Genomic DNA, 115,343 nt, shown 5'->3' on the forward strand with positions numbered 1-115,343 from the left:
GTCCCCGCCCCCATCATTCCCGCCTGCGTGTAAGGCAATCGCTGCCAGACGCGGTAATACGCCCGCACCGGCCAACTCGACGAGGCCAGGTCCATCGCCATGCGCGGGCACGCCGCCGGCACGCTGCCCTCGCGCAACACCGTCGCGATCCGCCGTACCGATTCGATCGACAGCACCACGTCGGCGTCAACGTAAAACCGAGGATAGCCGCAGGCGTGCTCGTCACCGAGGTTCAGTCCCGCGATCTTCGACGCCGTCTGCGTTTCAACCACCTTGACCGTGGGTGCATACTGCCGCGCGATCGCGGCGGTCTCGTCCGTGCAACCATTACACGCGACGATGACCTCAAGCTCGCCGGGCTCCGCGCCATTCACCAGCGCTTCGAGGCCGCGAGCGATCACGGCCGCTTCATTGTGGGCGGGGATGATGACGCTGATCATGCTTAGTAGCTCCCCACCGCTTCACCGGTCGCGACCGGCTCACGACGTGTTTCGACCGCCAGACTCTGATGCAGCTGCGAAAGCCACGCGATCTTACGCGGCCAAAGGTAGTCCGACGCGATCCGCTGCCGCGCCGCCTGCCCCATCGCCTCACGCGCCGCGCGGTCCCGCGCCAGCGTGTGCAACGCCTCGGCAAGCGCGTGGACATATTCGCTCGGCGACGTCACCGCCACACGCACGCCACACGTTGCCGTCACCGCCGCCGCCGGCCCGCCCCGGTCGGCAACAATAGTCGGCAGGCCGTGACTCATCGCCTCCAAAACGACGTTGCCGCTCGGCTCGCGAAAGCTCGGAAACACGAACACGTCCGCCGCGCGGTAATAGTCTTCCACCTGCTCCCGCGGAAGTCGGCCGTGAAACCGAACGCGGTCGGCAATGCCCAACTGCGACGCCTCAGCCTCGCACGCCACGCGATCTGGCCCTTCGCCGAGCACGTCCAACTGCCACGGCCAGGCCGCGCCAACCTCACCCAACGCCCGCACCGCATCGCGCAAGCCCTTCGTCCGCACCAGCCGACCGACGTGCAGCAACCGCAGCGGAGCCGACGCATCGCGATCGCCCGTCCGGGCATCAGGCTGTACATCGGGCAGGCTTGTCACCCCCGTCTCACTGCACACCTCGAATCGGCGGATGTTCAACCCGGCCAGCACCGTATCGCGCACGTAAGGCGCGACGCCGATCACAGCCGCCGCCTGTTCGTAGCTGCGTCGCAACCACGGATCATTTCGCAATCGCCAGCCGTCGATATCGCGCAGCCTTGTGTACCACCGGTCGCCGCCCACCTCCGCCGCGAACGGCTTGGGTGTGTCGAGGCTGCCCGCCACCGGCCCGATCACGATCGGCCAGCCGAAGCCCACCGCCGGACACGGGTACCGCAACGCCAGCGGCGCGACCTGGTGCACCACGTCAAATGTCCGCCCTTCACGTTGCGCAGCCCGCAGCCACCGCCGGGCGCGGATGTAAAACGGTATGTAGCCGGGCTTGGCCATACTATTGAAGCGTTCAAATCGGCCGACCAGCGGCAGGTCCGTCCACTCGACCACCTTCACACCGGGCAGTTGCTCCACCGCCGACGCGCGATCGCGCTTGCGATACGTCAGCAGCGTCACATCATGCTCCGCAGCGAGGCCCTGCACCCATCGATACGTGCTCCACGCTTCGCCGACGTCCGTGCCGTCGCTGTTCGGCCCGACTATAAGTATTTGCAATCGCCGACCAGTCATCCGCTCACCTCATGTCGCAGCGGCCACGCCTTCGCATACTCGCGCACCACGCCACGAAAGTGGTCTCGTCGGTCGCGCGCCGCGCCGCCGCGCTGCACCAGCGAACGCAATGTCCAGTACATACATCGACTCAGATTGAAACCCAGCAGCAACCCCCATACCGCGAAGGCCATCACATACCCGCTGTGCTTCACGTGATAGCGCACCAGGCCGTTGGTCAGCAGCAGGTCGCGCTCGTGGCCAAGCGATGCGGCGCTCGCGCTGCCGTAGTGCACAATCTCGCCCACCGGCGCGAAGCGTAACGCCCAGCCCGCCTGCCGGATGCGCGTGCACCAGTCCGTCTCTTCGCCGAAGAAGAAGAACGCATCATCCAGCGGACCGACCTGTTCGATAACCGTCCGGCGGACCATCAGGTAGCAGCCGGAGATGACATCCACATCGCGTTCGTCCGTGCGGTCCCAATGTTTCATCTGATACCGCCCCAACCACCGCGGGCGGTTCAACCGCCACAGCCCGCTGGTCAGCAGCACAAGGTTCACCAGGCCCGGCGTTTGCGAGCACGTCAGTTGCAACGTGCGGTCGGTGTTAAGTACACGGCAGCCCATCGCGCCGACCTGCTCATGCTCGTCCATATATCTCACAGACGCGGCAAGCACATCGCCGAGCACATACGTGTCGGAGTTCAGCAGCAGCACATGTCTGCCGACCGCGATTTCAATCGCCTGATTGTTCGCCGCAGCGAAACCGGTGTTCGCCTGATTTTCGATCAGTCGAGCCTGCGGGTAGCGTTCGCGCACCATATCTGCCGACCCGTCGGCCGAGGCGTTGTCGACGACAATCACCTCGGCATCGAGCCCGCCGAGGCGGTCGTACACACTCGCCAGGCACGCGTCGAGCAGCTCGCGCGTGTTGTAGCTGATGATGATGATGGACAGATCGCGTGTGATGGTTCGTGCCTCGTCGAGGTATGGGGGTTAGCGGTGGTTCAATGCCGTGTCGGGCGGCTGGGGCGTCGCTTCGAGACTGACGTTGAGGCATCTCGCCACGGCCTCGTGGTAACGCGTTGCGAGATGCTCGGGCTCGGCCTTGAGCAGGTCGGGAATGCACCGACTCGCACGCCAAGCGCCGCGCACACGGTCGCGCCCGAATGGCGTATGCGCTGCGGCGAGGTACTTCATCAGCTTCATCCGGGCATAGCCCGCAAGCTGTCGACGGACCGGCGCATCAGGCGTGGTGTGTTTGCAGATGACGTAAGCCGCCATCAATACCTGCGTCACCCCCATCGCCATCCCGCTTCCGCGCCGCGAGGGCCATCGATAATGATGCACCTTCGCCCGCCGAGCACCGACGATCAGGCGATCTCGCAGGATATTGAACGACGCATCCACATCATCCATCACCCACGTCAATGACGGCGCTGCGAGCCTTTCGTCAAACCCGACGCTGCGGATCAGATCCGTGCGGAACGACATGCGAAAGCCGGTCATCCATTCCACCAGCACCGCATCCATTTCATACAGCCATGTCGGTACAGGCTTGCCTTGCCAACACGCCCTCCCGTGCAGCAGAAACGGGTCGGGGCAGTACCGCCGTTCAAACCGCTGCCGCGGATGAGCAAGCATCTGCCGCGCCTGGTCCGTCCACGTCATGCGATACGACTGCGCCTGCTTCTGCTTCTGCTGTTGCTGTTGCTGCCGCGATCGGTCGGCTTGGTCTTGCGGAAGGTCGGGCGACTCCGCGGCACACACCGCGCCGATGATGTCGGCATCATCACGCTCATACACCTGCATGATTTGCTCAGCTGTGTCCGGAAACCACAGCGAGTCATCGTCGGGCACCATGACCACCGGGCTTTGCACGTGTTCGAGCCCATGATTGAGCTGACGCGCCTTCCCCGCCGGCGGATTCAACACCACCGCCGGCACGCCGTGCTGCAAAGCAAGTTCTTGCACGGTCGCGGCGATCTCCGCGTGATCGTCGCTGCAGTCCGCCACAATCAGCCGACTCGGTCGACGGCTCTGCGTCAGCATCATCGGGATAGACATGCGCAGCGCCGCGGCACGGTTGCGCGTGGCGATAAGAATATCGTAGTTCATCAAACCATCTTCCTGACCGGCGTCATCCGTCTGCCGACGCGTGCACCTGCTGCGGCGCAAGATACTGATCAATGCCCTTTTCGCAACGCGTCGATCGAGCCTGCTCAAACAGCCCCAGGTTCGCCTCGTTGGGCGGGTTGACCGGGTGATCCAGGTGATAACAGACCGCCTGAAAGAAAAGCTGCTTTAACTCGCAACCGATCTGTGTCAGTCGGCGGGCGGTGTCGCGATCTTCATAACCCCATCCGGTGAAACCTTCGTCAAAGCCGTTGATCTCCAGTAGGTCGCTGCGCCAACAGCCGAAGTTGCCCCCATGTGTATCGCGCAGTTCCGCCGGCCGCACAAGCGGCATGGGCATCCGCAGCCCCTTGGCAAAGCCGAAGCAGCGGTTGCGAAAATGCACCGTAAACGCCCGGCTATCATTGATCACCCGCCCGCTGACAAACAACGCCGCCAAGCGCAGCGTGCCCGGCGGCGTAAACGCTGACTCGTCGGACACATCGGTGATGCAGCAGCGCGAGCCAAGCACCACGCGCTTCGGCCGAGCCACACGCAAATGGTCTTCAATAAACCGTCGATGCGGCACGGTGTCGCCATCCAGCAGCACGAGATAATCCTCCTCCGCCAAGGCCACCGCCTTGTTACGGATGCGCGCCAGTTGAAAACCGTCGTCCTCCTGCCAGACGTGCCGCACCGTTAGCCGGTCGGCAAACGACTCAACCACTTCGCGCGTCTCCGCCTTCGAACCATCGTCGGCCACATACACCGCATCAGGCTTGCAAGTCTGACGAACCAACCCCATCAGACACGCCTTCAACGGGGCGGGACTGTTGTACGTCGGCACAATCACCCCCACGCTCGGACCATGTTGCTGTTGTTGCGAATTCGACACGATACTTTTCTCCGCTCTCACAGTCCCGGCAAACCACGCGTTCTACCGAAATCGTCTCGCGTTACCGAACATGATGATTCGCACCAACACCCCTGGATCGAAACAACCTGTTAAGCATGTGACGTCCCGCCGCGGCAACTCTCGGTGGCAGCAGGGTCGCGATCGTATTTTGCATCACACGCTGAAACGAACCATTAAACCCGTTTAAATGATCACACCTCTTTACGAAATTCCGGTAAAACGCTGTCGTTCGCGGCACAAAAGACGCCCGGTCAAAATCCACCAACGTGACCGATCGCGAAGAGCCAACCAGCAGATTGTTGGCCGTGATGTCGTTGTGCGCAACACCCCGCCACGACACCCGCCAGAGTATGACGCCTAGCCGAAACAGGATGACAAATGATTGGACCACCGTCGGCTGAAACTCGTACAGACGTCGATCCCTCACCCGGCTATACACAGCGACTTCCGCCGATTCACTGGAATGGTAGCCCATCGCTTTCGGGATTCCGGTGATAGATGCACATGCCTGGAACGCGTCATACTCATGTTTAAGTTCAGGGTCGCCGACCCCTTTAATGCCATAATGTGAAATTTTGTATATGCGTTCCCCGTACGCATACGTTCGACGCCAAGGCCTATTTGGCTGACGCCACAAAAGTTTCGCGTCAGGAATATCGAGTTGCTCCAATAATTCGTTCCAGGAACCACCTATCGCGCGTGCATCTTTCTCAATCAGTTGCTCCTGCAATCGTTCTACCAAATCTTGAAATCCCTTGTAGCTCATCCATCTCACTCCGGCTTCGGGCCCGATAATTCAGGGGTGTGGAAGGTGCGGGCCATCTCATCATGCCGATGGCCTTCCCCTGATTGTTCCGCTTCTGTCAGCTTTGGCGCTAGGCTGTCGTCGATTGCGCATCGGGGCCACTGGCAGATGGATCATGTCCACTAGACGCCTTTTCCCACGCGGCCGCTTCGTCTGCAGCGCCACGATACGCCGCCACGCGCGTCGCCAACTTGGCCATGTTGCCGCCGAGTCGAGGCATCCGCAAACTGGCGAATTGCTGGCTGAGCTGTGCCAGCACGGAGATGGCCACCGGATACACCGCCTGGCATGCGAGCAGTTTGATCACGCCGCGAAGCACCACATTCATGTGCTGGATCGGTGTGCTAGGCGTCTGATGCCCCATGTACTGTGGGTAATATCGACTGAGCGCGATATTGGAAACACCCGAATCATGTTCGTTGCGAATCCACGCGTCAAGACTGCGCGTGTAGTGGTGCTCGCCGTGCAGTTCGGGCATGAACACGCCTTTGAGCCCTGCCGCCCAACATCGAAAACCAAACTCCTGGTCTTCACGCCTGCGCCAGACTGGCGCTGTACGGGGTAACACTTTCGCCGCGATCGACACGCGCTCCCAGTCCGTACGCCGAATCGACACGTTCCCCATCCACAGATTCGCCAGCACCGGCTTATGTTGCTTTCGCCAGCCATCACAGACTGTTTCGTAGGTGTCGTTATACGCTTCGACCGCCGGCGCGAAGCCCTGGCTCAATAACTTCTGGCTGACAGGCATGTAGCCGAACACCAACACTTCTTTCAGCCGATGGTGTGCCTCCGCGTGCCCTGTGATCATGCCCGTGCTCGGAAAAACATCATCATCCAGCATGAGGATGACCTCGCCCGAGGCTTGCACCGCGCCCGCGTCCCGCGCCTGGTTTCCTCCCTTGCACGGACCGGCGACAAGACGGACGCGCGGATCCTGCTCGCGCCATCGCTCAACCGTCGCAGCGGTGTCATCCGTGGAACCATCATCAACGATGATCAGCTCTGTTGTCGCGTTATCCGCCAACACGCGCTCAATGACCTGCGAAAGCATCTCAGCTCGGTTGCGCGTAGGAATCACCACGCTTAACGTTGGCAGCGACGGGTCAGCGCCATGCTGCAACAAGGATTCATTCGTCTTCATACCTTCCCACTTCCCAAGACCAATTCCACTATTCATCCCATCGGCGGCAGGGTCGGCTCGTCACCGGCACGCGCCAAACTGTCCGGCCGATCCGTCGGCGTCGCGACACCGATCAACTGCACGCCCGGCAGTCCGGCGATGCTGTACTCATAAACGCCGGCAATCTTGCCATACCGCCCATCGCGAAACGCCACCGGTACCCCCAGCATATTGGCCATCAATCCCGCGTGCAGCCGGGTGGTTACCACCACCGCCGCGCCAGCGATCAATGAGCAAAACTCCCTGAAGCTATATTTGAGAAAATCGCTCACATCCGCGCTTCGCCACGGCAACGACGCCAACTGCGGGTAATGCTCGTCCAATAACGCGCGGCACTCGGATTCAAACTCGGACGACAGCGGCTCGCAACACCATTGCCCTCGGCGCCGCCATCTCGCCCGCTTGAGCACGTGCACATACGGCCGACCCGCATTTTTCACCACGCCTCTGAACATCGGCTCGATCACGTCTGGACGTGAGACACATAGCGGTACGTCACTCGCCGGGTGTTCCAGGTCGCCACGCTCGACAACCAGCACGTAATCCCGAGGCTGCCACTGGCGATACGCACGCCATCGTGCCACCAACGGCGTGTCGCGGAGGTCCAACGCCATGTCATCGCCGAGCCCCAGGTGCACCGCCGTCGGCAGTTTCATCTGCGCAAGCCGCCGATAGCTGATTCGCTCCCGAGCATACAAATATGTTGGCCCCGTACGGTCCGCCAACAACGCCGACAGGTCCGTCTGCTCAAAATGGAACGATGACGGCAGCACAACGATCGGCGTGTCGGGAAACCGCCGCGCCATCTCGCCCAGCCGACGCGGCCCCTCACACCAGAAGTCGTTCATCGCGCCGCTGCTACGAAAGCAGATCCAATCCGCAGCGCCCGGCCGATGAACACGTCGATGGCCGTATCGTCGGAACGCATGCTGCATTGCCAGTTCCAACAGCACGTCACCGTTGTTACCACGCAACGGCACCGCGTAAACCCGCTTCCCTGCCAACGACGCCAACAGCACATCAACAGCCGGTGCTTCACTCGAAGACAAAAGGCCGTTCGCATCCGATTCAGGCTTCACACTTGCCATTTTCATTCGCCTGTTACAGTTGACGACTATGAGAGCATCACGCGGCGTTCCGGGCCGCTCGTCGCTTGCAAATCGAATCCGCTTCAGCCCACCCTGGACAGGCGATGCCACACCGGACCGATGGTCCGCTGAATACCATGGGATCGAAAATGTTGCCACCCCTTGTAAACCAGTCGTCCGTATCGCCTAATGCCACGGTTCTGCCGACGGTTTCTCGCAATCGTCTCGGCAAGCGTGTCCACCCATGACTCGGTCACACCGGCATCACGAATCTGATGCCACGCGATCTCCAACGTTTCAACATCCTTCTTGCTGAGCCCATTCATGCGGCGCAACGCGTCGTCGCTCAGTTCGAGGGGAAAACACTTCAGGTTTCGACAGCCCAAAGCACGCAACAAAAGGATGTTGCGGACGCATTTCTCGCACCGACAGCAATTGCGGTCCTTCTGCTCCCCTTCCCAGCACACACGCAGGTTGTCGCGAAACGCCTGCCATTGGACGAGCGCGCCCATTTTGTCCCAGCGGTTGTACCGCGATCCGTCGTGTATCACCCCAAACGACTGCGACCCCAACAGTTTGTCGGTCATCACGTTCGAGCCCCACGGCCGTACCCCCTGCTCATTAAACGTCCAACTGCTTGCCAGCAACGCCACGTCAAAATGCTCATCAAAGAGCATCAGGGCCATCACCAACGCCGCGCCGTGGCTCTGCTCCCATGCGGGCACGATCTGGCGAAAGTTGGTGTGCGCCGTCAGGAGCGGCAGACCCAGGCTTTCGACAATCCGCCTTGAACCGACGACCGCCCGATCGAACACATCGCGATCTTCAATCGGAATGTCAAAGCCATGCACCATCAAGGCCGCCTGCGGCGGATGGTTGTCGCGCTCATGGCGGCGATGATGGTGCTGATACAACGTAAAACAGGAATCCACCCCGCCGGAGAAGGCCGCCACCGCACCTTGCCGTTCGCCAAGCGTCGGCTCGCTAACATCGTCGGCAGTGATGTCGACCCGGTGGTACGCGTTTGGAAACCACTGCGTCCAGGTCGTCTGAAACCAACCGAGGTTCTTCAGGAGCGACGGTGCAACGCTGCCATGAACATGCAGTTTGTCGGCGTATCGCATGGCGAGAAACAGCGTGCCAACGACGAACGGGTCGAGTCGTTGCGGTTGTTTTCGCTCGTAAGCAGCGGGGATCTCACACCACAACGTCTTGGGGTCTGCGGACGGAAGGCCCTCGACGCTCACGCCGTAGCGGAGATACCCGCCGCAGCGAATCGGGTCAAGCGGGCGAATCACAAGGGTTGGAAGCTGCTTGCTCATACGCGGTTCAGGCCGACTTCACCATGGGCCGACGACGTTTGTTCTTTGTCTCTGTTGACGTGTCCAGCGGCTGGCAGAGCATCCACATGATCGAGCCGAGCAGGAAAGCAAAAAGCACGAACACATGGTCCCAGAAGTGAACGGACAGCCCGACGACAAACAGGCCCAACATGGTCGTGATCCACCCCAGGCGGGCGCGGTGGTGCATCGGGTCGATCCCTTCCAGCCGGGTCAGCCGCCAAATCGTGTAGGCCACCGCGCCGAGCAGCGCGATGATCGCTGGCAGACCATGCCGCACCGCGACGAGCAACCAGAAGTTGTCCATGCTCGTGCTGTGCATCCAACTCGGCCGTACCCATTCGTTGAACCCGATGCCGAACATCGGGTGATTCATCACGGACGCGGTTCCCCACTCCCAGATAATCACCCGGTTGTACGCCGAGTGCAGCGTAAAAGAGGCGTAGTCAATGAAAACCAACAACGGCGAGCGATTGGACAGCACGTCGATGACCACATAGAAAAAGGCAAACAACGCCAGCAAGTACCACCACCGGTTGCGCAATGTCGTGGTGAATCGATCCCAGCCTATGATGCCGAACTGAACGACCACCGCGCTCAACGGTCCGGCGGAGAAACTGGCAAACGTGCTCAACGTCACGAGCACCGTGCGTGCCACGCGCGGTGTTCGTAACTTGTCGTCATGCGTAAGCACGAAGTAGCTCAGCCCCACGGCGCTGCAACAGAACACGCCCAGCAGGATCGGGTGCTGAAACATGCCGTACGACCGCTTCATACCCCATCGTTCCCCGATGCTCGGGGTATAACCTGCCAGCACCTCGCGGATGAAGTTCCTGCCTGTCACCGCCTCCGGCACGGTCACCACCAGCATCGCGATCACCACCGCAGTGAGCAACGCCACCATCGCGCGAAACGCCGCCAGGTCGCGGATGAAACATCGTGCGATCAGGTATGCCCCTACCCCTTCGACAACGTAAATCCCCCCCGACTGCGCTGCGATCTCAGGCCCATGGTGATAAGCGAACGTGATCGCCGCCCAACTAACCCAGACGATGACAAGACCGTCGGCCAGCGTCCACTTCCCCGCCCGGCCGGAGGCCAGCATTACCGCGCAAGGGATGAACATCCCCAGCAGCAGGACCCGATACCACGTGATCCACAAGTCACCAATGTGATACCCCGTCTCCGCCGGCAGCAGCAGCGCAAGAAACAGCAGCAGCACCGGCCACGGGGTACGCATCGGCGACACCCATGACCGCTCCCGCTTGCCCTTCGGCTTCGCAGGCGCTGACGTCGCCGACGGAGCGACAGGCGTGCGACGTCCCACTGGTGCAACAATACTCCGTCCCATTCAGGCATTCCCCTTCCGCTCGACCGCGTCAGCCGAGCCCATCGGTAGCAACGACGCGTCGGCTTGCTCCGCCGCGGCATGCTGGCCGGCCCCCGCAACCGTTGGTGTGAACGGCATCATCGCCGTACGACGCCGCAGGCCACGACGCACAATACGCTTCATCGTCCCCAGAAACGACTGTGCCTTCTGCTTCCACGTCAACGCCGACCACCATGCACCGAACATCGGCAACCGCACGAATCGTGGCGCCGGCACGCCGAGCCATCGCAAGGTCTGCACTCGGCCCCAAACATTGCCGCGCGTCTGCAGCAGGTTCGGCTGCGAGGCGGGCAGCAACTGCGCATCTTGCCTTTCAAGCGTAATGTAGCCCGCCTTCGCCGCCGCCTGTAAATACGCTCGGCCACGCCGCGTGCGAACAACGATTAACGATCGACCAGGTTCATCATCCGGCACGCCGCGGTACCACGGATCGCCCACCGCGATGTCGGCAAACTCACCCGTATGGTCCGGGCAGATGTAACAGCGCCATTGACGATGCTTTTGCAGGATGCCACCCCACGATTGGCCGTAGGTGAGTTGGCGTGTTTCACGTTCGCCGTTGGGCGTGCGGAACTCGGCGGTGGCGCGCCCGGGCCAACCGTTGCCGCGATACCGCAACGACACAAGCTGCTCGGGGTGGTCGACACCCATCGACTTGAGCATCTCAAGCGTCCCCTGCGTCGACGGCGTGCCGGCGCAGAAAAAGCCGATCGTCAGGCCAAGTCGCTCGGCCAACGCGGGTCGCAGCCGGGCGGTCTGCTGCGTGGCGGCGACGTCGCAAGGCTTGCCAATGAACACGCAAGGCCCATCCGCCTGCTCAATGTGCGACAGACCATCACATGGGCTCGCCGGTGCATAGCGAGATCCAGTTGCGGCGAGCAACTGGTCGCGATGAGTGCTGAAAACAGTTTTGTTGAGGTAGGGCACATCATCGCGAGCAGCGGTGTGCAACACGCCTTTCATCTCGCCCTGCTCGATGCCGAACAGTGCCAGCGCGGTCGCCGCGCCGCCGCTCGATCCGGCGTGCCGGATGGCCTGGTCGCCGGCATAGCCTTCCCAGACTTCGAGCACAGGGCCCCACTCAGCGGTAAGCGAAGCATCGAGTTCCGGGTCGGCCGCGTCGAACGTGTGCTCCAGCGCCACGCCGGGACATGCTTGCATGGCCTCATCGGAGCGAGCATCACGCGGCGGGTTGGCGGCCACGCGCGGCCGGCGGCCGTGCCCGAGCACGTCGACCATCTCGATCTCGTCAGGGCTGATGTAACTGCACACGCCACAACCTGTGCAAAGCTGCGCCGCGGCGACATCGTCGATGTTGAGTACTTTCAGTCGCATCGTGTAATCGGCCGGGCGTGCGGGTCGGCCGAGCGTGCTCCATTTGCGTTGTGCAGCGATCTCTCGTTCGCGCGTCGTGGCTATTGACGTCTATTCCGGTTTCTCACTCAGTTGCACCGAGGCAATGGGAGGTCGCGAGCGTGGCAGAAAGCCGAAGCGGACCAGCACGTACGCCAATACAAGCAGGACCATCACCGCAGCAGCAATCCCTGTCGCCCACCCCCGAACCTCAGTCGGCGTGAACCAAACGACCGCGGCGGCGGAGAGGGTTAACACCAGCACCGGCATCGCCGGGCCCAGCGTCATCGAAAACGGCATTGCATGACGCTTCCAGAGGCGATACATCGCCATGTTGAACGCGAGCAATTCACCAATCAAACCCGCGACCGCCAGCCACATCAGCGGCATCTGCTGCGACGCGACCCCCAGAGCCAACAGCAGCCCAATCGACCGGGCGATGTTGGCCAGCAGCGCGTTAATCGTCTCGCCGCGAGCCAGCGCAGCCTGACTGGGAGCTTCGCGCAATACCCGCACCGCCTGCATCGCACCCAGCCAGCCAATGAACGCCCCGGCCACGGCGTACTCAGGCCCGTAAAGCCAGAGCATCGCCTGCTCACCGAACAGGATAAACCCCGCTGCGAGCGTACCGCCGATCACCGCAAGCGCGGCCACGCTCTGCCGATATCGGCGATAAAACTGCCGCGGATCATCCTGCGCCCGCGACATGGCGGGTAACACCAGCGAACCGTTAATTCGAGCCAGCGTCAGCGTCGGTACGAGCGTCAGCGCAAACGCCACGGAGTAAACGCCGAGGTCCGCCATATCGTAAAACGTACCGACAATGACGCGGTCCCCCTGAAACGTGCCGAACATCAACATCCCGTTGAGCATCAACGGCCAGCCGAAGCCCAGCACCCGCTTGATGTACTCCCGGTCGCACGCCAACCGGTAAGGCCGCTCGGCCAGCAAATGCGACCCCACCGTCGCCAGGCTGACTTCCAGCAACACCAGCCAGAGCACCGCCGAGTAATCGCCCAGCCAGGCCGCCATCGGCCACGCCACCGCCAGCACAATCACCTGGCTCGCAATTCCCAGCCGCACCGAAGGCCCGAATCGCATCCCCCGGTGCAGCCGCACCACGTCGTAGTGCTTCAACGATTGAATCAGCGGCACGAACGCGAGGCACTGAAACGCCCAGAGCGCTTCGGGCACACCGAACAGCCGAGTCAACGGCCACGCCATGAGAAAAATCAGCAGCCCATTGAGTACGCCCTTGATCAGGTTGACCAGATGGACCGTGGCCTGGAAGCGTGGTGCCTCGCCGTCGCGCGCCTGAACCAGCAGCTTGCCGGCTGACAGTTCCGTGATCATGCTGAACAGCGCAACGCTGATCGCGAAGGTGGCGGCCACCCCCATATGCTCGGGCCCCAGTAGCCGAGCGAGGATGATGTTGCGGACGAATGAGCAGCCATGTCCGATGACCTGCCCACTACTGAGCAGAGTCGCGCTGCGCAGGATTGCCGAGCGATCAATCAAGCCGTGCCTCCGGCCATCATACGATGGCCAAGCTGTTCCGGCAGGCAACTCTGCAAAGTCCACCGCATCTGATCGCGAGCTTGGGTGACCACGCCGGGCAGCGATCCGCGCAGTCGCGTCTGCTCCTGTTCACGCTGCAACCAGACCTGCCACAAGCGATCGACTGTTTCGGCCGTGTCGTGCAGACGCGGGTCGACTACGGCCGAGCCCAGATTGCAACTTTCAAATACACCCAACGTCTTGTCGCTGTAACTCAGCGCCGCCGCCGGCACGCCGGACGACAGCGCCGCAATCGTCGAGTGCATCCGTGTCCCGCAGAACCAGTCGAGTTGGCCGATGACCCACTTGACCTGGTCGGCCTCGCCGATGCCCGTGAGCACCGCCAGCCGGTCCGCGGCGTCGGCTCGCTTTTGAAATCGATCCGCCAACGCCTGGCAAGCCGAGTGGTCCGACTCGTAATGGCCCGGCGGCGTGACCACGTGGGGCACAAGCACGACGCGTGTATCTGTCTCCCGCAACAGACGATCAACCAGTTGAAACACGGTTTCGCGATAGTCAGCTCGCAGGCCGTAACGCTTCCCCGGTTTTTCCGGATTCGCCAGCAGGCCGCTGACGTTCACGCCCACCACGGGTTGCTTGCGATCCGTCAACCAGCGAACAATGCGTTCGGGCACGTTCTCCGGTCGGCTGGGCTCGAGAGCGAAGGCCATATCCACCCCGCAACGATGGCGGTCGGGGTCGAAGTCATCGCCGAGCAGTTCTTTCATTAGTTCGAAGCTGCGTTGGTCGCGTGCCCAGGCGACGTGAGCGCCGCGCACCAGTTCGGCGGCATACTGTCGGCGGGCCGGATCGCGAAACGGGCCATACGTCTGCGGCAGCAGCACCAGCGGTCGGCCGAGGTCCAGAGCCAGTTGCTTGGGCAACGTGATGGCTGCGAAACGTTCATCGCCGTAAAGATCGGTAAAGCTGTCGCCGCCGCTGACATCAAGCACGGCGTCGGCCGCACGAATCGCGCGCACGCCGACGGGGAACGGCAGGCCAAGCCGACCGGCGACCTGCATCAGCCGCAGGTTTTCCGGCAGGTAGTAACGCCGCGAATAAACGGCACCGAGAACCTGGTATTGGCGACTTTCACCGTCGACCTGCATGCGAGCGCGGCGGCGCGATCGGCCATAGTCGAACACGGTCACGCTCGCCTCAGGTTGCTCGCGGAACAGCGCGGTCAGTGCGGACTGACACAGCGCGGATACGCCGAGATTTCCTGTGCCGGTAGCTGCACCAAAAAGACATAATTTCATGGTCGTAGAGCCAGTGCTTTTGTCGAAACGCCAGCGGCGTCCGACTTGAGCCAGACCACCGACAGGGCATGCGATGGTATCGCCCTGTCGGTGGTCTGTCGTCAATCAGTCGCCGTTACCGTCACTCATGTTTACGAAGCAGGATACAAAGTGGACATTCTCCGGCGCCTTGTTTCCGGCGACGTAGTCAATCCACGATGAGGAGTGCAGTTGCGAGAGCTGGAACATCACGCCCGCCGAGCCGACAGCCCGGAATTGGCGGTCGCCGCCGAAGTCCGTGCGGAAGATGATTCGCTGGTAAGGCAGGCGAATTTGTTTGAACAGAACGTGCTCGTGCTTGCTGTTCAACTGCGTAAACGGATGTCCACCATTTTTCTGGTCGTTGATGTTTTCAAAGGTCAGATCGACGAAGGCACAGTTGGTGAACGAGCTTTGGTAGTGGTCGAGGAAAATCGACTGCACCTCGTCCAGGCCGGTGGCGTTGACGCCGAAGACGATCAGGTTTTCAAAGTGACCGAAGTATTGCAGCACGTCGCTGTGGAAGACGAGCGCGCCGCCATCGCTTTCTTCCACCGTCCCGTTGACGATCATCGTGGTATTGGCCAGCGAGTCGCCCGCAATATTTCGCATGGTCACATCGCGTGCCAGGCTCATGCCGGTGAAGCCATAGAGCATGTCGTGAGCGTGTGAGTTGGTCGCGTAGCTGCGGCCTTCACGTCGCACCGGGTAGCCCTGCTGTGGTCGTCCGTCGTCACGGTGAATCACCGCACCGTCCCGATCGAACCAGCGAACGTCATCGAACCAGACTTCGTGCTGGCCCCAACTGCCAGTTTCCAGGTAATAGCTCTTGATCGTACCAAAGTCGAAGCTCACGCCTTGCCACTTCAAGCGACTGGTGCGCGGGCGAAGCATCTCGCGCTCGGGCGATGTCGTCGAAACGATAACGACCTCATCGCGGCTCAAACCTTCATCGGCGCGGATGGTGATCCATCGACTGTTCGCCGTGCCGACGGCGCCAAACGGATCGTGTCCGGTGGCGTAAAACGGACCGGCGTGTTCACCGGCGTCGAGGATCGTAACGATACCGCCGTCGGCTCGGCCTTGATCACGCAGGCGTCGGATCGCCAGGCCGATCGTCTTCATCGGCTCAGCACGCGTACCCGGATTCGCGTTGTCTCCTTCTCGCGAAACGAAAATCTCATTCCGCTCGAGGCTGCCGCCGGCGTTGGCGAACAATTGCAGACTCCGCACGCCCGTGTCCGGCGCGCCGTGGTCCGGGTCGTTGCCCTGGAGCACGCGCGGCTTGCCACGTACCGGATAGGCGACCGCCCGCACTTCCACCGGGCCATCCTGAAGCGTACTGGCGTCGAGTTCGATCCAGTACTCCCGACTACCGGTACGCGGATTGACAGTCATCTCATCGACCGTCACCCATTGCCCACCATCGACAGAGAACTCCACCCGGTCGATGCCGTTGACGTGAAATGCAATCACGCCAATCTCGAACATGCTGTCGAAGGTTTGCCAAGGCACGACGTTCCATCGCGCCATAGCCTGGGCGTCATCGCCGTATCCGCTACCAATGCGCCCCGGCTGGGCCGTTGTCCCATCGAAACCCGTTCCAGGCAAAGCAACCGGCGCTGCCGACGAACTCGGCTCCGAAGGTTCGGGCTGCGAAGGCTCTTCGCTCTGCGGAGGTTCAGGCTGCGAAGGTTCTTCGTTTTGCGGAGGCTCAGGCTGTGAAGGCTCTTCGTTCTGCGGAGGTTCAGACTGCGAAGGCTCTTCGTTCTGCGGAGGTTCAGGCTGGGAAGGCTCTTCGTTCTGCGGAGGTTCAGGCTGTGAAGGCTCTTCATTCTGCGGAGGTTCAGGCTGCGAAGGTTCTTCGCTCTGCGGAGGCTCAGGCTGCGAAGGTTCTTCGTTTTGCGGAGGTTCAGGCTGCGAAGGTTCTTCGTTTTGCGGAGGCTCAGGCTGTGAAGGCTCTTCGTTCTGCGGAGGTTCAGGCTGTGAAGGCTCTTCGCTCTGCGGAGGTTCAGGCTGTGAAGGCTCTTCGTTCTGCGGAGGTTCAGGCTGTGAAGGCTCTTCGCTCTGCGGAGGTTCAGGCTGTGAAGGCTCTTCGTTCTGCGGAGGTTCAGGCTGTGAAGGCTCTTCGCTCTGCGGAGGTTCAGGCTGTGAAGGCTCTTGGGCGGTCGAATCGTCGTTTCCGCCGCCGGCGTTCCCCCCACCGCTGCCACCACCACCGGCATTACCACCGCCGCCGCCACCGGCATTTCCGCCACCCCCGCCACTTCCGCCGCCCCCTTCACCGCCGCCACTTCCGCCACCACCACCAACGTTGCCATTGCCACGATTGTTGGCAGCCACGAGGCGAGGCGGCGCTCGGGTGGTTTCCGTCGAGGTTGACGCTTCACTACGTGAGGTTTCGCCAGCCTCGGTGGACGATGTCTCCGATTCGCGCTGCTCGCGTGAGTCCTCGGGGTTGTTCGCCTCGCTGTTATTGTCGTTGTAGTCGTCGTCGGCTTTCTGATCGCCGTTGGCTTCCTGTCGGCCGGACTCAATCAGTTCGTGGAACGCGTCAAGGTCGGCGTCGCCGAGTTCGCCGCGAATCACCCGCTCGCCGAGGGCCCGGAGGTCTGTCTCACTGATCCAGGGGTGCTCTGCAAGGAATGTCTCGGGCTCGGTAAGCGCCCATGCAAGCAGGTCAGGCCCCTCGTCACCGACGTTTTGCAACGCGGCGGCTTCATAATCCAAATCGGCGTTCTCTTGGCCGGACTCTTGGCCGGACTCGTCGGCCGTGCCCGGCTCGGCGTCGTCCCGGCCCGTCACTGCCGGCGCAATCGACGTGCTCAACGCCAGGTTGAACGACGTGTCCGACTCACCGACGACGCGCACCTGATATTCACCTGCGGGCAGGCGGGTATTCAGCGTTCGGCCGTTGATGCCATCGGCCTGACCGCGATGTACGACCTCGCCCGTTTCGTTGACGATCTGCAACTCGGCGTCGGCCGCGAGACCATTCAACTGAGCGTGGATGTTACGCTCGCCTTGCAGTCGAAGGCGATAGCCGGCCTGTCGGCGTTCGTCGTTCAGCTGGCCGTCGAACTGCCAACTGGAGACTTCATCGGCGTTCGCGTTGTCTTCTGCCGTGGCCGTGCCAACGCTGACGAGCAGCATTGCACACGCCAGGCCAAGAGTTGCCATCAAACGCCATACTACGTCACTGCGGCGGGTGTAGATGTTCATGATGCCGTTGATCGTCGGCATCAATGCTATGGATTAGCCCGATTGCGTACATCGCAACGGTGTATTTGTTGCCCAGGATTCACCAGTCCGTGCAACCGGCGGGCGAAGCACGATCAGCTTATCTACCGCAAACGGCACAGCCGTCACTGCTTATCATATCTTCACGCGCCAGCACACCGCCGTTGCCCGTTACAAAGCGTACAGCAGGCGAAAACCATCACCGCCTGCCTCATCATTACAAACCTGACAATCAGTCCAAAACATCCAGCAACGATCCGTCGACTTCAACGCTCACTGCCTGCCCGAGCATGTCGACCTGGAGGATCAGCCGATCGCGTCGCGTGCGGTCGGCGACGATGCCCTGCAAGCCGCGCATCGGCCCGGAGCGAACTTCCACTCGCACCCCCTGCTTCAGATAGGGGTACGACTCCACCGGCAGATCACGCTCCATCGCGAGGCGGATGTTGCTCAACTCCCAGTCGATCTGCGATTGATCGGTGACGGGGATGATCTGCGCCAGTCGGCGGGTGCGGTCCATATCGTACGCCTGCTCGACCGTGCCGTGCAGGAACACGTAGCCGGGAAACATGGGCAGCTCGACGCGAGCTTTTCGCTTGCCGTAGTAGCGGACCTGCTCCATCAGCGGCAGGAAGTGTTCGACCTCGCGTTTGGCGAGATAGTCCGCGACGGCTTTTTCCTGCCTGCTCTTGGTATGCAGCACGAACCAGCGGGTGTCGGTCTGCTGGGGTGTAATCGGTTGCGTTTCGGTCATGCCTGGCTGCCTGATCCTCAATCGACATTGGTTAGGCCTGCGGCTCCACGTGCAAAGTGGTGAGGCCTTCGCGCAAAGCATAGCGGGTCAGGTCGGCGAGTCCGCGGAAGCGGCACTTTTTCATGATCTGGTGACGGTGCGTGTCGACGGTTTTGATGCTGATCGCCAGCAGGCCGGCGACTTCGCGGGGGGCGTGGCCCTCGGCGAGCAGTTGAAGGACTTCGCGTTCGCGGGGGGTCAGCGCGGTGTGGCCGTTGGTCTGCCCATTTCCCTCGCCGTGATTGTGGCCGTTGCCTCGGATGTAATGCTGCACGACGATCTCGGCGACAGCGCCGCCGAGATAGGTTTCGCCGCTGGCGATGCGCTTGATCGCCTGGAGCAGTTCGTCAAACGAGGCGGATTTCAGCAGCAGCCCTGACGCCCCGGCCTGGAACATCTCGCCAACGGCGCGGTTGGTCGACGCATCAGCGAGGGCAAGCACCTTCACCGACGCGTCGGCAGTGATCTGCCGAGTGGCCTCAACGCCGTTGAGCCGAGGCAGGTTTGTGTCCATGACGACCACGTCGGGCTTGACCCGCTTCACCATGCGGACTGCCTCCCGACCGTCGGCCGCCTCGCCGACCACCGTCATGTCATCCTGCGCATTGAGCAGCGCACGCAGGCCTTCGCGGACAAGGCCATGATCTTCAACCAGCATGAGGCGCGTCTTCATCGGCCGATTCCTTCCAGAACGGTGCACGAAACAGATACAGGGGCCAACCCCTCCGGCCGGCGGAGCAATGGCGCGCCAGACGAACAACGGCCCCGAGGTGTCATTGCAATAGTGAAAATGTGAAGCCGGCCCTGCGTCTCACCCAAGCCCGGGCCATAGCCGAACCATGGCGGCAGCACGACGCGTAACGATCAGGCTCCGCCCCCCTCGACTGCGCGCCGACAGCGCGCACGAGTTGGTCAATCGACTGCATCAGTCGTCAGGGGAGGTGCTCGGCGTCGTCGCCCAAAGGGGGCCCGCCGGACTCCGGCATACCCCCGGACTCGCCCCTAAGCCTCCAGAGAAGAGATAGGATGCAGGCACACAAGCCTGCGACACCACCTTATCTCCCTTCCCCCAAACGCCCCCGAATGTCCCTCACCGACCGCTCCTGCGGACGTCGATGCCTTTTCATCGGGCATTTTCAGTCGTCAAGCCAGTTTCCTGACTGACGGCCCCCCAGAATACCGAATTTTCCTTAGCATGGCCAAGACTTTTGATCCCTTGCCTAGCTTATTTCACTAGACGTTGACGGCCATTGGCTGAGTCATTACTCCGCCAAGTGTCCACAAACGATGGAGAAATGCAATAGGTTTGCTCATGCCGGTTCGGTTTTTTTAGGGTCTCGCGTCCGCTAATCCATACAGGCCAGCCCCGTCTCAGGCTTACGGACCACGGCGGATGGCGGATTCATGGAGGCGCAATAGGGGAACATTGGGGTCGCCTGGTACGTTTTCGCAAGGGAATCCCCGGAGCGTCGCCGCGATGCATCCTTGGCATTCATTAGTCATGCCCCCCTGCTCCCTGTACCCCAGCCGGCCCGGCCCATACCATGCACCATACGGTTTGCCCTCAGGAGAACGCGCGATGCTCGAACGGCTCTTTTCACACTGCATGGTTCGGCCAAGCGACATCCAGCCAAGCAGCAGCCAGATGAAAGTCGTCGGGGTGTTCAATCCCGGCGTCATTGAAGTCAACGGCCAGGTCATCCTGCTCGTCCGCGTGGTCGAGCAACCGACCGAAACGCGCGAGGGCTTCGAACCCTCGCCGCGCTTCGTGCCAAAGCAAGGCATCACGTTCGACTGGCTTGATGAAAAACAGCTCGACTTCTATGACCCGCGCGTCTACCACGAACGCGGGACCGGCCTGGCTCGGCTACGGTTCATCTCCTACCTCAAAGTGCTTCGCTCCGACGATGGAAAAACCATCACCGACCATGACGGGCCGGTGATCATGCCGGACAACGTCTACGAAGAGTACGGCGTTGAAGACCCGCGCATCACGCAGATCGGCTCGACGTATTACATCACCTACGTCGCAGTTTCACGGCATGGCATTACGACCTGCTTACTGTCGACGACGGACTTTCAGCGGTTTACGCGGCATGGCATTATCTTTCCGCCCGAGAACAAGGATGTGTTGCTGTTTCCGGAGAAAATCGTCGGCGATTACCTGGCGATGCATCGGCCGGTGACGTCGACGCGATTCCGTCCGCCAGAGATGTGGACCGCGCGCAGCCCGGACCTGATCCACTGGGGCGGACACGAGCAGATGCTCGGCGCCGACAGCACGTGGGAGCAGAGTCGCGTGGGCGGGGGTACGCCGCCGATCCGCACGGAGCGAGGTTGGTTGACGATATATCACGGCAGCGCCCGGCCTGAGGGCGACCAGGGGCCGGGCACATACACAGCAGGCGCGTTGTTATTGGATTCGCAACGGCCGAGCAAGGTGATCGCCCAGACGCGAGAACCAATCATGACGCCGGAGGAAACGTTCGAGCGAGAAGGGTTTGTGAATAACGTCGTTTTTCCCACAGCTGTGCTCGAACGCGATGATGCCTACTGGGTGTACTACGGCGCGGCGGATGAGAATGTCGGCGTAACCGCGTACAGGCGGGAAGATCTGTTGAACGCACTGCAAAAACCAAGCAGTGCGAACAGCGCAACTTAAATTAAGGTACCGAAGACCGCAGCGCGATCGCCTCGGCTAACTGTTGCATGCGCGAAGTCGCGCGGCCATACAGTAAGTTGCGATGCTTATGGGAAGATGCCACGAACCCGGTAGACCTTGCCGACGTTTTCCAGCGCCGCGAGGTAGGCGGCGGTGCGCAGGTCGCAATCGAAACGATGCGCCATCAGCTTCGTCCGCTGAGCGGCGGCGAAGATATGCTTGCGCAACGCGGCGTCGACCTTCTCAGCATCCCACGTCTCAGCGAGGCGATTCTGCTGCCACTCAAAGTAGCTGACCGTCACGCCGCCACTGTTGCAAAGCACGGCAGGAAGAATCTTGACACCACGCTCGACGAGCCTCCGTTCGCCCTGCGGAGTAGTCGGTGCGTTGGCACCCTCCGCGACGACGCGGGCGTTGATCAGCGACGCCTTGGGCTCGTCGATCATCTGCTCCAGCGCCGCGGGGATGAACACATCCACCGGCAGGCTGTAGAACTGTTCTTCCTCAAGGGCCTCGGCGCCGGGGAAGTCAGCGACCCCGCCATGATGCGCCACATGCGCCGCAAGCGCAACCGCATCCATGCCCTTGTCGCAGTGGATAGCGCCGGAGTGGTCCATGACGGCCTTGAGCTTCGCGCCGCGTTCGTCCAGCAGCCGGGCAGTCCACGAGGCAACGTTGCCGTAGCCGATGAGGCTGTAGCTCATCTCGCGGATGTCGACGCCGAGTTCGGGCAGCAGTTCGTCGAGTACGAAGACGAGGCCTTGCCCGGTGGCTTTTTCGCGCCCGTGCGAACCACCGAACTCCAGCGGCTTGCCGGTGACGACGGCCTGGCCGGTCCAGCGTCGGCTTTGCGGGGTAAAGTTGATATACGTGTCGGCCATCCATCCCATGATGTCGGAATTCGTGCCCACGTCCGGCGCGGGGATGTCATGGTCCGGGCCGATATTTTCACCAAGGGCACTGGTGAATCGGCGGGTGAGCCGCATCATCTCGTCGCGCGAGAGTGCTTTCGGGTCGACCTGCACGCCCCCCTTTGCCCCGCCGTAGGGCAGGCGGACCAGCGAGGCTTTCATCGTCATCAGCACCGCCAAAGCCTTGACGTGGTCGAGGCTGACGCTGGGATGAAAGCGCATGCCGCCCTTGTACGGGCCGAGGATGTTGTTGTGCTGAACGCGATAGCCTTTGAACAGGCGATAGTCACCGTTGTCCATCTTCACTGGGAAGTGGACCATCAGTTCATTCTTCGGCTGAGCGAGAATCAACTGCAGGTGACGCGGCAGTTCGAGCATGTCGGCGGCCCTGAGCACAAGCGTGATCACCTGCTGAAACAGGTCGGCCGGGTCGTATCGAAAACCCAATTCGTTGAAAACAGATACAGGATGATCGGCCATCATCGGCACTCCATTACTGGCCGGCGGCAAATCGTTCGTCAGGCCGCCAGGCTGAAGTGTCATGCTAACATGAGTGTTCATTTTCATCACATCGGCAGGATCGGACGATATGATGCAGCAATGATCGTTTACTGCTGTGCCGACCTGATCTTTGCCACCCGCATCCGCGCCACGGCCGACAGCCTGGGCCTCGTCACCCGGCCGGTGCGCAACCCCGACATGCTGCGCAGCCGTCTCGACCAGATCGACGACGGCAAACCCAACGCGCCGGTGACCGCCCTGCTGCTGGATTTGGACACCGGCGAACCGGGCCTGGCGCTGATCGAACAGGTCAAGCAGCACGACCCGGCGATCCCCGTGGTCGCGTTTGGAGCCCATGTTGCGACGGAGCTGCTCGCCGCCGCACGGGAGCGCGGAGCCGACAGCGTCATGCCGCGCGGAGCGTTCACCAGCCAGTTGCCCGCCCTGCTGCAACAGTATGCCGGCGAAAATTGACGATTCACCAGCGAAACACAGCGTTTGCAGGGCTACAGGCGTGAGCCTACAATTGCCTGCTTGCTACGGGGTGTAGCTCAGCTTGGTTAGAGCGCGCGTCTGGGGGGCGCGAGGTCGCAGGTTCGAATCCTGTCACCCCGAATCCGACATGTCAGGCTGAAAGCACAGGTTGTGCTTACCCGCCAACAGGCGGCGCGGCCGTTTCCCGGAACCTAAAACGTACCCATGGGTACGTTGAACACCGGAGACCAGCCGTGACCGCAGCCCGAACCAACACGTTACCGAAACTACGCCGCCAGAAGGAAAAGGGAAGGCCCGACCGAGCGTTCGTCGTGCTCAATGGCCGCAAGATCGCATGCGGTCGATGGGGCACACCGCAAGCGCATCAGCGCTATGACCGCGCGATCGTCGAGTGGTTGGCCGGCGGTCGGCAGTTGCCGATCGAGGTGGACCAGCAGGTTACCGTCGCGATACTCATTGATCGTTTTCTCGCTCACGCCCAAGAGCATTACCGTCGGCGCGACGGCAGCGTCACGAACGAGTACGGAACCTATGAGAGAGCGGCCTGGCCCCTCTTGGCACTCTATGCTGACTTGGCGGTCCAGGACTTCACTCCCAGATGCCTGCGCGCTGTGCGCCAGAAGATGATCAACGCGGGCTGGAGTCGCCCACACATCAACTCCCAGATTCGACGATTGCGTCACGTCTTTCGCTGGGGATCGGCTCAGGAATTACTTCCTGCTCCCATCCATTCGGCATTGTCGAACGTGGAACCGCTACAGCAACATCGCTCCAACGCACCTGAAACCGATCCGGTTACTCCGGTGTCCGACGCGGTTGTTGAAGCTACGCTCCCCAACCTGACCCCAACGCTGCAGGCCATGGTTAACCTCCAGCGGTACACCGGCATGCGCCCCGCCGAGTTGTGCGAGTTGACCACAGACATGATCGATACATCCGGCGACGTATGGGTGGCCAACTATGATGATCACAAGACCGCGCACCGCGGTCGTCGTCGCATGGTCTTCATTAGGCCGCAAGCGCAGAAGGTGCTCGCCCCTTGGCTGCACCGGGATCTGGCAGCCCCCGTGTTCAGCCCACGTCAAAGCGAACGGGAGCGGCTGGAAGCTATGCGATCCCAGCGCAAGACGCCTCTCACGTGTGGCAACGGTCCCGGGGACAACCGGGTGAGTAAACCTCGCTGTGCGCCCGCTGACAAATGGACGACGCAGAGCTATGGCCGCGCCATTCAGCGCGCGTGCGACGAGGCATTCCCGCCCCCCGAACACCTGGCACGCCGGCGGGTGAAGGGTGAGGGGCGTAAGAGTGAGCGGTGGGAGACGCGTGGCGAGTGGCGCGGCCGGCTCAGTCAGGAGGGACTGCTCAACGAGTTGACCCCGTGGCAGAAGGCCCACCGCTGGGCACCGAACCAGCTTCGACACAGCTATGCCACCCGTGTCCGTCGCGAGCACGGACTGGAAGCCGCGCAGGTACTGCTCGGCCACGCCAAGGCCGACGTGACGCAGGTGTACGCTGAGAGAGACCTACAGAAGGCGTTAAGCGTGGCACGCGAGGTGGGGTGAACGGCCACCGCCAATATCAAAGGGAGCAAATTCCCCATGAGCACCGCGAAATTTTTGCGGTGCCCGTCACCGGCTCCGGCACAATGCTGCGACGTTCCTGCGCCGCGAGTTCGGGATCGAGGTGGCGTCGATCATCCTTGGCCACAGCAGCCTGGCGGTCACCGCAATCTACGCCGAGCGGAACGAGAAGAAAGCTCGCAAGTCGTGGCCAAGGTCGGATGAACGGCTTTAGCGAAGAGGCAACGGCTGGCACAAGACACGACGACCCAACGAGCGATGCTCGGGTCGACGCTATGTGACGCCTGTGATTCAGGAGTCACGAAAACACGAAAAGTGCCATGGGGAAAGCGGTCACCATGACATTGGGTTTGATGCTCGTCGCAACGTTGGGGGCATACTCGGCGTCATTCACGGGCTCGGGCGCGGACTGGCGTTAGAATAGGTGGTCGGTCATGCAGGCCGACCACCTATTCAAATCGATGGGAGAATATCCATGCGGCTATTCACGACGGTGGTTCTGGCGGGAATGATGCTTTCGATTATCGGTTGTCAGGCAGGCGAGGAGCCGGCGGCGGTTCAGGCCGACGTGCCGCAGGCGCTGGCCACGACGCCGACGAAGCCGGCCGACCCGGGCCCTGCGGCCGCCGAGCCGAAGGCCGCCACATCATCATCCGTGCTCGAAGGCGTCACGCTCACCGGCCTCGACGGCGAGCCGGTCGACCTCGCCCAATTCCACGGCCAGGTCGTCATGCTCGTCAACGTCGCCAGCCGATGCGGCCACACCCCGCAGTACGCCGGCCTTCAGCGACTGCACGAACGCTACGCCGACCAGGGGCTCGTGCTCGTCGGCGTGCCGTCCAACGACTTCGGCGGACAGGAGCCCGGCTCGGCCGAGCAGATCGCCGAGTTCTGCCAAGCCAACTTCGGCGTCACCTTTACCATGCTCGACAAAGTCCACGTCCAAGGCGACGACAAAACCGAGCTCTACCGCCGACTCACCGACCCCGCCAACGACCCGACCGACAGCGGTGAAGTGCAATGGAACTTCGAGAAGTTCATCGTCGGCCGAAACGGCGAAGTCGTCGCCCGCTTCCGCCCCAACGTCCAGCCCGAATCGGAGCGAATCATCACCGCCATCGAACAGGCCCTGGCGATGAACTGAACCGCCACCCGACGGTCTTTCACGCCTGCACCGTGCCCGAGTGGGCCTGGTCGAAGCAGTAGCGCGCCAACTCGCAGTAAAGCAGCGTCTGCTGTCAGCGATCGCCTACCTCGCGCAGCCTGCCGTCCGAGCCAGAGAACACGCGCGTAGTTCGATCCTACTACTCCTTGCTGGCCTCACTCTCAATCGCCCTGAACATGATCCTTGCCCCCGTCGACGATCACGCGGATCCGGGCCACCAATGTTATTGCCAGAAAGTAATTCCCCGTCAGCCACTGCTGTATTGCGCTCATCCGCCAGCCCCTTGTGCCAGCCGTTCCGCCTGCTCGATGATGTACTCGACCATCGCCACCTGCTCACGCCAAGCAGACGGTATGCCGGACGCACCGTAGCACGCTCCGGCGAGTTGCCCGTACACTGCCGCGGTCGTGTCCGCATCGTCACCGAGGTTCACCGCCCGCAGGCAGCCATCGCGAAAGTCGGTGCCGTAGTGGAAAGCCCATAGCGCCGCTTCCAGGCTCTTGACGACATAGCCGCTACCGACGATCTCGGGCGGCTGCTTGCCCTTGAACGAGCCGCAGGCGATCGCGTCGATCTCCGGCACAAGCGGATGCTTGTCCCAGTAGCCGGACACCGGGCTGTATCGCTCACTCAGCAGTTCGTCCTTGTCCACGCCGTGGAGCGCCCCGACCAGCAGCACCGCCAAGTAGCGGCAGGCGTCGATGCAGACCTGCGTGCCATGCGTCGTGCGCGAGCTTTCACCCGCCAATTCGATCGCCCTGATCGGCTCACTGACGAAATACATCGGCACGGGCGCGAGCCGCATGATCGAGCCGTTGCCGGCCGAGTAGCGATCCGTCAGCCCGCTGAACGGCTCGCCCGTCCGTTCGAATGCGCCCAGCGCCGTCCGCACCGTGTTGCCGATGTCGAAGCAGCGGCCCGTGCTGCTGAGGTACCCTTTCCGCCACCATTGCACGTAGCGGCGCATCTGGTCCGCCGCGTCGAAGCCCTGGCATTCAAGCAGGCTCTCGGCCAGGCACAGCGCCATCGACGTGTCGTCGGTCCACTCGCCCGGCTCCAGCTCGAACGGACCCCCGCCGATCATGACTGTTACCGGCTCGAAGCTGCCCGGCCTGGCAAACTCGACGCTCGTGCCCACCGCATCACCCACCGCCAACCCCATCAGGCAGCCGCGGTATCGGTCCAGCCGGTCGGTCATGTCGCCCCCTGTTGCAGAATCGTCAGTTCAAACCCGTTGCCCACATTCACCGCGCAGCTTGTGGCGTTGGGCAGCGAACGCAGGTACGCCACGAATTCCCCCAACTCTTGCCGGTGCGTACTCGTGTTGTCGGTGACGATCACCGCCCGTTCCGCCAGCTTCGGCCGCACGGCCTCCAGGTAGTCGCGGCTCTGCGTCTTGACCGCGTCGATGAACACAAAATCGTAAGGCTGCGCGGGCGTCACCTGTCCCAACGTTTCGCGTGCGTCGCCCAGGTGCAGCGTCACGTGCTCCATCAGACCCGCCTCGGTCAGATGCTTCGTCGCGGCCTGCACCTTATTTGCCGAGGCATCGAAGCCGTGCAGGTGCCCGCCGTGTTCGCGCACGGCCGCAGCGAGATGCAGCGTGGAAAAGCCGTAGCTGACGCCGATCTCACAGGTCGAACGGCATCGGCCCATGCGTACCAGTTGTGCCAGCAGCTGCGCCTCATCGCGCGGGATCTGCCACGCATCGTCGACCTGCTCCCGCAGTGTGTCCACGCGGTCGATCACGACATTCACCTGATCCACAAACATGCTTGTCCTATCCTATCCTGCGCTCCTTATTCCCACAGTCCGCTCGCCGTGTTGTCCTGCTCCGTCGTCGACGCCGGTGGCTCGTTCCGCTGCCACTGCTTCACCACGACCAGCTGCTGTTCCACCAGCCCGCGCAGCGTTCGCTGGAGGTGGGCATCGGAAAAGGTGCGCTCTTCCAGCAGGGCCTGCCACGCCGGCTCCGCGTCCGCCGCAATTCGTTGTTTCACCGCCTCCACGTCCACGGGTACGTCCGCCGCGTTGAGCGCTTCAACCACGTGGTGCACCACCGCCCATCGCACCAGCCCCTCGCGATCGAAGCGGCGAAACAGCTCCATCAGGCAAACGAGTTGCGGCAGCAGCGGCTGGGCGAAGGCCGCCGCCTGTAACTGCCCCTCGGCTATGGCCTCGCCGGCCAGCAGCAGGTTCTTTTCCTGCCGCAGCCAGCGCTGCTCCACCGCGTGCCGCTCGTGTCCCAGCAGCGGCGCATCGCCGGCCAAGGGTCCTGCCACTTGGCGCAGGAACGATGCCGACCATCCCAGATCGTAACTGTGACCGATGAAGTAAAAGTGCTTCAGCAGTCGCTCGCGGGTCGGATAACGGCCCGTATCCTGCACGCGGTCCAGCAGCACCACCGTCAGCAGTGCCTGGTCATGAATAGATTCGGATCCCGCTTCGCGCATGAGCTTCATCTTAACCCGCCATCACCGCAGCCGCGTCCCCAAACCAAGCTCAACACATTGCTCGTCGTGCCGCTGCCATGATGCTGACAGGGGCTCCACCCCGCCGCCTGTAGAATTTCAGGTAGAGGGGGACATCCGGAGGAAGGCGATGACACACGCGTCAGGGACATCTCGAGGCGGTAGCGTAACCTTCCAGGAGGTCGAGGAACTGGACCACGCCGGTCAACCGCTGGTGAAGATGATGCCGGAGCCGGTGGTGCCGGCGCTGGCCCGGCCTGGCATGGCAGTCAGCGACGCGGCGACGGGTGAGAGCGGCGTAATCCTGCGCATCACCCGTGCGCTGTGTATCTACCAGACGCCGACCGGCGAGGAGTACGCCGCCACCTGGCACACGGTAAGCCTGGAGGCGGTGCAGCCGGATCTTGATCGTATGCAGCCATGAGCAGCGAAGTGGAGCAAAGAAAACACCCCGCCGCAGCACGAGGCCACGGCGGGGCTTCCGGGGGCAAAGGGTAAACCGTCATTATACCAGTAAGTCTGCTGCGAACCGAGTGGGTCAGCGCCGACACACATGTCGCTGACCACCACCGGACACGATGTCCGCTGCCGATCGTGAAACGATTATCTCTGTCATCCGTGTCAGGCAGGTAACGGTCGCCGATCTGTCGATCGAACTATTGGTGTCGTCACGACTGGATAATGACATACCGCAGCACGCTCACCACCTGCTCCGGCTCGCGACAGGTCGCGGCCGCGGCGGCGTTGATCTCCTTCAATGCATGATCGTGCTCCGGATTGTGCAGCGTGATCAGCGGCTTGCCCAGGGCCACGGCCTGCCCGGCGTCAAACGCCGCATTCCACTGCTTGTACTTCGGGCCGAAACGCACCACGACCACGTCCGCCCGGGCCAGGTGGCTGCGCGTGCGGATGGCGTTGATGCGTGCGCCCTTGTGATCTTTCCAGAATGCCTCGGCTTCCGGACCGAGGATGTCCACGCCGACGTCGTCGCTGGCGGCGTGATCCGTCACGGGGGAAAGCAGCGTTACCGGCAGTTGGTGCTCGCGGATGCCTTCGGCGATGCGCTGCCGCCAGTTGGAGTGAATTTCGCCGGCGAGGTAGACGTGCCAAGTGTAGTCAGTGCTCATACCCGCATTGTGACATGATGAAATCGCCCGGCAACTGCGTCAGAACGATAATCGATATCCCACTCGTCCTCGACGGCGACGCGTGGAGCGAGAACGAGCGTAACGAAACTATAGCTGACTGGCGTTGATGGCTGGGAATGGGGTGGCTCGTCAACGGCGTCGAGGCGGTGCTGCCGCAGGGACGGAAGAGGATGCCCGACCATCACGCCTGCTTGAAGTCCAGGTCCGCGAGAACGAAATAGTGGTCGCTTGGATACCGACCGTTGTCGTTGTCGCGAATCACCTGGGCGTGATGCGCTTTCAATGGGCCGCGCATGAAGATCCAGTCAATGCGTTTTGGCGGGACGGGATCGTCCGGGCCGTGGAAATGATGAATGGTCAAACCGGTTTCCATGGACTGATGGACGGCTTCGTATGTGTCGCGCCAGCCTGAGTCGAGGAATCGATTGATCGCTGCGGAATCCGGCGTATCGTTCATGTCGCCGGTCAGTATCTGTGGGTAGGCATCGTCGAACGCCTCGGCGTCCTGATTGATGAGATGAGCCTGTTCCGGCCGGGCCTGCTGACCTCGATGGTCCAGGTGTGTATTGATAAACCGGAACTCGCGTTCAGCGTTGACGTCGTACAGACGAACCCAGTTCGCCATACGAATGTTGGAACTGTCCCAGGAACGTGAGCCGGTCACGTGCGGCGTTTCGGACAGCCAATAGCCGCCGGGCGATACGAGTTGAAACCGATCGTCGCGCCACGCGATGGCGTTCATGGGGCGATTGGAATCGCGTGTGTCAGCCATGCCAAACCAGGCGTGGGACGGAAGCTGTTCCATCATGAACTGCTGTTGTTCGCGCCACAATTCCTGGAAGCCGATGATGTCCGGATCGTACGAGCGGATGACGTCGCTGAGCAGTTGTTTTCGATGCACCCATCTGTTGTCGCCATCTTTTTCAGTTGGGAATCGGACGTTGCAAGTCATAACGCGCATGCGGCGGACTCCATATATGAATCATATCGTCGGGCTGTTGCCAGCTTTTACTGACAGACTGGCCGTACGATTTGCGAGGATGGCGGGATGAGAATACGCTCGCCGCCAGACGCTTGTCACTGTTGCCAGGCGCAAGGAACAATGGACGAATCAGGTATACACCACCATGGACTACGACGCCATCATGTTCGACCTCGACGGCACATTGGCGGACACGCTAGCCGACCTCGCGGCCGCGGGCAACCACACGTTGACCACGTTCGGCCATGCGGCATTGCCGGTCGAGCGCTACCGCTACCTGGTCGGGCAGGGGCTGGATCACCTGATCCGTCACGCTTTCGGGCCGGAGCACGAAGCGCAGTGGGAGGCGGCGGCGGCGACGTTTTTCACTTATTACAGCGAGCATAAGTACGACCAGACCGGGCCGTACGCGGGCATCCCTGAATTGCTGGACACCCTGACCGAACGTGATCTGAAGCTGGCGGTGCTGAGTAACAAGCCGGACCCGGCGACGCAGGACATGGTGGCGACGCTGTTCAATCAGTGGTCGTGGGACGCGGTGGCCGGCGCGAAGCCGGGCGTGCCGTTGAAGCCCGAAGCGGGCGCGGCGCTGGCGATTGCGGATGAACTGGGCATTGCGCCGCAGCGTTGGGTGTACGTCGGCGACACGAAGGTGGACATGCTCACGGGCAAATCGGCGGGCATGTACACCGTGGGCGTCACCTGGGGCTTCCGCGATGAGGCCGAGCTACGCGAACACGGGGCAGATGCGATCATTCATCACCCGTCACAACTGCTGGCGGTGATCGATCAAACGAGCGTCGAAGGCAGCGCGTGACACAGTTGCCTCGGATGACCGAACTACATTGCGATCACTGACAGATCCACGCCCGACAGCAGCAGGTGCTCACCCCCTCATTGAGAGCCGGAATTTTCGGCTTCTTGCTTGCAAAGAGTCTAACCCGTGTTAGAATTGGAATCATGAAGGTCGTAACACTTAAGGCAGTGGCGGAGAAGGCGGCAGTAGCGAGGTCGACCGCCACGCACGTGCTGGGGGGGCGGGGGGATGAGCTTGGGATTCGCCTTGAGACGCAGGAGCGGGTACGGCAAGCGGCCCGGGAGCTTCGATATCAGCCCAACTACCTGGCGCGGGGACTGACGGGGGGGGCGACGCAGACGTTGGGGGTGATCTGGTCGTTCGCGGCATACCACCCGCACATGATGATGCGTCGCGAGTTGGCGATGAGGCTGCACACGCGGGGTTACCAGCCTCTGATGGCGGACAGCTTCAACGACAAGGAGCGTGTTCGTCGGGATCTGGATGAGTTTCGTCGGCGGGGTGTGGATGGTTTGATCATTCGGCCGAGCAGCGATCTGGCAGGCGACAAGGGAATTGTCAAGGAGATTGACCGTTGGTCTCGGAAAGTGGTGGTCGCGGATGAGGTGTCTACGCCGTTGATGCGTCAGTCCTGGCCTGCCGTGGTCCGTGAGGTGCAGCCGGCGATGGACGAACTTGCGCGTCATCTGGCGGCGACGGGTCGCCGTCGGCCGGGGGTGTTGATCAGCTCACTGGGGGGCAATCAGGCGAAGACGGCCGCGTTCCTCGCAGCATTGGAGTCGCATGGGCTGCCGGGCTCGTGGGATCAAGTGGTTTCACTGGAGGGTCTGTATGAGAAGTCGCAGGACGATCACTGCCAGATGTTCGAGGAGGGGATCGGGCGGGCAGGGCTGGATTTCAGGCGGTTCGACGCCTTGCTGTGCAATTGCGATGAAGGGGCGGCGATGGTGCTTCGCGCGTGTGAGCAGCAAGGCGTGCGCGTGCCGGAGGATCTGGCGTTGATCGGGTTCAATGACTCGCCGTTCTGCAAGGGGCTGTCGCCCCGGCTGGCGAGTATTGGATGGGAAAATGCGAAGACGGCGGATCTGGTGATGCAATTGATGTTTTCCCAATTGGAGGGGAAGACGGTCGAGGGCGTGCGTGAGTCGGTGCCATTGACATTTCAATGGCGTGAGTCGGCGGGATGATGCCGAATCCGAAAGTGTTGAAAGGCAAACGTGGCCGGGCTCTGGGCGGGAGCTTGAACAGCGATTCCGGGGCGAATTGGCATGTTTTGAATGGTTCTGGAAACTTCATTTTTTGGAGGAATCTCATGTTTTCATTGACGAATCGGTCGGGCGTATTGATGGGTATGGCGATGTGCGCTGTGGTCAGCCTGGCGGTCGGGTCGGTCTCGGCAACCATCATTCCGTTCGAGGACAATTTTGAAACGGGGGGTGACTTCGACAGTGACAACATCCCCAATTTCTGGACATGGCAGAACAACCTGGGCGGAAACCCCACAAGGGAGATGTTTACCGAGGACGGACGTCTGGTGGCGCAAATCCAAGGACAGTCGTCTGGTGCTGGGGTCGCGGGAGTGCTCGCCAGGAGCAATGCCCCGCTGTTCAATTTCCTTGACCAGACCCTTGTTTATCAGATTGACGGCATGAGCTTCTCGGGCAGCGTGAATTCGTCAGGCCAAGTGCTTCGAGCCGGATTCCAATCGGGCACGGAAGATGTATGGACGTCTCGCAACGGAATAGCTTTTCAGATTCGTGCGAATGGTGAATACATACTCGGATGGGGCGTAGACGCAAGCACGCGCGTCTGGGACGAAAACAACCTGGCCGCGGGTCAGATCGACGGCACCCCGCACACGCTCGAGTTGACCGTTGGCCCCAATGAATGGGCATTCCGCCTGGTCTCAGATGAAGAGACGCTTGACGTTGGAGGCACGGTGGATTTTGCGAACGCGGGGTTCGCGAACAACGGGGACGTCTACCTTATTTATGAGCCTTTCAAGGGCACTTCGGGTTGGAACCAATTCGAACTCTCCGTTGACCGGATTGCGGTGGTCCCCGAGCCGGCGTCGCTGGGCCTGTTGGGCCTGGGCGGGCTTCTAATGTTCGGGCGGCGACGGCGGTAAACAGTCAATTGTCTGATGGGCAATGAATCCTCCGCAGAAAGGCTGTCCGCACGGGCTTTCTGCGATTCTCTTAATCAATCGGCCAGGTCATGTTTTTTCAGGCGAAAGGCGGCAGTTATGAAGCGAAAGCAAGGATTCACTCTCATCGAACTTCTTGTTGTAATATCTATTATCGCATTGTTGATTGCCATACTTCTGCCGGCACTGAGTAGCGCCCGTGCAACGGCGATGCGTATTCAGTGCGCATCCAACCTTCGCCAGTTGCTGATCGTAAACATGCTTTATGCGGAAGACCACAATGACTATCCGCTGGCTGATGACAAAGATGCGCCATCCAACGGCCCCATGTGGACGGAGCTTGTTCATTTTTACGTAGGCCATCAATCAAACAATGCACCGGTTGAACTTCTCCAATGCCCGAGCACGCCGTTTGAAAACACGGCCAACTGGCACAGCAGCTATGGAGCAAACTGGATGATTTCGGATGGCCGTTGGATTCACGACCAGATGGGTTTTCCGCGAATCAGTCAGATGCCCTCCCCGAGTGCAACCATCATGTTTGTCGATTGGGGACGGGCCAACGGTCGAATCGCCCAGGCTTACGCGATCGAAAGACTCACCAAGCCCTTTGATGAGGTGTTCGTTCATTACCCCGGGGGCGTCGGTGGTAATGACGGCCGCTCTTCCGATGCCTATGTCGACGGCCACGTGAAAAGTGGCCTGACGGTAGACACATGGAACGCTCCCAACATCGTCAGCCAGTGGGAAAGTTCAATTCCAGAAGATGGACAGCACTGGAACCCGTGGAAAGGGCAATGGCCAGGCTGAGTGGCTGCGGGGGAGGCGTTGCCTGTCAGCAGATTTCAACAATTCAATCACATTACAGTAACTTTCCAGAGGTAAACAGAAGATGCGATGTGCGAACGTACTTTCGACAGTGGCTATCGGTCTGGGTTGCCTGGCTCTGACAGGCGAGGCTGTGCAGGCGGAAATGCCTTGGCAGACGTCTCGGTTGCTCTACACACATTCCGAACCCGCGATCGTGGATAACCGCACGCACTCGTTCGCGCAGATGGAGAACCGCTTGGCCCTCGTCAGCGAAACCGGCATGGTCATGTTGGCCTGGGACGGTGAGAACTGGAGCGAGATGAGCCGGGTGGAGGTGGATGCGCCGGTGGGCGCCGCCTGGACGAGAGACAATCAGCTTCTGCTGCTGAGCAAGTCGGCGTCATACATCGTCAATGCCAATCGCGGCTCGCTGCATCGCGTTCACGGCCTGCCGACGGTGGGAAACAACGCGGCATCGGTCGGCAAAGTGCCCGGCCGTCCGCTTGCGGCGGTGCAGATCGGCCCACATACGTTCGCGGTTGAGCCGTACCGCGGGGAAGCGGTGGCGTTGGACATTTCACTCGGCAGCGGGCGCACAGCAATGACGCGCAGCGATGCCGACGACGCGCTGTTCATCCTGGTGGATGGTCGGCTTTATGTCTGGACCGCTGACATGGATCAGCCGGAGGCGTGGACGGATCGCTCGGGAAGCCGTCCCGCGTTCGGTTCGGATGCGAGTCAGATGGTCCCGCACCCGGCGGGGGGCTTGCTGTTCATCGGAACGCACGGCCAGGGCTTGCACGTAGTGGATCTGGCGAATCGTTCAACGACGCATATGACCAATGCAACCCATCCTGAGCTGACCAGCGACCTGTTCTATGCGTCGATGGCGATCGATGCCGAGCAGGACACGCTTTACTACACGTCGTGGACGGAGACGACGGGGCTTTCGCCGGCAAGCGATCCGGAGAACTGGGAGGCCGTGGCTTATCTGGCATCGTTTACCGAGCCTGGGTTGCATACGTATCGAAGCAATTCACCGAACGCGGGGATGGCTTACGTGCCGGAGTCGGACGAACTGATTTTCGGAGGCCGATGGGGCGCCAGTGTGCTCAGTCGAGGGAAGGACACGGCGCTGGTACAAGCTGAAAACTTCGAGCAGTTCGTGCGGACGCCTGAGTCCATTCCCGGCCAGGGTCGATTCTACGATTTCATGCGCGAGAACAGGATGCGGTCCGGATGGACCGGTTCGGGTCGGGCCAGCGAGCCGGAGCATTTGGACAACCTCGAACGCGCGCAGATCAATACGATTCTCTACAATCTTTACTATGTCGGGCATGGCGAGTTTTATGGCCCGACGGATCATGAGCAGCGCCTGCGGGGTCTGGCTGAACAGTGCGATGAACGCGGTATGGTGATTATTGCCAGCTTCCGTCCGATCGGCACCAGTGCGATGAGCCATTCGGGCGTTCGTGATTACGATTATCGGCATTGGATTCTGCCTTCGGGTGAAGTGGCGGCTTATGAGGAGCCCAGTGAGGCGACGCTGGGCACACGAGACCGTCGGGAATTCCCCTGTCCCATGGACGAGGGGTACTGGGCACGCTCCATTGCGCCGATGATGAACCTGGCCGCCCAGGTGGGCCTGGAACATGAGTCGATCATGGGCGTGCTTTTCGAGTTGGGCGATGGTTTCGGGGGTTCGAATCTAAGTCCTCGCAATAACACATGCTTCTGTGATGATTGCTGGGCGCGCTTCCTCGATCGACAGGCAATTTATGATTCGCAAGCGCGTGATACGTCGTACGAGGATGGCGCAAGACGCCGATGGCTCTACAGCGAAGGGCTTTGGGGCGTGTATCACGACAGCCAGGTGGCTTCGCTGGGCGAGGTGGGGCAAAAGTTCCTGGCCGAGGCGCGTGAGATAAACCCCGAGCTTTCAACGCACCTGGCACTGCCTGAGGCAGGGATCCATTATGAAGAGAACTGGTGGTATCGCGGGTTCATCGCTGCGATGCAAAGTGAGGATATGCCCGTGGTGATCCAATCTCAGCAGACTTATGGAACCCCCTACAACCCAGTTATGGATTATCTGCTTGAGCAGCGACTGAAGGAGCAGGGCAAACACACGATCGTCGTGCCAGGCTTGGCCCTGCTCTGGCTGTCGCCGGAACAGGTGACGCGGCGGTATGAGAAGAAAAATCACCAGTCGCCTGGGGTATTCGTCTATCGAACGGACAATTGGTATGGGCGGTCTCTTGATGAAAATCATTTTCGACCGCGATTGCCGAACGATGATCGCGAATATCTCCGGCGCGAGTACGTCGACGCACTCGAGGCGGCGGATCTCGAATAGTCGGGACACCGCGTGCGCATTCACCAGGCGCTGGGTTACGTCAGCGCCGAGCAGTACGAAACCGACCACGCCGTGGGTCAACGCGGGCGTAGGCGGTTTTCTTTCGCAGCCATGCCACTTTCGATGTAATGCACGCCTGCAAGGAAAGCGCACGCAACTGAATGAACAGGGCGTTGTGCAGGTGCAGTGAGTTGCGTCTCATTGCACCTGTGCCGCCGACGCACCGTATGCTGCAAATTTTTACGCCACAGATTTTAGATCACGGACAATGAACATGGATGACAATCGCATCGAGCATCAGGACATCCGAATCGGCACCATGGCCGGCAAGGCTGAAAAGACTGCTGACTACATCCGCCAGATCGCCCCGCACGGCTTCGAGTGCTTCCAAATCAACTTCAAGCAAAACCTGCCCAAGGGGCTGACGCTGCCGAAGCTTGCCAAACAAATTCAAGCTGTTCTTGAGCAGAGCAGCAGCGGCGCGATCATCAGCAGCCTCGGCGTTTTCGGCAACCCCATTGAGGACGCCGACACGCGCAAGTCTTTTGAAAAGTGCATTGATCACGCGCACCGCTTCGGCACCGATCTGGTCTGCGGCTTCACCGGTACCATCACCGGCCAAAGCGTGCCCGATGCCATACCTGCTTTCAAAAAGGTCTGGTCCAAGCTCGCCAAGCGCGCCGCGGACAAGGGGGTGCGGATCGCCTTTGAAAATTGTCCTATGCGCGGTACCTGGCAGAGCACGCGGTGGAACCTCGCTTTCAACCCCGCTGCATGGGAGTTGATGTTTGATGCGGTTCCGGCCGAAAACATGGGCCTGGAGTGGGAACCCTGCCACCAGATGGGCCAACTCATCGACCCGCTACCACAACTGCGGAAGTGGATCGATAAGGTCTTTCACATCCACGGCAAAGACGCAACCGTCTTGCATGATATCGTCGCCAAGCGCGGCATTCTCAGTGGCGACAGGTTTTTCTACCACCGTGCGCCCGGCTTCGGCGATACCAACTGGGCTGACGTGATCTCTATTCTTCGCATGCACGGCTACCGCGGCGCGATCGATATCGAGGGCTGGCACGATCCGGTCTATTGCGGCGATCTGGAGATGACTGGCCAGGTCCATGCCCTGCGCCATCTTCAACACTGCCGCGGCGGTACGTATGTGGTCGAACCTAAGGTGTGATGAACCGAAAGTGCTGTTGGAGCAATCGCCCGGCGCGGCGAATACGATTCCGCCGCGGCCTATACACACACGACGCGCGTATGGCGGCGTGGATCCAAGGAGGTACAGACATGTTCGGTCTTTGGGGCCACCGCGCCCAGTCGGGGCAGGCACTTCCAGGCGGTGCGGACGGGCTCGGTGGCGGCGGGCATGCTGGGGCTGTTCACATTCCCGGTGATGCTCACGTTCCTGGAACCGCTGGTGTTCCGCGAGCCGTTGCGGCGGTGGTCGATCGTGCACGGACTGGTCGTGCTGGCCGGGATCGCCCTCGTGGTTCCGGAGTTGAGTCTGGCCAATGCCGAGACGGCCGGACTGGCGTGGGGCCTGCTTTCGGCGGTGCTGTATGCGGCACGCAATCTGATGAACCGGCGGTTCGTCCACAGCGATGGCTCGTTGCCGGTGATGTTCTGGCAGGTACTGGTGGCGGCGGTGGTGCTCAGCCCCGCGTGGCTGTGGCCTGTTGAGGCCAACCTGCCGGCGGACCTGCTCTGGCTGGTCGTGCTGGGCGTGGTGTGCACGGCCGGGGCGCACACGCTGTTCATCGCGAGTTTTCGACACTTTCGAGTCGCGACCGCTTCGATCATTCTCACGCTCGAACTGCTCTACGCGGTGCTGCTCGCGATCCCGATTTTCGGCGAGTGGCCAAGGTGGCAAACCTGGCTGGGCGGCGCAATCATGCTCACGACGATCGCGCACGAGTCGTACCGCCATCGCAGTGTGGCTCCGAAAGCAGCTGATGCCACATGACTGGCGAAGTCGTCGCGAAACCGAGGTAAACTGTTGCTGCCAACTCGCTCCACGTCGACGAACGATGCAGGATCAGCCCATGAATCAGTCACACCACAAACCGCCACAGCGGCCCCGCAGTGATGCGTCATGCCGTGACAACGATCGGCCGCACTGCCCCGTCTGTGGCAGCCCGGGCGTGGAGAAGAAACAGAAATGGTTCTGCCAGCGCTGCGGCCTGCTGTTGGCGACCTGCTGCAATTGAATCGCCAAGGGGGAAGCTGGATGACCGACACCGCCAGCGACCGCGACGCCCGCCCCACCACCGTCCGCCATCTGCGCCGGCGCTGGAAGCCGATCAAAGAGCATCTGCACGCTGAGCAGAAGAACCACCCCACCAACATCCGCTTCCATCGGGCGTGCAGTTGGCTGCAACGGGTGGAGCAGATGGAGGGTGACGCCGACCTGGACCTGGTGCTCACCGGCCAGTGGATCGCCTTCAACGCCCTCTATGGTCAGTGGAACCCGGCCGCCGGCGAACCCCTGCCTGATCGTGAATGCTGGCGGCGCTTTCTCGATCGCGAGCTGGCGATGGATGCGAACGGCCGACTCGCTGACATCCTCACCGAGCACAAGCGGCTGGTACTGGCCATCCTCGACGACGCCTACCTCGAAAATTATTTCTGGAAAGAACCTTCGCCCCGGAAGGCGACCCAGACGACCAAAGGACGTCGGCAGGCGGCGACGTGGTATCTGGAGCAGCGATGGGCTCTGGTACTCGAACAGGTGGTCGAACGGATCTACCTGCTGCGCTGCCAGCTGCTGCACGGGGCGGCTACGTACAACAGCAAGCTCAACCGCACCTCGATGCGACGCTGCACCACCATGCTCGGCCACCTGCTGCCGGCGCTCATGGAGGTGTGGATCGACCACGGGGCCGAGGAAGACTGGGGGCCGATGTGCTACCCGCCGCAGGGGTAGGCGTGCCCCGTAGCGTGATTGCGGAATCGAGAATTCGTGTGCTGCCTCACCTTGTGTTCGTCATGGCGGCGCAGCATCATGCCACAGCTATCGGTCCCTCACGGAAGGCGACCGATCCGGCCAACTTCATCACCCTATCACGGTTCCATCGCCTGGGGATGCTCGAAAAGCAGCGACTGCAACCTGCCCTCGTCGATGAAGCGGTCCTCGAAGGCGACCCGGTCGAGGATCCGTGTGTGACCGTCACGTACCAACAGTGGTGCGGTGAGTTGTCGTTTGCGCATGCACCTTGTTCCCAGGGGTGGCTTGTCCGACCGTCATTGCATTCTCGGCCGAGGGCTACGTCAACAGTCGACCCGCCTGCGACGTGGCCGTGACGAGACAGCACGATGACATTCGGTTCCTGAATACCTCGGACGAGTCAATCGACTTGTCGTATCTGTCGCGCCCAGTTTATGGCATCGTCATCCGCCGGGAGCGTACTACGCCCGTTGATGCGATAACGTTCGCCTAGCTCCGCCAGCGTAAGTTCATCCGCATCAGCGATCCAGCCGCGGGCGAGCGAGAGGCGATCACTGTAGCCAGGCAACAGGATGCGCCAGTCCCATCGCCGCGTCGGCTCGTTGATGGTGCGCAGGTGCCACGCCAGGTTGGTGGCACAGGTGCTGTGCAGCGTGCGGTAGAACGCCGGGCTCTCAGCCAGTGTCTCGGCGCGCTCGAGCATGCTCGTCAGCAGCACCCGCGCCTGCGCGGGATTGACGGCCATGGGATAGATATGCACGTCGTTGCCGCGCACATTCGCCCGTGGATCGCATGGGCGTGTCCGCCCAGCGCGGGCATCCCGCCCACCAGGGCATAGTCTACGCGGCACCGCTCGAAGGCGGGTCGCTTGATGCTCATGTGGCGTCGATCGAAGCCGAGGGTGGCGTGGTCAGCCGTCAACCGGTCGACGTCGACGGCCACGCCGCCATCGAACTGCTGACCCAAGGCACCTTCCACGTATACGATCTCTACATCGCACGCGGCGACGAAGTCGTGATCGTCAGCTTCCGCACGGAGCCCGAAGCGTTCGACGATCAGCTTGCGGCGTTTCGCGCAGCGGGGCGGTCTGTCCGGTTTCAGTGACACGCCACAAACACATAAATGCGGTCTGCTTCTGCTCGCATCGCAGCCGCTTGCCGTCAGCGCAATGTCATCAACTTGTTCAGATCGCCATCATTCACATCACCGGCCGCTCGACCTATCCTGTGTGCCGGATTGGATTGAACGGGACGTACGTCGGGTCGAGCTGAGCGAGCTGAATGTCAACGACGGGCACCTTGCAAGGCATCAGAGTCAGGCAGCCAGATGATCATCCGACTCACCCAGAATCTGAACACCAAAATCAAGGCAGGCCCCATATCGGCCTCGCCGCTGGACGACAACCCGTATGCCGACTGGTCGGCTCGGCTGTTCACGGCAGATCGTGCCCAGTACATCCTGATCTGCAATACGCGGTCGTTCTATTCGACGGTGATGTTTGGCCGCGGCATCACCAGCGACCACCAGTTTATTGAACGGACACTGAGCAGCATCCGCGAGTTCATGCAGGACGATGGCCTTCAGTTCATCCACCGCCAGTTCGTCGCGCCCACCTGCGGCACCGTGCGGTTCTGCAAGGCGCTCAACCGCAGGGCCACCGGCTCCATGAACGAACTGGTCGCCACCGCCAGAATCCTGCTCGTCGAGAACGAATGCTCGCCGCACGAAGTGGGTTTCAAGCTCAATGACATGCTGTTGTCGGCATTGGGTAGCGGTGCAGCTCATGATTACGGCAAGCCGCGTGAGGCATTCACGCGGATGAGCTGATGCCGTCGACTACTCGCAGGCCGGGCAGGGCCACTGACTCGACGGCTGGGATGAATTGTCAAGGCAGATCGGATCCACGTGCCGATAGCGCCCCCATGAGACTCAGCCGGCAACTGCACTTCGCGAATGAACTCACCCCTCCGGCGTATGCGGTCCCGCTGGTACTCGCCCTGCTGCTCGCCGCCCAAGGCTGCGAGCCCGGCCATAGCAAGCAGGGAGGTCCATCAGCCGGGTCGGAATCCGCGGTGCTCCAGGAGGCTCGATCGCATTTCACCTATCGCAACGAGCTCATCCATCCGGGCGTGGTGCAGTCATTTCATAACTGGATATCCGACCATGACCGCTCAATTATCGTGGGCGTCGACGTGGCCGCTGCTTACGGCACGAACCAGTACGCTGATCCCGTCACCATCGCACATGCGCTTCACGACCGGTGGCCCACCCGCGCTTCGCCACCAGGTAGCCGTCGGGATGTCGCTCGATCCCACCGACCTCCATCATCATTTCCAGAGCATTGCCCAACTGCTCGCCCCGCCGACGGTCGCGGAGGCTGGCGGAGTCCTCAATCGCATCGAGTGCCCCTCGCTCCAACAGCACGGCATACGCGCCGGCCCGCTCGGCCCGGGGGCATGATGAGGAGCCTCAAACCCGTTGCTCAAGCACTCAAGTTGCACAAGGCTGTCGTGGTGGGCTTTGGGGGCAATATCATGCCAGCAGATCGACGGATGCTTCGACGGCGGCGGCAGGCGGATCAACGTCCTCTGCTGGCTCCGTCTCGTGCTGAAGCTTGAACATCTGCTGGTACTGCGCGAGGAACTTGTTGTAGGCCGTGCCTTGGCCGTTCGGCTCGGACAGCGGTGGAAGGGCTTCCATCGGGTTGGCGGGAGCCGCTTGCAGCTTCTCGATCAGGTCGCCGAGCGCGGCGTCCAACTCTGACAGCCAGGTCGCCATGGGGTCTGCGTCGGCGTGGGCAACGTCATCGGCAGGTGTCTCGGTCGGCCCGGCCTCGGTCTCGGTCTCGGTCAGCAGGGCTTCGCGCAGCGTTTCGATCACGGCTTGCCGGCTCACCTGCAGCGCATCGAGGCGTTCGCCCGATTCGGCGTCCGCGTCAGGGGGAAGGTTCGCAAGCTGCTGCTCGAAGTTCGACACGGCCTGCTGTGCCGGCTCAGTTGACGCAACCTCTTCTGGCAGCTCATCGAGCTTGTCGTGCAGCGTCGCCAGCATGTTCTCTGCCGTGGACGCGATGTCCGCCTGCTGCTCCGCTGCGGCAGACTTGGTGAAGTGGTCGGCAAAGTTCATCCGCAAACGCACATCGGCCACGCCTTTGAAATGCCCCTCGCGGAGCAGGCGCACCACGCCGGGCTCGCGATCGTCGCCACCGGCTTCGCTTGTCGCGACGCGCTCGGTGGATTCAGCCGGCGGTGACGCCTTGCCCTGCTGCGGCCCGCCGGCTCGACCCAACTGCGGCCCGGGGCGATCATACTGGGGAGCGAAGGGCGTTTGGCCAACGGACGTAACAGACATGGGCAGCGTTCCTGCGTGTAGTGGCAATACCGATCGGTATGGATTAAATCGGTCTTTCTCCGCAACCAATGCCAGTTAACAGGCCAGGCCCGATAATGATCTCCAATAACCTCCGCCTGTGACACCGCCGTCTGGCTTGCCGGGCATCCGTTCAGGACCGCGGGTATCAAGGCGGTCCGCGAAGCGATTCGTCACGATGCAACTGCTCCCACAACCCGCAATCCAGTATCGCAGGCAACGTGCGCAGCAGCACCGTGCTGCGCGTGCCGAAGGATCGGCCATGGCCCAGCGCGGTCATGAAGCGGCAGGCCCCCTCGCCCATGGCCTGAGCCGTCGCCAGCAGTGTCGGCAGGGCCATCGTCAGGTTGCTTGCTCCAAGCAGAATGATGCGCCGTCTTTGCATTTCGCTGGTCATACGCGGATTCTTTTGCAGCTTGACGCGAAACGCAAACCTTTCGCGGCCTGTCACAGGTTCGCTACGCGCCGCATCGGCTGTCGCCGCCGGTAGGTCATCGACCGCCACAGCCACTCCATCGGGCCGAAGCGGTAACGCCTCACCCACCACAGCGACAGCGCGATCTGGATGCTCCATACCACCAGCACGAGACCGAGCTGGCCGAGGCGCGTGATGTCGCCGAAGGCCCCCAGCCCGTGGCCGTAGAAGATGAAGGTGCACAGCAGCGACTGGAACAGGTAGTTGCTCAGCGCCGTCTGCCCCACCGCCGACAGCGCCTGGCGTACGCGCGACAGCCACTGGTGACGCACGAGCAGCACCGCCGCGGCGATCCACCCGCCGGCCACAAGCAGGCTGCCCCAATAGTTGAACTGCATGCCGACGAACGGCCAGGTCGCATCCCAGCCGCGCTGCATGTTGTGCATGACGCCGAGACCGATGACGGGCAGGCCGACGAGCACGGCCAGCCCGAGGGCAAGGTGATACGTCCATGCCGACGCCTGCCCCGTCAGCCAGCCGGCCTTGTACAGCGCCATGCCGAGGCACATCAGCCCGCTGATCGCCCAGAAGCTGTGGAAGACGAGCACGAACGTCTGAAGGTACAAGGCCATCATCGCCCGGTGCGGCATCTGCGCCAGCCACCCGGCGTTGTAGACCTGGTACTCCCACCGGGCCTCCTCGATCGCGGCCGGGCCCCAGTCGTGTTCGAGCCCTGCGATCGCCTCGTCGGGCCAGTGCGACAGGGTCATGCCCAGCGCGCCCCAGCAGGTGGCCGGGATGGCGATCGCCACAAGCCCGATGCCGACCAGCGCCGCCGGCGGCAGCCGCCACACCAGGTAGGCCGCCGCCCCGCACAGTGCCAGCGTCAGCAGGATATCACCGTACCAGATCAGGTAAGCATGCAGCAGGCCGAACAGCGCCAGCCACGCCATCCGCCGGTAGTGAAGTCCGGCCGCGGAAAGCCCCTTGGCCTGTTGCCGCTCAGCCATCAGCACGATGCCCGCGCCGAACAGCAGCGAAAAGATGGTGACGAACTTCTGATCCGCCAGCAGATGGCTGGCCAGCCAGACGGCGAAGTTGGCACCCGTGAAATCGCCCCAGGCGGTGGGCACGATGTAGGCGAAGCTGGGCATCGCGAAGCTCTGGATGTTCAATACCAGGATGCCCAGAATCGCCATGCCGCGAAGCACGTCGAGCGTTTGGTTCCGCTCGCCGGCGAGCACAGGCTCCGGGCGTTGCTCACCCGGCGACATGATGGGATCCGTCATTGCTCCCCGGCTCATCGGCAAGCTCCACCCGCACAGCGCGGCTTGTTCCTGTTCAGTCCGCCGGCACGCACCGGCCGTCGGCCCACTGACGCAAACTGTTGACCTTCTCCGCCATCGTTACCGACAGCGGCGGCGAGGCTTTTGCCACGGCCACGATGCCCGCCGTGTCGAGTTCCTTCTTCGCACTGAACGCTTCGTGCAGCGCTGCCTGCACGGCTTGCTCGATCTCCGCGCCGCTGAATCCCTCTGTCGCGGCCGCGAGCGCATCGAGGGCGAACGCCTCCGGGTCGCGATTGCGCTTGCGCAGATGAATCGCGAAAATCTGCTTCCGCACGGCCGCCCCCGGCAAGTCCACGAAAAACACCTCGTCGAACCGCCCTTTGCGCAGCAGCTCCGGCGGCAGCGCTTCGATGTCGTTAGCGGTCGCAACCATGAATACGGGGGCTTCGTGATCCTGCATCCACGTCAGCAGTGAGCCGAACATCCGTTGGCTGAGCCCACCGTCGGCCGAGCGGGACGCGGCGCTGGCGAAGCCCTTTTCAATCTCGTCAATCCACAGCACGATCGGAGCCATCGCTTCGGCTTGTGCCAGCGCGTCGCGCAGTCGCCGCTCCGACTCGCCAATGAACCGGTCGTAGAGCGCGCCGGGGTCCATGCGCAGCAGCGGCCACTGCCAGGCAGTAGCGATCGCCTTGGCGCACATGCTCTTGCCTGCCCCCTGCACGCCGAGCATAAGCACACCACGGGCCGGGCTGATGCCGAACTGCTTCGCCTTCTCGTCATGCGCCCCCTGCCGCTGCTTGAGCCACCGCTTGAGCCGACGCAGGCCGCCAACTTCGTCGAGGCTCATCGGCGACTCGACATACTCCAGCAGCCCGCTGCCGCCGATGGTGCGCCGCTTGGCGGCGAGCACATGGTTGATGTCGTCGGCGGTGAACTGGCGATCTTCCGTCACCGCATCACGGATGACCTGCTCGGCCTGCCGGCGTGTCAGGCCGCGCAGGTTTTTGACCATCGTGCGCAGCTCGCCGCGCGTGATGTTGATTTTCACCGGCCGCTGGCGGTGCAGTTCACGCAATGTGGCGCGCACCACTTCCTCCAGTTCGGTCACGCCGGGCAATGCCAACTCGAACGGCGTGGCATGGGCCGACACCACCGCCGGCCATTCGCTCGCATGGTCGATCAGCACCAGCGTGTTGCCGTCAACGAGGAACTTTTCGATCGTCTCACGCAGCAGGCGCAGCGTCTTGGCATCTTTGAGGTGCTCGGAAACATCCAGCAGCACGCCCATGAATCGGCCGGTCTTCTGTTGCAGGTGGTACAGCGCGGCCGCGGGGTGTTCGGTGTCGCGCACGTGGTCCTGGTTGTCACCAAGCAGGCCGTGGTGCACGCCGCGGACATGGCTCCACACCCACGGGTCCAGCCCGCGGTCGATCCCGACCTGGCGGACGAGCGTCATCGCTTCGTCTTCCTCGAATGTCGAGATCACGATGCACGGATGATTCGCCTGGATGAGCTGGCCAAGACGAGCGTGGTCCGACTGGCTGACGTGGTCCGACACATGGCCCCCCTTCGTGAAAATTATGATCGACCGCGGGCACGGGTGGTGGGCGGCATGAGCACGCCGACCCGCAGACCCCTTCGTCAGTTTACCGACACATGGTCGAATCCACACCGTCATGGTGTGACGTGGCAGGTAAACTGATCACCGAGCTTCGGTTCACACCGTTCCTATGATGTACGAACATGTGCGGACGTTACACCCTTCACACTTCGCCGCAGCGGATTGCCGAGCTGTTTGATGCGCAGTTGGCCGTGGGCTTGGCGGACTTTGTGCCGCGGTACAACATCGCGCCCACAACGCCGGCCCCGGTGGTGCGGATGGCGGACGTGGGCCGGGTGATCGAATTGATGCGATGGGGCCTGATTCCGCACTGGTCGCGGGAGCCGAGCACGAAGTTCGCTACCTTCAACGCCCGCAGTGAAGACGCGGCGGAGAAGGCCAGCTATCGCGGACCGATGCGGTATCGCCGCTGTCTCGTGCCGGTGGACGGCTTCTACGAGTGGCGCAAGCGAGATCGCGGCCCGAAGCAGCCCTACCTGTTCCGCATGGCGGATGATCAGCCATTTGCCCTCGCCGGGCTGTGGGACGTCTGGCAGGATGAACTGCAGAGCTTCAGTGTGCTGACGACGAAGGCGAACACGCTGATGGCGACGATTCACGACCGGATGCCGGTGATCGTGGACCCGGCCGATCACGCCCGCTGGCTCGATCCGGGCCTGCAGGATCCCGACGCTGTCGCGGACGTGCTCAAGCCCTTTCCGTCGGAGCTGATGCTGGCCACGCCCGTGACGACCTACGTGAGCAACGCCCGCAACGAGGGGCCACGTTGCATTGAGCCGGTGGAACCGACCATCTTCGATTGATGCCCGCCCTGCCCGCCTGTTGCACTTCGGAATTGAATCCACCTTCGGGCGAGCCGGTGAAGCATGTGCCGTGGTGCGAGCCGCCCCTGACCGTGCTGGTGCATTTGGCAAAGCGTGGCCAGGTGGCGGACGAAGGGACTTCGGGGCAAGCGGGGCAGGTGATCTGGATCGGCAGGTGTGTCTGGCCCTACCCGCCGATGCTGGGGCAGGGCGCGGAAGGGTCCTGCTGAGTCGCTCGCTGTTCGTTGATGCACCGGGGGCGGCCGAGCGGCTGTGGGCGGCGGATCTGACAGCGCGAAGCCCGGCAGTAGCGGTGGTGGTCGTGGACGGACAGGCCTTGGACATGGCGGCGACGCGTCGGCTCCAACTGGCGGCGCAGGCGGGGGCGGCGCTGGTGCTGGTGGCCCGGCCGGCGAATGAGCAGGCGAAGCTGTCGGCGGCGGGGACGCGATGGACGGTGAGACCGGCCGTGTCACCTGCGACAGCGGTGGCGGGCGGCGCAGCGGATCATCGAACAACTCACCGTCCTGCATCATCGGCGTCAGCACGAGCTGGACGAGCGGCTTGCTTATGCCGGCCAGCGCCTCGATGACATGCGGTCGCTCAGCCGCAAGCTGGCCCGCGCCCGCCAGCACGGGCTGCACGGGGCGCGACGCCGGGTCCAGCAGCGACTGCCCGTCACCGTCAACGAACTGACGCACCTGCTCGGTGAGGTGTCGTCGGCGTTGAGCCGCAGCGCCACCCCACCACCCGTTCCGACGATGCGGCAACTGCTCGATGCGTTCGAGCAGCTCGATGACGAGTTCGGCGAATTGACCCTCGACGACAAGAGCAAGCACGTGTCGGTAACCACGGAGACGATCGTGCTCGAAGGGGTCGAGCTGGGCCGGTTTGAGATCCGGCTGTACCTCGATGAACTGTCGAGCCTCAGCGGCCCGCGTCCCTATGAGGTGCTGGCGCTCGAGCCCAACCCGCCGGCGGGCGATTGGAAGGGGGTAAAGCGCTGCACGCTGAGCGGCAACGCACCACTGACCTGCCCCCATGGTTTGTACTACCTCTATGTTAGTCGAACGGTTGCTCCGAGGGGATGCTGAGCCGGACGGAGCGCAGCGGAGTCCGGCTCAGCAATGAGCCATGCCTCCGGGGCTGGTGGGCGGTAGCCCAGTGACGAATGCGGCCGAACCGTGTTGTAATGCACCCGCCAACGCTCAATCAGCACCTTCGCCTCGTACAACGTGTCGAACACCTCACGCTCCAGCAACTCATCCGCGAGCTTGCCATTGAACGACTCGATATAGCCGTACTCCCACCCCCGGAAGTGGCCTGCCCGGCTCGATGAACAGCGTCTTCACGCCCACACGTTTGAGCCAGCGACGTACCGTCTTCGCCGTGAACTCGCTGTCGTTGTCTGAACGAATATGATCCGGCACGCTACGCGTCGCCATCAGCCACGCCAGTCCAACACATCGACCGCTTCACGCTTCTGGCGCGGGCTCAGAAGTTTCCCTCCGCTACCTCCTGCAACATCTGCTTGTCCAGGCTCAAGTCCGCCACCAACTTCTTGAGCCGCCCCCGGAAGCGTTCTCCTTCTCCAGTTCCTTCAGCCGCTTCGCCTGATCCAGCTTCATCCCGCCGTACTCTTTCCGCCAGCGGTAATACGTCTGCTCCGAGACTTCTTCACGACGAGCCGCCTGCTCAGCCGTCATGCCCGAGTTGATGTGAACTTCGATTGCACGAAGCTTGCCGATGATCTGTTCCGCCGTGTAACGCTTCCTGGCCATGTGAATCCTGCCTTTCCCAAATGCGCCCAGCATTGCGAAATCCTCGCATATTTCCTGGACTGGTTATTCGGGGGCAGGTCACAAGCACGTGAGCGCGTGATCGAATTACTACGGTTGGTCGGCATCCCCGATCCGGCATCACGAGCGAATGACTATCCGTTTCAGTTGTCCGGCGGGATGCGACAGCGTGCAATGATTGCGATGGCGTTGGCCGCGAATCCGGCGTTGCTGATTGCCGACAAACCGACAACGGCGCTTGATGTGACCGTCCAGGCCCAGGTACTCAAGCTGATCAAGCGACTTCAACGCGAGCGCGGTATTGCGCTGATGTTGATTACGCATGACCTTGGCGTGGTTGCCCATATGGTCGACTACGTCTATGTGATGTATCTCGGTCGAGTGGTAGAACAGGGTCCGGTCAAAGCGATCTTCGATCGGCCACACCATCCATACACAAAGGCACTGCTGAACTCGGTGCCGTCTCTTACGCAAACGCGGGAGACGCTGGCTTCCATTCGAGGCACCGTACCCGACTCCGGCAATCCTCCGTCGGGTTGTCCATTTCACAACCGATGTGAAGAAGTGATCGGTGACGTTTGCTGGCAGGAATCGCCACGCCATTATCAGGTGGGCATGGATCATCAAGCCAGTTGTTTTAAATACCGGCCATCCGACACATCGGACTGCGCTGAAAGAGAGACGCCCGGTCATGAATGAGATGCCAGATGACCTGATCCTTCAGGTGAGCAATCTGCGAAAGGCATTCCCTGTACGACGCGGGCTATTGCGGCGCGAGGTTGGGACGATTCGAGCGGTTGACGACGTCAGCTTCAGCATTCATCGTGGCACGACTTTTGGGTTGGTCGGCGAGAGTGGCTGCGGCAAAACCACCACCAGCCGTATGATTGTTCGCGCCATCGACCCAACCGCGGGCGGTATCTACTTCCGCCGTCCAAGTGGGCAGGTTGTCGATCTGGCTACGCTGTCCGGCCGTGCATTGAAAGCAGTGCGCGGTGAGATTCAGTTGGTATTTCAGGACCCCTACTCATCGTTGAACCCGCGTATGCCGGTATCCGAGCTTATCGCCGAACCGCTTCGGGCGCATGGATGGAAGCGTCGGGACCGCGACCGGCGTGTAGAAGAATTGATGCAACTTGTTGGCCTCGATCCTCGATTCGCCCAGCGATTTCCCCATGCGTTTTCAGGTGGGCAGCGCCAGCGCATTGGCATCGCCCGTGCGTTGGCGCTTCAACCGTCGCTGGTTGTCGCGGACGAACCAGTGTCGGCGCTGGATGTATCTGTTCAGGCGCAGATTCTGAACCTGTTGAAACGTCTACGCGAGGAAGTTGGCCTCACGCTCCTTTTCGTAGCCCACGACTTAAGTGTCATTCGACAGCTTTGCGATGAAGTAGCTGTGATGTACAAAGGGCGCATTGTCGAATGGGCTGAAAAGGAGGCTCTGTTCGAACACCCCCGTCACCCCTACACGCATGCCCTGCTAAAAGCTGTTCCGGCACCTGATCCACACGCTGCATGGCTGGATGAAATGGATGAGCACACCAGCACCGCCGCGAACGATGTAGCCGAGGCGACCGGCGCGGCCGACGCCGAGCATATCGGATGCCCGTTTGCTCCCCGTTGCCCCCACGCGACAACACGTTGCCGTGAACAGCAACCGCCGCTGACCCTTCAGCAGGCGAATGCCAGCCAGCCCCACTACGCCGCCTGTCACCATGCCGACACGATCATGCACAATACAGCGGTAACGCAGTAGACCATTCGGTACGTCCTCGAAACGTATTAACTTGCTTCCTGAATCGAGGCTTAAGGCCATGGCGACGAACGATAGCGTTGCAGCGCCTCGACCTGGTTGAGCGTGTTGCCGATCGCCGCGCATGACCGAGACATTCGATGGGTAATGGAACGCGAACCGTGCGCCTGCGCTCCGCGATAGCGCGAGGCAGGCCGAAGCGAAGGCCTGACAATCGCCGTGCCGCGCGGTGTGGCCACCGCGAGATCAATAAACGCGTCTTTACTGAAGCGAGTCAATCCCGTTCGCGAAGCGGCCAACGCGGTTGTACGTGGTTGACATAAGAACGAGGCCAGCGGAACTGAGCAAGGTCTGCTAACGCTTCCACGGAAAACTGCCAGAGGCGCTGGCCAATTGCCTCGTCAAACGCGGCCACGTGCGGTGTGACAACGACATTGCTCATATTCAGTAGCGGGTTGCCCGGATCAATCGGCTCCGGATCGGTCACATCCAAGCCTGCACCGGCGATCCTGCCTTCATCCAGCGCCTCGATCAGCGCCCGCTCGTCCACGATCTCGCCGCGGGCGGTGTTGATCAAAATGGCGGAGCTTTGCATCTTCCGTAGAGCCGACTCGTTAATCAGGTGATGCGTCTTATCGTTCAAGGGGCAATGAAGTGATATGTAATCGGACTGCTCCAGAAGTTGATCGAACGGCACCGATTCGACGCCGTGCGCCTGCATGTCGCTGGCCGGGATCGCCGGGTCGAACGCCAGCAGTTGGGGCCGAAAACCTGACAGGCGGTTGGCGACCAGTTTGGCGATGTGGCCGAAGCCCACCAAACCCACCATCTTGCCGACCAACGAACGCTGGGGTCGAGGAGCTTTGCTTGCATCGTCCTTCGACCGCAGCGCCACGGCGTTTTGCACGATCTGTCGGCCCACGGCCAGCATCAACCCCACCGCAAATTCCGCAACCGGCTCTGCGGTGGCTTCGGGCGTGTTGACCACCAGGATGTTGTGCCTTGTCGCCGCCTCCAGCGGTATGTTGTCCGTCCCGCTGCCCGAACGAAGTATCGCTCCGCATTGCTTCAAATCCGGCAATGCTTCTTCGATCACCTCACGCCAACTGGCCGGGGTGTGCTCGTGGTGTGTTCCATAGCTCCAGATCACGTCCGCATCATGAGCCAGACGCACGATCGCACCGCTATTCGGGCATTGATCGCCAACACACGTCACCCCCGCCTCTGTCAGGGCGGATATCACCCACGCGGGAACAGCGGATTGCGCATGAGTAATTAAAGCTACTTTCATGGTGTGCATCACCGTCCTGTGTCTATGCGTGGTGCGGGCTGTTGCTAGTGATTGCCGTTGCAAACCACGCCATTCAGTCAGCCGAAGCCGTCACTAATCTTTGCAAGGCCACAGGCCACGCCCGTATAGCAACGGCATCACACCCCGCTGGTCGCTGAACAAGCGCAGTCGAACCATACCCGGCAAACCGCTATTCAGTGTGCAGCGACGCTGCCGCCTTCTCGCAAGCGGTCCCCAGATCGCAGCCTGCTTTCAGGTGCCGGGCGATGGCGGCCTCTTTCGCCTTAACCTGCGCAGTCGCCCTGGCCACCGGTTCCACAACATCGGCAGGCACGGCAGTGACGCCGCTTTCATCCGCCACGATCCAATCTCCCGGGTTCACCACGACGCGGCCGCAGGCGATCGGCGTCTGCCACTGTCCGACCTTGTCATGCGTGCCGCTCCGCGGACAGACGTAGCGCGCAAACATGGGGAAGCCCAATGCGTCAATGTCGGCGATATCACGCACCGCGCCATCCACCACCACGCCGGCAATGCCACGCTGCTGCGCCCGCATCGACATCAGTTCGCCCATGATGATCACGTCCGGCCGACCCCCTGCATCAACGACCAGCACATCGCCCGCGCTGGCCTGCTCAATCGCCCGGCCCAGCGCCCATGTGGCGCCAGGGTAGGTGCGAACAGTGTAAGCAGGCCCAGCCACCTTCATCCCCGGAGCGACAGCGTGTATGCCGGCATCCATGCATTGAAACGGATAGCCTTCGCCCCGCAACGCGTCGCCGGTCGCGGCGCTACCCCATGCAATCCAGTCAGCGGCAGCGGATCGAGTCTGAGTTACATCAGTCATAATGATTCCTATATACATCACCAAAAGCGGCGTGTCATTCAGCACGTGAAATACGAAGTACATTCGTTCGGCTTGCTGCAAAACCGCGCTGCATCTCGCGACGCAGGTATGAACAAGGGCTCCGCCCCACGTGCCCTGGCGATTTAACGCTCGTTCGCCACGCCGCCATGTTCATACCCCGACCATCCCTGGCGCCGTCGCGGGGAATCGCGTCCCCACCGCACGTTCGTTGGCGGCTTCCGCGATGACCTGTGCGTTCAGCCCCGCTTCGCCAAGCGGCAGGTCCGGCGGACAAGTGCCGCTTTCCAGATAACTCGCAAGATCATCCACCAGTCGGCCGATCGCGATGTCGTGGATCGGGTACTCCGCCGCCACCTGCTCTTCGCCGTCGTTGTCGTAAAGCGTCGCCAGGTACGTGCCGGTGGCGTGCGCCTTCATCGACGGCGAGTCGATGGTCAGGCTGATCACGCCTTCGGTGCCCACCACTGTCAACAGATCCTGGCGCGGCCGCGGCTTGATGCCCGCGGCATAGCCCAGGCTCGCGTTGATGGTCACCAATGTGCCGATGTCCAGCCGACCGAGAATCGCAATGTGCGGCGCGAGCAGTCGCTCTTCTTCGCCCAGCCAGGCGCCCATCGCCTCCATGCTCGCCCATTGCCCGCTGCCGCAAAGATGATGAACGAGATCGATCTTGTGAATGCCGCAATCCAGCCCACCCGCGCGGTCCATCAGTCGGGCCCGCCGCTCGGCCACAGGGCCGGTCCGCTTGTGGCCGTCCCAGAAGTCCTGCACATGAATCGCTTCGACGCGGCCGATTCGACCATCGCCGATCCACTGGCGAATCCGCTGGTGGTGACGGTGGTAGCGCGTTTCAAAATTCACCACCAGCAGCCGACCCGCCCGCTCCGCCGCCTCGATCATCGTGCGACAGTCGTCCGCGGTGGGCGCCATCGGCTTTTCGCAAACCACATGCAGACCCGCCGACAGGGCCGCCAGCACCTGTTCGAGGTGCGCTTCCTGCAAGGTCGCGATATAGACCGCATCGAGGCGCTGCTCGACGAGCATTTGCTTGTAGTCCGTATAGACGGCACAGCCCATCGCCTTCGCGGACGCAAGGTTGTCCGCATGCAGGTCTGCCACGGCACACAGCTTCACACGCCCGGCATGCTTAAGCAGGCCCGGCATGACGGCTTTGCGTCCATGATGGCCGCAACCGATCAGGGCAAATCGCAACATACTGTCTTACTCCTCTGAGTCCGCTTGCCGGATTTCGAAGTTGTCGACTTCCATGTGGGCGTACGAGGTGTAGATGCCGACATACCCCGCTTCGTTCCGGTCCTCTGGATCGATGTAGTCGATCACCAGTTCGTCATCGATGTAGACCTTGTGGCGGTTACCGGTGAATTCCACCCGCAGCGACACGGTATCGGGATTGACGTCCGAAACGTCTGCGGTCATCAGAACATCCGGGCCGTACCGCAGGATCACGTCGTGGAGGCCATCTTGCCACTGGCTCTTCACGTTGACCCGGAAGGCTTTCAAGCCTCGGAAATTCATCGCATCGTCGAGCGTCGCGGCACGATAGCTGATGCCCTGACGACGTGTGAGCGATCGTTCGGGGCTCCCGATGTCCTTGATGTCGAGGCTGAAGATGCCATCATCCAGCGTGAAATCTTCGAGCGCGACGCCCGCATTGTTCTCGGTTTTGCCGGGCCCGTACTCGATCCGGAGCCGCTCCCCTGTCACCGTGATCTTGTCATCGCGATCTTCCCGTTCGACCCACGTGGCGTTGCCGTCGGACGTCGTCCCGACGGTGTTCGAGGTGCGGTTGAAGTCGTCCTGCACCAGAATCTCTGCCTGAGCCGCGCTTGCGCTCAAGCCTGCTGCCACCACGGCGGCGCACGCGACCGACTTCCACATGCTGCACGTCATTGCACCATTCATCTCAAGACCCTTTAAAACGTGGATACCAGGAATCAGGCAATCCAATACCGTCATCGACTGCCCGGCTGCATACGCTGTCATTCCCTGAATATCGAACCCACAAAAATGCCCGGGCTACCTCGCCTTCCCCCCAAGGTCGAAGGTGGCCCGGGCATCGCGCCGCCATGTTCTTCACGAACCCGACGGAAGACGTCTTAGCACGTACGCTTTATGCACGCCGCCGACGCCCGAGCATCGCCAGACCGCCGAGGCCGAGCAACGCCAGACTCGCGGGCTCGGGGATCAGCGCTGCGGCATGTAACTCATTAACGTCTTCCTGCGTGAATACACGATTGAAGAACGCAACCTCGTCTAATGAGCCGAGGAACGAGTTGTCGATTGTGCCGTCGACTACTCCTTGAGCACCGAGAGTAGGATTCGTACCCGTGCCCTGTCCGAAATGACTGGCTAGAGTAGTAGCCACTGGTAGGAAATCGATCCAGACTGCCACGTCTTCCCTGGCATTGCTTCCACGGGAAACAACCAGATGATGCCATTCGCCATCCAGTACCGTATCAATCGGTACCCACGCTCCATTACTGCCGCCCGTGGTAACGTGAAGTCTCTGCCCATTCGCGACATTAATCGTAAACCGATTCGAGGGGCTCGCTTGGGTGGTATAAATGCGCTGGTTATGCGTATCATCTGTCAGGCGAAACCACCCAGTGAAAGTAATCTGCGGTATATCAAGAGCGGCCGTATCGAGGGTGATCGCGCCGGCACCATTTAAGTTAATCGCCGAGTTGTTGTCACCGAACGAGTTCCATCCGTCGTCCGCCGTGGGACCCATCGTGGACAGCGGCGATCCATGGTATGTCCCATCATGGCTTCCAGACGCATCCGTCGCCGTAGAAGTCTGGCTGGGATCTTCGCCCAGACGGTAATAGGCAATCAAATCCTCGTTGCTCAGCACGGTGCTGACGTAGTCCGCCTGGGCAACATTGGCACCCATACCGGCCCCTGCCACCACGGCAGCGCAGCCAAGCGACTTCAACATAGTGTTCATCTTTACGCGATCCATTTTACGATCCTCCAAAAGAGTAAAAAACAGGTGACAAAACACGGTTAAACAAATGACAAATCTTCGTTTGGCCGGCTGACAGTCAGGAACTGCTTGTTGTAATCATTAAAGCGTTTCAAGAAGCGCAAGCACGGCACGCCGCCACTGTTCCATTTCCGCGGGGTCGTTGCTTCCGAGTAATGTTTCCGCTTGCGACTTCAACTCGTCGATCCGCCCAGCATCCGCGCCCGAGGCCTCGCCCTTCGCCTGCTCCATCAGATAAAGCAGGACGTAATCTTCAATGCCCGCCCGGAAGGCGAACAGGCGCTTTGAAGGCACAGGGCCGTGCTCGCCGCGATAGACCAGCGCTTCGTCGAAGCGTCCACTGCCGTCGGCACGGGGGGTGTCCCACTGTGCCCACGAGTCGCCGCCCCATGAGTTGTAGGCCCAGAGCACGATGCCTTCGCCGCCGAGCAGGTAGTCCTGAATCCCGCGATGGCGGTAGTAGGTCATCATCGACTGCATATCCATCTGCCGGGAGCAGAGGTAGGGCCAGTACTCGCCCTGTTCCTTGTAGAACGCAAGCTCTTCAGGTGCGGTCTCACGCATCGTGATTCGGCGACGCTCGGGAACCCACAGGTCGATGTGGGGTTGAAGCGCCTCAAGGTCTTCCATCGTGCTCCAGGGTGCGATGCTGACCCATGTGCGGGCCTGCGGAAAATGCTCCTTCAGCAGAGCCGTTTGGGGGACCAAGAGCGGCAGGTCGTGCGTACGCGGCTCGTCTTCGATCTGAATCCAGAAATCGTCATACGTGATGCCTTCGCTTTCCAGCGCGCTCATCCAGTTGCCGAACCATTCAATAAAGTAGGCTTGCCACTGCTCGTCCATCGGCTCGCCCTCGAAGCCGGCCTCTTTAATGTCACGTGTAAATTTTGTAAAGAGGTGGTAGCTGTAAGTGAACTTGACGTTCAACCCCTGGTCCCAAAAATTGGACAGGTTACTCAGATAATCACTCGGATCATCCGAAAACGTCGGGCCGGGTTGAATCGCTTCTAAGGGGTACGTGGCACGGAAATTATTGATGTGTGACTCATATGCCAGTTCAACGTATTGAACTCGATCGCCCCATACGTTGCCCGTGTACGGCCCCCATGTGAATACCTGCAACGGCAACGGGTCGGGGATCTCAACGTCATAAATGTGCAGATCAATCGGAATGTTGATCGGCTGCTGATCCCGGATGGTGATCGGCAGCAGCGACAGCTCGCCACGATACCGGCCGGCAGCCCCAGCGCCAGCAGCGTCGAGCCAGAGCATTGCGGTTTCACCGGGCGCGACGCTCAGCAAGCCACCGTTGCCGATGTCTTCCAGCGGGTCAAAGCCGAGGGTTTCATAGCTGCTTAGCCGAGGAATCCCGCGATAGAGCGTCGCCACGTCATAGAACGGTACCGACTGGCCACCGCTGGCCTTCAGTTCGCGCGACGGGTTGACCTTGAAGACCAGCGTCTCCGGCTCATGATTTCGCACGAGCAGCACGGCGGCGTCGGTGCCGCGGCGCGGCATGTGAAGCTCAAGCGTGCCCGGCTCGGCATCGTCCAAAGGACGCGTGGTCAGGCCAAGCCCGTCTTCCCATGCCGACGCTTGCCAGATCTCGAAACCCTCACCGGCCGCGCCGCGCACACCGCCCGCGGGCCGATCGACCAGACGTGCCGCCAGCTCACGCGGTGAAACACGGCTGATGTGGCCGACGCTTTCGGCCGAGGGAATGCCATGAATGGGCGCCATCCATGAACTGATTTCGCCCACCGCCTGCTCCTGGCGAGCGAGGTTGGCAAAAAACGTGTCAGGCACCGCACCGTCTTCAAACACCTCTGACAAAGGCACAGCAATCACGGCACGCCAGGCGTCGGAGTCGATCCGCACGTGCGTAATCAGGTCAGCATCCCAACGATTATTCCTGTCGCGAGCATCATAGATCGCGCCCCCAGCGGTCAGAATCACGTGATAGAGCGATCCACCTTCGTGAGGGACCACCACCAGTTCGACAGCATCATCGGTCCAGGCCTTATCGTCACGGATCGTGATGTCGGTGGTGAGGCCGGCCGGGTTCGGCTCCTCGCAATGAAAGGCGGCGACAAGATAATCGCCGATGATGCCCAGGCGGGCTTCCGTGGCCTTCTCAGGCGTTTCGCCGGTGTCGTGAACGCTCAGCGCAACGGTCTCGAAAGCTTCCCAGATCCGCGAATCCTCGAACATGTCCGCTTCGGCGATGTCTTCAAACGCAACGTCCTCGAAGGCTTCGACGAACATCAGCGGCCTGCTCGGTTCGCCTGCGGCAAGGCCTCGGACCCCGGCGGCCGAGCCAGCGCCCGCACCGGCGTCACCGCTTGCGCTGACGCCGAGGTACGCGATCAGGTTCTCCCAGAAGTCGGAACGGGCCACCCGCGTCAGGTCGCGCGCCTGGCTGAGGATCAGCTTCCCCTCGCCAGCGATGCCCTCCTGCAGGAGCATGACCGGATATTCGTTGTCCTCGCGAACGAGAATGGGCAACGCCTTATCTGCAGGAAAGTTCTGCCAGTAGAAGATATTGCTTCGCACGCCGGCCCATGTGCCTTGCGCGAGCGAATTCGGCTCGGAAAGAATGGGCAGGTCCATCAGGTCGGGGTTGGCATAGGCGGTAAAGGTACCGATGCCGCCGGATGTGCTGGCGCGGTGGCCGGCCCGGGGGAGAAAGACATCCTGTTGCTCAAAATAGCTCCGCATCCTGTCCGGGAACCGGTTCATCACGCCGCCGCTGACCGGGCCGAGGAAAAGCGTGCCGCCGCGTTGGAACAGGTCCTCGATCGCGACGCGGATTTCGTCGGTTTCGTAAAGGCTCGCGAAGACTTCGGACGACGTACGAGCACCGGTCAGGACAAGAAACGACGCATCGATGCTCTGGCCCACCGAGATGGCCGTCGATCGATCCATGTTCTCAAGCTGTTCCGTGGTGTAGGTATCCACGCGGAGGCCCATCCGCTCGAAGTCGACGCGCGTGTCGTCCGTGGGCGAGAGAATGGTCACCTGCCCGGCGAACGCGGCCTGCGAAAAGAGCAGAAGCGCGAGAAGGATCATGGTCGGCTTGAACACGATCGACTTAAGGAAGCCGGGCTTGCCGATGCGGAAGGCTTGCGAACGGGTCGAATGATTCTCGAAGGATACGCTTTCTTGAGTCATGGATGCTCTTTCCTAACAGAATGAAGGATGTTGAGTGGGCTCAATCACTCGGATGATTCGTCGCCGCCAAGGAATGCGATCAGGTTGTCCCAGAAATGGGATTGCTGCGACCGCGTCAGGTCGCGGGCCTGGCTGATGATCAGCTTGCCTTCACCGAGAATGCCCTGCTGCAGCAGCATGACGGGGTAGCCGTCCTCAGGTCCGAGGAGAATGGGCAAGGCTGTGTCGGGGAAGTCACGGAAGTAGAACGCGTTGCGCCCGACGCCGCGCCAAGTGCCCTCGGCGAGGGAGTTGGGCTGGGACAGCAGCGGCAGGTCCATCAGTTCGGGATTGGCGTGGGCGAAGAACGTACCGATGGTGCCCGAGGTGGATGGCCGGTTCCCGGCCCGGGGGATGAACACATCCTTATCTTCAAAGTAGCTCCGCATCGCGTCGGGCAGATTGTTGTAGCCGCCGCCGCTGAGCTGGCCGAGGTAGAACATGCCGCCGCGACGGAAGAGTCCGTCCAAGGCGTCGCGGGTTTCATCGTTTTCAAAGAGGTTGGCAAACGCTTCGGTCGGCATCATGGCGCCGGTGAGCACGAGCACTGAAGCCTCGATGCTCTGCTTGACCGACGTGGCGGTTTCCTGATCCATCTCCTCAAGCTGCTCGGAAGAAAACGTCGTGACGCTCATGCCGAGGTGTTCGAAGTCCACATTCGTGTTGTCCACCGGCGCGAGAATGGTGACCTGCCCCGCGAACGCGGCCTGCGTAAAGAGCAGAAGCGCAAGAAGGAGCATGGTCGGCTTGAGCAACATCGACTTGAGGAAGCCGGGCTTGCCGATGCGGAAGGCTTGCGGGAGACTCGAATGATTCTCGATGGATGTAATTTCCCTAATCATGAATCAGCTTTCTATAAAAAGAACAAATAACCTTGCTGCCTGAGAGAACGTTTTCGTTGCGGTGACAATAAAATCCGGCGACAGAGCGGAACGCATCAATCAAGGCGCACATCAGTTGACGCTTCGCCCGCGCCCCGAGCGACTCCATACATTCCGATCGGTCGCGGAGGTACCCAGCACCTCATAGATGGCGTTATGAAAATCAGGATCTGGCGACCTCACGGAGCTACCGTGCCCGTCCACCCAGACGATATTGGCCGCACCGCGATGGCGTGCATGGGGTCGACCGGGATCGGTCGTATTCGCCGAGGCCGCGACGAGGCTGAAGCCTCTGCGTGGGCCGTCGTCCGGCTCTATCGCCTGGGGGCCAGAAGCGGCAATGGCGTCGACAGTGAGCAGCTTGTTGCTGGGATCAACAATCTCGGTCTGCGTGGAGCTGATATACCATTTCCGGTTATCGCTACTAGCGAACAGATGATGCGAACCACCGATCTCACGGTAGTTATAGCCAAAGGAAATATGTTGCGCCCTCCAGCCGGGAATGCCTCGATTGTTGGACGAGTCCACATCCCTGTTGGGAGCGGCGTCACAGGCAAAAACTTCCCATCCGGGCACGCTCCGATTGGCAATTTCGTTATTGCTCGCCAAGATTCCGACGGGCATGTATCCCTTGTATCCCAGCAGGGCTGCCCAGGCATATCCTCCGTTGTAACCACTCGGTGGGCTATCGGTGAACTTAATTGTCGTGCCTTCATAGGGGTAGGCTGTATGCACCCTCGCTGGTGGCAGGTGGTCGTCGTAGTCGTTGGCGTAGATGAACATCGCCAGGCCAACCTGCCTTTGAGCGCTGAGGCATACCATGGATCGCGCCGTGTCGCGGGCCGCGCTCAAGGCGGGCAGCAGGATGGCGACCAGCAAAGCGATGATCGATATGACAACGAGAAGCTCAATGAGCGTAAAAGCGTTTGGACCGTGACGCCGGGGAAACCGGGGTATACATATCATGTGGTTTTCCTTACTAAAGCGTGGTTTGACGTGCCGCTTGTGATGCGAAGTTCACTGGCGCAGGCGCGGTGGAATCGCGGACGACCAGTTCGAGGTTGACCTTCTCTTTTCGTGGTTGGCTGTTGTTTTCAATGCGGTCCAGAACGGTTTCCACGGCTTTGCGCCCGAGATCCAGATGGGTTTGAGAGACCGTCGTAAGGCTGGGCTTATAGAAGGCGGACACTTCCAGATTGTCGAAGCCGACGACCGAAACATCTTCCGGCACGCGCAGGCCATGGTCGTCGAGGGCTTTCAGCACACCGATCGCGACCTGGTCGCCGACCGCCTGAATGGCCGTGGGGAAGGGGTCTGCCTGCTGGAGACGATCGCGGACGACCTGGTACGCCTCGCCCATTGACTGGGCGGCTGGGCCGATGAACTCCGTCTGGACGCTGTCGCCCACCTGCCCGATCGCACGCTGAATGCCTTCACGCTGAGGAGCATTGCTCGCGTTCGGATCTGAGCGGATGCCGACGAAACCAATGTGCCGATGCTGAAGCGCCAACAGGTGCTCGAGGGCCTCGCATATACCGGAAGCCACGTCGACGAACAGTTCTGAAGTATCCGGAGCGGCGGGCCGTTGCCTGTGCGTAATTTTCAGAACCGGAATCTTCCGGTCGAAAAACGGCTTGAACACCCCATGGTCGGTTTGATCCCGCATCTTGCGAACAGCGCCGTCGATAATCAGGGCGTCGACCCCCAAGCCGAGGAAATGCCGACTGAGGTTGGCTTCCTGATCGGCTCGCCACTCGGAACTGGCGAAGGAGATTTCGTAGCCATGCTGGTAAGCAATCCGCTGGGCGGAGGCGACGCGTTCGATGTAGATCGGATTACTGAGCGTGGGCAGCAGCATGCCAATAATTCGGCTTTTCTGCCTTCGCAGCGCTGCGGCCTGGCGGTTTGGGACGTAACCAGCTTCGAGGGCGGCCTCGACCACGCGTTTGCGGGTGCGCACATTGACTCGCGGGTTGTCATTCAGCGCCTCAGACACCGTACCCACCGAGAGCGAGAGCGACTTGGCGAGGCCGGCGATACTGAGGTTTTTCGTGGAACTGCTCATATCACGCGAAGTTATGGGTGCGGCATTCATTGTTGCCCTTGAGGGCGTGATCTGGTAAAATTTCGAATCGATTCGAATCTAGTCGTATTCTGGCCCCTGCGCGGTGATTTGTCAAGACCTTTGTTGAACAGTTTCAGGGCATTGCTTACGGCTTAAAATGGAAAGCAGACGGAAACACGCCGTTCCGACTGCACTACACGCTAAACAGTCGTCTCGCTCGACCGTGGGTCAATAAATGGAGATTCAATGATGAAAATGCATGAAACCGTGAAATATCTTGCGATGTTGATGTTGCTCACCGGCATGGTCTTGCTCGGCAGCCCTTCCGTCCTGGCGGACGCGCCTCGCGGGAGCAATGGAGCCGACGAAGGAGTTCAACGGCCGACAGCGCTGTATCTGACCTGGCAGCAGGATCCGACCACCACGATGACCATCCAGTGGCACACCGAGGGTCCGGACGAGGAAGTGATTCTTGAATATGGCCCGGTCGATGGCGACACCCTCGATCAGGTTGAAGGCGACAGTCATCCCATGGTCTACTCCGATCGGCACATCCACACGGTCGAGTTGACCGGGCTGGAGCCGGACTCGGAGTACCGGTTCCGCCTCTATCGGGAAGAGCGTGGCCAGAGCAGCCGGTTCTATTCGTTCCGCACCATGCCCGCCACCGCCGACGAACGCCCCATCATTTTTGCCGCCGGCGGCGACACGCGCCAGCGACAGTCGTGGATGGAACAGACCAACCGTGAGGCCATGAAATTCGACCTCGACTTCATCGTATGGGGCGGCGATTACGCCTACGCGGACGGCCGCGAAGACCGGGTCCACCTTTGGTACGAGTGGTTCGACGCTTACAAGAACACGCTGGTCACCGACGAAGGCCGAGTCGTGCCGGTTCTGCTCGCCATCGGCAACCACGAAGTGGTCGGCGGCTACTACTGGAACCGCGACGATGTCGACCGAGACAACTACACACCTACCGATGAGTATCGCGAAAAACTCGCCCCCTACTTCTTCAACCTCTTCGCCTACCCCGGCCAGCCCGGCTACGGCACGATGGACTTCGGCGACTATATGAGCATCATCCTGCTCGACAGCGATCACGTGAACCTCGTCGCGGGCAAGCAGACGGAGTGGCTGAAAGAGCAACTCGAACAACGCACTCATGTGCCCCACGTCTTCCCCGTCTACCACTTCGCCGCCTACCCTTCCGCTCGCCCCACCCACTTCGGGGTTGCTCGGCTCATCCGCGAGCACTGGCATCCCGTATTCGATCAGCACGACAACATCCGCGTCGCTTTCGAACACCACGACCACACCTACAAACGCACCGTACCCATTCGCCACGGCAAAGAAGACGAAGACGGCATCGTCTACATCGGCGACGGCGCGTGGGGCGTCAGGCTTCGCGAAATCCACGATGTGGATGAAACCTGGTACCTCGAACGGGCCGAGGCGATCCGGCACTTTATCCTCGTCACCATCGAGGGGGAATCGCAGGAATACCAGATGTACGACGCAGACGGCAACCTCATCGACCAGTACGTGCCGCGTCCCCTCGCTCGCTAGCGTCCTGAGGCTGAAGCGTTTCTCGAAAACTGCGCGGCCCGCCGGGCACGATGAACGATCCGTTTTCGTGCCCGGCAGGCCGTATGTCAAGTAATCATTCAGCGCCGACGGCGACGATACGAATCCGAGACGATCACCATCAGAATCGCTGTATTCCCAAACATCAGAGAAGCTTCTTCCAATCAAGAAGCAGAGAAAGTGAAAGGGACCACATCCTCGCCAAATAGCGTATGGATACGCCTTACACCGAGTGCGTCGTATGCGGCGCACCGCATGTCATCTTCTCGATGATCTGCGACAACGTGTGAGTGAGTTGCCAGCCGGGGAAGTGCGCTTTGAATTTGCGTAAGTCGGTGTAGTAGCAGATGTGGTCGCCAATGCGGTGCTCATCGCTGTAGGTGAGTTTCGGTCGCCTGCCGGTCGCTTCGGCGACGAGGTCGATACATTCAAGAAGGCTGGCGGCATTTTCCTTGCCACCGCCGAGGTTGTAGACCTCGCCGGGCCGCGGGGCCTGCGCGAAGTGCCAGAACGCGTTGATCACATCGTAGCTGTGGATCTGGTCGCGAACCTGCTTCCCTTTGTAGCCGAACACGGTGTATTCGCCCTCAGCGACGGCGGTCGCGACGAGGTAGCTGAGGAAGCCGTGTAGTTCGACACCGCTATGGTGCGGGCCGGTGAGGCAGCCGCCACGGAACACGCCGGTGTTCATGCCGAAGTAACGGCCGTACTCCTGGGTGAGGACGTCGGCGGCGACTTTGGAGGCGCCGAAAATGGAATGCAGGCATTGATCGATCGGGAACGCTTCGTCGATACCGTGCGTGTAGGCGGGGTCATCGAAATCCCACCGTGTTTCCTGTTCCTTGATCGCGATGCGGTTCGGGCCATCGCCATAGACTTTGTTCGTGCTCATGAAGATGAATACCGCCTCGGGCATGTGGCGACGGCATGCCTCAAGGAGGTTCAGTGTTCCGACGGCGTTGACGTCGAAGTCATCGAACGGACGTTTCGCGGCCAGGTCGTGGCTGGGTTGGGCGGCCGCGTGAATGACGATGTCAAAGCGGTGGCTCTTGAAGACCTGATCGACGGCTGTGCGGTCGCGAATGTCCAGTGTCAGGTGGCGAAATCGGCGGCATTGCGCTTCCAGTCGCTGGCGGTTCCACTGTGTATCGCCTTTCGGGCCGAAGAAATCGGCGCGCATGTTGTTGTCGACGCCGGTCACGGAAAAGCCCATCGCGTCGAAAAATGAAACGGCTTCCGAACCGATCAGACCGCTGCTGCCTGTGACTAAAACTTGCATATTAAAGCTGCACTTTCCCAAATTCCCCAAGCCATACAGGCCGGTTGATGTCTTTCAGTAGCGACCTCGCATGCTGCGCAGGTCAAAGCTGCCCGGTGCCCATTGGCGACATTCCGCTGGGCGGCTGACGGAAATTCGTATCTATCCGACCTCTGTGGCAATTGGAGTCTGGTATCGCTGTACCGCGCCGGATGCTCCGCCGTTCGCTTCCACGGTTGGACGCGTATCGGGAAGAGTAATACGTATTGGGCGGTATGCAAAAAAATATACGCCGAACGGCATATTCTTGGGTGATGGGCCTAGATCACGTTGCGTTAGCGCGAGATCATTGCAACTCGCGCGCGATTCTACGGACGCCTGTGAGCAAATCACCGGCGGTGGTGTATCGGGCGGCGGCAGGGTCGGCGGGTTTGAGCACAGCGGCGGCGAACGCTTCGAGTTTGCGGGCGGCGGGACTGTTGGGCTCGTAAGTGATCTGCGCCCGCAACTCGGGCATTGCGTGCGGCCGACGCATTTGCAGCGTTAGAAAGAACAGGTCCACACCGGGATCGACCTTGCCATAGGCGTCACGGATGACCTCGCTGGTGACCTGCCCACGTTCGAGCATCTGGCCGAGCATCCGTTGGATCTGGCTGGTGTGCATGATCATGTCGAACAGGCCCTGAAGCATCTGACTGCGGCCGAGCGGTTCGCCCATTCGCACGGCGGAGCCGAAGTCGACGAAGCCGACCCCGTCGTCGGTGATGACGATGTTGTCGGGACGCAGGTCCAAATGCATCACTCGCGTTTTTTCGTGGAGCACGGCGAGGAGTTCCGAGGCCTGTAATGCGAAGTCCAGTTGGCTGATCCCACGTCCGTTGAGGCGCAGCCAGTTCATGCTCATCCTTCGAACAAAGCCCTTCTCGTCTTTGCTCATCTCCAGCAGTCGGGGCACGCGGGAGCGGAACTCCGGCGGCAGGTCGCGTTGAAGGATCTTGAGCATCGCCGTTTCGCGCGTAAGGAACGTCGGGAAGACGTGGTCCACGAGTTTGTGCGTCCGTCGGGCGAGATCGTCGCGTGAAACCCGGGGGTATTTCTGTGTCAGCCGCCAGAAAACCTCGTCGTGGGTGGGCACTTTCTTTTCGATGAAATAGCCGCCGGCGCTGTCCGGCACGAGTTGCACGTGATAGGTAAACCGGTCGCTGACTTCGCCCGGCTGAATGAGGTGGATTTTCCGCGCGGCAAAGAACCAGCCACGATCGGTCAGGCCCGGCAGGTGCAGACCAAATGGCCCGGTCGCCCATGGTGTTGGTGGCTGCTCAAGGTGGAAGCCGGTCGTCGGACCGAATCGTCGGGCCAGGTGCTGCGCCTGCTGGACGTTGGCGGCGACGCACAGCAACAGACCGCCGAAGCGCACGCGTGCGAAAACTTCGTTCGGCCGCACCATATCCCTGGCCGTTGCATAGAGCAGGTCCGCCAGTTCCCGGCGGTGCTCGCCGACTCGCCCCCGACGAAAGGGCAGTTCCGATCGATAACGGCGATGCAGCAACGACTGCAACACCCGTTCCTGAGAGCGGTCGGGTGACGGGATGGCCTTGCCAGTCGAGGTTGAGGTCAGACTGTGATACGCAGTCATGCACTTGGCCTATACGCCGCCAACCACGCACGGGTGGCGGTGGATGGATTTCGTCGGTCCATGATATTTCGGCTATTGTAACCTTTGTGATGAATATGAAAGTTGTTCATTTTCCAGCCAACGCGCTTTACCATATGCCGCGTCAGGTCGATACCAACGGGGGGAGCCGATTTGCCATTGCTCCGGCAAGTGGCCGATCGTTGCGAGACCTTGGGAGGCTTGGGGATATTCGGCAAACCGGACAGAGCAATAAGCAACACCGCGCCGTGTGCATAATCGGTCGCCCCGGCTTGGGGTGGAGCGCCGGAGGCTTTGCCAGGGGAAGCGTTTGCAGCGATGCCATCAGCTAACGACATGGTTTTGAAAAGTTCGTTGCCCGCCGCGCCCCGGCATGAGCCGTCGGTTCGGGCGTCGGCAAGCGAACTGGATCGATCGATCATCGAGGTGCTCTGGCAGCGACGCGGCGTGGTGCTGACGTGCCTGGTGGTGGCCCTGCTGGTCGGCGGGGTCTATGGCTTGACGGCGCCCCGGCAATATCGAAGCACCGCGCAACTGTTCCTACAGCAGACGGCCGGGGCCGACGCGCCGCTGGGCGGGTCGGCCCTGCAATCGGCCACGCCGGCGGCTCATCGGCTGATGATGACCTCCAGCGCGGTCCTGCGCGCGGCGGTTGAAACGTTGCCTGCGGAGGTGCACGCCTATGCAGGCGATGATCCGGCCCGCTACCTCCGCCACAACCTTGAGGTCGCGGCGGCGGGCGGCGAAGGCATCCTTACTGTTTCACTTCAGGGGACAGACCCGGAGGCGATCGCCCAACTGGTGAATCATGTGGTTCGGGCCTACAAGGATCGCGTGCGCGTCACGGCCACCGGGCAACTCGTCACACGCGAGGCCGGGCCGACTGCCGAGGACGCGGACGGCGGCACGGAAGGTGAAGCGGAGCGCCCCTCGGGGATGAGCCGACGTGCAATCGCCCAGCAGTTTGAGCAACTTTCCGTCGATCGTACTGTGGCCCGATTGCGGGCACGACGTCTTGAAGCGTTGCTAGAACAGGCGCGTACGACCGATGGCTTGCCAGCGAACCTCGCCGCGTTGCTTGACGCGGCCGAGCCTGACGCGCCGCCACGGCAATGGCTTGACACGCGTGATCTTGAGTCACGGGTGGAAAACATTGATGCGGCGTTGGCGATGTATACCGGCCGGCTTGGTCGACAGCATCAGACCGTCCGCGCGCTGTTGAGCCAGCGTGGTGAGGTCGAGCAGCGGATCAAAGCCCGCGAGCGGGCCGCCGGGCGGCAGATGCTTGCCCACCTGATGCAACTTCATGACGAGGCGCAGGCGCGTGAGGCCGACCTGGCTGACACCGTGTCGCGATGGCGGCAATACGCCGCAGCGGCGCAGACGGAGGCCTTGCCGGTGGCAGAGATTGACCCCGCGCTGGCAGACCACACACCTGTGGCGCCGCGCCTGAGCCGGGTGCTGGCTGGTTCAGGCGTGGGCGGGCTGATGGTGGGAATGCTGCTGGCGCTGGCGATGGACCTTAGTGCCCGGCGGCGCGAAGCGGTGGTGGACACGCATCAACAACTCGACAACGCGGAGGATATCGACCTGTCCGAGGTGGCGGCACCGTTGTACGGCAGCGTACCGGCAATGCACAACACCGAGGCCGACAGCCCCGATGCCGAAGCGACCGCCATGTCGATGCATCAAATCCGGGCGCTGCTGCAACTGCACGCGTCGGCGGAGGACAAACGTGCCTTCGCGGTGACGAGCCCAAGCCGAGGTGCGGGCAAGACAAGCATCGCCGTGGGTTTGGCATCGTCGCTGGGCTTGTCCGGCACGCGGACGTTGCTGGTGGATTGCGACCTGGCCGGGCGCATGCGGCGTGAAAGAAGTCAGTCGGCCGCAACGGGCGAGGCGGCACAGAATGTGGGTGACGTGATGCACGAGATGGGCTACATCGCACCCGCTCACGCGAACGGAGAGCACGATGCCACCTTGCCCACTCAGCGTCGCCCCGTAAGTCAGTTGGGGCTGCCGGGCATGCTCGATGGCAAGCCGCTTGCGGATTGCGTCATATCAACGAGCATCGCAGAGCTTTTTGTGTTGCCCGCGGTTTTTGTCGAGCAACGTCATGTGGCGCAGTTGTCCACTCGATTCATTCTGGATCTGATTGAAAGCGCCAAGGCGGACTATGACATGATTCTGTTCGACACCGGGCCGGTGCCCGGGGGTGCGGAGCCGCTGCTGGTGGCCGGCGCGGTGGATGGCGTGGTGCTGGTCGCGGCGCGCGGCGAGTCTCGGGCGCGTTTCAACCGAACGCTGGCATACCTGCGGGCGATCGGGGCGCGAGTTGTCGGTACCGTCTTCAACCGGGCCGAGTCGGACGAGGACATGCCGCCGGAATCTACCAACTCCGACGCCCGGCAACGCTACAACAGGGCGGATAATTTCGGCTCAGGGTTGCTTGCCATGGCGGTGTGCGGCAAGGCCGGAGCGGCTGAATCGTCCGAGGACCAGCAGCGCCCGGAAACGGTTCGCCGAGCCGAGCGTCAGGCAAGCCCGTCGGCCAGTGGCTTGGACGCGAACTTTTTCGTGCATGGCGCCGCTTCGCCGGAGGATGCGCTTCAGGGGCTGGAACCGCTCACGGATAATGACTTTGCGGCCGATGACGAACCGATCAAACCGTCGTTCTGGGAACGCGCCTATCGCAAACTCATGCGTCCGAGACCTTGAGCAACCCCCATTTTGCCCCACCCGCCTATCTTCACATCAGTATGCTAGTAAATGATTTAGAGATCGCTCTATTTCACATTTATGATTGACGAATGACTCTGTGTGGTTATATTCGATTCCACACGAGGGTTGGAGTGCCTCGGGACGGGGGTGAAAAATATTGAAGTTCAACACCAGTTGCCCGGCAGGTGCCGATTGCGCTTCTGTTGATATTTCCAATTTGTCTGCTTGGAAATAAGCGACATGTTTGCAATGCCGCTTAGCTGTGCAATCCGTGCTGGCGTTGTGCTTTGTTGTTCGTGAGGAGGGGGAATCGACATGTGGAAGCTAGGGAGGTTGGTTCGGGCCACACGCAGGGCCCGACCACAGGCGCATTCGCAGACGGACGTGCGCGATGAAAAGCGGATGCGAGCGATTCTGGACCGTGAGCGGGCGCGAAGCGACCGCAACGCGCGCGGCTTTGCGGTGGTCTTGTTTGATCTTGCGTCCAAAGCGGATCGGCAGCAGTGGCGTTGCCTGACACAGGTCGTCACATGCAACGTTCGTTTGACTGACGAGGTCGGCTGGCTGGATGGTCGCCTTGCCGCGCTGCTTCCCGAGACGGACGGCACGGGCGGCGACCGGCTGGTCGAGCGTGTGCGCGATCGGCTCGGCCGGAAGGTGGCAGAGTTTCTGCGGTATGAGATCGTGGTCTACGGCTTTGATGGTAACGATCACGAGGATGGTGATCGATATAACCAGCGCGAACCTGCGGTCCCCATTCCCGCCTGGGCCGACGAGGTGGTGGACGACGCTTTTGCTTCGGCGCGTGCGGTGTTGTTCGTCCAGTCGCTGGCCTGGTGGAAACGGCTGGTGGATGTGCTGGTTGCGTCGACGGTACTGGTTACATTATTCCCGGTCATGCTGATTGTAGCGATACTGATCAAGGCGACCTCGCCGGGTCCAGTGGTATTTGTACAGTGGCGAGCGGGCCTCGGTGGTCGACCGTTCCGCATGTACAAATTTCGCAGCATGGTCGCTGACGCTGAAGTGCGCAAGCAGGCGTTGATGTCGTTGAACGAGCAGGACGGTCCGGCGTTCAAGATCGAGGCCGACCCCCGGCTGACGTCCGTCGGGCGGTTCCTGCGCTCGACGAGTCTGGATGAACTGCCGCAGTTGTGGAACGTCCTTCGCGGAGAGATGACGCTCGTGGGGCCGCGGCCGCTGCCGTGCGAGGAAGCGCGTCGATGCGAGCCCTGGCACCAGGCGCGCTGCGATGTGACACCGGGCCTGACGTGCAGTTGGCAGGTCTGGGGGCGCTCTTCCGTCACGTTCGAGCAGTGGATGCGCATGGACCTGGCATACATTCGTCAACGCACGCCGCTGCACGATTTCAAACTGCTATTCCATACCGCCGCGGCAGTGCTCGCACGCAGGGGCGCCAAGTAGCACATACGTTCGGCCACACGATTCATACCGCCTTGGAGAGACCCGGCGATGACTGATGTTGGATACGAAACCGCGGTTGGCGCTTCGCCTGCCGTCGCGTCCCCAGAGCATGTTGCGGATGCCCGATGGCCCGAGCGCTACGACCTGTTCGGCGTACATGTCAGCGCCACCTGTTACGACGATGTGGTCGACTGCGTCATCGACGCCGCACGCTCCGGCCGCCCGGCTACCGTTGACTTCATGGCGGTGCACGGCCTGGTCAGCGCCATCCGCGACCCCGCTCAACGCGATCGGCTTAACTGCTTCGACATCATCGCTCCCGACGGCCAACCGGTACGGTGGGCCCTGAACCGCTTCCATCGCGCGGGCCTGACCGACCGCGTCTACGGTCCGGAAGCGATGCGCCGCCTCGTGCACGCCGCGGCGGAGCAAGGCATTGGCATCTATCTTTACGGCTCAAGCCAGGCGGTAATCGAACGCCTGCGGGCCAATCTTCAGCATGACTGCCCCACCCTCACCATCGCGGGGGCCGAGCCTTCGTTGTTCCGTCCGTTGACCGACGAGGAAAGCGAGGCGCTGGTGCAACGGATCAATACCAGCGGCGCTGGGCTTGTCTTTGTCGGGCTCGGCTGTCCGCGGCAGGAAGTGTTTGCTTTCGAACATCGTGAACGAATCAAGGCGGTCCAGTTGTGCGTCGGTGCGGCGTTTGATTTTCATGCCGGCACGAAGCCGATGGCGCCGGCGTGGATGCAGCGACGTGGACTGGAATGGTTGTACCGCATGCTCACGGAACCCGGGCGCCTCTGGCAACGGTATTTGATAACCAACGCGATTTTTTCGTTCCTTTACCTTCGCCGCCTTCTGCTTAACTGATCGGACTTGCCAGCCGGTATCACGCCGACAACCGCCCTGGCAGCCGATCAATTACGTTGACGGGCGAGGGCGGCCTCATAAATCGCGAGCAGTTGGGGGTAATTCACTTCAGGCGTGTAGTGTTGCTCGAAAGCGTCGCGGGCGGCGCGGCGCATCGTTCTTAACGTATGGTCGCCGTCATTGGCCAGGAGCAATGGCATCAGTTTTGCGGCGAGCTCGCTGGCATCGCCCGGAGTGAAATGGACGCCGTTGTAGCCGTCTTCGATGACTTCGCTCATGGCTCCGAGATTCGAGGCGACCACGGGCGTGCCTTTGGCGAAGGATTCGAGGATGGTCTTGGGCAGACCTTCGTACCACAGTGATGGGAAGACGAGGCAGGTGGCTTGGCCGACGAGTTCGCATACGCGTTCGAGCGGTTGGCGACCGAGCCATTGGATGGCTGGATTGCGCGTTGCTGCGGCTTGAACGCGTTCGGCAAGCGGGCCGTCGCCGACGATTTTCAGTGGATAGTTGCCGGGCAGTTGCTCCCACGCGGAGAGTAGCGTCTCAAGCCCTTTCTCCGGCGAAAGCCGACCCACAAAGATGGCGTAGCCGCCGAGCCCATCGCCGGGGCCCGGATCGGGATGAACGAAGTTGGGCTTGACGGCGATCCGGTCAGCGGGCAACCCGCCTTCCATGAACTTGTGACGACTGAACTGCGTCACCGCGATGTAGCGATCTACCTTTCGCTGCCAACTGCCGGCCAGTCGATGCGAGGTCAGCAGCGTGGCCACGACGCCCGTTGCCGCGCGGCTGTCGCGATAGCAGCGGTGACGCACCGCCGGCCAGGGCACGCGTTTACCCAGACAATCGGTGCAGACACGGCCGTCGCGCATGAAAAACGCACCGGGACAGAACAGGCGATAGTTCTGTACTTCCTGCACCACTGCCGCGCCTGCGGCGTGGGCCGCGTAATAGGCGGCGGGCGAGATCAGCGGGAACGTGTTCATGCAATGGACAAGTTCGATTCTCTCACGCTGGATCAATGCGCGCAGTTCGCGGTACGTCTGGCGGTTCCAGAGCGTACGACCCGCGAGCGCAAGACGGTTCATGCCGTCGACGGCGTCGTTGTGCACGGTGTATTGCCGAACGTCGTGGCCGTGGCGTTCCAGCAGCCAGGCTTGGTCGGCGAAAGCCTGGTCTTCGCCGCCGGGCTGCTGATAGTAGTTATGGACGAACAGAATTTTCATGCGATTCCAACACGTCGAGCGTTTCGGGGCAGCGATGGTAGATCCAGACAGCGGCGAGGCCGATGCCGTACACGGTCCAGAACCAGACGCCACCCATGGGGCCTTCGAGGAATACGTCAAACGAAGCGTTCACGAGGAACGCGATGTAATACACAAAAAGGAACGCGAACAGGCCGAACCAACGGTCCAGGCGCGGCGGCAGTGGCAGGCCCTCGGCGCGGGTTTGAATGCGGGCGGCCATGCGTGCCCTCGCCGATCGGTACAGCGCATCGAGAATGCCCAACGCCCACAGGCCATGTACCGCGAGCCAGATCGCCAGCCCCGGCACGCCCATACGAGCAAGCACGGTCAGGTGCCCGTTGTGCGGGCTGCGGATGGCGCTGTCCGGATCGGCCTGGAAGCCGTCGACGTCGGCGAGGTTCACGCCGAAGCCTTTACCGGTCCAAAAGTAGTCGCCATAGAAAGTGTAATCGACGATCGTTGCCCACCAGTCCAACCGCCACCGCTTGGTGCCGTGGAGGTCGCCTTCGCTTTCGTCGACCATGCTTTCGATGTTCGATGTGAGTTGCTCAATGGAGATTTTGCGGTGCGAGTTCGGAATATCGATGACAAGGCCGGTGGTCCAGAGCAACGTCACGACCGTGATCGCCATCAGGACGACGCCCCAGTTCAGCGGGCTGCGTGGGCGGAAGAGCATCATCAGGCCGAACGCCGCGGCAACGGTGAGCGTGGCGGCCCGGCCGACAAGGATGATGCCCATATTTACAGCCATCAGCGGATAGATGAGCAACGGCATGACCGTGCCGCCGATGCCGAAGAGCGCCAGATAGGCATACGCCCCGGCCAGATGCACCGCATGGTCGCCGCCCTTGAACCAGAGCACGGGCATGCCTGGCGCCCAAGGCCAGGTGGGCAGCACGGCCTGATATCGCGAATGGACCAACCAGACGATCGGCGCGAGCACCAGCAGTAATACAATGAACCGTCGATACATGAACATCAGCCATGCCAGCCGTGCTGGATCGGCGATCAGCAGGGTGGCGACGACAAGGGCATAGAGGGCATAGCCCCAAAGCACCGCGTCACGCAGCGCGTCGATTCCGTATTGTCCAAGGTAAGGCAGGGTGCACATCATGCCCCACACGACAAAGGCGATCACCGCCAGAATAGCCGGCTGTCTGAGCACGACCCACACTTCACGGTGGCATAGCAACAGTCCGAAGCCGAGCGCCAGTACCAGTTCGCCCAGAAACAGTGGTGGCAGGCCGACGTACGCGAACCCTCGGCCGAACAGGGCATAGCCCAGCAGCACCAGCGCCAGCAGCATGAGGTATCGGTCCGCCAGTCGATGCGAACGCAGCATCGACAAAAGGACCGAGTCGTTTGTAAGCGCACCGGCGGCGTTGGCGCGAAGGGGCATTGAACGAGTGGCTTTGAATACGTTCATGTGGCCACCTGGACAGCATGTCGTGGAAGGCCAAGGTTCATGTCCGCGCCTCGCACTTCGTTGTTGAGCCGAGCAACGTCGCATAGCCAGCTACGATCTGCTCGACCTTGCGGTCCCAACTCAGTTCGTCCGCCCGCGCCAGGGCGCCGCGCGACAGCTGTTGAAGCTCGGCCGGGTCGCGCGCCAGTCGGCCGACCCACCGCGCGAAACCTTGAACGCTCGTATCCGCGTCGCGCAACGCCACCTTCCCCCCGCACCGCGCGTCCACCGCCGCCCCCATACCACATGCATCATGACACAGCACCGGCACACCCAGCGACAGGGCTTCGATCACCGCGTGTGGCGTGCCTTCCAGCAGGCTGGTGTGCACGAACAGGTCCGCCTCGGCGACGTATGCCATGGCTTGGTCGCGCGGCAGCCGACCAGCCCAGGTCACGCACTCCGCCACGCCCAGGCGACGCGCCAGCGCCTGCCAGCGCGGCGTCTGCGGTCCCTCGCCGAGCACGACCAGCTCCACCGCCGGGTTGGCGGGGTCCGCTTCAAGCCGGGCCAGTGCTTCGAGCAGGACCGGCAAGGCCTTGCGGCCGATGTGCACGCCGCTCCACACCAGCCGAAGTGGGCGCCGGCCGTCGTACGTCCGAACCCGCGCCGCCGGCTGCACGGCGGCCCCGGTCTCAAGCATCGCCTCGGCCGGGCAACGCCAGCAGGTGTTGACCATGCGGCAATCGTCTGCGCTGATGCCCCAGATCAGGCCATGCGACCGGGCCACGGCCGCGGCGCGCCGGCAGCGCCGGCTGGTGGGGCCCGCATGCATGTGCAGCCGGTTGACCAGGTTCCGCGCCCCGTAGAACAGTCGTTCGCGCGGCGGGAAGCCGGCGAAGCAGGACCAGGGGATGTTCGACGCCCCGCCGATCGGTCCCCAGACGAACGGAAGCCCCAACCGCCAGAGGTATCCCGGCTCGCGATAGCCGCTGAGGTTGAACTGGTGCGCGAGATCGAAGCCGACGCGAGCGTGCAGGCGACAGGCCTCGCGGTAAGCGGCCCGTTGCCAAGCGGCGTAGCCGACGTAGTACAGTGGCCGCAGCGGCGAGCCGCCGGGCCGTTGCAACCAGCGCGAAAGCCACGGTGGCTCCACGTAATGAAAGGTCAATCCAGCGACGGCACCATGCTCGCGCGCGTAGGCCGAGATCTCGCCGCGGTAATCGTCACCCTCGACCTCGGGACTGCACAGCACGGTCACGTCGTGGTAGCGCGCCAGCCGTGTGGCGACCTGCCAGCCCAGGCCCGGCTCCGAGCCACGCTCGGGAGAAACGGCGTAGGCCGACAAAAGGATCGACCGCCGCGGCGCGGATGCAGCGGCGGTGGCGAGAGGCGGGTGGGATGGCGAGCCGGTGGTCATGACGCCTTACTTCCTATTGCCGAAAGTCGCGGAGAAAGTCCAGGGCAGCACGCGCGGCGCCACGTAACCCGGCTCGAGCGCCAGCGCCCCCAGCAGTTTGGGCGCGAGCTGAAAGTACTGACGACAGGAGCGGTGCTGCACGGCTCCCTTGTAAAGCGTCCGCGCAAGAATGCAACGCTCGTGGTTTAACCGGCGGTGCCAAGGCAATTGACGCCTGTAGTCCATAAAATCATCCCAGGATCGCTCGGGCTCGCCGGCGCGGCGCCGCAGCATGCAGTCTTCGACCCACTCCAACTTGAGCGTCGTCTGCCGCGCAGCCGACACGCACACCGATTCGCCGTGAATGCGGTACTCGGTGAGGACAGTCGGCTGCACCAGCATGGCGTGACCCGCCTCGGCGATGCGATTCCACAAGTCCAGGTCGTCCGCAGGCCAGAACGCCTTGCGATAGCCGCCCGCCGCCTGCACGACCGACTTGCGCATCAGAATCGCTGGATGATGAAAACCGATCAGTGTATTCGTCTGCACAGCCCGCCTCACTGCCTCAGCCTCGGTGAAGGGGGACCGGCTCACGCCGATCACTCCGCCCTGCTCGTCGATGAACGCCACCAGTGAACTGAGCACCGCCAGCTCCGGCTGAGTCTGAACAAAAGCGAGCTGTCGCTCCAGGCGCTCGGGCTTCATGCGGTCGTCGGCATCGAGCCGGGCGAGCCACTCATGCTTCGCGTGTTGCAGGGCATTGTTGAGCGTATCGCCCATGCCCATGTTCGCGTGCGTAAGCACATGCACGCGTTCGTCCTTCGCCGCATAACGCCGCGCGATTGCAAGCGTCTCGTCGGTCGAGCCATCGTCGGCCACGATCAACTCGAAATCGCGATACGTCTGCGCCAGCACGCTTTCGATCGCTTCGTCAATGTATCGCTCCGCGTTGTAAGCGGGCATTAAGACCGAAATCATGGTTCACTTCCTCCCGCGGACAACTCGGCGTCGAACGCCATACCCTTTACTGCTTCGGATTCCGTCGCACATGCTCGTTTCCAATTGAGTCCCTTCAACGCCCGAACAATCTCGGCAACAGGCGCGGTACGACAAAACCCGGATCAAGCAGCAACGATGTCAGCAGCTTTGACGTCAATGGCAGATACTGCCCACAGGAGAGATGTTGCACCGCCGCCTTGTAAAGCGTTCGCGCGAGAATGCCACGCTCGCGGTTCAAACGCCGGGGCCAAGGTAGTTCGCGATGCCAGGACATGAACTCATCCCAGTCGCGCTCAGGCTCGCCGGCGCGGCGACGACACATGCAGTCCTCCACCCATTCGAGCTTCCATAACGTCTCCCGCGCCGCCGAAACGCACACCGATCCGCCGTGGATGCGGTATTCAGTCAGCACCTCCGGCTGTACGAGGACGCCATACCCAGCCTCGGCAATGCGGTTGAGCAGGTCCAGATCGTTACAGGGCCAGAACGCATTGCGATACCCTCCCACCGCATCAATCGCCGCCTTGCGCATCAACTGCGCGGGGTGATGAAAACCGAGCAGCACGTTGCTCCGCACCGCCTTCGCCACCGCCTCTGCCGAGGTGAATGGCGATCGAGTCGTGCCGATCACACGCCCTTGCTCGTCGATGAGATGAACCAGTGAGCTGAGCAAGCTCACGTCCGGATGCTCTTCAATGAACGCAAGCTGTCGCGCAAGGCGGTTCGGCTTCATGCGATCGTCAGAATCCAGCACAGCAAGCCACTCATACCGAGCATGTTGCCGAGCATCATTCATCGAGGCGCCCATGCCCATGTTCGCATGGCTGAGCACACGCACCCGCTCGTCCCGCTCCGCGTACCCATCGGCAATCGTCCGCGTGCCGTCGGTCGAGCCGTCGTCGATCACGATCAACTCGAAATCGCGATACGTCTGTGCCAGAACACTCTCGATCGCTTCGTCAATGTATCGTTCCGCGTTGTAAGCGGGCATTAAGACCGAAATCATGGTTCACTTCCTCCCGCGGAAAGCTCGGCGTCGATCGCCATGCCCGTTGCTGCTTCGGATTCCATCGCACCGCCTGGTGGCCGTCCCCATGCCGACCAGCGTTTGGCCGCGATTTGTCTGAACCGCCGTCCGTAACGAAACAACGCCTGCCAAGTGCCCGGCCACACCGCGGCGACCACAAGGCCCAACCCCGCCGCCGGGCCGATCATCGGCCAGAACGAGACGAGTCCGAACGCCACCGTCCACACCAGCGGTAGCGTGTAATGCAGAACGCCGATCCGCCGCGCGGTGTAAACATAGATCATAAAATACGTCCCCAGCGCCGACAGCTCGGCCCAGCCGAAACCCATCAGGCCGAGGTGTGGTGTCAGCAACCACGCGACACCGGCAAAACAAATGAGGTTGGCTGCGTGAAAAAGCGTCACCGCCCAGTTGTGACGTAGCGCGTACAGGCCGGAGATTTGAAGGCTGAACAGTGCGTGCATCAGGTAGGACGCGGCAATGAACGGGTATATCTCAACCGCCGGCGTCCACTCCGCCGCCGTTTCGGCGGGCAGCCAGTCGACCACGATCGGCCCGAGTAGCCCGAAGCCCGCAAGCAACGGCCCGACCGCCAGCACCTGCAATCGCATCCCCTCGTTCAACGCGGCGGCCATTCGCTTGAGGTCATTTTGAACATGAGCCAGCGAACTGATCGACATCCGCCAAGCCACTTCCTTGACGAAGCTCAGCAGGTCCGCCAGGCGATTGGCAAGCGCCACCTGCCCCACCGCCGCCGCACCAAGTGTGGGCCCGATGACCAACGGGTTGACCACGTTGCGCAAGTGCCAGATCCACATCGAACTGGAAAAACCCAGGCCGTAACCGCACATCTCTCGGATGCGTGACCACTGCCAGTGCAGGCGCGGCCGATAGCCGGAGGCGGCGTGCAGTGCGACGCAACAGAACACATGTTGCGCCCACCAGCCTGCCAGCGGCGAGAAGGGGCCCCAACCGGAGAAGGCCAGCGAAAGCGTAACCGCCTGGTAGATCAATTGCCCAGCGAACTCAAGCATCGCCACACGGCGATAGTCCAGCGCTCGCTCCAACTGAGCGGACGGCACCATGTTCACCAGCGCCAGCGGCAGGCCAAGGAATAGAACCATCGCCACGGGCGCGAAACCTTCCATATCGACCCACCAGCTGAGTGCCGGCAGCCCCAGCAATGAAGCCCCCGCCATGCCCACGCCGATCAACAGTAGCAGCGTAAAGGCCTGGTGATAGTCGACGGGCTCAAGCGGCTGCTTGCGGCGGATGAGGTAGACGTTGATGCCACATTGGGCAAGTTGGAAAAAATAGAGATAAAAGGCAATCGCGGCCATGTACAGGCCGTAGTTCGCTGCCCCGATCGCCCATAGCAGCAGAAGCAGCCCGATCGTGTTGATCACGATGCCCAGCCCCTGGCGCACGACAAGAAAGGTTCCGCCGTGCAGAACCTTCCGCCTCAGCCCTTCAGGGGCAGCGTCACGGGTTGAATCGTGCTTTTCAGGCATTGAAACATGTACTCACAGCGTCGTCGGCAACGCCCCCTGCCCCCTCCGGGCTGATCGACAATGATCGCGCGGGACAACGGCTCATCCAACAGCAGGGCAAGTGTGCAACCTGAATTCAAAAAGTCAATTACATTTATTACGTGGAATGGCCATAACGAGGCCCGCCGCCCTGCTCGGCACGAACGGCGGGTTTAGTGTGGAGTCCTTCTACGCATCTCGCCATCATCAAACTCGACCTCGACAACGGTGTGAACGTTAGCCGGGATCGGGCGATGCACGCGAAACGCCCCGACCGGGTGACTATCCTCCGCGAAACGCAGCAATCCATGGAAATCGTGGCGAACCAGTTGCGTGTAGCCGTTGCTCACACCAAGGCCCTCGGCCGGCTGCTCGGGGTGCAGCCGATAATCGTGCGGGCGTTGCAGTAGGAATTCGGGTGGTGCGGGCAGCGGCGTCACACCATGTCCGCGGTCGGTGTAGTTGGCTTCGCCTTCGTCGTGTCGATCTTTGTGCGACTGCATGGCGTGTTCAGCGCCGACGAGAAGATTGTTGAAATAACGATGGTTTTCGGATTGGACAACGCCCCATGCATGCAGTTCCCGTTGGGTGGGGTTGCCTGTGTAGATACCGCGAGTGCCAACTTCACCCTGCCAACCTTTGGTTTGATCCCACTGGCCATCGATGGTGTTGTGAATCGACCAGACGCGGCTGGTATCCCACGCAAGAATGCCCGCGCGGAACCATTGCGAGCCCGGTCGAAGGCCGATCACGAGATTATTCGCCACCAGCAACGGCCCGGGGCTGGCTTCGAGTGAGATGCCCGATGCACGCCCATTGACGCTAAGGTTGCCTTCCACACGGTTGTTGTAGTGGCCCCAGTCCAGCCAGATGCCGCCGAAGTCCGAGTAACCACCGCGAATCGTGTTGTACCGGATGACGGCGTGCTTGAGATCAAACATTTTCATGCCCGCGTCCATCGCGCCGTAGACGCCGCGCCGGCCGTGGTTGACGACCGTATTGTGCTCAACGACCAGTGGTACGTTCCCCGGATAAGGATAATCGCGCGTCGTCGCTGTCAGCGTGCGTTCAGGTGCGCCCGCCCCGGCGATGCCAGTGGCGCCGACGTCGACGATCCAATTGTTGCGAATCACCAACGGCGTGGCGGTGACGTCCCGGTCCTGTTCAGCCACACTGAATTCAATGCCCGTCCACTCACTGCGTTGCACCAGACAACCTTCAAGAAGCGAGCCTTCGCCTGCGATGAACACCTGCGCCTGCTGTTGGAACTGGGCGCCATGACGAATCTCGAAACCGCGAAAGTGAGTAAACGCGTTGCGGATTGTCACCAGCCCGCTGCCGCGAGCAGCGAGATCCAGTTGAACGTCGTTGGGGTTCTGATCATTCGGCAGCCGAACATATACACCATGGTCCGGTCCGTCGGCCGGCACGGGGCCCCAGACCAGATACTCGCTGACGTAATCCCGTCGCTCGCCGTTCGGGGGGGAGCAGGCCTCCGGCCGCTCGGCTGCGCTGACCACGTTGCCCGGTGCGAAGTGGAAGCGAAGCGTGTCGTCGATCTGGCCGTGATCGGCATGCGTCGTCGTTGTGGTGTCGAACTGGAACATCAGGTGGTTCCAGCCTTCCCGAAAGGGAAACCCACGCCAGCGATCAGTAAAGCCATACATCCACGAGGCGCGAGGGCTGTCCGATCCAGTTTCCGTAATGGCTGGCACGAGATCGCCATTAACCCATACGCGATACTTATTCACCTGATCGTCCAGGTGTGTCCCGGCCATGCGCGCCGCGCGAAACGGGCCTGCGACCTCAACCCCGCGAACGACCGGCTCTGGAAACGCCGGGTTCCAAGCCGCTTCATCGCTCGGCTCAATCCATAACCATGTTGAAGCCCAGATGACTGCATCTCTCGCTTCGTCGCCGAACACGGCGTGAAGATCGAGGTGCCCATCCGCGTCGACCTTGGCATGTCGCCATGGGCGGTCGGCGTGCAGTTCGCCAACACTCGGGCTCGCATTGACATCGACATGCCGGCGCAGAAAAGCACGCGACGCGCGGTTAACGTGGAACATGTCCGGCTTCAGGGCGTCGGGCGCATTGCCCTCGATCAACGCTTTGCCCGCAAGCGAAACCGTACCCGGCCGTTGGGTGAATAGATCCGCGCGGTACACGCCCGGCCACTCGGGGATCGGCGACCAGGCGTCATCCGGGAAAACATCATTACCGCTGATGATCGGCATGCGCTGCTGCGCGTCGCGTACGCCTTCAATGCGGATCGGCCGGTCACGTGTGCCGTGTCGGCCGTGCCGCTGGACCGGTCGGCCGTGAACATCCATGCGTTGCCCGCTCGTCACCGATTCGCGGTAGACGCCAGGGTAAACGTGAATCACCTCGCCAGGCCTCGCACGGTTCACCGCGGCCTGGATCGTGCGAAGGGGCGCGTCGGCGGTGCCCGTGTTGCCGTCGTCAGCGTCGGGGTGGTTCCCGTCAACGATCAATGTTGGGTTCGGCGTAAGCTCGATGGGAGCCGGGCCCCGCGGTGCATCGGGCTCATCGACAGATGAACCACGCGAACGGATGTACCAGTTCCGCACCGCCGCCTCCGCTCCACCGAAAAGCAACTCCGCCACTTTGTCCCGGCTTAGGTCTTCCAGTCCTTCGATGCGGTCCAGGGGATAGTTGATGAACCACCAGTCGCCGTGACTGGTCACCAGCCGGTCGGCTTGCGCGTCGTAGGCAATCTGCACATCCACTTCGCTGAGCAGGAAGCGTTGGCCCGCCGGGGTGATCACCTGCGGCAAGAGCCTCGGGTTGTGGGGAATGCTCGGCTCGGGCTCAGCCAATCGGCCAGGCTCTGCCAGAACGAAACAGGCAGGCACAAAGGCGGCCAGTACCCACAGCCACAGGCCCGCATCGCGCGGTCGGGACGACGCCCACCATCGCCCGTATTGTCCAGTGCAGCGGCTCGGGTAGGCTCGAAGAATGCGTTGCATCGCGGAATGCCGTGTACCGGAATGGGCCCGGCAGGATTCGAACCTGCGACCGAGCGATTATGAGTCGCCTGCTCTGACCGCTGAGCTACGGGCCCGAGGCGCGTGTGCGATGACGACACGCTTGGGCAGGTTACTATATCCGTCGACCGACCGCATCCGGAAAGTACAACCCGCAGGAGGCTCGACATGTTTTTTCATCGCGATCGACCCGGTTCCGCTCGACTTGCCATCCGCCGGCAAGCCTGGTTGCGACTGGTGCTCGGGCTGGTGTGCATGACGCTCTGGCCGGGGCTGGTTGGCTGTGGGCCGATGATGTTCGCTGTTGGCGTCGCGCCCGGCGACCAACGCCTGGAGCAGACGACGGTGCTCTCCGACGGCGGATTCCGCAATGACCGCATCGCCATCGTCGACATCAGTGGCATGATGCTTAACGCCGAGCAGCGCGGCCTGCTGCAACAAGGCGAAAACCCCGTCAGCGTGCTCCATGAAAAACTGCAGAAAGCCGCGGCGGACCCGCGCGTCAAGGCCGTCGTGCTTCGGCTGAACACGCCCGGCGGAACGGTGACGGCCACCGATGCGATGTACCGCGAAGTGCAGCGCTTCCGCCGCGAGACCGGCAAGCCCGTGATTGCCCTGATGATGGACCTGGCGACCAGCGGCGGCTACTACGTCGCCTGCGCGTCGGACCACATTGTCGCCTACCCCACCAGCATCACCGGCAGCGTCGGCGTGCTGTTGCAGACCGTCAGCTTCAAGCCGGCGCTCGAACGCTGGGGGATCGAACTCGAAGCGCTCACCAGCGGGAAGAACAAGACCGCCGGCTCGATGTTTGAAACGCTCACCGACGAGCATCGCGAAGTGCTTCAGCGCATGGTCGACGACTTTTACCAGGGCTTTGTCGACGTGGTGCGCAGCGCCCGGCCGACGATGGACGATGAGACGTTTGCGCTCGTCACCGACGGCCGTGTGTTCACCGGCTCGGACGCGGCGGCGCTGGGGCTGGTGGACGAGACAGGCGACCTTTACGACGCTTTTGCGCGAGCCAAGTCAAAGGTCAACCTCGATCGTGCCGATCTGGTGATTTACCATCGGCCGCTGCGTTATGCGGGCTCGCCCTACTCGCCGACGACGATGGCCGGTCCGCACGAACCGCCGGTTGACCGCACGCAGATCAACCTGCTTCAGTTGAACGTCGCCGGCCTGCCGGGATTCGCGGATGCACCGGTGGGGTTGTATTACCTCTGGCGGCCTGACATGCAGTAGGATATGGCTATCAACCCGGTTGCAAACGCCTGTTCGGGAGAGTGCATTGCAGCGAATCATCGTCATCGGCATGGGCCCCATCGGCATCGGCTGCGCACGCTCCGTGCTGGCGGAATCGGGCATCAAGCTCGTCGGCATGGTCGACATGGACCCGGCCAAGTCAGGCCAGACCGCCAGCGAATTGCGCGGCAAGCCCGCCGAGGTCGTGGACCAGAAGCACGAACCCAAAGTCACGACGGATATCAGCGAAGCGCTGGACGCCAATCCCGACGCGGCGATCATCGCCACAACTTCACATTTTGACGAAGTCGCCCAGCTCGTACGACCGCTGCTGGAGCGCGGCGTTTCGGTTGTCAGTTCATGCGAGCAGATGGCCTGGCCGTGGTATCAGCACGCGGCGCTGGCGGAGGAGATTGACGCGCTGGCGCAGCAGGCGGGGCGCGTTGTGCTCGGCACGGGGGTGAACCCCGGTTTTGCGATGGATGCGCTCGCGGTGATGCTGTCGTCGATGGTGCGTCGCGTGAACAAGGTGCGCTGCGTTCGTCGGGTGAACGCGGCGGTGCGACGTCAGCCGTTGCAGATGAAAATCGGAGCGACGCTTTCGACCACGCGCTTCCGCGAAGCGGTCGCGGCCGGAAAGGTGGGCCACATCGGGCTGGCCGAGTCGGCGGCGATGCTGGCGACCGCGCTCGGCGGCGACGTGCGAGCCGGCGGGATTGAGCAAACCATCGAACCGGTCATCGCCAAAGCACCCACCCCCTCGCTGATCGGACTCATCGGCCCTGGCGAGGTGACCGGCCTGCAACAGATCGCCCGCTGGCAGGACGAACACGACCGCACACGCATCGAGCTCGACCTGACCATGGCCATCGGTCTGGAAGATCCCAAAGACAAAATCGTGCTCGATGGTCCGGTCCAGGTCGTCATGAAAGTCAATGGCGGCCTGCCAGGCGACTCCGCTACCGTCGCCGCCCTGCTCAACCAGGTTCGGCAGATCCACCGCCTCAAGCCCGGCCTGCGCACCATGCTCGACTGCCCGCCCGCCGGCTGCGGCTTCAAGTAAGCCGGTGGACCAACCCACCCGTCTCAACGCGCGGGCACCGGCGATTCCTCCTCATCCGACGACGACACCCCAGGTACCTCCGACACCCCCGGCTGCGTCGGCGCTGGCGTCACGCCACCAGCAGGCGAAACGTGCACCAGCACCACGTTCTGCACCAACGTGCCCGCCCGACGATTCGCAAACAACGCCCGGCCGAAGTGTGCCGGCAACGCAGGCCCATCCGCCTCCGCCTCTTCTCCTGTGTCCGCTTCTGGCTCCCAGGCCTCGCCGCCCTCCGCCGCGTCCATCATCACCACCGCCTCGCCACCCTCGCCATCAACCGCCTCTTCTCCCGCCTCTCCCTCACGCGCGCTGTCATCTTCCTCGTCCGGCCAAGGCCAATACAGCCCCAGCACCAGCACGTCGTCCTGATTCATATCGAACGACACAGCCAGTTCCTCAAACAGCCGACCGTCCATCTCCACTTCCTGCGGACCGCGAGGCGATAACGTAAACCGACGCACCTGCTGATGCGGCAACAACGTCACCGTCACCCCCCCCACCGCATTCGGCTCCATGCCGATCAACAGCCGCATCCGCCCACGGTCCAGTTCCAATACCTGCTCATCACCGCCTGCCACACCCGACAAATCCATCCGCACCGGCTCGCCGATCGTCGGCGATGTCCGCAACGCCGACGGGTACGCCCCGCTGATCAATCGCGCATCACGTACGTTCAACACATAAGGCAGCGGCTCGAAAAAACGCTCCGCCTCCGCCATCGACGTCATCCCTACCCGCATCCCGTTCGCGTTCCACACCGCACGAGCATGGTCGCCGAGCACCCCCTCGCTCGTCATCGGCCAACACTCGTCCAGATTCGTGTACAGCGGCAACTCCACCTGCTGGATCGTCGCCATCGCGCGACGCTCCGGGCCCGGCTCGTCCACCTCCGGCGGCTGCATCGGCGTCACCTGCGAACGCATCTCCCCCAACCGCGGCAACGCCTCACCACCAGTCGGCGATGTTGACGTCGTCGCACAACCCATGAAAACAAACGTCATCATCGCAACAAACGCCACACGAACTGCGCGGCGATTTCGAATTTCGAATTTCGAATTTCGGCCTTGCGTCCCCCCGCGTTGGCGGACCGATACCCCTGGCCGATGGGCTTTCAAATCCGAAATCCGAAATTCGAAATTCGAAATTCCCAGTCTCATCCGCCAAGCACCTCCGCGATGACATCCAGTCCGCGATCCAGTGCATCACGCTCGATCGTCAACGCCGGGGCGATGCGCAGCACATTCGTCTGCGCCGCGTTGACCAGAACGCCACGTTGCAAGCATTGATTGACCACATCGCGCGACGTCTCAAACCGTGCGCCCTCCGCCGCCGGGTCGAGTTCGAGGCCGACGAACAGTCCCTTGCCTCGCACCTGCTTGACGGTGGGCAGTGCGTCTGCCAGCTTTTGCAGGCGTGCGATGGCATGCTCGCCAAGCTGCGTCGCGTGGGCGAGCAGGTTGTCGCGTTCGATGACGTCGAAGATGCGTGCCGCCACCGCCATGGACAGCAGGTTGCCGCCGAGCGTGGTCGCGTGCGCGACGCCGCCGTGCTTGCGATGGTCGAACAGCTCCGCCGCCTTGTCGGCCATGCAGGTCACGCCCACCGGCAGGCCTCCGCCGACGCCCTTGGCCAGCGTCATCACGTCCGGCTTGACGTCCCAGTGCTGATGCCCGAACCACTTGCCCGTCCGCCCGCAGCCGGTCCATACTTCGTCGGCGATAAGCAGGAGTTCGTGCTTGTCGCACAGTTTTCGCAGGCCGGGCCAGTAGCCCGCGTCGGGCAGGTTGACGCCGCCTTCGCCCTGGATCGGTTCGAGCATGATCGCGACCGTGTGGTCGTCGATCGCCTGTTCGATCGCGTTGAGATCGTTGTACGGCACGTGTGTGAAGCCGGGCACGTTGGGCTCGAAGCCTTTGTACACGCGCTCCTGCGCCGTAGCCGCCATTGCCCCGAACGTTCGGCCGTGGAAACTGCGATGCGCGGTAATCACCTTGAACCGCGCCCCACTCTTGCCCGGGTTCGCGCCGCCATAAAGCCTGGCGACCTTGATCGCCGCCTCGTTGGCGTCAGCGCCGCTGTGGCAGAAGAACGACCGTCCACCGAAGCCATGCTTCGCGATCCGCTCGGCCAGCAGGGTCTGCGGCTCGGTGTGAAACAGGTTGCCCACAAACCACAACTGCTTCGCCTGCTGCGTCACCGCCTCGACCAGGTCGGGGTGGCAGTGTCCGAGCAGCGGCCCGCCGAAGCCTGCGAAGAGGTCGAGGTATTGCTTGCCGTCCGCGTCGTAGAGCGTCGTCCCCTCACCGCGCACCATGGCGATCGGCCAGCGGCCGTAGTTGATCGACATGTACTGATCGTGCCGATCGATGATCGCTTGCGTGACGGGCGTGCTGTCAGTGGGGGAAGCGGTGCGGTTCATGGTGGTACTCGGTTCGTGGACACTCGTTGCCAACCGGGAATTGTAACAATCCGCCGTGCAACACGCGGCCGACCTGCTGCCCGCGCATAGAAAAACCCCTGGCTTCGGAGCTGGCCAGGGGCTTTCGCCTTCGTTCGGAATATCAATCAATCGTATGCGTCTTGGCTGAGGTGGGCCCCCGCTTACGGACGCGGCGAGCCGGATCCATCCGGCTCACAAAATTCCCCCGACCCCCGGTTCCCCCGGCCTCCCGGATTACCTCCGGATTGCCGGCTTCCCGGTCGATCCGTCGGCCGTTGCAGGCCGACTCAGATCATTTCCTTGAGGTTCTTCAACGGACGAACCTTCACGACCTTGCGGGCCGGCTTCGCCTTGAACATCATCGGCTCGCCGGTCGCGGGGTTACGGCCTTCGCGGGCCTTCGTCGCCGGCTTCTTGTTGACCACGATCTTCATCAGACCGGGCACGGTGAACGCCTGCGGACCACGCGGCTTGAGGTTCTTCGCGATCAGCGCTTCGAGTTCGTCGAACACCGACGCCACATCCTTCTTCGCCAGGCCGGTCTTCTCGGCAAGCTCGGCGTGAATCTGGCTCTTGGTCGGCGGCTTGGCGGTCTTGGTTGCAGTCTTTGCCATGGTGCGATTCTCCTAAAGGTTTCGGACTCCGAACGAAGGCTTCATACAGTTTGCGACCCGATTTTCACCGGCCACAAACGATGCCTGTGCATCGTCTATCGCAATTCTGGCGGTATTTACTGTAATTTTCAACTACGACCCCATTTTTACCCCAATATTTATGCGGTTTTCCACACCCCCGCGCGCATAGAGAGCCGGTTCAAACCTCGCATCACGCTGGTGGACAGGAGGGGAAAGCATGGCCCCGGGAGCGCGTGGGGCAGCTTGAAGCCGCGGGAACCCGCGGATCGACAACCTCGACAAACGTTGATTGGAAGGCCGCAAGCCTCAATCGCGATGGTGAGCCTTCGTACCCGCCATCGCTTCGTGGGCGTTGAGCGTGTGCTCCTTGATGCGACGATAGTTCGTCAGCAGCGTCGTGTACGTCATGCTCAGCCGAGCGTCGATCTGCGAGTCGGTCATGAGTTGCAGATATCGCTCGCGCGAGTCTTTCACCTGCCGGGTGATGTCGGAACTGATCGTCTCCGCTTCGCGATGGGAGAAGACCTTGCGGTGGTCGTACGCGTCGGTCACCTTGCCGAGGAAGGTGGCCACCTCGTCGTGCAGGTCGCGCAGCTCGCGCAAGTGAGCCGCGGAAAGCTCCAGCTTCAACTCACGCAGCTTCAGGAAACACTTAAGCACGCTGGCAAGCGCGTCGCTGATCGACTCGTATTCGTGGGCCATCCGCAGCTGCACACGGCCTTCCTCCGCGACGCTGTGCGGCAGGTTCGCGTCCAGCACGTCGGTCACAAACGCCACAATCTCCGTTTCGATGTTGTCCAGCACCTCTTCACGATGCATCGTCTTCTGCACCATCTGCTCGTCCATCGGCCCGTTGAAGGCGAGCTGGCGAATCCAGTCCATCATCTTCACCGTGCCCCGGCCCATCTGCACGACCTCGCCACGGCTTTGCTCCAACGCCAGGCCCGGCGCGTCCACCGTCTTGGCGTCCAGATGCTTCAGGTGCGCCACTTCCTTCGCCCGAGGCTCGGGGACGACGCGCTCCAACAGCCGGGCAAAGCTGCGGACAAACGGCAGAAACAGCAGCGTGTTCGTAATGTTGAAGCTGGTGTGCATCACCGCGATCGCGGCCGTGATCACCAGGCCGTACTGCGCCGGGTTCTCAAAGTCGGCGATGTCCATGGTCATCGGGTCCACCCCGTGCACCCATTCGACCGCCCCGGCCACACCGAGTACGAAGAACGGGAACGCCAGCAGCATCCAGCTCACGCCAATGACGTTGAACAATACGTGTGCATACGCCGCCCGCTTCGCGTTGCGGTTCGCACCCAGTGTGGCGATCAGCACGGTGATCGTCGTGCCGATGTTCTCACCGAGAATAAACGCCGCGGCGATCGGAAACGGCACGAGCCCCGTCGCGGCGGCGGCAATCAGAATCGCAAGCGCCGCACTGGAGCTTTGCACGATGAACGTCAGCAGGCAGCCCAGCGCGATGCAAAGCAGGATGCCGGCGTAGTTGTCCACCGCCAGCCGTTGGATCAGCTCTCGCACCTGCTCCATCTCGCGCAGCGGCTCGACGCCTTCTTTCATCAACTCCAGGCCGAAGAAGATCATGCCCAGGCCCATGATGGCCATGGCGATAAATCGGAGGCGATCGCGTTTGCAGAAGATATAGACCAGCGCCGCCACGCCGAGGATCGGCAGCCCGTAGCGTCCGATCTGGAGGATGAGCACCCAGCCGGTGATGGTCGTGCCGATGTTCGCGCCCATGATGAAGCCCACCGCCTGGTGCAGCTTCATCAGGCCGGCGTTGACCAGGCCGACCATGATCACCGTGGAAATCGTCGACGACTGGACCAGCAGCGTCACCGTCGTGCCCGTGCCGGTGGCCAGCAGACGATTCTCCGTGACCATCGAAATCATGCGGCGAAGCGAGTTGCCCGCCACGGCCTGCATGCCCTCAGACATGTACTTCATGCCAAGCATGAAGATGCCGAGCCCGCCCACCACGGCCATGGCCATGGTCAATACCTGTCCGAAGGTGTGGTTCATCGGATCGTCTTCAAGCAACTTTCAGAACGGATTAGAGACCGCGACCCCGCCTCCCCCAAGCTCGGCCTTCCAAAACGGAATGGCGGGATTCTAACAATCCTAACAGATGTTCGCCCAAGCCCCACGCCAGCGCACCTCATCGCTCAGTACGCCAAGACGCAGACCATAGGGCAGGGCTTGCCCTGCCGCAGCATGGACGACAACCATGGCAGGGCAACATGGGGACAGCCGTACGCAATTCAGATGCGATGGGCCTGTCTCGATCAGCCACAGGCTCGGCCGAACACTACAATAGGGGGCTATGAGCAAGCAGGAATGGTACGCCGACGGATTGAGCTTTGAATGCACGCAATGCGGCAACTGCTGCACCGGGCCGGAGGGCTACGTCTGGTTCACCGCTGAGGAAGGCCGGGCCATCGCCGAGCATCTGAAACTGTCGGTCGACGAATTCCGCCGCCGCTTCGCCCGGCGCGAATATGGCAAGTGGACGCTGGAGGAAGTGCCCCGCCAGGGCCGGTTCGACTGCGTCTTCCTCCGTCGTGACGCCGAAGGCAAGGCCCTGTGCACCATCTACCCCGTCCGCCCGGTGCAATGCCGGACCTGGCCGTTCTGGCCCAGCAACCTTCAATCGCCCACTGCCTGGCGACAGTCGGCCAGCGGCTGCCCCGGCATGAAAAACGGCGGCACGTTCTACCCCATCGAAAAAATCCGCGTCATCCTCAACAGCAACAACGACGACGTGTAATACGGCTTCACCTCGACGGTTCAAGCAGGTGAAGACGCAAATTGAAGGCCACTCACAACGCCGCCCCTGACTGCCCCGGCCGGCGATCAATACGCGCCGCGGCAGCCCAGCACCGTGCGGATGGTGCGCAGCAGGACGTAAAAGTCCAGCCAGACCGACCAGTTGCGGACGTAGTACGCGTCGATGTAAACGCGTTGGCGAAAGTCGACATCGCTTCGGCCGGACACTTGCCACAAGCCCGTGAGCCCCGGCCGAACGCGCTTGTACAGCGGGTAAAACTGCTCGTACCGCAGCGTTTCCTCGCGGATGATCGGCCGCGGCCCGACAAGGCTCATCTCACCCTTGACCACGTTCCACAGTTGCGGCAACTCATCAAGGCTGGTCTTTCGCAGGATCGCGCCAACGCGCGTCACGCGCGGGTCGTCCTTGATCTTGCGAAGTGAGCGCCACTGCTCGCGCGTCTTCGGATCGTCGCCCAACGCCTCGGCGAGCTTCTCGTCGGCATCAACAACCATCGACCGGAATTTCCACGCCATGAACGGCCGACCGCCCCGGCCGACCCGCTCCTGGCTGAACAACGCCGGCCCCGGCGAGTCGCGGCGAATCAGCCAGGCAATGACCACCACCATCGGCAACACCACCGGCAGCGAAATCAGCACCAGCATCAGATCCAGCAGCCGTTTGATCGTCTGCCGACCCGAATCGAGCAGGCGATGACGCACTTCCAGCGCGAGCGTGCCGCCGAAGTCCATGCTGCTGACGCCCAGGCTCGCGAGCCCCGTCAATTGCGGGACGAAAATCAGGTGTCGAAACGATCGGCTGAGCTTCTGCAACAACCGCTCGAACGCTTGCGATTCCGTGTCCGACGTGGTGAGGATCGCATGGGTCACCCCTTCGCGGCGCGCGAGGCGGGGCGCTCTGCCGAGCCCGCCGATCACGGGCACGCCATGCACGTGGCCCTTCTGTTCGCGCTCGCGCGAGATCACCGCGATCGGCTTCAGACCGATCTCCGGATGCGACAGCAGCATCTCCACCGTCCGCCGACCCATCGCCGTGTTGCCCACCACCACGACCGACGTGCCCCACCACCGCTGGCGAGCGAGGCAGGCGCGAAGCGCCACCCGCCCCACCGGGACGAGCACGAGCGTGAGCACCCAGCTCACGAGCACGACCGCTCGCGAGAAGGCCTCCGCGTCTTTGATTAAAAACGTACCCGCGACCAGCGACAGGTAGACCAGCGTTGTGATCACGCTCACCCGGCGGAGCTCTTCCACCGGCACGAGCGGAATCGACGGGTACAGCCGACCCACCGCGTAGGCGAGCACGAACACGCCAAGCACCGGCCAGAAGCTGGCATAAAACGAAAGCTCGTACGCCCCGCCAAGCCACCAGCGCCCCAGCACCGCCGTCGACCACGCCAGCGTCACCAGCAGCAGGTCGGACAGCACAAGCACGCCGATCGTCAGCCACGGCCGAGTACTCGCAGTAATCGCCCCGCGGCGGGTCGGGTGGACCACGCGCAATGACGCAGGCCGACCTACATCAATCAGTTCCGGTTGAAGCCACGTCGCTCTCATGCGTTTTCCAACCCGGAGGTGGTTGTCCTGCTTGCGAACAAGTTGAATCCCTCATTGGCCGACCTTTGGTCGGCCATGGAATATACCGCCCCCGAGCCCGCCCCCGGTTCATCGGCCGCCGGCGCACAATCATGCCGGGCGCGTACGCCCCCCGATTGCCGATGAATTCCCCCTTCTGGTCCCTCCGCAGCCGTTTGCACTGTATCAAGCGCCTCGGGCGCAAGCCAGCCACGGTTGACTACATTTCTACTCTGCCGCCGCCGTCGCTCGCGTGGCTTCGGCGGGCCCGGCCTGCCTGAATGTGGCCAGGCTGGCGTCGAGCAATGCCCGATATCGCCTGCGAAATGTCTCGGCGTCGAACCGTTGAGCCTGCTGACGAATCACCTCTGCTTCCAGCACGAATCGCCCCTCTTCGAACGCCGAAACCGCCTCATTCAGCGACGCCGACGTCTGATGCGGGTACAAAACCCCTGTTTCGCCGTGTACGACCGTTTCGCACACGCCACCATGCCCCCAGGCGATCACCGGCGCACCGGCCGCCTGAGCCTCGACGGGCGTAATGCCGAAGTCTTCGTCCGCGGCATACACGAACGCCCGGCAACGCTGCATGTGGTCGACCAGCGATGCGTGAGGCTGCTCGCCTATAAAGGTTACGTTAGCCCCGGCCGATTGGATGAGCCGACCCCGCTCCGACCCGTCGCCGATCACCACCAACGGCCGACCCGATTGCGTGAACGCTTCCACGATCAGGTCCACCCGCTTGTAAGGTACAAGCCGTGACGCCGTGAGGTAAAAGTCGTCGCGCTGCCCGTCGGCACGGAACCGGTCGACCGCGACGGGCGGGTACAGCACCGCCGCCTCCCGCCGATACGTCTTCCAGATTCGGCGGGCGACGTAATGCGAGTTCGCCCAGTAGACGTCGACGCGGTTGGCGCTCGCCGCGTCCCACGTGCGGATGTAGTGCAGGAAAAGTCGGGCCAGCGCACCCCGCACGCCGCGCGTCAGGCCGCTGTGTTCGAGGTAATCGTGATACAGGTCCCACGCATAGCGGATCGGCGTGTGCATGTAGCTGATATGCAACTGGTCGGCTCGCGTGAGCACGCCCTTGGCCACGGCATGACTCGACGACACCACCACTTCATGCCCGCGCAGGTCCAGTTGCTCGATGGCCAACGGCATCAACGGCAGGTAGCGCTGATGCTTCCGCGTCGCGCCGGGCAACCGTTGAATGAACGACGTGGTGATGTCCCGCCCGGCCAACGGCGTGTCCGCCAGCTTGGCCGGGTCGTGCACGAGTGTGAAGATGGGCGCTTGCGGGAACTCGCTCGCCATCGCCGCGAGCACGCGCTCCGAGCCGGCGTACCCGACGAGCCATTCGTGAGCGAAAGCGATGTTCATACGCGATGCAACCTGTCCATTCATTTAAAGTTCGTCAATGCCAACGACGACGGGCGCTGCCAGCTTCAATCAACCCCGCAACATTTCAAAAACATCGTCGTGGGGTGGCGTGCCGGCCTCCACGCGCCGCTTATGTTCACGCCAGTTGGCGAAACGCGGGTCGTCCGCCAGCATCGCTTCGGCGCGATCGAGTAGCTCACGCACCATCTCCGACGTCGGCTGCCCACGTTCCTGCATCTGCATCGCAGCGAGCCCCCGCGCCATCGCCGGGACACCCTGCTGCACCCATATTTCCACGGCATGCTCATCCCGCCCCGCCGGCCCCGGCCCGCACAGGCGACGATACCCCTTCAGCACGCTGATCAGCAGATACCAGTCCAGGCGATACTTCCGCCAGCCATCCCATTCGCCGGGCCGAATCGCAAAGTACGCCTGCTCAAAACGATCCACCGCCGCCACATCAAACCACAGCATCCGCAATGTCGCCACCGCCAGGTCAAATCGCGCCGGCCGCTGGTTGACGCTCTCCAGGTCAATCCACCCTAGTCCGCCTTCGGGAAACAGCAGCACGTTCCACGAATGAATATCCGTATGCGACGTGACGATCGGCCCGAAAAAGTCCGGATCGCCCAGCAACCCCCGCACGCGATCGACCATCTCCATCGAGCCGACTGGCAGCCGTTCGTGCACCGGCTCAACATCCAGCCTCCGTCGATAGGTCCGCGCAAGCCCTACCTTGATCCATGGATTCAACCGGGTGGGGATCTCATGCCAATGCGCAATATCGCGCCCGAGCATCTCACCGGTCTCCGGCGTTCGCAACTTGCCCTTACCCGCGGCCATCGCTTCTTCCAGCACTGCCACGTAGTAACTGCCCCGCCGAAACAGCAACATCGCATGACACAACGTCGCGGTGCGGATCGGCGTGTTTCGCGCCAGCTTCATGCCCTCCAGCGCTGCGGCGCAGTGCCGCTGATCGCGATGATTGAACAATCGGTACATCCGCAGGTAGTAGCCTTGCCCGTCCACCTCCACGGGCCTGACCCGCGGCAACGGCTCGCCCGCGGGCGTCGGCGTCGCCTGCTCCACAATCCGCAGGCATTGTTTCACGAACCGACTCGACCGAGCCCATGGCCCCTGCCGATGCCAGCGATGCCAACAAACCAGCCAGAGGCATTTGGGAACCTTCATACGCTCGCGCAAAGCAAACACGACGCGCTTGTGCAGCAGCCGCCACCGCCTCTCCAACCCGCGACGTGTCTGTTTCACTCGACGACTCATCTTCGCACCTTTTACCCGTCCATCCGCCGCCATGATCCAACGGTGGCATGCAGCCGAGCTATTGTAACCACTGCCCCGGACCGGATATCTAAAGTCCGCCCTGCTGCCGATCGCAGAACTGCCCAACCCCGATCTGCTAAACTTCGGAATCGGCCGAAGACCAACCCGCCCCCGCGACGCCCCCGCGTCCAATGGGTCCGACCAAGGAGCCGCAATCCATGCCCGATTCGACTACAGGCCCCGCCCAGCGTGCCGGCCCCGGCCCGACCCCCGCCCGAGCGCTGCGACGCGCCGCGCCCCGGCTGCTGGACGCCATCAAGCGCGCCTTTCGAGCCGACGAAAAAATCGACATCGGCTCCGAACAGATGACCCCCGGCCAGTTCGCCGCACGCCAGAAAAAAAAGCCGCTGCTGACCTATGAAGCCTTCGCCTCGACCGACCGCTGGTCGGCGGACACGCAAGAAAACGCCAACGAAGTCATCGAACTCGGCTGGCAACTGAAAACCCTGCCGCGGCTGAAACTCCAGCCGCCGATTGCCTGGGATGAAATCTGCGGCGACCACCGCTCGCTCGCCTTCCACCTGCATTCGTGGGACGCGCTCAGTCCGGTGCTCGCCACCTACCACCATACCGAAGACTTCCGCTATCTCCGCTATGCACTGGACGTCGCCCTGGACTGGGCGAACCAGTATCGCTCGCCCAAAAGCGACACGGGCTTCGCCTGGTATGACATGGCCATCGGCATGCGCGCCTATCGCCTGGCTTACATCGTCGACGCCGCCTGTCGGCAGAAGCGCGTCGACCGCGCGGAGATCGCCACGCTCATGCAATGCGTCGTCTTGCACATGCAAGCGCTGGCCGACGACGACAACTTCGCCGCGCACTCCAACCACGGCTTCTACCTCGCCGCCGGCCAGCTCGCCATGGCGCGACGCCTCGCCGTCCTCCCCGGCATGGAGACGCAAAAGCAGCAAGCCTACGAGCGCATGCACGCGCTGATCAAAACCCAGTTCACCGACGAAGGTGTCCACCGCGAGCACTCGCCCGACTATCACCGCATGGTGCACGACACGTTTCATGGCCTGGTCCGCTCGGGCCTGCTCGCCGAGCCCACGTTTCAGGCCATCGAAAGCCGAATTCAGAAAGCCCTCGCCTGGTTCATCCTCCCCAACGGCGCGATCGCCATGTTCGGCGATACACCGCACCACGTCATGAACCGCAAGCGCGACCTCTACAGCCACATCGACAACCCCGCGCTGCGCTTCGTTTACAGCGGAGGCAACGAAGGTCAGCCACCCCAGGACACGACGCGCGTGTTCCGCGAAGCCGGCTACGCCGTCATCCGCGACCGCTGGCCGACGAATGCGGACGACTTCACCGACTGCAGCTACCTCGCCCAGACCTGCTGCTTTCACTCGCGCGTTCACAAGCACGCCGACGACCTGTCGTTTATCTGGTACGACCACAACCAGGAATTGCTCGTCGACGCCGGGCGATTCGGCTACCGCGATCCAAGCCCGAAAGATTCATCCCTGCGCGCCGAAGGCTTCTACTACGCCCACCCCAGTCGGGTGTACATCGAAACCACGCGTGCTCACAACGCCGTGGAAATTGACCGCAAAAGCTATCCCCGCCGCGATGTCACGCCCTACGGCAGCGCGCTGCGACGCGCCGGCCAGACCGACGCGGTGCACTACATCGAGTCCAGCGTCGAGCACTTCAAAAACCTGCAACACACACGCGTGCTCTACTACCGCCCACGCCTCTGGCTTGTCGTTTACGACGTGCTCTGGGATGTGAAGCGCAAGCCGCACGACTTCCATCAGCGGTTTCACTTCGCCCCCGAGCTGACTGTGCAAGCCGAAGGCGAACACCCGCGTATTCCGCTGAACGACAGTCCGCTTCAGCTGCACATGCGCCCGCTGCTGCCCGCCGAGCCGCTCGCGTTTGTGCACGGCCAGGAAGCGCCCGAACTGCTCGGCTGGATATCGCGAATCGATGACGAGATCACCCCCTGCTGGACCGGCGGCTACGCCATCGACAACGCCCCCCACGCCGAGTTCGCCACCCTGTTCAGCTTCGGGCAACAACCGCCTTGCGAGGAGCAAAGCCAGTCGCCAAGCGAACATCGCCTTGATCTGCAATGGCAGCAGGACGGCCAACGGCATCAACTGAACCTCCCGCGATTGCGCGGCGTGCAGGCCGAGCCCGGCCAACCGCTCGATCTCGCATATAAAACCGCCTCAACCTGAGTTCGACGCCCCGCCGCCGGCGGACGCGGGAAGCGCCCTTATGCTGCCACCAGCGAAAAAACTCGTCACGCAACTCCGCCGATACGCCCGCATCGTCGGCTGGGTCTATCGCGACAGCCTTCGCCGATTCTGGCGCGAAACGCTGATGCTGCTGGCGATGCGCTTTTGCGGCATCCAGTTCTTCGTCGCAACCTTCGGCGTCGTCGGCTACTACGCGCACCTGCTGGAAAACAATCAGACGTTGGAATTCGTCGGCCGATCGTTCCAGCCACGCGAATCGCTCACGCTGCTGCTGCTGCTGAGCTGCCTGGCGTTGTGCGCCCTCGTCGCCGCCGCGGTGTGCACCTATCTCGCCAACCGCGGCGCGCTGAAAACCAGCCTTCGCTATGAAACGTTCTGCTCCAAGCGGCTGATCGCCCTCGCCAGCCGAACTGACATTGTCCCTCCGGGCAAGAACCCGACCCTCTCCAAGCGCAAATACCTGCTGACCATGGCTCGAAGCTACGCACGCGAATGCGGCCGGGTGTATCGCATGCTCGTGGGCAACGTTATTCCCTCGTTGATTGTTCTATTGATCATTGCCCCACTGCTGCTGTACCTCAACCCGCTGCTGTCGCTGTTGATCGTCGCCTTGCTGACGCTTTCGCTGGCGATCCATTATCCGCTGAACATCCGCGGCGCTCACCACTCGCTCACCCGGGAGAAAACCGCGGGCGAGGCGGCCCTGACCTACCGCGACCTGCTCGCGCAGGCGGAGCATCAGTCGCTGCCTTTAAAGCAGCAGACCATCGAAGAACGCTTTGACAATCACTCTCTGCGAAGCAACCTGCACGCCTACATGGGCCGACTGCTCGCCCAGCACAACAGTCAGCTGGTCAGCGATGTGTTTATCGCCGTGTCGGTCGTGCTCATTCTGATCGTGTTAGGCGGCAACATTCTCATGCAAGGCACAGGCTGGAGCGCGTTGATCGTCTACCTGTTGGCGCTGCGTTTCGGGCTCACGCATTTCAAAGCGCTCATGGCCGGCGTCGCCGGGGTCAATCGCTTCTATCACCAGGTCGATCAATACCTGACCTTCGTCGAGTTCGTCGGCCAGCCGCATCCGCCGACCGCTGCGGTTGACGCGCTGACGTTGACGCCCGAGTCGCCGAGCATTGAAGCGTCGATGTCACAATGTGAGGTGCACGTTGGTTCGCGCGTCGCGGTGCTTTGCACGACATCACTGAATCGTTTTACGCTCGTGGGCCTGGCGCGCAGCCTGACGCGTTTGCCCGAAGGTGAGTTGGCTTCGCTGCTGGCAGGCTCGACGTTCCTGAGCGAAGACGCGCATCTGCCCGTCGGCTATACCTGGCGCGAAGCGATGGGCATCACCGGCGAGCATGACGGTCAAGGCTGGCAGGCGTTTCTCGAAGAGCGCGGCCTCGCGGCGACCGAGCCGGACCTGCCGCTGCCGGCGTTGGACACGCCGATCACCGAAGCGATACAAAGCGAGATGCCCGCAGCGGACCGCCTGCTGCTGGCGTTGCTCATTGTGGCCTGTCGCGGCAAAGCCTGGCTATGGATCGAGGCGCGGGCGTTGTCGTGTTTGAATGAGCAATATGAGGCGGTCGTTGACAAATTGCTCAGCCGACATGCCGTGCTGGTCTTGGGCGAGAAGGTCGACCACGTCGGCCGACAGGGTGAGACGGTTGTGGCGGTGCTCGACGACGCGGCGCTGGTCGGCCTGGGTGACGTGACGTGGGCTCAAACCCACCGTGAGCAGATCGAAGCGGTGCTTGGTGTGAAGAGCAAGGGCGATGGCACGCTCGTGGGCTCGCTGGAGGATGACGACGAAACCGAATGATCGATGTCGGGACATTCGACAGGCCGCGGAGTGGGGAAAACGCTTATTTGACAATCACAGGGCAATATGCGATTCACATGCGGAGCATCCGGCCCGAGATCGATGGGGGTTGTGACATGGGTCGGCATGGCCGGGCTGCCGTCAAGTTTCCGAATCAGTTCCCCCTGAACACCTGCGTTGTCGGGCCGGGACCGGTTAAGATGCAGGTTCCTTGGGGGAAGATCCAAACCACCCCTCGGGGCCGTATATTGAAGTTTCGCCGCCACCGGCCGTGGCTGCCGCCTCGCGTGCGTTCGGGCGACAGCCGACCGACAGACGGGCAGATACGCCTCTATCGGTCATCTGTTTCGGGCCGGGGCAAGGGGTGTAAGGTCAGCCGCCAGGAAGGATACGATGTCATTGACTGTTTCTAAGGGGTCTGCGACAACTGAACCGGTCGCCATGCCGACACCGCAATCGCCCGGCGTCGAGCGGGCCGACGTCGGCGTGTCGACGGATACAGTTCGTGTGCTGCACATCCTTGCCGTAAGCGTGCCTTACCTCAACGGGTACACGATGCGCAGTCGATATGTCATCAATCAGCAGCGTCAGACGCCGGGATATCACCCGGCCGTGATCACCTCACCGTTCTATCCGACCGTGCCCGCCTCGCAACAGGACGAAGCGATCGACGGCGTGCAGTACCACCGCGTGCCACACCCGTTCGACCTGCCCCTGGCCGATCGCGAGTGGGCGGACTCGGCGTGCAGTTTCTGCTACCGCACACGGCTGCAACTGCGCTATCTGTTCAGCGCTGTGATGAACCTGCTGTCGTTCAAATGGCTGCGATTGCGCATGCGACCGCGCCTGGCGCGCGTACGTTTGCCGATCAATCGCGGTCTGTGGAAGCAGCGGTGCATGCGGGCCGGCAAGATGGTCGGCCTGCCCACCGGCTACGAACTGCCGACGGCGAAAGGTAACGCCCGTTCCATCGGCAACGCCAACATTGCCGAGTCCAACGCCAACCCGAGCCCCGCCTCGCCCGCCGTTGAGCAACCGGCCACGCGGACCACGGTGACCAAGCCGACCGCCGCGAAGCCGAAGCCCCGCCGTCTGCGCGCGTGGTTGCAGGACCAGGTGGGCAGCTTGCTGATGGGCATGGAGGAAGTGCTGCTGCTTCGCCGGTTCGAGCGTGAGATCATCCGCGTGGCGCGAATCGAAAAGCCACATGTACTACACGCGCATTCGCCTTATCGCTGCGGTGTGCCCGCGGCCCGGGCTGCGAAAAAGCTGGGCATTCCATTGGTCTACGAGGTGCGCGGGCTGTGGGAAGAAAGCGGCGTGGCGCAAGGCAACTTCACCGAGGGCAGCAAGAAGTATCGCTTCTGGAAAATGAAGGAAACCGAAGCGATCCGCCGGGCGGACGTGGTGGTGGCGATCTGCGAGCAACTGCGTGAGGAGGTCATCCGCCGGGGTGTGGATCGGCAGCGGACGTTCGTCGTGCCCAACGCGGTCGACGAGCAGATGCTCACCAGCGACGACACCGCCGAGGACACGGCCGACGCGGGCGACACGCTCATCGAGTCGGCGCGCTGGCTGCGGACGCCTGCGTCGGGCGCGACGCTGGGCTACGTCGGCAGCCTGCGGAAGCTCGAAGGCGTGGACGAACTGGTCCGCGCGGTCGGCCTGCTGCACGCGCAAGGCGAAAACGTGTCGCTGTTGATCGTCGGCGACGGGCCGGAGCTGCCGCAACTGCGCGAGCTGGCTGAGGAGCTTGGCATCGCCGACCGCAGCGTCTTCACCGGCCGTGTACCGCATGACTCGATCCAGCGTTACTACGAGTTGATCGACGTGTTCGTCATCTCGCGCCCGCCGCTGCGTGTGGCGGAGCTGGTGACGCCGTTGAAGCCGTTGGAAGCGATGGGCCTTGGGCGGGCGCTGGTCATGCCGCGACTGGCGTCGCTTTGCGAGATCGTCCGCGAAGAAGAAACCGGGCTGATGTACGAGCCGGCGAACGTGGACGACCTCGCCCGGCAGTGCAAACGGCTGATGTATGACGACGCGTTGCGCGATCGGCTTTCGCAGGCCGCGAAAATCTGGGTGCGCGATCATCGCACGTGGACAAAGTCGCTCGAGGGGCTCGTGCCCGCCTATGACCTCGTGCTCAGCGATCGCAGCGCCAAACAGACCGCGTCGCCTTAACGCCATCCCTGATCCGCGGCGCACCGAACCAATACTTAAAGCAAAACAACGCAAAGCAAGGTAAGCAACGCTCGTGGGCAGGTCGTTTGATATCGTCGTGCTGGGCTCCGCGCCGTGGGCGACCGACGCGCCGCTGAACTGCCATCACATCACCCGTCGGCTGGCTGTGCAACATCGCGTGCTCTATATCGAGCCCACCGCGATGCGGACGCCCAACCCGCTGCACCCGTCCGACCTGGCGAAAATGACCCGCCGACTGCGCAGCTGGGCCCAGCGAGGCACACGCCCCGCGCGAAATAGCCACCAGCCGGTCGAGCCGCAAATCTGGACGATCGCGCCGATGATGTGGCCCGCCCCGCGACTGGCGAGCCTCAAGCAGTGGAACCGCAGACAATTGATCAACGCCACCGAGCGGGCGATGAAAGCCATCGGCATGCGGCAGGCGTTGCTGTGGTCGTTCCTCCCCGCGGGGATCGACCTGGTGGGGCATGCGAGTGCGCTGGGAACGATCTACCACTGCGTCGACGACTACGCGGGCAACCCGGGCGTCAACGCTGCGGCGCTGCGCGAAGTCGAACGGCGGATGATCAAGTCGGCCGACGTCTGCCTGGCAACGTCCGCTCCATTAGCACAACGCGTCAAACGTGACGGCGCGAAAGCGGTGCACTGCGTGCCCAACGTCAGCGAGGTTGAGCGATTTGAAAGTAGCGATGCGCCCGTGCCGCCGGAGCTGGCCGAACTGCCTCGGCCGCGCGTGGGGTACGTGGGCAACATCGCCGGCTATAAGGTGGACATCAAGCTGCTGGCGACGCTGGCACGCGATCGGCCGGACGTGTCGCTGGTGCTCATCGGCGGCGTGGGCGGCGGCGACCCGACGACCAACGTCCGGCCGCTGCGTCGGCTGCCCAACGTGCACCTGCTCGGCGCTCGATCGCATGACGAACTGCCCGCGTACGTACATGGGCTGGACGTGTGTCTGATTCCGTTTCGGCGGAGCAGCGTGACGGACTGCTCGTTGCCGTTGAAGACGTTTGAGTATCTCGCTGCGGGCAAGCCGGTGGTGAGCACGCCCATCGCGGCGTTGACCAGCGAGCCGCTGGATGACGTGCTGACGTATGCCGACTCGGCAGCGGACTTCGCCGAGGCGATCGACCGCCTGTTGCGTGACAACACGCCCGAACTCATCAGTCGTCGGCAAGCGATCGCGCGGGACTATTCATGGGACCGCCGCTTTCCGCAATTGCACGACATTGCCCGGCAGCTCGTCGCGAGTCGCACCGCCGCTGCGCCGGTCGCGTGATCGGCTGCCGTTATATGCGAAACCGCGCCCGCAGTGTGGGCGGCATCATCGGGCACGCATCAGTCGGCTGGGCGAACAGCCGTCGGCGAACCGCCGCGATTTGGCTGTACACCGCGTCGCACAACGGCGCGGGCAATGCCTGGCCCAGCATCGCCGCCACCCGCCACAACCCGCCGAGGCGATCGAGGATGTAAAGCACCGCCGCCGACTGTACGAGCAGTTCGCCATCGCCGCGGCGGACGATGATCGAGTCAGGCAGCGTCTCGCGCTGCGCTGCCGACACGTGCTCGCGAAAATGTTCGCTGTCCAACGGCGAAAGCACGAACTGCTCACCCTTCACATCTTCCGCGAGCACAAACCGCACCCAGCGATGGCATAGCCCGCAATGGCCGTCGTAGTACACCGTCGCCGGCGGCGTCGATGGTTGGCTCCGGGGCCGGGCCGGCAGCCACAACGGGTTGAACGCCAGCAGATGCACCGCCGTCAGCGCGAGCGCCAGCGCCCAGTACCCCGCCAACGGCAGCACGAGCAGGTTCACCCCCAGCGTGAGCGACCATGCCAGCCGACGGTTCCGCCGCGACAGCGCCAACGGCCCGAACGCTAACCATGTGCCCAGCAGCAACCACGTCAGTCCGCGCCCCAACCATTCGGGCATCGTGCCCACCCAGGGCAGCACGGCCCATTGCCCATCGTCATAAAACAACGCCTCCGCCAGCCGCCACGCTTCGTCGCGCAACAGCAGCACGCCCCCACCGACGTAAACCAACCCCATCGCCAGCCACAATCTGCGGAACAGCCACGATGGAAACTGCCACTCGCCCCCCGGATCCAACCGGCCGCGCGCGTCAAGCGACCCGTACGGCGTCGGCCCCGCCCACGCCAGCCGAGCGTGCACCGCCAACATCACCACCAGCACCATCGGCCCGAGCACCGCCAGGCTCTCCCACACGCGCGGGTAGTCCAGCAACAGCGTCAGCAACAGCAGCCCCAATGTGAGCGCCACCGTCACCTCACGCCCACGCCACCCGACCGCAAACGCCGCCGCGAGCATCAGCAGCATGAGCCCCACAAGTATCTGCACCACGCCGCCCGCCGCGATCGCGCTGCCCACCACCACTGCGACGATCGCGGCGGTGAGCACGCGCACCAAGCTGTATTGTCCGCCCGTCCATCCGTTTGCCATGTCAATCATTCCATTACCCGAAGCCCACGGATTCAATCCGTGGGCGTCACCCACTTGAAACCTGAAACCAACCCCCTCGCTCAACAATAGCCGTCTCATCCGGTACGATAGAGCAAAACGACCTGATTTAAGAATCACCACGACCGTTTTCGGAGACACCGCCATGGATCGTCAGCAGCTACAGCAACTCGTGAGCAAGACCATCGAAGCCCAGCCGGTCACCGACCTGCACACCCACTGCTACACGCCCGGCTTCGGCCACGCGGCGGACGGCACGGGCAAGGGCCTGCTGCTGTGGGGCATCGACGAATTGGTGACCTACCACTACCTCGTCGCCGAGGTTTACCGCATCGTGCCCGCGAGCGAATTGCCTTACGACAAGTTCTGGGCGATGAGCAAGACCGAGCAGGCCGACCACATCTGGAAGCACGTCTTCGTCGAGCGCACGCCCATCAGCGAAGCCTGCCGTGGCGTGTTGACCACGCTGAAGAAGCTTGGTCTGGACCCGAACGAAAAGACGCTTGAGCCTTACCGCAAGTGGTTCGCGCAGCAGGATGCCGACAGCTACATCGACAAGGTGATGCAGATCGCCAACGTCGACAGCATCACGATGACCAACGAAGTTTTCTCCGACCACGAGCGAGGCATCTGGGAGTCGAACCCGGCCGTGGGCGACGACCCGCGATTCGAAGCCGTGCTTCGCATCGACAAGCTGCTTCGCGATTGGCCGGCGGCGGTGAAATGCCTCGCCGAGCTTGGCTATGAAGTCACCGAGCAGTTCAGTCAGCAGACGATCGACGAGACCCGCCGCTTCCTCAACGACTGGCTGGACCGGATGAAGGCGGTCTATGTCGCGATGAGCCTGCCGCCGGAGTTCCGCTACCCCGATCCGCAGAACAAGTCGGGCAACACGTTCATCGAGAAGGTGCTCATGCCGACGCTGGCCGAGCGTGGCCTGCCGTGGGCGATGATGATCGGCTCGCGCATGCAGGTGAACCCCGCGCTCAAGGACGCGGGCGACATGGTCGGCAAGTCCGACATCCTCAGCGTCGTCAACCTCTGCGCCCGCTTTCCCGACAACAAGTTCATGGTCACCATGCTCAGCCGGGAGAACCAGCACGAGCTTTGCGTCGCGGCCCGCAAGTTCGGCAACCTGATGTTGTTCGGCTGCTGGTGGTTCCTCAACAACCCGTCCATCATCGAAGAGATGACCCGCGAACGCATCGAACTGCTGGGCACGAGCTTCGCCCCGCAACACTCGGATGCGCGCATCCTCGACCAACTGATCTACAAGTGGGACCACTCGCGGAAGATCATCGCTAACGTGCTGGTCGACAAGTACGCCGACTTGGTCGACGCGGGCTACAACGTCACCGCCGATCATGTCCAGCGCGACGCCCGGCTACTGCTGCGTGACAACTTCCGCAACTTCTGCCAACCCACGCCCGCCACCGCGTCGGCGTAAGCATCGCGCAGCAAATGATCAGGCATGACGTTTCCGCGCTCGCGGCCCCGCGAAACGCGCCGCGTGAAGCCACCGTTAGCGCATTCCACGGCCGCTACGTTTGGCTTGAGGATGCTCTAAATCTGACAATCTGAATCACACATCCCGCACGCAGCGAAACCCCGCGTTCGTTGTCGTGCTGTCGGGCATGTTCCCCGTCCGCGCCGCTACGCGGTAGCGATTGCAGTAGCTGCGGTGACAGAGATAGCTGCCGCCCTTCTGCAGCTTATGCGTCTGCCCGCCATCGTTCGTCAGCGGCCCCGTCGGGTTGTCACGCGTCTCAGGCGACGCTTCGACATGCCACGCCGGGTCGAACCACTCCGTGCACCACTCCCACACGTTGCCCGACGTGTTATGCAGCCCGTAGTCGTTCGCGGGGAACGCATCAACCGGACACGTACCGGCGAACCCGTCCTCGGCCGTGTCCCGTTCGGGAAACTTGCCCTGCCAGATGTTGCACATATGCTTGCCCGTCGGCGTCAGCTCATCGCCCCACGGATAGATCCGCTGGTCGTGCCCGCCTCGCGCCGCGAACTCCCACTCGGCCTCAAACGGCAGCCGCTTGCCCGCCCACTGCGCGTAGCGAAGCGCATCGTTCCACGAAATATGCACCACTGGATAGTCCGCTAGCCCCTTCAGGTCCGACCGCTCGCCGAACGGCTTACGCCAACACGCCCCCGGCACCGCGATCCACCACGTCAAGCCGACCACCGCGTTGGTCTTCTTCATCCGATTGGCGAACTTGCTCGGCAAGTGCGTATGAAACACGAACGACCAGCCGAACGCCTCCGCGTCGGTCCGGTAGCCGGTGTCATTGACGAACTTTTCAAACGCGGCGTTCGTGACACACGTCGCATCGATATAAAACGGCCGCACGCTCACCTCGCGCACCGGCCCTTCGCCGTCGGCCTCCCATTGCTGGTCGGAGTCCGTGCCCATGCGAAACGTCCCGCCGGACAGCTTGATCATGCCGTCGGTCGAGCCGATGTCAGCGTGGCGGATCGGCTCGGCGGTCGGTACGTCGACCATCGGCACCGGCGAGCCGTCGGCCGTGGCCGAGCCCTGCCGCGCCGCGACCGTCGCGCTCGCTGCCTGCCGATCGCCCGGCGTGCAGCATGCTTTCTTCGGCGGTTGGTTGGACGGAGTAAGCGAAAGACTCATAACCCACGATTTTACCACACTGCCCCACCCATTTAGCCGCGTCGCTTGCGACGCGCTTCGAAATCATCCCGAAAGCGCGTTGCAAGCGACGCGGCTAAATGGCCGAAGCCTTCAAACCCGCACCGGCAGCCCCGCAGCGGCGAGTTGCTGCTTCGTCTCGGCGATCGTGTACTCGCCATAGTGAAAAATGCTCGCCGCCAGCACCGCGTCGGCCCGCGTCTGCTTGAGCACGTCAATCATGTGAGCCGGGCTGCCACACCCGCCCGACGCCACCACGGGCACGTCCACCGCGTCGCCAACGAGTTTCGTCAGCTCCACGTCGTAACCCGTCTTCACACCGTCGGCGTCCATCGACGTGAGCACGATCTCACCCGCGCCCAGCTCCACAACACGCTTCGCCCACGCGATCGGGTCCAGGCCCGTAGGCGTCCGCCCGCCATGCGTGTGCACCTCGAAGACCATCGGCTGACCGTCGGGCCCGCGCCGCTCGCTCGGCGTCCCGGCCCGGCCGGTACGCTGCTTGTAGTCGTCCGCCGGCACGCGCTTGGGGTCGATGTTCACCACCGTCGCGCACCTGCCGAACCGCCTGGCCGTCTGCTGCACGATCTCCGGCGAAACCACCGCGGCCGTGTTGATGCTCACCTTTTCCGCCCCGGCCTGCACCAGCTCGGTCACGTCGTCAATCGTGCGAATCCCGCCCCCCACCGTAAACGGCATGAAGCACTGCTCCGCCACGCGACGCACCACATCGTGCATGATGCCCCGCTTTTCGTGGCTGGCGGTGATGTCGAGAAACACCAGCTCATCCGCGCCTGCCTCGTCGTACGCGCGCGCGACGTCCACGGGGTCGCCTGCGTCGCGCAGGTCGACGAAGTTCACGCCTTTGACCACTCGGCCGCCGTGGACGTCCAGACACGGAATGATTCGATGACTTAACACAATGGGAAGTTTAGCAGTTTCGGGTTTCGAGTTTCGAGTTGATTGGTCGTTGTGCTACGCTTAGCTGCCTTTAAGGAGCAAAACCATGGCAAGCATCACCGGCTTTCACCACGTTGCAATCCGCGTCCGCGACTTCGACCGATCCGTCGCGTTCTACACCGAAGTGCTCGGCTTCAAACCCAAGATCGCCTGGCAGGACGCCCCCAAGCGCGCGATCATGCTCGACACGGGCGATGGCAACTACCTCGAAATCTTCGAGCGCCCCGAGCAGGCCCCGCCCCCTGCGGACGAAGGCGCGATTCTCCACTTCGCCCTGCGCACCGACGACACGGACGCCGTGCTGGAAAAGGCCCGTGCCGCAGGCTGCCAGGTGACGATGGAGCCCAAGGCAGTAGATATCCCCAACAAGCTGCCCGGCGTCGAAACACCCGTACCCGTGCGCATCGCGTTCGTGAAGGGCCCCGAAGGCGAAATCGTGGAGTTCTTCCAGAACGAACTGACGTGAGATGCACTTGATCCAGACGCGGAGCAATGAAGCTTAAGCTCCACGATCCTGGGCGGGCGAACGTTCGGTTCATCACGGGCGCGTCGCGTTGATCCACTTCATGAGCTGCGGCTTCGCGAACGTGTTGATGACGTCTTCACGTTTCGCCCCCGCGCGGCGAGCGGTGAGCACGCCGTAGATCAATTGATCAAGGTCCGCCGGGCCGTGGGCGTCGGTGTTGATCGAAAGCTTCACGCCATGTTCGAGTGCAAGCCGGGCGTGCGTGTCGCGCAGGTCGAGGCGATAGTGGTTGGCGTTGATCTCCATCGCAATACCGCGCTGCGCAGCAGCTTCGACGAGCTTTTTCATGTCGGGGTGCAGCCCCGCCCGGCGGTTGACGATGCGGCCGGTCGCGTGGCCGAGGATGGTCACATAGCGGTTTTCAATCGCTTTGAGCAGCCGCTTCGTGGCTTTGGCCGGCTCTTGCGCGAGCGAAGCGTGTGGCGACGCGACGACAATGTCCAGCTCGCGCAGCAGGCTGTCGGGGTAATCGAGCTTGCCGTCGATGAGGATGTCCACCTCCGAGCCGGCGAGCACGTTGATCTTCCCTTTCATCTCCTTCGCCACGGCCCGGACGTCTTCGATGTGCTTCTCCAGCCGCTCGGCGTTGAGGCCGTTGGCTTGCACCTGACCCTTCGAGTGATCCGTGATGGCGACCGTGTGAAACCCGCGGTCCGCAGCGGCGGCGGCCAACTCGCGGATGCTCCAATGCCCATCGCTGGCGGTCGTATGAGCATGCAGCTCCGCTTGAATCTCTTGCAGTTCGACAAGCTCGGGCAGCGTGTCCTTTTCAGCACGAGCAATCTCGTCGCGAGCCTCGCGCAACTCCGGCGGAATGTACGCCAGATCAAGCGCCTTGTAGACCGCTTCCTCGGTCTTGCCTGCGACGCGCGTCTCGCTGTCTTCCTTGTATAAGCCATACTCGCTGAGCTTGAGCTTGCGCGCGATCGCACGCTCGCGCAGGCGGACGTTGTGATCCTTCGAGCCGGTGAAGTAAAGCAGCGCCGCCCCGGCCGCCTCCGGCTCGATCACGCGCAAATCCACCTGAATATGCCGCCCCGCCCCGGTGCGGGCGCGGACGCTGGTCTTGGTTGCCCCCTTGAGAATCACCTCTTCAACGACTTCGAGCTTCACGAACGCGTTACTGATCGTCTCGCCCTGCTTCGGGTCGGCAATGGCAAGCAGGTCCAGGTCGCCCACCGTTTCCCTGCCGCGTCGCAGCGAGCCGGCGTAGTGCACCGCCTCGACCGGCTCCAGGCCGCGCAGCTGATGCACGAACCAATTGGCCAGCGGCATCGCCTCGCCGATGCGGATGCGCTGGTGGGCCGTCTCCGCGAAGGCAAGGTTCTTCTTGATGTTCTCCAGCGTCTTCTTGCCCATGCGGGGCAGCTTTTCAAGTTCGCCCGTGTCGAGCTTCTTCTTTAGGGTGGCGGTATCAGTGACGCCGCCCTGCTGCCAGAGTGTGGCGACCGACTTCGGGCCGAGGCCGGGGATATCGAGCAGCTTGATCACACCCGCGGGGACTTCCTTGATGAGCTTTTCGTGTTCGTCGATCCTGCCGTGGTCCAGGTATTCGCGGATGCGGTCGGCCGTGCCCGAGCCGATGCCGTCGAGCTTGCTGAGCCTGCCCGGATCGATGCCCGCCACGTCCTCGCCAAGCTCCTGCAACGAGCGGGCGGCGCGTTGGAAGGCGTTGACACGGAAGCGATTGCCGCCGAGCAACTCGGTCACGTCGGCCATCTGCTGAAAGATCGCGGCGAGGGTGGTGTTGTTGCCGGGCATGGGAAAAGCTTAGATGCTGGCCCCGAGGGCAACAAGTACCCGCCCCGAGCCGGCGTGAGGCTTGAGGCTTGAGCGACTTAAGTCGCTCAGCCTTTGGGACATCCCCCTCACGCCTCACGCCCCGGGCCCCTACCAAGCCCCGCCCCACCGCACACCACGCCAGTCGACGATTTCGCTATACTGCCCGGTTCGCACCGGACCTGTGAACCCAGCCTGATATGAGGTGCCCCCGTGGCCGAGCGCAAGACGATCGTAGGCGGTAACTGGAAGATGAACACCAACCGCGCCGAGGCCTCAGACCTCGCTGGCGCGGTGTCTGAGGGCTTTACCAACGGCGACCAGGCCGACGTGTTCGTCTGCCCGCCGTTTCCCTACCTCATCCCGGTCGCCGAGCGACTGTCGGCCAATAACGGCAACCTCGTGCAACTGGGCGCTCAGAACTTCTATCACGAGCCCAACGGCGCGTTCACCGGCGAGGTCAGCCTGGCCATGCTCCAGGACCTCGGCGTGTCCACCGTCCTCACCGGCCACAGCGAGCGTCGCCACGTGATCGGCGAAACCGATGTGCTGATTAACGAAAAGACACTTGCAGCGCTCGAAGCCGGGCTTCAGGTGGTTCTGTGCATCGGCGAAACGCTGGAACAGCGCGAGGCGGGCAAGACCAACTTCGTCAACGCCGCCCAGCTCAGCTACGGGCTCGCCGGCGTCACGGCCGAGCAGATGGCCGACGTCGTCATCGCCTACGAGCCGGTCTGGGCCATCGGTACCGGCAAGACCGCCACGCCCGAAGATGCTCAGAAGGCTCACCAGTTTATCCGTGAAGTGCTTACTCACGGGATGTTTAACGAAACTGTTGGCCAGAGTGTGCGTATTCAATATGGCGGCTCAATGAAGCCCGCCAACGCGAAAGAACTACTCAGCCAGCCTGACATCGACGGCGGCCTGATCGGCGGCGCAGCCCTGAAGGCCGACGACTTCCTCGCCATCGTCAACGCCGGCTAAAACCAAAGCCTACTTCCCGTACACCGGACCCTCGACATGTTCCTCACGCTCTCCTTCCTGACATCGTTGCTGGCGATCGCCTTCTTTGCGACCTGCCTGCTCATGGTCCTCGTCATCCTCATCCAGAAGCCCAAGGGCGGCGGCCTCGGCAGCGCGTTCGGCGGCGGCGGCGGCGGCGGCACGGAAACCGCCGCGTTCGGCGCCAAGACCGGCGACGTGCTCACCTGGGTCACCGTCGGCTGCTTCGTCCTCTTCCTCCTGCTGGCGATGGGCCTGACCTGGACCATCCGCGCCGAGGTCGCCCCCGACCCGATCACCCCCGTTCAGCAGACCGCGCCCGCCCCCGGCACCACCGGCACCCCCGGCACGCCCGAAGCCCCGGCCGAGGGCGAGGGCGAAGCCGCACCCGAGGCCGACCCCGAAGCCGACCTCCCCCAACAGGCCCCCGTCACGCCGCCGCCGGCCCATGCCGACCCGGCCAACGACGTGCCGGACGAGCCGGTCACTGACGAACTGCTCCCCGAAGCCCCCGAGCAGCCGGCTGTGCCCGAAGACGCCGAGCCGCTGCTTGAAGACGAGGCCGAGAACACCAACGCCGACGACGGCGCCGCAGAGGCCGAGCCGACCGACGACTGATCATCCCGGCCGCCCCGCTTCCGGGCATGAAAAGCCGCTCATAGACGTCGCCGCTCTCAAGGCGAGGGTGGCAACCGGCCGATTTAATGGGAGAAGCCGTAGCTCCGCGCCGCCCGGCAACGTGCCGTGCAGCCCAGTCCGACCGTTCCCTGGCGGTCATCGGGATGTCGCATGATCTTTGCGTCAGTCCGACGCCGCCGCTGACCCTGCCCGCCCATGATCCGATCGATGACAGGCTACGGCGACGCGTCCACCCAGGTGGACGGCATGCACTTCGCAGTCGAACTGCGCAGCCTCAATAACAAATACTTCAAAGCCGCCCTCCGCCTGCCCGAGTCCATTGCGGGCCTCGAAGCCGAGCTCGAAGCCGCGCTGCGCAAACGCGTCACCCGCGGCTCGCTCACCGTCACCGTCAAGCTCCGCCTCAGCGACGCCCACGCCGCCAGCCGGGTCAACGACGCCGCACTGCTGACCTACCTCGACCACCTGGAAACCATCCACAGCAAGATCAGCGACCACTCGGTCCACATCGACCTGACGCAGTTGCTCGCCCTGCCCGGCGTGCTCCAGCCCAGCGAAGATGAAGAGTCACTGGTCAGCCACGCCCGGCCGGTCGTGCTCAAATTGCTCGACCAGGCGTGCGACAAGCTGATGGCCATGCGTGTACGGGAAGGTAAATCGCTCGCGGAAGACTTGCTCACGCATCGGGATCTGATCCGCAATCGTCTGGAAATCATTCGCGAACGCGCCCCGGTGGTCATTGACGAATATCATCAACGGCTGCGATCGCGCATCGACGAACTCACCGCCCAGGCGAAGATGAAAATCGCCGAGCACGACCTGATCCGCGAGGTAGCGCTCTTCGCCGACCGCGCGGACATCTGCGAGGAACTCAGCCGAACCGCCGGCCACCTGGAGCAGTTTGAACAGATTCTCGATTCGAAGAAAGACGCGCCCTCCGGCCGAACGCTGGACTTCCTCTCGCAGGAGCTGCTTCGCGAAGCGAACACCATCGCGAGCAAGAGCAACGATGCGACCATCAGCCGGGCCATCGTGGAAGTCAAAAGCGCGATTGATCGCATCAAGGAACAGGTGCAGAATGTTGAGTGACGGGGAATTTCGGATTTGGGATTTCGGATTTCGAATGTTTCGAAATGCGTGAATCTCGAACCCGAAAATTGGAAATCCCAAATCCGAAATTTGAGATGCCATGCCCGAAGACCCGTCCAAAGCCAGCAAGTCGGCATCGAGTTCGATCGGTAGTGACGTCGTGGCCATCTCGGGCAACGCCGGCGCCAGCGGAGCCGACGTGTCGTCGGCGGCGAGCACTGCGAGCGCTTCGAGTCGGCCGGGCGGCTCGGGACGAGCAAAGTTCGGCACGTCCGAACTCGCGATCGTGCTCTCGCATTACGACATCGGGGTCGTCGAGGCGATCCAGGAATTCCCCCGCGGCTCGCGTAAAGCACCCAAGCTGCTGGTCAAGGCGGAGACCGGCCGATACCTGCTCAAACGCCGGGCCCGCGGCAAGAACGACGCAGAGAAGGTCGCATTCTGTCACGCATTGCAGATCCACCTCGCCGACCGGCAATTCCCCCTGCCGCACCTGATCGGCACGCGACGCGACAACAACTCGATGCTCCAGTGGCAAAACCACATCTACGAGCTGTTCGAGTACATCCGCGGCGCCGGCTACGACGCGTCGCTTGAAGCCACCGGCGACTCGGGCAAGATCCTCGGCCTGTTCCACCGGCTGCTTCGCAACTTCAAGTCCCGCTATCAGCCCTCGCAGGGCTCGTATCACGCCACGCGAACCGTCAACAGTGCCGTGCAGCAGATCCCCCGCCTCCTCGCCCGCGGCCCGGCCAGCGACAAGGTCAACGAGATCAAAAAGCTGCTGGACGTGTTGCTCGCCAGCTACGAAAACGCCGCCGAGCGGGTCAACAGCCTCGGCCTGCCGAACTGGCCCGCCCAGACCGTGCACAGCGACTGGCACCCGGGCAACATGCTCTTCCGCGGCTCGCGCGTGGTGGCGGTGATCGACTACGACTCGGCCCGCATCCTGCCGCGCGTGCTCGACGTGGCGAACGGCGCATTGCAGTTTTCCATCATCGGCGGCGGCGATGACCCGATCAACTGGCCGGCCTACATTGACGAGTCCCGCTACCGCCGATTCCTCCGCGGCTACGACAGCGTGCCCGACGCGATGCTCAGCCATGTGGAGCTTAAGAGCGTGCCCTGGCTGATGGTCGAAGCACTGGTCGCCGAGGCGGTGATCCACATTGCCGCCACGGGCAGCTTCGCCCACCTAGACGGCCTGGCGTTCCTGAAAATGGTCGAACGCAAGATCGGCTGGATTCAAAAGCACGCCAACCACCTCGTCCAGGCCGCCGCAGATTGATCACAGCCGTCCCGTCTGGGGGATGGGTTCCTGGTTTCTGGTTTAGGGTTCCAAGTCATCGACCAGCCCGTTTCAGTGAAGCGGTAAAGGTTGAGCGTGGCTCCAGTCCCACCAGTAACCTGGCCACGCTGAGCACCAACCAGAAACGAGAACCCCCAAACCAGAAACCCTTTCTCCCCCCGGCATGCCTTTTGCTGCCATACCCCCCCGAGGCCGGGAATAACCGGTCTCGTTGGTGGATTTTGCAAAAGGGCGCTCGTTTTTTGGAAGCATTCTAAAAAAGAGAACTGGCTCGTGGGTTGCTCCGTACTAAATACAGTTCGCTGGCGACACCCGGTCGCCGGCCGGCAGGGGAAGGCTGGACCACCTTGATTGCACGAACTGCACGAGGGGTTCCCCACGAGATCCGAGTTGGTCGAATGCCGCCGACGACGGGCGTCATCCGGAAAAGGGCTCGGCTGTGCCCGGCCCTGACGTTTACCGAAGGCAGGATGTCATGACGAAACTAACGCACCCCCATTCTCCACTGGCGCAGGCGCGCAAGCATCAGCAGGTCAGCTTGTCGCGCTCGCAGCGGCCGCTGAACATCCGCGATCAGGCCACACTGAAACGGCTGCTGACCGAGAAGTTCGAGCACGTGCACGACGAATTGTTCGATCTGCCCGAAGCTGAGGCGATGCGCAAGGTCTTTGACGAAGCACCGCCTATCCAGAAGCCGGACACCAGTTGGTATCACCCGGTGATGGACAACGCCACGCAAGTACGGGCAGGCAAGAACGTGGGCACCGTGCTGCTGAGCGCGAAGGAAGAGCGGGCGCTATTCCTTCAGTTCAACTACTGCCGGTTCCGCACCGTGCAGTGGCGGGACAGGTTCATCGAGCAGGATGAGATCGACCCCGACGAAGGCCGTGAAGCGCTCATCTGGTTCCACAAGTCCGAGGCGTTCCGCGATCAGATCGCGCAGACGAACCTCGCCCTTGTGCTGGCGATGGCCAAGCGGACCCGCATGAGCGAAGTCGACTTCGCTGATCTGGTCAGCGAGGGGAATATGGCCCTGCTGCGAGCGGTCGACAAGTTCGACGTGTCGCGCGGGTTCAAGTTCTCGACGTATGCCTGCCGTGCGATCCTCAAGGCGTTCTCGCGAAGCGGCGTGAAGCTGAGCAAGTATCGGCAGATGTTCCCAACGGACTTCGACCCCAAGCTGGAGAAGTCCAACTACATGGAGAAGAAGCGCGAGACGCACGAGGACGAGTGCGTCGACGAGCTTCGGCAGATCATCCGAAGCAACCGCGCGGACCTGTCCGACATCGAGCAGGAAGTCATTCAGCACCGCTTCGCGATCGATCGTGACAGCGGCAAGGGTGACGAGCAGGGGCAGGCGTTGACGCTCGAACAGGTCGGCCGAATCATCGGCGTCACGAAGGAACGCGTCCGTCAGATTCAGAACAAAGCGCTGGAGAAAATTCGCCAGACGCTGGAATCTGATTTCCTTGAATGACAAGTCGCGATCGCCGATTAAACAATCAAAGATCCTCCGCAGCCGTGGGCGTCCTGTCTACGGCTGTTTTTTGTGGGGTGATTGAACTCGCAGATAAAACGGATTGCCCATCAAACTCGGACTTTGTGCATGAGGCGAAGCCCACTGCGTGACGCCGTGGGCTTCCATCACACCCGGAATTCATGTCCGACCCGTATTAAACATGATTCACCGCATCACGCCGTCAGCTGTGAAGGGGGTATTCAGTCGACGTCATTCCCCTCCGTAGGGAGAATGAGGCGGAAGTCCATGCCGCCGGTGGTCAGGGGGTGGGCTTCGATGCGGCCGCCGTGGGCCTCGGCGATGGAGTGACTTATCGGCAGCCCCATGCCCATGCCGCGCTGCTTGGTGGTGAAGAACGGC

98 protein-coding genes, 2 tRNA genes and 1 pseudogene (2 of these 101 only partly in view) are annotated in these 115,343 nt (G+C 62.3%); 40 read left to right on the plus strand and 61 right to left on the minus strand.

Annotated features, from left to right (window positions below; translation table 11 throughout):
• From ACERK3_07805 to ACERK3_07880, 16 genes are all read right to left on the minus strand, one after another.
• Positions 1 to 440, minus strand: partial view of a glycosyltransferase gene (locus ACERK3_07805; protein ID MFA9478199.1) — the 5' portion only. It extends 427 nt beyond the left edge of the window; 440 of the gene's 867 nt are visible here — the first part of the coding sequence; it begins with the start codon at positions 438 to 440; its stop codon lies off the left edge, out of view.
• A 2-nt stretch (positions 441 to 442) separates the two neighbouring features.
• Positions 443 to 1,723, minus strand: a complete 1,281-nt coding sequence (locus ACERK3_07810; protein ID MFA9478200.1) for a glycosyltransferase family 4 protein — start codon at positions 1,721 to 1,723, stop codon at positions 443 to 445.
• Positions 1,720 to 2,670 (minus strand): glycosyltransferase family 2 protein, encoded by a 951-nt coding sequence (locus ACERK3_07815; GenBank protein MFA9478201.1) that lies wholly within the window; start codon positions 2,668 to 2,670, stop codon positions 1,720 to 1,722. Before ACERK3_07815 ends, ACERK3_07810 begins: the two co-directional genes overlap by 4 nt.
• Before the next feature lie 27 nt (positions 2,671 to 2,697).
• Positions 2,698 to 3,819, minus strand: coding sequence for a glycosyltransferase (locus ACERK3_07820; protein ID MFA9478202.1), 1,122 nt, complete (start codon positions 3,817 to 3,819; stop codon positions 2,698 to 2,700).
• A gap of 22 nt (positions 3,820 to 3,841) precedes the next feature.
• Positions 3,842 to 4,711 (minus strand): glycosyltransferase family 2 protein, encoded by an 870-nt coding sequence (locus ACERK3_07825; protein MFA9478203.1) that lies wholly within the window; start codon positions 4,709 to 4,711, stop codon positions 3,842 to 3,844.
• Between the two features lie 61 nt (positions 4,712 to 4,772).
• Entirely contained in the window at positions 4,773 to 5,498 is a 726-nt protein-coding gene (locus ACERK3_07830) for a hypothetical protein (protein MFA9478204.1), read from the minus strand.
• 109 nt (positions 5,499 to 5,607) lie between these two features.
• Positions 5,608 to 6,681, minus strand: a complete 1,074-nt coding sequence (locus ACERK3_07835) for a glycosyltransferase family 2 protein (GenBank protein ID MFA9478205.1) — start codon at positions 6,679 to 6,681, stop codon at positions 5,608 to 5,610.
• A gap of 32 nt (positions 6,682 to 6,713) precedes the next feature.
• Positions 6,714 to 7,799, minus strand: coding sequence for a polysaccharide pyruvyl transferase family protein (locus ACERK3_07840; GenBank protein ID MFA9478206.1), 1,086 nt, complete (start codon positions 7,797 to 7,799; stop codon positions 6,714 to 6,716).
• A 92-nt stretch (positions 7,800 to 7,891) separates the two neighbouring features.
• Positions 7,892 to 9,130 (minus strand): hypothetical protein, encoded by a 1,239-nt coding sequence (locus ACERK3_07845; GenBank protein ID MFA9478207.1) that lies wholly within the window; start codon positions 9,128 to 9,130, stop codon positions 7,892 to 7,894.
• 7 nt (positions 9,131 to 9,137) lie between these two features.
• Positions 9,138 to 10,388, minus strand: a complete 1,251-nt coding sequence (locus ACERK3_07850; protein ID MFA9478208.1) for an O-antigen ligase family protein — start codon at positions 10,386 to 10,388, stop codon at positions 9,138 to 9,140.
• Positions 10,389 to 10,499: 111 nt separating this feature from the next.
• Complete coding sequence (locus tag ACERK3_07855; protein ID MFA9478209.1) at positions 10,500 to 11,873, minus strand: Coenzyme F420 hydrogenase/dehydrogenase, beta subunit C-terminal domain; 1,374 nt, start codon at positions 11,871 to 11,873, stop codon at positions 10,500 to 10,502.
• A 90-nt stretch (positions 11,874 to 11,963) separates the two neighbouring features.
• The gene (locus tag ACERK3_07860; GenBank protein MFA9478210.1) at positions 11,964 to 13,409 is read right to left on the minus strand and encodes an oligosaccharide flippase family protein; all 1,446 of its coding nucleotides are present in this window, start codon (positions 13,407 to 13,409) and stop codon (positions 11,964 to 11,966) included.
• Complete coding sequence (locus tag ACERK3_07865; GenBank protein ID MFA9478211.1) at positions 13,406 to 14,707, minus strand: polysaccharide pyruvyl transferase family protein; 1,302 nt, start codon at positions 14,705 to 14,707, stop codon at positions 13,406 to 13,408. The genes ACERK3_07860 and ACERK3_07865 overlap by 4 nt, the downstream gene beginning before the upstream one ends.
• A gap of 105 nt (positions 14,708 to 14,812) precedes the next feature.
• Positions 14,813 to 17,968: a hypothetical protein gene (locus ACERK3_07870; protein ID MFA9478212.1), complete on the minus strand. Its 3,156-nt coding sequence runs from the start codon at positions 17,966 to 17,968 to the stop codon at positions 14,813 to 14,815.
• A gap of 229 nt (positions 17,969 to 18,197) precedes the next feature.
• Complete coding sequence (locus tag ACERK3_07875; GenBank protein ID MFA9478213.1) at positions 18,198 to 18,719, minus strand: UpxY family transcription antiterminator; 522 nt, start codon at positions 18,717 to 18,719, stop codon at positions 18,198 to 18,200.
• A 31-nt stretch (positions 18,720 to 18,750) separates the two neighbouring features.
• Positions 18,751 to 19,431, minus strand: coding sequence for a response regulator (locus ACERK3_07880; protein MFA9478214.1), 681 nt, complete (start codon positions 19,429 to 19,431; stop codon positions 18,751 to 18,753).
• A gap of 906 nt (positions 19,432 to 20,337) precedes the next feature.
• Here ACERK3_07880 and ACERK3_07885 point away from each other — a divergent pair.
• Positions 20,338 to 21,420, plus strand: a complete 1,083-nt coding sequence (locus tag ACERK3_07885) for a glycoside hydrolase family 130 protein (protein ID MFA9478215.1) — start codon at positions 20,338 to 20,340, stop codon at positions 21,418 to 21,420.
• Between the two features lie 86 nt (positions 21,421 to 21,506).
• Here the strand turns inward: ACERK3_07885 and ACERK3_07890 are convergent, their stop codons facing one another.
• Positions 21,507 to 22,811 (minus strand): Glu/Leu/Phe/Val dehydrogenase, encoded by a 1,305-nt coding sequence (locus tag ACERK3_07890; protein MFA9478216.1) that lies wholly within the window; start codon positions 22,809 to 22,811, stop codon positions 21,507 to 21,509.
• A 120-nt stretch (positions 22,812 to 22,931) separates the two neighbouring features.
• Here ACERK3_07890 and ACERK3_07895 point away from each other — a divergent pair, with 120 nt between their 5' ends.
• The 4 genes from ACERK3_07895 (at position 22,932) to ACERK3_07910 (ending at position 26,051) form a co-directional block, all read left to right on the plus strand.
• The gene (locus tag ACERK3_07895; GenBank protein ID MFA9478217.1) at positions 22,932 to 23,306 is read left to right on the plus strand and encodes a hypothetical protein; all 375 of its coding nucleotides are present in this window, start codon (positions 22,932 to 22,934) and stop codon (positions 23,304 to 23,306) included.
• Between the two features lie 66 nt (positions 23,307 to 23,372).
• A tRNA-Pro gene (locus tag ACERK3_07900) sits at positions 23,373 to 23,447 on the plus strand.
• Positions 23,448 to 23,560: 113 nt separating this feature from the next.
• On the plus strand, positions 23,561 to 24,889 hold the full coding sequence (locus tag ACERK3_07905) for a tyrosine-type recombinase/integrase (GenBank protein ID MFA9478218.1): 1,329 nt from the start codon (positions 23,561 to 23,563) through the stop codon (positions 24,887 to 24,889).
• Between the two features lie 493 nt (positions 24,890 to 25,382).
• The gene (locus ACERK3_07910) at positions 25,383 to 26,051 is read left to right on the plus strand and encodes a glutathione peroxidase (GenBank protein MFA9478219.1); all 669 of its coding nucleotides are present in this window, start codon (positions 25,383 to 25,385) and stop codon (positions 26,049 to 26,051) included.
• 289 nt (positions 26,052 to 26,340) lie between these two features.
• Here the strand turns inward: ACERK3_07910 and ACERK3_07915 are convergent, their stop codons facing one another.
• Genes ACERK3_07915 through ACERK3_07925 form a run of 3 tightly spaced genes read right to left on the minus strand, consistent with a single transcriptional unit; the run spans position 26,341 to position 28,534 of the window.
• Complete coding sequence (locus ACERK3_07915; protein ID MFA9478220.1) at positions 26,341 to 27,270, minus strand: ADP-ribosylglycohydrolase family protein; 930 nt, start codon at positions 27,268 to 27,270, stop codon at positions 26,341 to 26,343.
• Entirely contained in the window at positions 27,267 to 27,845 is a 579-nt protein-coding gene (locus ACERK3_07920) for an O-methyltransferase (GenBank protein MFA9478221.1), read from the minus strand. Before ACERK3_07920 ends, ACERK3_07915 begins: the two co-directional genes overlap by 4 nt.
• A 26-nt stretch (positions 27,846 to 27,871) precedes the next feature.
• Positions 27,872 to 28,534, minus strand: a complete 663-nt coding sequence (locus ACERK3_07925; GenBank protein ID MFA9478222.1) for a hypothetical protein — start codon at positions 28,532 to 28,534, stop codon at positions 27,872 to 27,874.
• A gap of 139 nt (positions 28,535 to 28,673) precedes the next feature.
• On the opposite strand from ACERK3_07925, the gene ACERK3_07930 reads away from it, so the two are divergent.
• The gene (locus tag ACERK3_07930; GenBank protein MFA9478223.1) at positions 28,674 to 28,967 is read left to right on the plus strand and encodes a hypothetical protein; all 294 of its coding nucleotides are present in this window, start codon (positions 28,674 to 28,676) and stop codon (positions 28,965 to 28,967) included.
• Between the two features lie 244 nt (positions 28,968 to 29,211).
• Here ACERK3_07930 and ACERK3_07935 read toward each other — a convergent pair whose 3' ends face one another.
• A complete protein-coding gene (locus ACERK3_07935; protein ID MFA9478224.1) occupies positions 29,212 to 29,670 on the minus strand; it encodes a YtoQ family protein in 459 nt (152 codons plus the stop codon).
• 202 nt (positions 29,671 to 29,872) lie between these two features.
• Positions 29,873 to 30,652: an endonuclease/exonuclease/phosphatase family protein gene (locus ACERK3_07940; protein MFA9478225.1), complete on the minus strand. Its 780-nt coding sequence runs from the start codon at positions 30,650 to 30,652 to the stop codon at positions 29,873 to 29,875.
• A gap of 166 nt (positions 30,653 to 30,818) precedes the next feature.
• Here ACERK3_07940 and ACERK3_07945 point away from each other — a divergent pair, with 166 nt between their 5' ends.
• The 9 genes from ACERK3_07945 to ACERK3_07985 all read left to right on the plus strand — a co-directional run bounded on the left by ACERK3_07945 (position 30,819) and on the right by ACERK3_07985 (position 39,731).
• Positions 30,819 to 31,490, plus strand: coding sequence for an HAD family hydrolase (locus ACERK3_07945; protein MFA9478226.1), 672 nt, complete (start codon positions 30,819 to 30,821; stop codon positions 31,488 to 31,490).
• A gap of 143 nt (positions 31,491 to 31,633) precedes the next feature.
• Complete coding sequence (locus ACERK3_07950) at positions 31,634 to 32,677, plus strand: LacI family DNA-binding transcriptional regulator (GenBank protein ID MFA9478227.1); 1,044 nt, start codon at positions 31,634 to 31,636, stop codon at positions 32,675 to 32,677.
• A 125-nt stretch (positions 32,678 to 32,802) separates the two neighbouring features.
• Positions 32,803 to 33,618, plus strand: a complete 816-nt coding sequence (locus ACERK3_07955) for a PEP-CTERM sorting domain-containing protein (GenBank protein MFA9478228.1) — start codon at positions 32,803 to 32,805, stop codon at positions 33,616 to 33,618.
• A 117-nt stretch (positions 33,619 to 33,735) separates the two neighbouring features.
• Positions 33,736 to 34,446, plus strand: coding sequence for a type II secretion system protein (locus tag ACERK3_07960; GenBank protein MFA9478229.1), 711 nt, complete (start codon positions 33,736 to 33,738; stop codon positions 34,444 to 34,446).
• 109 nt (positions 34,447 to 34,555) lie between these two features.
• Positions 34,556 to 36,802, plus strand: coding sequence for a hypothetical protein (locus ACERK3_07965; protein ID MFA9478230.1), 2,247 nt, complete (start codon positions 34,556 to 34,558; stop codon positions 36,800 to 36,802).
• Positions 36,803 to 37,076: 274 nt separating this feature from the next.
• On the plus strand, positions 37,077 to 37,985 hold the full coding sequence (locus ACERK3_07970) for a sugar phosphate isomerase/epimerase family protein (GenBank protein ID MFA9478231.1): 909 nt from the start codon (positions 37,077 to 37,079) through the stop codon (positions 37,983 to 37,985).
• Positions 37,986 to 38,147: 162 nt separating this feature from the next.
• A complete protein-coding gene (locus ACERK3_07975; protein ID MFA9478232.1) occupies positions 38,148 to 38,771 on the plus strand; it encodes a DMT family transporter in 624 nt (207 codons plus the stop codon).
• Positions 38,772 to 38,850: 79 nt separating this feature from the next.
• Positions 38,851 to 39,015, plus strand: coding sequence for a hypothetical protein (locus ACERK3_07980; protein ID MFA9478233.1), 165 nt, complete (start codon positions 38,851 to 38,853; stop codon positions 39,013 to 39,015).
• A 20-nt stretch (positions 39,016 to 39,035) separates the two neighbouring features.
• On the plus strand, positions 39,036 to 39,731 hold the full coding sequence (locus ACERK3_07985; GenBank protein ID MFA9478234.1) for a hypothetical protein: 696 nt from the start codon (positions 39,036 to 39,038) through the stop codon (positions 39,729 to 39,731).
• 137 nt (positions 39,732 to 39,868) lie between these two features.
• Here the strand turns inward: ACERK3_07985 and ACERK3_07990 are convergent, their stop codons facing one another.
• Both ACERK3_07990 and ACERK3_07995 read right to left on the minus strand, forming a co-directional pair.
• The gene (locus ACERK3_07990) at positions 39,869 to 40,015 is read right to left on the minus strand and encodes a hypothetical protein (protein ID MFA9478235.1); all 147 of its coding nucleotides are present in this window, start codon (positions 40,013 to 40,015) and stop codon (positions 39,869 to 39,871) included.
• A gap of 137 nt (positions 40,016 to 40,152) precedes the next feature.
• Positions 40,153 to 40,602, minus strand: a complete 450-nt coding sequence (locus ACERK3_07995; protein ID MFA9478236.1) for a DUF4105 domain-containing protein — start codon at positions 40,600 to 40,602, stop codon at positions 40,153 to 40,155.
• On the opposite strand from ACERK3_07995, the gene ACERK3_08000 reads away from it, so the two are divergent.
• Both ACERK3_08000 and ACERK3_08005 read left to right on the plus strand, forming a co-directional pair.
• Entirely contained in the window at positions 40,551 to 40,856 is a 306-nt protein-coding gene (locus ACERK3_08000) for a hypothetical protein (GenBank protein ID MFA9478237.1), read from the plus strand. The genes ACERK3_07995 and ACERK3_08000 overlap by 52 nt on opposite strands.
• A 222-nt stretch (positions 40,857 to 41,078) precedes the next feature.
• Entirely contained in the window at positions 41,079 to 41,579 is a 501-nt protein-coding gene (locus ACERK3_08005) for a hypothetical protein (protein MFA9478238.1), read from the plus strand.
• 405 nt (positions 41,580 to 41,984) lie between these two features.
• Here ACERK3_08005 and ACERK3_08010 read toward each other — a convergent pair whose 3' ends face one another.
• From ACERK3_08010 to ACERK3_08030, 5 genes are all read right to left on the minus strand, one after another.
• On the minus strand, positions 41,985 to 42,176 hold the full coding sequence (locus ACERK3_08010) for a hypothetical protein (protein MFA9478239.1): 192 nt from the start codon (positions 42,174 to 42,176) through the stop codon (positions 41,985 to 41,987).
• Between the two features lie 108 nt (positions 42,177 to 42,284).
• Complete coding sequence (locus ACERK3_08015; protein MFA9478240.1) at positions 42,285 to 43,103, minus strand: hypothetical protein; 819 nt, start codon at positions 43,101 to 43,103, stop codon at positions 42,285 to 42,287.
• A 166-nt stretch (positions 43,104 to 43,269) separates the two neighbouring features.
• Positions 43,270 to 43,518, minus strand: coding sequence for a hypothetical protein (locus tag ACERK3_08020; protein MFA9478241.1), 249 nt, complete (start codon positions 43,516 to 43,518; stop codon positions 43,270 to 43,272).
• Between the two features lie 50 nt (positions 43,519 to 43,568).
• Entirely contained in the window at positions 43,569 to 44,825 is a 1,257-nt protein-coding gene (locus ACERK3_08025) for a DUF418 domain-containing protein (GenBank protein MFA9478242.1), read from the minus strand.
• Positions 44,826 to 44,877: 52 nt separating this feature from the next.
• A complete protein-coding gene (locus tag ACERK3_08030) occupies positions 44,878 to 46,386 on the minus strand; it encodes an AAA family ATPase (protein ID MFA9478243.1) in 1,509 nt (502 codons plus the stop codon).
• A gap of 185 nt (positions 46,387 to 46,571) precedes the next feature.
• On the opposite strand from ACERK3_08030, the gene ACERK3_08035 reads away from it, so the two are divergent.
• The 3 genes from ACERK3_08035 (at position 46,572) to ACERK3_08045 (ending at position 48,346) form a co-directional block, all read left to right on the plus strand.
• Positions 46,572 to 47,252: an SOS response-associated peptidase gene (locus ACERK3_08035; GenBank protein MFA9478244.1), complete on the plus strand. Its 681-nt coding sequence runs from the start codon at positions 46,572 to 46,574 to the stop codon at positions 47,250 to 47,252.
• Positions 47,252 to 47,482: a hypothetical protein gene (locus tag ACERK3_08040; protein MFA9478245.1), complete on the plus strand. Its 231-nt coding sequence runs from the start codon at positions 47,252 to 47,254 to the stop codon at positions 47,480 to 47,482. Before ACERK3_08035 ends, ACERK3_08040 begins: the two co-directional genes overlap by 1 nt.
• 363 nt (positions 47,483 to 47,845) lie before the next feature.
• The gene (locus ACERK3_08045; protein MFA9478246.1) at positions 47,846 to 48,346 is read left to right on the plus strand and encodes a hypothetical protein; all 501 of its coding nucleotides are present in this window, start codon (positions 47,846 to 47,848) and stop codon (positions 48,344 to 48,346) included.
• Here the strand turns inward: ACERK3_08045 and ACERK3_08050 are convergent.
• A pseudogene (locus tag ACERK3_08050) lies at positions 48,310 to 49,033 on the minus strand (integrase core domain-containing protein). The gene ACERK3_08045 and the pseudogene ACERK3_08050 sit on opposite strands and share 37 nt — an antisense overlap.
• Between ACERK3_08050 and ACERK3_08055 the strand changes: the two are divergent.
• Together ACERK3_08055 and ACERK3_08060 are read left to right on the plus strand one after the other, a co-directional pair.
• Positions 49,034 to 49,750 (plus strand): ABC transporter ATP-binding protein, encoded by a 717-nt coding sequence (locus ACERK3_08055; GenBank protein MFA9478247.1) that lies wholly within the window; start codon positions 49,034 to 49,036, stop codon positions 49,748 to 49,750.
• Positions 49,743 to 50,807, plus strand: coding sequence for an ABC transporter ATP-binding protein (locus ACERK3_08060; protein ID MFA9478248.1), 1,065 nt, complete (start codon positions 49,743 to 49,745; stop codon positions 50,805 to 50,807). Before ACERK3_08055 ends, ACERK3_08060 begins: the two co-directional genes overlap by 8 nt.
• A 271-nt stretch (positions 50,808 to 51,078) precedes the next feature.
• Here the strand turns inward: ACERK3_08060 and ACERK3_08065 are convergent, their stop codons facing one another.
• The 9 genes from ACERK3_08065 to ACERK3_08105 form a co-directional block, all read right to left on the minus strand.
• Positions 51,079 to 52,095 carry a C-terminal binding protein gene (locus ACERK3_08065; protein ID MFA9478249.1) on the minus strand — a complete coding sequence of 339 codons (1,017 nt, stop codon included), beginning with the start codon at positions 52,093 to 52,095 and terminating at the stop codon, positions 51,079 to 51,081.
• A gap of 190 nt (positions 52,096 to 52,285) precedes the next feature.
• The gene (locus tag ACERK3_08070; GenBank protein MFA9478250.1) at positions 52,286 to 52,942 is read right to left on the minus strand and encodes an RraA family protein; all 657 of its coding nucleotides are present in this window, start codon (positions 52,940 to 52,942) and stop codon (positions 52,286 to 52,288) included.
• 171 nt (positions 52,943 to 53,113) lie between these two features.
• Positions 53,114 to 54,178: a Gfo/Idh/MocA family protein gene (locus ACERK3_08075; GenBank protein MFA9478251.1), complete on the minus strand. Its 1,065-nt coding sequence runs from the start codon at positions 54,176 to 54,178 to the stop codon at positions 53,114 to 53,116.
• A 6-nt stretch (positions 54,179 to 54,184) separates the two neighbouring features.
• Positions 54,185 to 54,967: a hypothetical protein gene (locus tag ACERK3_08080; protein ID MFA9478252.1), complete on the minus strand. Its 783-nt coding sequence runs from the start codon at positions 54,965 to 54,967 to the stop codon at positions 54,185 to 54,187.
• Between the two features lie 127 nt (positions 54,968 to 55,094).
• Positions 55,095 to 55,931, minus strand: a complete 837-nt coding sequence (locus ACERK3_08085) for a LamG domain-containing protein (protein ID MFA9478253.1) — start codon at positions 55,929 to 55,931, stop codon at positions 55,095 to 55,097.
• A 120-nt stretch (positions 55,932 to 56,051) separates the two neighbouring features.
• Complete coding sequence (locus ACERK3_08090) at positions 56,052 to 59,141, minus strand: glycoside hydrolase domain-containing protein (protein MFA9478254.1); 3,090 nt, start codon at positions 59,139 to 59,141, stop codon at positions 56,052 to 56,054.
• Positions 59,142 to 59,185: 44 nt separating this feature from the next.
• Positions 59,186 to 60,022 (minus strand): hypothetical protein, encoded by an 837-nt coding sequence (locus tag ACERK3_08095; GenBank protein MFA9478255.1) that lies wholly within the window; start codon positions 60,020 to 60,022, stop codon positions 59,186 to 59,188.
• A gap of 111 nt (positions 60,023 to 60,133) precedes the next feature.
• Complete coding sequence (locus ACERK3_08100) at positions 60,134 to 61,027, minus strand: prepilin-type N-terminal cleavage/methylation domain-containing protein (protein ID MFA9478256.1); 894 nt, start codon at positions 61,025 to 61,027, stop codon at positions 60,134 to 60,136.
• 13 nt (positions 61,028 to 61,040) lie between these two features.
• A complete protein-coding gene (locus ACERK3_08105; GenBank protein MFA9478257.1) occupies positions 61,041 to 62,126 on the minus strand; it encodes a LacI family DNA-binding transcriptional regulator in 1,086 nt (361 codons plus the stop codon).
• Positions 62,127 to 62,372: 246 nt separating this feature from the next.
• On the opposite strand from ACERK3_08105, the gene ACERK3_08110 reads away from it, so the two are divergent.
• A complete protein-coding gene (locus ACERK3_08110) occupies positions 62,373 to 63,695 on the plus strand; it encodes a fibronectin type III domain-containing protein (GenBank protein MFA9478258.1) in 1,323 nt (440 codons plus the stop codon).
• 241 nt (positions 63,696 to 63,936) lie between these two features.
• Here the strand turns inward: ACERK3_08110 and ACERK3_08115 are convergent, their stop codons facing one another.
• Both ACERK3_08115 and ACERK3_08120 read right to left on the minus strand, forming a co-directional pair.
• The gene (locus tag ACERK3_08115; protein ID MFA9478259.1) at positions 63,937 to 64,992 is read right to left on the minus strand and encodes an NAD-dependent epimerase/dehydratase family protein; all 1,056 of its coding nucleotides are present in this window, start codon (positions 64,990 to 64,992) and stop codon (positions 63,937 to 63,939) included.
• Positions 64,993 to 65,317: 325 nt separating this feature from the next.
• The gene (locus ACERK3_08120) at positions 65,318 to 66,607 is read right to left on the minus strand and encodes a phosphotransferase (protein ID MFA9478260.1); all 1,290 of its coding nucleotides are present in this window, start codon (positions 66,605 to 66,607) and stop codon (positions 65,318 to 65,320) included.
• A 360-nt stretch (positions 66,608 to 66,967) separates the two neighbouring features.
• On the opposite strand from ACERK3_08120, the gene ACERK3_08125 reads away from it, so the two are divergent.
• From ACERK3_08125 to ACERK3_08135, 3 genes are all read left to right on the plus strand, one after another.
• Positions 66,968 to 69,343 (plus strand): GumC family protein, encoded by a 2,376-nt coding sequence (locus ACERK3_08125; protein ID MFA9478261.1) that lies wholly within the window; start codon positions 66,968 to 66,970, stop codon positions 69,341 to 69,343.
• A gap of 405 nt (positions 69,344 to 69,748) precedes the next feature.
• The gene (locus ACERK3_08130) at positions 69,749 to 70,771 is read left to right on the plus strand and encodes a sugar transferase (GenBank protein MFA9478262.1); all 1,023 of its coding nucleotides are present in this window, start codon (positions 69,749 to 69,751) and stop codon (positions 70,769 to 70,771) included.
• Positions 70,772 to 70,819: 48 nt separating this feature from the next.
• The gene (locus tag ACERK3_08135) at positions 70,820 to 71,644 is read left to right on the plus strand and encodes a WecB/TagA/CpsF family glycosyltransferase (protein ID MFA9478263.1); all 825 of its coding nucleotides are present in this window, start codon (positions 70,820 to 70,822) and stop codon (positions 71,642 to 71,644) included.
• A gap of 47 nt (positions 71,645 to 71,691) precedes the next feature.
• Here the strand turns inward: ACERK3_08135 and ACERK3_08140 are convergent, their stop codons facing one another.
• From ACERK3_08140 to ACERK3_08175, 8 genes are all read right to left on the minus strand, one after another.
• Positions 71,692 to 72,873 carry a glycosyltransferase family 4 protein gene (locus tag ACERK3_08140; GenBank protein MFA9478264.1) on the minus strand — a complete coding sequence of 394 codons (1,182 nt, stop codon included), beginning with the start codon at positions 72,871 to 72,873 and terminating at the stop codon, positions 71,692 to 71,694.
• Positions 72,851 to 74,320 carry an O-antigen ligase family protein gene (locus tag ACERK3_08145; protein MFA9478265.1) on the minus strand — a complete coding sequence of 490 codons (1,470 nt, stop codon included), beginning with the start codon at positions 74,318 to 74,320 and terminating at the stop codon, positions 72,851 to 72,853. Before ACERK3_08145 ends, ACERK3_08140 begins: the two co-directional genes overlap by 23 nt.
• Before the next feature lie 37 nt (positions 74,321 to 74,357).
• Positions 74,358 to 75,719, minus strand: coding sequence for a glycosyltransferase family 4 protein (locus ACERK3_08150; protein MFA9478266.1), 1,362 nt, complete (start codon positions 75,717 to 75,719; stop codon positions 74,358 to 74,360).
• A 6-nt stretch (positions 75,720 to 75,725) separates the two neighbouring features.
• The gene (locus ACERK3_08155) at positions 75,726 to 76,676 is read right to left on the minus strand and encodes a glycosyltransferase family 2 protein (protein MFA9478267.1); all 951 of its coding nucleotides are present in this window, start codon (positions 76,674 to 76,676) and stop codon (positions 75,726 to 75,728) included.
• A gap of 94 nt (positions 76,677 to 76,770) precedes the next feature.
• The gene (locus tag ACERK3_08160; protein ID MFA9478268.1) at positions 76,771 to 77,703 is read right to left on the minus strand and encodes a glycosyltransferase family 2 protein; all 933 of its coding nucleotides are present in this window, start codon (positions 77,701 to 77,703) and stop codon (positions 76,771 to 76,773) included.
• The gene (locus tag ACERK3_08165) at positions 77,700 to 79,235 is read right to left on the minus strand and encodes an oligosaccharide flippase family protein (protein ID MFA9478269.1); all 1,536 of its coding nucleotides are present in this window, start codon (positions 79,233 to 79,235) and stop codon (positions 77,700 to 77,702) included. The genes ACERK3_08160 and ACERK3_08165 overlap by 4 nt, the downstream gene beginning before the upstream one ends.
• Before the next feature lie 191 nt (positions 79,236 to 79,426).
• Entirely contained in the window at positions 79,427 to 82,243 is a 2,817-nt protein-coding gene (locus tag ACERK3_08170; protein MFA9478270.1) for a right-handed parallel beta-helix repeat-containing protein, read from the minus strand.
• 22 nt (positions 82,244 to 82,265) lie between these two features.
• Positions 82,266 to 82,338: transfer RNA gene (locus ACERK3_08175), tRNA-Ile, on the minus strand.
• A gap of 91 nt (positions 82,339 to 82,429) precedes the next feature.
• Between ACERK3_08175 and sppA the strand changes: the two genes are divergently transcribed.
• Positions 82,430 to 83,506: a signal peptide peptidase SppA gene (sppA, locus tag ACERK3_08180; protein MFA9478271.1), complete on the plus strand. Its 1,077-nt coding sequence runs from the start codon at positions 82,430 to 82,432 to the stop codon at positions 83,504 to 83,506.
• 46 nt (positions 83,507 to 83,552) lie between these two features.
• Positions 83,553 to 84,569: a dihydrodipicolinate reductase gene (locus ACERK3_08185; GenBank protein MFA9478272.1), complete on the plus strand. Its 1,017-nt coding sequence runs from the start codon at positions 83,553 to 83,555 to the stop codon at positions 84,567 to 84,569.
• A gap of 23 nt (positions 84,570 to 84,592) precedes the next feature.
• Here the strand turns inward: ACERK3_08185 and ACERK3_08190 are convergent, their stop codons facing one another.
• The 4 genes from ACERK3_08190 to ACERK3_08205 form a co-directional block, all read right to left on the minus strand.
• Positions 84,593 to 85,615 carry a hypothetical protein gene (locus ACERK3_08190; protein ID MFA9478273.1) on the minus strand — a complete coding sequence of 341 codons (1,023 nt, stop codon included), beginning with the start codon at positions 85,613 to 85,615 and terminating at the stop codon, positions 84,593 to 84,595.
• A 149-nt stretch (positions 85,616 to 85,764) separates the two neighbouring features.
• Positions 85,765 to 87,030 (minus strand): aspartate aminotransferase family protein, encoded by a 1,266-nt coding sequence (locus ACERK3_08195; protein MFA9478274.1) that lies wholly within the window; start codon positions 87,028 to 87,030, stop codon positions 85,765 to 85,767.
• 308 nt (positions 87,031 to 87,338) lie between these two features.
• Complete coding sequence (locus tag ACERK3_08200; GenBank protein MFA9478275.1) at positions 87,339 to 87,665, minus strand: HU family DNA-binding protein; 327 nt, start codon at positions 87,663 to 87,665, stop codon at positions 87,339 to 87,341.
• A 327-nt stretch (positions 87,666 to 87,992) separates the two neighbouring features.
• Entirely contained in the window at positions 87,993 to 89,717 is a 1,725-nt protein-coding gene (locus ACERK3_08205; GenBank protein ID MFA9478276.1) for a Na/Pi cotransporter family protein, read from the minus strand.
• A gap of 301 nt (positions 89,718 to 90,018) precedes the next feature.
• Here ACERK3_08205 and ACERK3_08210 point away from each other — a divergent pair, with 301 nt between their 5' ends.
• Complete coding sequence (locus ACERK3_08210) at positions 90,019 to 90,462, plus strand: YkgJ family cysteine cluster protein (protein MFA9478277.1); 444 nt, start codon at positions 90,019 to 90,021, stop codon at positions 90,460 to 90,462.
• Between the two features lie 86 nt (positions 90,463 to 90,548).
• On the opposite strand, the gene wbaP is transcribed toward ACERK3_08210, so the two are convergent.
• The 3 genes from wbaP to ACERK3_08225 form a co-directional block, all read right to left on the minus strand.
• A complete protein-coding gene (wbaP, locus tag ACERK3_08215) occupies positions 90,549 to 92,039 on the minus strand; it encodes an undecaprenyl-phosphate galactose phosphotransferase WbaP (protein ID MFA9478278.1) in 1,491 nt (496 codons plus the stop codon).
• 246 nt (positions 92,040 to 92,285) lie between these two features.
• Positions 92,286 to 93,461: a glycosyltransferase gene (locus tag ACERK3_08220; protein MFA9478279.1), complete on the minus strand. Its 1,176-nt coding sequence runs from the start codon at positions 93,459 to 93,461 to the stop codon at positions 92,286 to 92,288.
• A 45-nt stretch (positions 93,462 to 93,506) separates the two neighbouring features.
• Positions 93,507 to 94,718 (minus strand): phosphotransferase, encoded by a 1,212-nt coding sequence (locus tag ACERK3_08225; GenBank protein MFA9478280.1) that lies wholly within the window; start codon positions 94,716 to 94,718, stop codon positions 93,507 to 93,509.
• Positions 94,719 to 94,936: 218 nt separating this feature from the next.
• Here ACERK3_08225 and ACERK3_08230 point away from each other — a divergent pair, with 218 nt between their 5' ends.
• From ACERK3_08230 to ACERK3_08245, 4 genes are all read left to right on the plus strand, one after another.
• On the plus strand, positions 94,937 to 96,970 hold the full coding sequence (locus ACERK3_08230; protein ID MFA9478281.1) for a heparinase II/III family protein: 2,034 nt from the start codon (positions 94,937 to 94,939) through the stop codon (positions 96,968 to 96,970).
• A 40-nt stretch (positions 96,971 to 97,010) separates the two neighbouring features.
• Positions 97,011 to 98,813, plus strand: a complete 1,803-nt coding sequence (locus ACERK3_08235) for a hypothetical protein (protein MFA9478282.1) — start codon at positions 97,011 to 97,013, stop codon at positions 98,811 to 98,813.
• Between the two features lie 441 nt (positions 98,814 to 99,254).
• On the plus strand, positions 99,255 to 100,994 hold the full coding sequence (locus tag ACERK3_08240) for a glycosyltransferase (GenBank protein MFA9478283.1): 1,740 nt from the start codon (positions 99,255 to 99,257) through the stop codon (positions 100,992 to 100,994).
• A 73-nt stretch (positions 100,995 to 101,067) separates the two neighbouring features.
• Positions 101,068 to 102,294: a glycosyltransferase gene (locus ACERK3_08245; GenBank protein ID MFA9478284.1), complete on the plus strand. Its 1,227-nt coding sequence runs from the start codon at positions 101,068 to 101,070 to the stop codon at positions 102,292 to 102,294.
• Positions 102,295 to 102,304: 10 nt separating this feature from the next.
• On the opposite strand, the gene ACERK3_08250 is transcribed toward ACERK3_08245, so the two are convergent.
• Positions 102,305 to 103,477, minus strand: coding sequence for a thiol-disulfide oxidoreductase DCC family protein (locus ACERK3_08250; GenBank protein MFA9478285.1), 1,173 nt, complete (start codon positions 103,475 to 103,477; stop codon positions 102,305 to 102,307).
• A gap of 163 nt (positions 103,478 to 103,640) precedes the next feature.
• On the opposite strand from ACERK3_08250, the gene ACERK3_08255 reads away from it, so the two are divergent.
• Entirely contained in the window at positions 103,641 to 104,942 is a 1,302-nt protein-coding gene (locus ACERK3_08255; protein ID MFA9478286.1) for a glucuronate isomerase, read from the plus strand.
• Positions 104,943 to 105,077: 135 nt separating this feature from the next.
• Here the strand turns inward: ACERK3_08255 and ACERK3_08260 are convergent, their stop codons facing one another.
• Together ACERK3_08260 and hisF are read right to left on the minus strand one after the other, a co-directional pair.
• Positions 105,078 to 106,142: a formylglycine-generating enzyme family protein gene (locus tag ACERK3_08260; GenBank protein ID MFA9478287.1), complete on the minus strand. Its 1,065-nt coding sequence runs from the start codon at positions 106,140 to 106,142 to the stop codon at positions 105,078 to 105,080.
• A gap of 111 nt (positions 106,143 to 106,253) precedes the next feature.
• Entirely contained in the window at positions 106,254 to 107,081 is an 828-nt protein-coding gene (gene hisF / locus ACERK3_08265) for an imidazole glycerol phosphate synthase subunit HisF (protein ID MFA9478288.1), read from the minus strand.
• Between the two features lie 85 nt (positions 107,082 to 107,166).
• On the opposite strand from hisF, the gene ACERK3_08270 reads away from it, so the two are divergent.
• Positions 107,167 to 107,586: a VOC family protein gene (locus tag ACERK3_08270; GenBank protein MFA9478289.1), complete on the plus strand. Its 420-nt coding sequence runs from the start codon at positions 107,167 to 107,169 to the stop codon at positions 107,584 to 107,586.
• Between the two features lie 72 nt (positions 107,587 to 107,658).
• Here ACERK3_08270 and polX read toward each other — a convergent pair whose 3' ends face one another.
• Positions 107,659 to 109,407 carry a DNA polymerase/3'-5' exonuclease PolX gene (gene polX, locus ACERK3_08275; protein ID MFA9478290.1) on the minus strand — a complete coding sequence of 583 codons (1,749 nt, stop codon included), beginning with the start codon at positions 109,405 to 109,407 and terminating at the stop codon, positions 107,659 to 107,661.
• A gap of 231 nt (positions 109,408 to 109,638) precedes the next feature.
• Between polX and tpiA the strand changes: the two genes are divergently transcribed.
• The 5 genes from tpiA (at position 109,639) to ACERK3_08300 (ending at position 114,941) form a co-directional block, all read left to right on the plus strand.
• Positions 109,639 to 110,409, plus strand: a complete 771-nt coding sequence (gene tpiA / locus ACERK3_08280) for a triose-phosphate isomerase (protein ID MFA9478291.1) — start codon at positions 109,639 to 109,641, stop codon at positions 110,407 to 110,409.
• A 36-nt stretch (positions 110,410 to 110,445) separates the two neighbouring features.
• The gene (secG, locus tag ACERK3_08285) at positions 110,446 to 111,045 is read left to right on the plus strand and encodes a preprotein translocase subunit SecG (GenBank protein MFA9478292.1); all 600 of its coding nucleotides are present in this window, start codon (positions 110,446 to 110,448) and stop codon (positions 111,043 to 111,045) included.
• Between the two features lie 228 nt (positions 111,046 to 111,273).
• Positions 111,274 to 112,155 (plus strand): YicC/YloC family endoribonuclease, encoded by an 882-nt coding sequence (locus tag ACERK3_08290; protein ID MFA9478293.1) that lies wholly within the window; start codon positions 111,274 to 111,276, stop codon positions 112,153 to 112,155.
• Positions 112,156 to 112,255: 100 nt separating this feature from the next.
• The gene (locus ACERK3_08295) at positions 112,256 to 113,443 is read left to right on the plus strand and encodes a phosphotransferase (protein MFA9478294.1); all 1,188 of its coding nucleotides are present in this window, start codon (positions 112,256 to 112,258) and stop codon (positions 113,441 to 113,443) included.
• A gap of 496 nt (positions 113,444 to 113,939) precedes the next feature.
• Positions 113,940 to 114,941 (plus strand): sigma-70 family RNA polymerase sigma factor, encoded by a 1,002-nt coding sequence (locus tag ACERK3_08300; GenBank protein ID MFA9478295.1) that lies wholly within the window; start codon positions 113,940 to 113,942, stop codon positions 114,939 to 114,941.
• Between the two features lie 242 nt (positions 114,942 to 115,183).
• Here the strand turns inward: ACERK3_08300 and ACERK3_08305 are convergent, their stop codons facing one another.
• Positions 115,184 to 115,343 carry the end of a PAS domain S-box protein gene (locus ACERK3_08305; protein MFA9478296.1) on the minus strand. The gene runs 1,517 nt beyond the window's last position, so 160 of the gene's 1,677 nt are visible here — the last part of the coding sequence; its start codon lies off the right edge, out of view; it ends in the stop codon at positions 115,184 to 115,186.

This window comes from Phycisphaerales bacterium AB-hyl4 (genome assembly GCA_041821185.1).
Lineage (GTDB): Bacteria > Planctomycetota > Phycisphaerae > Phycisphaerales > Phycisphaeraceae > Natronomicrosphaera > Natronomicrosphaera hydrolytica.

What these genes read in the sequence shown, in the direction of transcription:
- ACERK3_07985 (MFA9478234.1), top strand. Translation starts at nt 39,036, where the DNA reads ATGACCGACACCGCCAGCGACCGCGACGCCCGCCCCACCACCGTCCGC.
- ACERK3_07945 (MFA9478226.1), top strand. Translation starts at nt 30,819, where the DNA reads ATGGACTACGACGCCATCATGTTCGACCTCGACGGCACATTGGCGGAC.
- ACERK3_08170 (MFA9478270.1), bottom strand. Translation starts at nt 82,243, where the DNA reads ATGCAACGCATTCTTCGAGCCTACCCGAGCCGCTGCACTGGACAATAC.
- ACERK3_07890 (MFA9478216.1), bottom strand. Translation starts at nt 22,811, where the DNA reads ATGGCCGATCATCCTGTATCTGTTTTCAACGAATTGGGTTTTCGATAC.
- ACERK3_08110 (MFA9478258.1), top strand. Translation starts at nt 62,373, where the DNA reads ATGATGAAAATGCATGAAACCGTGAAATATCTTGCGATGTTGATGTTG.
- ACERK3_07970 (MFA9478231.1), top strand. Translation starts at nt 37,077, where the DNA reads ATGGATGACAATCGCATCGAGCATCAGGACATCCGAATCGGCACCATG.
- ACERK3_08025 (MFA9478242.1), bottom strand. Translation starts at nt 44,825, where the DNA reads ATGACGGATCCCATCATGTCGCCGGGTGAGCAACGCCCGGAGCCTGTG.
- ACERK3_07935 (MFA9478224.1), bottom strand. Translation starts at nt 29,670, where the DNA reads ATGAGCACTGACTACACTTGGCACGTCTACCTCGCCGGCGAAATTCAC.
- ACERK3_07865 (MFA9478211.1), bottom strand. Translation starts at nt 14,707, where the DNA reads ATGAAATTATGTCTTTTTGGTGCAGCTACCGGCACAGGAAATCTCGGC.
- ACERK3_08020 (MFA9478241.1), bottom strand. Translation starts at nt 43,518, where the DNA reads ATGACCAGCGAAATGCAAAGACGGCGCATCATTCTGCTTGGAGCAAGC.
- ACERK3_07915 (MFA9478220.1), bottom strand. Translation starts at nt 27,270, where the DNA reads ATGACCGACCGGCTGGACCGATACCGCGGCTGCCTGATGGGGTTGGCG.
- ACERK3_08035 (MFA9478244.1), top strand. Translation starts at nt 46,572, where the DNA reads ATGTGCGGACGTTACACCCTTCACACTTCGCCGCAGCGGATTGCCGAG.
- ACERK3_07850 (MFA9478208.1), bottom strand. Translation starts at nt 10,388, where the DNA reads ATGCGTACCCCGTGGCCGGTGCTGCTGCTGTTTCTTGCGCTGCTGCTG.
- ACERK3_08130 (MFA9478262.1), top strand. Translation starts at nt 69,749, where the DNA reads ATGCGAGCGATTCTGGACCGTGAGCGGGCGCGAAGCGACCGCAACGCG.
- ACERK3_07950 (MFA9478227.1), top strand. Translation starts at nt 31,634, where the DNA reads ATGAAGGTCGTAACACTTAAGGCAGTGGCGGAGAAGGCGGCAGTAGCG.
- ACERK3_08095 (MFA9478255.1), bottom strand. Translation starts at nt 60,022, where the DNA reads ATGATTAGGGAAATTACATCCATCGAGAATCATTCGAGTCTCCCGCAA.
- ACERK3_08270 (MFA9478289.1), top strand. Translation starts at nt 107,167, where the DNA reads ATGGCAAGCATCACCGGCTTTCACCACGTTGCAATCCGCGTCCGCGAC.
- ACERK3_07940 (MFA9478225.1), bottom strand. Translation starts at nt 30,652, where the DNA reads ATGCGCGTTATGACTTGCAACGTCCGATTCCCAACTGAAAAAGATGGC.
- ACERK3_08145 (MFA9478265.1), bottom strand. Translation starts at nt 74,320, where the DNA reads ATGAACGTATTCAAAGCCACTCGTTCAATGCCCCTTCGCGCCAACGCC.
- ACERK3_07885 (MFA9478215.1), top strand. Translation starts at nt 20,338, where the DNA reads ATGCTCGAACGGCTCTTTTCACACTGCATGGTTCGGCCAAGCGACATC.
- ACERK3_07835 (MFA9478205.1), bottom strand. Translation starts at nt 6,681, where the DNA reads ATGAAGACGAATGAATCCTTGTTGCAGCATGGCGCTGACCCGTCGCTG.
- ACERK3_08080 (MFA9478252.1), bottom strand. Translation starts at nt 54,967, where the DNA reads ATGACAGCGTATGCAGCCGGGCAGTCGATGACGGTATTGGATTGCCTG.
- ACERK3_08045 (MFA9478246.1), top strand. Translation starts at nt 47,846, where the DNA reads ATGCGGTCGCTCAGCCGCAAGCTGGCCCGCGCCCGCCAGCACGGGCTG.
- ACERK3_08220 (MFA9478279.1), bottom strand. Translation starts at nt 93,461, where the DNA reads ATGAATGGACAGGTTGCATCGCGTATGAACATCGCTTTCGCTCACGAA.
- wbaP (MFA9478278.1), bottom strand. Translation starts at nt 92,039, where the DNA reads ATGAGAGCGACGTGGCTTCAACCGGAACTGATTGATGTAGGTCGGCCT.
- ACERK3_08230 (MFA9478281.1), top strand. Translation starts at nt 94,937, where the DNA reads ATGCCCGATTCGACTACAGGCCCCGCCCAGCGTGCCGGCCCCGGCCCG.
- ACERK3_08155 (MFA9478267.1), bottom strand. Translation starts at nt 76,676, where the DNA reads ATGATTTCGGTCTTAATGCCCGCTTACAACGCGGAGCGATACATTGAC.
- ACERK3_08240 (MFA9478283.1), top strand. Translation starts at nt 99,255, where the DNA reads ATGCCGACACCGCAATCGCCCGGCGTCGAGCGGGCCGACGTCGGCGTG.
- ACERK3_08115 (MFA9478259.1), bottom strand. Translation starts at nt 64,992, where the DNA reads ATGCAAGTTTTAGTCACAGGCAGCAGCGGTCTGATCGGTTCGGAAGCC.
- ACERK3_07875 (MFA9478213.1), bottom strand. Translation starts at nt 18,719, where the DNA reads ATGACCGAAACGCAACCGATTACACCCCAGCAGACCGACACCCGCTGG.
- ACERK3_07925 (MFA9478222.1), bottom strand. Translation starts at nt 28,534, where the DNA reads ATGAAGCTCATGCGCGAAGCGGGATCCGAATCTATTCATGACCAGGCA.
- ACERK3_07910 (MFA9478219.1), top strand. Translation starts at nt 25,383, where the DNA reads ATGCGGCTATTCACGACGGTGGTTCTGGCGGGAATGATGCTTTCGATT.
- ACERK3_07855 (MFA9478209.1), bottom strand. Translation starts at nt 11,873, where the DNA reads ATGCGACTGAAAGTACTCAACATCGACGATGTCGCCGCGGCGCAGCTT.
- ACERK3_08190 (MFA9478273.1), bottom strand. Translation starts at nt 85,615, where the DNA reads ATGATGACGTTTGTTTTCATGGGTTGTGCGACGACGTCAACATCGCCG.
- ACERK3_08255 (MFA9478286.1), top strand. Translation starts at nt 103,641, where the DNA reads ATGGATCGTCAGCAGCTACAGCAACTCGTGAGCAAGACCATCGAAGCC.
- ACERK3_08100 (MFA9478256.1), bottom strand. Translation starts at nt 61,027, where the DNA reads ATGATATGTATACCCCGGTTTCCCCGGCGTCACGGTCCAAACGCTTTT.
- ACERK3_08090 (MFA9478254.1), bottom strand. Translation starts at nt 59,141, where the DNA reads ATGACTCAAGAAAGCGTATCCTTCGAGAATCATTCGACCCGTTCGCAA.
- ACERK3_07820 (MFA9478202.1), bottom strand. Translation starts at nt 3,819, where the DNA reads ATGAACTACGATATTCTTATCGCCACGCGCAACCGTGCCGCGGCGCTG.
- ACERK3_07990 (MFA9478235.1), bottom strand. Translation starts at nt 40,015, where the DNA reads ATGCGCAAACGACAACTCACCGCACCACTGTTGGTACGTGACGGTCAC.
- ACERK3_08205 (MFA9478276.1), bottom strand. Translation starts at nt 89,717, where the DNA reads ATGAACCACACCTTCGGACAGGTATTGACCATGGCCATGGCCGTGGTG.
- ACERK3_08290 (MFA9478293.1), top strand. Translation starts at nt 111,274, where the DNA reads ATGACAGGCTACGGCGACGCGTCCACCCAGGTGGACGGCATGCACTTC.
- ACERK3_08160 (MFA9478268.1), bottom strand. Translation starts at nt 77,703, where the DNA reads ATGATTTCGGTCTTAATGCCCGCTTACAACGCGGAACGATACATTGAC.
- ACERK3_08210 (MFA9478277.1), top strand. Translation starts at nt 90,019, where the DNA reads ATGAGCAAGCAGGAATGGTACGCCGACGGATTGAGCTTTGAATGCACG.
- ACERK3_08105 (MFA9478257.1), bottom strand. Translation starts at nt 62,126, where the DNA reads ATGAGCAGTTCCACGAAAAACCTCAGTATCGCCGGCCTCGCCAAGTCG.
- ACERK3_07980 (MFA9478233.1), top strand. Translation starts at nt 38,851, where the DNA reads ATGAATCAGTCACACCACAAACCGCCACAGCGGCCCCGCAGTGATGCG.
- ACERK3_08195 (MFA9478274.1), bottom strand. Translation starts at nt 87,030, where the DNA reads ATGAACCGCACCGCTTCCCCCACTGACAGCACGCCCGTCACGCAAGCG.
- ACERK3_07930 (MFA9478223.1), top strand. Translation starts at nt 28,674, where the DNA reads ATGACACACGCGTCAGGGACATCTCGAGGCGGTAGCGTAACCTTCCAG.
- ACERK3_08005 (MFA9478238.1), top strand. Translation starts at nt 41,079, where the DNA reads ATGATCATCCGACTCACCCAGAATCTGAACACCAAAATCAAGGCAGGC.
- ACERK3_07895 (MFA9478217.1), top strand. Translation starts at nt 22,932, where the DNA reads ATGATCGTTTACTGCTGTGCCGACCTGATCTTTGCCACCCGCATCCGC.
- ACERK3_07830 (MFA9478204.1), bottom strand. Translation starts at nt 5,498, where the DNA reads ATGAGCTACAAGGGATTTCAAGATTTGGTAGAACGATTGCAGGAGCAA.
- ACERK3_07810 (MFA9478200.1), bottom strand. Translation starts at nt 1,723, where the DNA reads ATGACTGGTCGGCGATTGCAAATACTTATAGTCGGGCCGAACAGCGAC.
- ACERK3_08140 (MFA9478264.1), bottom strand. Translation starts at nt 72,873, where the DNA reads ATGAAAATTCTGTTCGTCCATAACTACTATCAGCAGCCCGGCGGCGAA.
- ACERK3_08070 (MFA9478250.1), bottom strand. Translation starts at nt 52,942, where the DNA reads ATGACTGATGTAACTCAGACTCGATCCGCTGCCGCTGACTGGATTGCA.
- ACERK3_07845 (MFA9478207.1), bottom strand. Translation starts at nt 9,130, where the DNA reads ATGAGCAAGCAGCTTCCAACCCTTGTGATTCGCCCGCTTGACCCGATT.
- ACERK3_08120 (MFA9478260.1), bottom strand. Translation starts at nt 66,607, where the DNA reads ATGACTGCGTATCACAGTCTGACCTCAACCTCGACTGGCAAGGCCATC.
- secG (MFA9478292.1), top strand. Translation starts at nt 110,446, where the DNA reads ATGTTCCTCACGCTCTCCTTCCTGACATCGTTGCTGGCGATCGCCTTC.
- ACERK3_08295 (MFA9478294.1), top strand. Translation starts at nt 112,256, where the DNA reads ATGCCCGAAGACCCGTCCAAAGCCAGCAAGTCGGCATCGAGTTCGATC.
- ACERK3_08260 (MFA9478287.1), bottom strand. Translation starts at nt 106,142, where the DNA reads ATGAGTCTTTCGCTTACTCCGTCCAACCAACCGCCGAAGAAAGCATGC.
- ACERK3_08250 (MFA9478285.1), bottom strand. Translation starts at nt 103,477, where the DNA reads ATGGCAAACGGATGGACGGGCGGACAATACAGCTTGGTGCGCGTGCTC.
- ACERK3_07870 (MFA9478212.1), bottom strand. Translation starts at nt 17,968, where the DNA reads ATGCCGACGATCAACGGCATCATGAACATCTACACCCGCCGCAGTGAC.
- ACERK3_07880 (MFA9478214.1), bottom strand. Translation starts at nt 19,431, where the DNA reads ATGAAGACGCGCCTCATGCTGGTTGAAGATCATGGCCTTGTCCGCGAA.
- ACERK3_08040 (MFA9478245.1), top strand. Translation starts at nt 47,252, where the DNA reads ATGCCCGCCCTGCCCGCCTGTTGCACTTCGGAATTGAATCCACCTTCG.
- ACERK3_08085 (MFA9478253.1), bottom strand. Translation starts at nt 55,931, where the DNA reads ATGAACACTATGTTGAAGTCGCTTGGCTGCGCTGCCGTGGTGGCAGGG.
- ACERK3_08065 (MFA9478249.1), bottom strand. Translation starts at nt 52,095, where the DNA reads ATGAAAGTAGCTTTAATTACTCATGCGCAATCCGCTGTTCCCGCGTGG.
- ACERK3_08060 (MFA9478248.1), top strand. Translation starts at nt 49,743, where the DNA reads ATGAATGAGATGCCAGATGACCTGATCCTTCAGGTGAGCAATCTGCGA.
- ACERK3_07960 (MFA9478229.1), top strand. Translation starts at nt 33,736, where the DNA reads ATGAAGCGAAAGCAAGGATTCACTCTCATCGAACTTCTTGTTGTAATA.
- ACERK3_08235 (MFA9478282.1), top strand. Translation starts at nt 97,011, where the DNA reads ATGCTGCCACCAGCGAAAAAACTCGTCACGCAACTCCGCCGATACGCC.
- ACERK3_08200 (MFA9478275.1), bottom strand. Translation starts at nt 87,665, where the DNA reads ATGGCAAAGACTGCAACCAAGACCGCCAAGCCGCCGACCAAGAGCCAG.
- ACERK3_07920 (MFA9478221.1), bottom strand. Translation starts at nt 27,845, where the DNA reads ATGTTTGTGGATCAGGTGAATGTCGTGATCGACCGCGTGGACACACTG.
- ACERK3_08075 (MFA9478251.1), bottom strand. Translation starts at nt 54,178, where the DNA reads ATGTTGCGATTTGCCCTGATCGGTTGCGGCCATCATGGACGCAAAGCC.
- polX (MFA9478290.1), bottom strand. Translation starts at nt 109,407, where the DNA reads ATGCCCGGCAACAACACCACCCTCGCCGCGATCTTTCAGCAGATGGCC.
- ACERK3_08150 (MFA9478266.1), bottom strand. Translation starts at nt 75,719, where the DNA reads ATGACCACCGGCTCGCCATCCCACCCGCCTCTCGCCACCGCCGCTGCA.
- ACERK3_08300 (MFA9478295.1), top strand. Translation starts at nt 113,940, where the DNA reads ATGACGAAACTAACGCACCCCCATTCTCCACTGGCGCAGGCGCGCAAG.
- ACERK3_08135 (MFA9478263.1), top strand. Translation starts at nt 70,820, where the DNA reads ATGACTGATGTTGGATACGAAACCGCGGTTGGCGCTTCGCCTGCCGTC.
- sppA (MFA9478271.1), top strand. Translation starts at nt 82,430, where the DNA reads ATGTTTTTTCATCGCGATCGACCCGGTTCCGCTCGACTTGCCATCCGC.
- ACERK3_08165 (MFA9478269.1), bottom strand. Translation starts at nt 79,235, where the DNA reads ATGCCTGAAAAGCACGATTCAACCCGTGACGCTGCCCCTGAAGGGCTG.
- ACERK3_08225 (MFA9478280.1), bottom strand. Translation starts at nt 94,718, where the DNA reads ATGAGTCGTCGAGTGAAACAGACACGTCGCGGGTTGGAGAGGCGGTGG.
- ACERK3_07955 (MFA9478228.1), top strand. Translation starts at nt 32,803, where the DNA reads ATGTTTTCATTGACGAATCGGTCGGGCGTATTGATGGGTATGGCGATG.
- ACERK3_08015 (MFA9478240.1), bottom strand. Translation starts at nt 43,103, where the DNA reads ATGTCTGTTACGTCCGTTGGCCAAACGCCCTTCGCTCCCCAGTATGAT.